At 69.7% G+C, this 114,469-nt stretch carries 102 protein-coding genes (2 of these 102 cut by a window edge); 37 read left to right on the plus strand and 65 right to left on the minus strand.

The features are described from left to right. The 5 genes in view from BI335_RS09700 to BI335_RS09720 are tightly spaced (at most 42 nt apart) and all read right to left on the minus strand, a layout consistent with a single transcriptional unit that may run on beyond the window. Nucleotides 1-58 carry the 5' end (the start) of a hypothetical protein gene (locus BI335_RS09700; RefSeq protein ID WP_094430593.1) on the minus strand. 161 nt of this gene lie to the left of the window's left edge, so the window shows 58 of its 219 coding nt (coding positions 1-58); its start codon is at nucleotides 56-58; its stop codon lies beyond the left edge, outside the window. A 42-nt stretch (nucleotides 59-100) separates the two neighbouring features. Further along, nucleotides 101-922, minus strand: a complete 822-nt coding sequence (locus BI335_RS09705; RefSeq protein WP_094430595.1) for an ECF transporter S component — start codon at nucleotides 920-922, stop codon at nucleotides 101-103. Beyond that, nucleotides 919-2,547: an ABC transporter ATP-binding protein gene (locus BI335_RS09710; RefSeq protein WP_094430597.1), complete on the minus strand. Its 1,629-nt coding sequence runs from the start codon at nucleotides 2,545-2,547 to the stop codon at nucleotides 919-921. The genes BI335_RS09705 and BI335_RS09710 overlap by 4 nt, the downstream gene beginning before the upstream one ends. Beyond that, nucleotides 2,544-3,683 (minus strand): energy-coupling factor transporter transmembrane component T, encoded by a 1,140-nt coding sequence (locus BI335_RS09715; RefSeq protein ID WP_141212307.1) that lies wholly within the window; start codon nucleotides 3,681-3,683, stop codon nucleotides 2,544-2,546. Before BI335_RS09715 ends, BI335_RS09710 begins: the two co-directional genes overlap by 4 nt. A 15-nt stretch (nucleotides 3,684-3,698) precedes the next feature. Then, nucleotides 3,699-4,499: an SCO2322 family protein gene (locus BI335_RS09720; RefSeq protein ID WP_229119531.1), complete on the minus strand. Its 801-nt coding sequence runs from the start codon at nucleotides 4,497-4,499 to the stop codon at nucleotides 3,699-3,701. Nucleotides 4,500-4,761: 262 nt separating this feature from the next. On the opposite strand from BI335_RS09720, the gene BI335_RS09725 reads away from it, so the two are divergent. Further along, nucleotides 4,762-6,453 carry an ArnT family glycosyltransferase gene (locus BI335_RS09725; protein ID WP_229119532.1) on the plus strand — a complete coding sequence of 564 codons (1,692 nt, stop codon included), beginning with the start codon at nucleotides 4,762-4,764 and terminating at the stop codon, nucleotides 6,451-6,453. Here BI335_RS09725 and BI335_RS09730 read toward each other — a convergent pair. From BI335_RS09730 to BI335_RS09740, 3 genes are all read right to left on the minus strand, one after another. Further along, on the minus strand, nucleotides 6,447-7,820 hold the full coding sequence (locus BI335_RS09730; RefSeq protein ID WP_094430601.1) for an HNH endonuclease signature motif containing protein: 1,374 nt from the start codon (nucleotides 7,818-7,820) through the stop codon (nucleotides 6,447-6,449). The genes BI335_RS09725 and BI335_RS09730 overlap by 7 nt on opposite strands. Nucleotides 7,821-8,114: 294 nt before the next feature. Then, entirely contained in the window at nucleotides 8,115-9,002 is an 888-nt protein-coding gene (locus BI335_RS09735) for an aminoglycoside phosphotransferase family protein (RefSeq protein ID WP_094430603.1), read from the minus strand. Next, a complete protein-coding gene (locus BI335_RS09740; RefSeq protein WP_094430605.1) occupies nucleotides 8,999-9,862 on the minus strand; it encodes an LLM class flavin-dependent oxidoreductase in 864 nt (287 codons plus the stop codon). Before BI335_RS09740 ends, BI335_RS09735 begins: the two co-directional genes overlap by 4 nt. 41 nt (nucleotides 9,863-9,903) lie before the next feature. Between BI335_RS09740 and BI335_RS09745 the strand changes: the two genes are divergently transcribed. Continuing rightward, nucleotides 9,904-11,064, plus strand: a complete 1,161-nt coding sequence (locus BI335_RS09745; RefSeq protein ID WP_094430607.1) for an alpha/beta hydrolase — start codon at nucleotides 9,904-9,906, stop codon at nucleotides 11,062-11,064. 44 nt (nucleotides 11,065-11,108) lie between these two features. Continuing rightward, complete coding sequence (locus tag BI335_RS09750) at nucleotides 11,109-12,839, plus strand: glucosaminidase domain-containing protein (RefSeq protein WP_094430609.1); 1,731 nt, start codon at nucleotides 11,109-11,111, stop codon at nucleotides 12,837-12,839. Between the two features lie 5 nt (nucleotides 12,840-12,844). Here BI335_RS09750 and BI335_RS09755 read toward each other — a convergent pair whose 3' ends face one another. Both BI335_RS09755 and BI335_RS09760 read right to left on the minus strand, forming a co-directional pair. After that, nucleotides 12,845-13,402, minus strand: coding sequence for a Clp protease N-terminal domain-containing protein (locus tag BI335_RS09755; RefSeq protein WP_094430611.1), 558 nt, complete (start codon nucleotides 13,400-13,402; stop codon nucleotides 12,845-12,847). 2 nt (nucleotides 13,403-13,404) lie between these two features. After that, on the minus strand, nucleotides 13,405-13,626 hold the full coding sequence (locus BI335_RS09760; RefSeq protein ID WP_094356613.1) for an RNA polymerase sigma factor sigma-70 region 4 domain-containing protein: 222 nt from the start codon (nucleotides 13,624-13,626) through the stop codon (nucleotides 13,405-13,407). A 158-nt stretch (nucleotides 13,627-13,784) separates the two neighbouring features. Here BI335_RS09760 and BI335_RS09765 point away from each other — a divergent pair, with 158 nt between their 5' ends. Genes BI335_RS09765 through deoC form a run of 3 tightly spaced genes read left to right on the plus strand, consistent with a single transcriptional unit; the run spans nucleotide 13,785 to nucleotide 16,962 of the window. Further along, a complete protein-coding gene (locus tag BI335_RS09765; protein WP_094430614.1) occupies nucleotides 13,785-14,414 on the plus strand; it encodes a uridine kinase family protein in 630 nt (209 codons plus the stop codon). A 41-nt stretch (nucleotides 14,415-14,455) separates the two neighbouring features. Next, entirely contained in the window at nucleotides 14,456-16,261 is a 1,806-nt protein-coding gene (locus BI335_RS09770; RefSeq protein WP_094430616.1) for a M48 family metallopeptidase, read from the plus strand. A 23-nt stretch (nucleotides 16,262-16,284) separates the two neighbouring features. Continuing rightward, entirely contained in the window at nucleotides 16,285-16,962 is a 678-nt protein-coding gene (gene deoC, locus BI335_RS09775) for a deoxyribose-phosphate aldolase (RefSeq protein WP_094430618.1), read from the plus strand. Between the two features lie 14 nt (nucleotides 16,963-16,976). Here deoC and BI335_RS09780 read toward each other — a convergent pair whose 3' ends face one another. Further along, nucleotides 16,977-17,870: a phenylalanine 4-monooxygenase gene (locus BI335_RS09780; protein WP_094356617.1), complete on the minus strand. Its 894-nt coding sequence runs from the start codon at nucleotides 17,868-17,870 to the stop codon at nucleotides 16,977-16,979. Between the two features lie 250 nt (nucleotides 17,871-18,120). Between BI335_RS09780 and BI335_RS09785 the strand changes: the two genes are divergently transcribed. Continuing rightward, nucleotides 18,121-19,179 (plus strand): glucosaminidase domain-containing protein, encoded by a 1,059-nt coding sequence (locus BI335_RS09785; RefSeq protein WP_172421818.1) that lies wholly within the window; start codon nucleotides 18,121-18,123, stop codon nucleotides 19,177-19,179. A gap of 83 nt (nucleotides 19,180-19,262) precedes the next feature. On the opposite strand, the gene BI335_RS09790 is transcribed toward BI335_RS09785, so the two are convergent. From BI335_RS09790 to BI335_RS09805, 4 genes are read right to left on the minus strand one after another with little or no spacing between them, the layout of a single operon-like run. Continuing rightward, a complete protein-coding gene (locus BI335_RS09790; protein ID WP_094356619.1) occupies nucleotides 19,263-20,186 on the minus strand; it encodes an ABC transporter substrate-binding protein in 924 nt (307 codons plus the stop codon). 3 nt (nucleotides 20,187-20,189) lie between these two features. Next, on the minus strand, nucleotides 20,190-20,942 hold the full coding sequence (locus BI335_RS09795) for an ABC transporter permease (RefSeq protein WP_094402579.1): 753 nt from the start codon (nucleotides 20,940-20,942) through the stop codon (nucleotides 20,190-20,192). After that, nucleotides 20,939-21,589 (minus strand): ABC transporter permease, encoded by a 651-nt coding sequence (locus tag BI335_RS09800; protein ID WP_094356621.1) that lies wholly within the window; start codon nucleotides 21,587-21,589, stop codon nucleotides 20,939-20,941. Before BI335_RS09800 ends, BI335_RS09795 begins: the two co-directional genes overlap by 4 nt. Next, the gene (locus tag BI335_RS09805; RefSeq protein WP_094430624.1) at nucleotides 21,586-22,911 is read right to left on the minus strand and encodes an ABC transporter ATP-binding protein; all 1,326 of its coding nucleotides are present in this window, start codon (nucleotides 22,909-22,911) and stop codon (nucleotides 21,586-21,588) included. Before BI335_RS09805 ends, BI335_RS09800 begins: the two co-directional genes overlap by 4 nt. 114 nt (nucleotides 22,912-23,025) lie before the next feature. Here BI335_RS09805 and BI335_RS21380 point away from each other — a divergent pair, with 114 nt between their 5' ends. Together BI335_RS21380 and BI335_RS09815 are read left to right on the plus strand one after the other, a co-directional pair. Next, complete coding sequence (locus BI335_RS21380) at nucleotides 23,026-23,619, plus strand: GOLPH3/VPS74 family protein (RefSeq protein ID WP_166646808.1); 594 nt, start codon at nucleotides 23,026-23,028, stop codon at nucleotides 23,617-23,619. Nucleotides 23,620-23,745: 126 nt separating this feature from the next. Then, nucleotides 23,746-27,012, plus strand: coding sequence for a (Fe-S)-binding protein (locus tag BI335_RS09815; RefSeq protein ID WP_094430626.1), 3,267 nt, complete (start codon nucleotides 23,746-23,748; stop codon nucleotides 27,010-27,012). 356 nt (nucleotides 27,013-27,368) lie between these two features. Here BI335_RS09815 and BI335_RS09820 read toward each other — a convergent pair whose 3' ends face one another. Together BI335_RS09820 and BI335_RS21055 are read right to left on the minus strand one after the other, a co-directional pair. Beyond that, a complete protein-coding gene (locus BI335_RS09820) occupies nucleotides 27,369-28,580 on the minus strand; it encodes a chloride channel protein (protein ID WP_094430628.1) in 1,212 nt (403 codons plus the stop codon). Next, nucleotides 28,577-29,179, minus strand: coding sequence for a TetR/AcrR family transcriptional regulator (locus tag BI335_RS21055; protein ID WP_166646807.1), 603 nt, complete (start codon nucleotides 29,177-29,179; stop codon nucleotides 28,577-28,579). Before BI335_RS21055 ends, BI335_RS09820 begins: the two co-directional genes overlap by 4 nt. A gap of 28 nt (nucleotides 29,180-29,207) precedes the next feature. Between BI335_RS21055 and BI335_RS09830 the strand changes: the two genes are divergently transcribed. Beyond that, complete coding sequence (locus BI335_RS09830; RefSeq protein ID WP_172421820.1) at nucleotides 29,208-30,503, plus strand: cytochrome P450; 1,296 nt, start codon at nucleotides 29,208-29,210, stop codon at nucleotides 30,501-30,503. Here BI335_RS09830 and BI335_RS09835 read toward each other — a convergent pair. The 7 genes from BI335_RS09835 to BI335_RS09865 are packed head-to-tail and all read right to left on the minus strand — an operon-like array spanning nucleotide 30,493 to nucleotide 38,247. Continuing rightward, nucleotides 30,493-31,317, minus strand: a complete 825-nt coding sequence (locus tag BI335_RS09835) for a sugar phosphate isomerase/epimerase family protein (RefSeq protein ID WP_094430632.1) — start codon at nucleotides 31,315-31,317, stop codon at nucleotides 30,493-30,495. The genes BI335_RS09830 and BI335_RS09835 overlap by 11 nt on opposite strands. Nucleotides 31,318-31,340: 23 nt before the next feature. Further along, the gene (locus BI335_RS09840; protein ID WP_094430634.1) at nucleotides 31,341-32,498 is read right to left on the minus strand and encodes a Gfo/Idh/MocA family protein; all 1,158 of its coding nucleotides are present in this window, start codon (nucleotides 32,496-32,498) and stop codon (nucleotides 31,341-31,343) included. A gap of 2 nt (nucleotides 32,499-32,500) precedes the next feature. Then, a complete protein-coding gene (locus BI335_RS09845; RefSeq protein WP_094404485.1) occupies nucleotides 32,501-33,673 on the minus strand; it encodes a levoglucosan dehydrogenase in 1,173 nt (390 codons plus the stop codon). Nucleotides 33,674-33,714: 41 nt separating this feature from the next. Next, entirely contained in the window at nucleotides 33,715-34,536 is an 822-nt protein-coding gene (locus BI335_RS09850; protein ID WP_094430636.1) for a sugar phosphate isomerase/epimerase family protein, read from the minus strand. 36 nt (nucleotides 34,537-34,572) lie between these two features. Continuing rightward, nucleotides 34,573-35,541 carry an ABC transporter permease gene (locus BI335_RS09855; protein ID WP_094425872.1) on the minus strand — a complete coding sequence of 323 codons (969 nt, stop codon included), beginning with the start codon at nucleotides 35,539-35,541 and terminating at the stop codon, nucleotides 34,573-34,575. Beyond that, complete coding sequence (locus BI335_RS09860; RefSeq protein WP_229119533.1) at nucleotides 35,538-37,055, minus strand: sugar ABC transporter ATP-binding protein; 1,518 nt, start codon at nucleotides 37,053-37,055, stop codon at nucleotides 35,538-35,540. The genes BI335_RS09855 and BI335_RS09860 overlap by 4 nt, the downstream gene beginning before the upstream one ends. 37 nt (nucleotides 37,056-37,092) lie before the next feature. Beyond that, nucleotides 37,093-38,247 carry a substrate-binding domain-containing protein gene (locus BI335_RS09865; RefSeq protein ID WP_094430640.1) on the minus strand — a complete coding sequence of 385 codons (1,155 nt, stop codon included), beginning with the start codon at nucleotides 38,245-38,247 and terminating at the stop codon, nucleotides 37,093-37,095. A gap of 263 nt (nucleotides 38,248-38,510) precedes the next feature. On the opposite strand from BI335_RS09865, the gene BI335_RS09870 reads away from it, so the two are divergent. After that, nucleotides 38,511-39,530 carry a LacI family DNA-binding transcriptional regulator gene (locus BI335_RS09870; RefSeq protein WP_094430642.1) on the plus strand — a complete coding sequence of 340 codons (1,020 nt, stop codon included), beginning with the start codon at nucleotides 38,511-38,513 and terminating at the stop codon, nucleotides 39,528-39,530. Nucleotides 39,531-39,533: 3 nt separating this feature from the next. Here the strand turns inward: BI335_RS09870 and BI335_RS09875 are convergent, their stop codons facing one another. From BI335_RS09875 to BI335_RS09925, 11 genes are all read right to left on the minus strand, one after another. Further along, complete coding sequence (locus tag BI335_RS09875; RefSeq protein WP_094402566.1) at nucleotides 39,534-40,292, minus strand: SDR family oxidoreductase; 759 nt, start codon at nucleotides 40,290-40,292, stop codon at nucleotides 39,534-39,536. Nucleotides 40,293-40,296: 4 nt separating this feature from the next. After that, entirely contained in the window at nucleotides 40,297-41,133 is an 837-nt protein-coding gene (gene kduI, locus BI335_RS09880) for a 5-dehydro-4-deoxy-D-glucuronate isomerase (RefSeq protein WP_094430644.1), read from the minus strand. A 39-nt stretch (nucleotides 41,134-41,172) separates the two neighbouring features. After that, nucleotides 41,173-42,318, minus strand: coding sequence for a glycoside hydrolase family 88 protein (locus BI335_RS09885; RefSeq protein WP_094404479.1), 1,146 nt, complete (start codon nucleotides 42,316-42,318; stop codon nucleotides 41,173-41,175). After that, the gene (locus BI335_RS09890; protein ID WP_094430647.1) at nucleotides 42,315-45,017 is read right to left on the minus strand and encodes a hypothetical protein; all 2,703 of its coding nucleotides are present in this window, start codon (nucleotides 45,015-45,017) and stop codon (nucleotides 42,315-42,317) included. Before BI335_RS09890 ends, BI335_RS09885 begins: the two co-directional genes overlap by 4 nt. 25 nt (nucleotides 45,018-45,042) lie before the next feature. Next, a complete protein-coding gene (locus BI335_RS09895) occupies nucleotides 45,043-45,957 on the minus strand; it encodes a carbohydrate ABC transporter permease (RefSeq protein ID WP_229117637.1) in 915 nt (304 codons plus the stop codon). Beyond that, nucleotides 45,954-46,913 carry a carbohydrate ABC transporter permease gene (locus tag BI335_RS09900; RefSeq protein WP_094425861.1) on the minus strand — a complete coding sequence of 320 codons (960 nt, stop codon included), beginning with the start codon at nucleotides 46,911-46,913 and terminating at the stop codon, nucleotides 45,954-45,956. Before BI335_RS09900 ends, BI335_RS09895 begins: the two co-directional genes overlap by 4 nt. Beyond that, on the minus strand, nucleotides 46,903-48,207 hold the full coding sequence (locus BI335_RS09905) for an ABC transporter substrate-binding protein (protein WP_094356636.1): 1,305 nt from the start codon (nucleotides 48,205-48,207) through the stop codon (nucleotides 46,903-46,905). Before BI335_RS09905 ends, BI335_RS09900 begins: the two co-directional genes overlap by 11 nt. 21 nt (nucleotides 48,208-48,228) lie before the next feature. Continuing rightward, entirely contained in the window at nucleotides 48,229-49,047 is an 819-nt protein-coding gene (locus BI335_RS09910; protein ID WP_094430649.1) for an IclR family transcriptional regulator, read from the minus strand. Nucleotides 49,048-49,240: 193 nt separating this feature from the next. Then, a complete protein-coding gene (locus tag BI335_RS09915) occupies nucleotides 49,241-50,110 on the minus strand; it encodes an SDR family NAD(P)-dependent oxidoreductase (RefSeq protein ID WP_094430651.1) in 870 nt (289 codons plus the stop codon). A 10-nt stretch (nucleotides 50,111-50,120) separates the two neighbouring features. Next, the gene (locus BI335_RS09920) at nucleotides 50,121-51,278 is read right to left on the minus strand and encodes an NAD(P)/FAD-dependent oxidoreductase (protein WP_094430653.1); all 1,158 of its coding nucleotides are present in this window, start codon (nucleotides 51,276-51,278) and stop codon (nucleotides 50,121-50,123) included. Between the two features lie 10 nt (nucleotides 51,279-51,288). Then, entirely contained in the window at nucleotides 51,289-52,230 is a 942-nt protein-coding gene (locus BI335_RS09925) for an ArsR/SmtB family transcription factor (RefSeq protein ID WP_094430655.1), read from the minus strand. Between the two features lie 58 nt (nucleotides 52,231-52,288). Here BI335_RS09925 and BI335_RS09930 point away from each other — a divergent pair, with 58 nt between their 5' ends. Next, entirely contained in the window at nucleotides 52,289-53,482 is a 1,194-nt protein-coding gene (locus tag BI335_RS09930; RefSeq protein ID WP_094430656.1) for an MFS transporter, read from the plus strand. 41 nt (nucleotides 53,483-53,523) lie between these two features. Here BI335_RS09930 and BI335_RS09935 read toward each other — a convergent pair whose 3' ends face one another. The 8 genes from BI335_RS09935 to BI335_RS09970 form a co-directional block, all read right to left on the minus strand. After that, nucleotides 53,524-53,898 (minus strand): YchJ family protein, encoded by a 375-nt coding sequence (locus tag BI335_RS09935; RefSeq protein ID WP_229119535.1) that lies wholly within the window; start codon nucleotides 53,896-53,898, stop codon nucleotides 53,524-53,526. After that, nucleotides 53,891-55,135, minus strand: a complete 1,245-nt coding sequence (locus BI335_RS09940; protein WP_411266753.1) for an MFS transporter — start codon at nucleotides 55,133-55,135, stop codon at nucleotides 53,891-53,893. The genes BI335_RS09935 and BI335_RS09940 overlap by 8 nt, the downstream gene beginning before the upstream one ends. Nucleotides 55,136-55,387: 252 nt before the next feature. Continuing rightward, nucleotides 55,388-55,966, minus strand: coding sequence for a dCTP deaminase (gene dcd, locus BI335_RS09945; protein WP_094404472.1), 579 nt, complete (start codon nucleotides 55,964-55,966; stop codon nucleotides 55,388-55,390). Nucleotides 55,967-56,099: 133 nt separating this feature from the next. Then, complete coding sequence (locus BI335_RS09950; RefSeq protein ID WP_166646805.1) at nucleotides 56,100-57,284, minus strand: RDD family protein; 1,185 nt, start codon at nucleotides 57,282-57,284, stop codon at nucleotides 56,100-56,102. Nucleotides 57,285-57,527: 243 nt separating this feature from the next. Beyond that, on the minus strand, nucleotides 57,528-59,828 hold the full coding sequence (locus BI335_RS09955; RefSeq protein ID WP_094430664.1) for a transglutaminase-like domain-containing protein: 2,301 nt from the start codon (nucleotides 59,826-59,828) through the stop codon (nucleotides 57,528-57,530). Continuing rightward, nucleotides 59,825-61,081 (minus strand): DUF58 domain-containing protein, encoded by a 1,257-nt coding sequence (locus tag BI335_RS09960; RefSeq protein ID WP_094430666.1) that lies wholly within the window; start codon nucleotides 61,079-61,081, stop codon nucleotides 59,825-59,827. Before BI335_RS09960 ends, BI335_RS09955 begins: the two co-directional genes overlap by 4 nt. A 1-nt stretch (nucleotide 61,082) precedes the next feature. Next, nucleotides 61,083-62,054, minus strand: coding sequence for an AAA family ATPase (locus BI335_RS09965; protein WP_094356647.1), 972 nt, complete (start codon nucleotides 62,052-62,054; stop codon nucleotides 61,083-61,085). A gap of 93 nt (nucleotides 62,055-62,147) precedes the next feature. Next, nucleotides 62,148-67,946 carry a fibronectin type III domain-containing protein gene (locus BI335_RS09970; RefSeq protein ID WP_094430667.1) on the minus strand — a complete coding sequence of 1,933 codons (5,799 nt, stop codon included), beginning with the start codon at nucleotides 67,944-67,946 and terminating at the stop codon, nucleotides 62,148-62,150. Nucleotides 67,947-68,322: 376 nt separating this feature from the next. Here BI335_RS09970 and BI335_RS09975 point away from each other — a divergent pair, with 376 nt between their 5' ends. From BI335_RS09975 to BI335_RS09985, 3 genes are all read left to right on the plus strand, one after another. Beyond that, entirely contained in the window at nucleotides 68,323-68,625 is a 303-nt protein-coding gene (locus BI335_RS09975) for a hypothetical protein (protein ID WP_094430669.1), read from the plus strand. Nucleotides 68,626-68,715: 90 nt separating this feature from the next. After that, entirely contained in the window at nucleotides 68,716-69,327 is a 612-nt protein-coding gene (locus BI335_RS09980; RefSeq protein ID WP_094430671.1) for a hypothetical protein, read from the plus strand. After that, nucleotides 69,318-70,382, plus strand: coding sequence for a UbiA family prenyltransferase (locus tag BI335_RS09985; protein ID WP_094430673.1), 1,065 nt, complete (start codon nucleotides 69,318-69,320; stop codon nucleotides 70,380-70,382). The genes BI335_RS09980 and BI335_RS09985 overlap by 10 nt, the downstream gene beginning before the upstream one ends. Here BI335_RS09985 and BI335_RS09990 read toward each other — a convergent pair. Continuing rightward, on the minus strand, nucleotides 70,370-72,238 hold the full coding sequence (locus BI335_RS09990) for an FHA domain-containing protein (RefSeq protein ID WP_094430675.1): 1,869 nt from the start codon (nucleotides 72,236-72,238) through the stop codon (nucleotides 70,370-70,372). The two genes, BI335_RS09985 and BI335_RS09990, sit on opposite strands and share 13 nt — an antisense overlap. Further along, nucleotides 72,235-72,996: a PP2C family protein-serine/threonine phosphatase gene (locus BI335_RS09995; protein ID WP_094430677.1), complete on the minus strand. Its 762-nt coding sequence runs from the start codon at nucleotides 72,994-72,996 to the stop codon at nucleotides 72,235-72,237. Before BI335_RS09995 ends, BI335_RS09990 begins: the two co-directional genes overlap by 4 nt. Before the next feature lie 75 nt (nucleotides 72,997-73,071). Between BI335_RS09995 and BI335_RS10000 the strand changes: the two genes are divergently transcribed. Beyond that, nucleotides 73,072-74,073: a glucosaminidase domain-containing protein gene (locus tag BI335_RS10000; RefSeq protein WP_172421822.1), complete on the plus strand. Its 1,002-nt coding sequence runs from the start codon at nucleotides 73,072-73,074 to the stop codon at nucleotides 74,071-74,073. 225 nt (nucleotides 74,074-74,298) lie between these two features. Here the strand turns inward: BI335_RS10000 and BI335_RS10005 are convergent, their stop codons facing one another. The 3 genes from BI335_RS10005 to BI335_RS10015 form a co-directional block, all read right to left on the minus strand. Further along, nucleotides 74,299-75,549 carry an ATP-grasp domain-containing protein gene (locus BI335_RS10005; protein WP_094430682.1) on the minus strand — a complete coding sequence of 417 codons (1,251 nt, stop codon included), beginning with the start codon at nucleotides 75,547-75,549 and terminating at the stop codon, nucleotides 74,299-74,301. A 20-nt stretch (nucleotides 75,550-75,569) separates the two neighbouring features. After that, entirely contained in the window at nucleotides 75,570-76,592 is a 1,023-nt protein-coding gene (locus BI335_RS10010; protein WP_094430684.1) for an alpha/beta hydrolase-fold protein, read from the minus strand. Between the two features lie 93 nt (nucleotides 76,593-76,685). Then, on the minus strand, nucleotides 76,686-77,684 hold the full coding sequence (locus BI335_RS10015; RefSeq protein WP_094356657.1) for a bile acid:sodium symporter family protein: 999 nt from the start codon (nucleotides 77,682-77,684) through the stop codon (nucleotides 76,686-76,688). A 45-nt stretch (nucleotides 77,685-77,729) separates the two neighbouring features. Here BI335_RS10015 and BI335_RS10020 point away from each other — a divergent pair, with 45 nt between their 5' ends. Beyond that, complete coding sequence (locus BI335_RS10020; RefSeq protein ID WP_208109270.1) at nucleotides 77,730-78,401, plus strand: GntR family transcriptional regulator; 672 nt, start codon at nucleotides 77,730-77,732, stop codon at nucleotides 78,399-78,401. A gap of 30 nt (nucleotides 78,402-78,431) precedes the next feature. Here BI335_RS10020 and BI335_RS10025 read toward each other — a convergent pair whose 3' ends face one another. From BI335_RS10025 to BI335_RS10050, 6 genes are read right to left on the minus strand one after another with little or no spacing between them, the layout of a single operon-like run. Next, nucleotides 78,432-80,255 (minus strand): gamma-glutamyltransferase family protein, encoded by a 1,824-nt coding sequence (locus BI335_RS10025; protein ID WP_094430686.1) that lies wholly within the window; start codon nucleotides 80,253-80,255, stop codon nucleotides 78,432-78,434. Next, nucleotides 80,252-81,250 (minus strand): ABC transporter ATP-binding protein, encoded by a 999-nt coding sequence (locus BI335_RS10030; protein ID WP_094430688.1) that lies wholly within the window; start codon nucleotides 81,248-81,250, stop codon nucleotides 80,252-80,254. The genes BI335_RS10025 and BI335_RS10030 overlap by 4 nt, the downstream gene beginning before the upstream one ends. Next, nucleotides 81,247-82,275, minus strand: coding sequence for an ABC transporter ATP-binding protein (locus tag BI335_RS10035; protein WP_094404459.1), 1,029 nt, complete (start codon nucleotides 82,273-82,275; stop codon nucleotides 81,247-81,249). The genes BI335_RS10030 and BI335_RS10035 overlap by 4 nt, the downstream gene beginning before the upstream one ends. Beyond that, nucleotides 82,272-83,165, minus strand: coding sequence for an ABC transporter permease (locus BI335_RS10040; protein ID WP_094430690.1), 894 nt, complete (start codon nucleotides 83,163-83,165; stop codon nucleotides 82,272-82,274). The genes BI335_RS10035 and BI335_RS10040 overlap by 4 nt, the downstream gene beginning before the upstream one ends. Beyond that, nucleotides 83,162-84,118, minus strand: a complete 957-nt coding sequence (locus tag BI335_RS10045; protein ID WP_094430691.1) for an ABC transporter permease — start codon at nucleotides 84,116-84,118, stop codon at nucleotides 83,162-83,164. Before BI335_RS10045 ends, BI335_RS10040 begins: the two co-directional genes overlap by 4 nt. Then, nucleotides 84,115-85,767 carry an ABC transporter substrate-binding protein gene (locus tag BI335_RS10050; RefSeq protein ID WP_094430693.1) on the minus strand — a complete coding sequence of 551 codons (1,653 nt, stop codon included), beginning with the start codon at nucleotides 85,765-85,767 and terminating at the stop codon, nucleotides 84,115-84,117. The genes BI335_RS10045 and BI335_RS10050 overlap by 4 nt, the downstream gene beginning before the upstream one ends. A gap of 276 nt (nucleotides 85,768-86,043) precedes the next feature. Between BI335_RS10050 and BI335_RS10055 the strand changes: the two genes are divergently transcribed. Then, nucleotides 86,044-87,417 carry an HNH endonuclease signature motif containing protein gene (locus tag BI335_RS10055; RefSeq protein ID WP_094430695.1) on the plus strand — a complete coding sequence of 458 codons (1,374 nt, stop codon included), beginning with the start codon at nucleotides 86,044-86,046 and terminating at the stop codon, nucleotides 87,415-87,417. 53 nt (nucleotides 87,418-87,470) lie between these two features. On the opposite strand, the gene BI335_RS10060 is transcribed toward BI335_RS10055, so the two are convergent. The 4 genes from BI335_RS10060 to BI335_RS10075 all read right to left on the minus strand — a co-directional run bounded on the left by BI335_RS10060 (nucleotide 87,471) and on the right by BI335_RS10075 (nucleotide 92,863). Next, on the minus strand, nucleotides 87,471-87,827 hold the full coding sequence (locus BI335_RS10060) for an HIT domain-containing protein (protein ID WP_094430801.1): 357 nt from the start codon (nucleotides 87,825-87,827) through the stop codon (nucleotides 87,471-87,473). Nucleotides 87,828-87,853: 26 nt separating this feature from the next. Continuing rightward, nucleotides 87,854-88,876 (minus strand): hypothetical protein, encoded by a 1,023-nt coding sequence (locus BI335_RS10065; RefSeq protein ID WP_094430697.1) that lies wholly within the window; start codon nucleotides 88,874-88,876, stop codon nucleotides 87,854-87,856. A 341-nt stretch (nucleotides 88,877-89,217) separates the two neighbouring features. Then, a complete protein-coding gene (gene ppdK, locus BI335_RS10070) occupies nucleotides 89,218-91,866 on the minus strand; it encodes a pyruvate, phosphate dikinase (protein WP_094430699.1) in 2,649 nt (882 codons plus the stop codon). Nucleotides 91,867-91,981: 115 nt separating this feature from the next. Beyond that, nucleotides 91,982-92,863 carry a pyruvate, water dikinase regulatory protein gene (locus tag BI335_RS10075; protein ID WP_094356668.1) on the minus strand — a complete coding sequence of 294 codons (882 nt, stop codon included), beginning with the start codon at nucleotides 92,861-92,863 and terminating at the stop codon, nucleotides 91,982-91,984. A gap of 74 nt (nucleotides 92,864-92,937) precedes the next feature. Between BI335_RS10075 and BI335_RS10080 the strand changes: the two genes are divergently transcribed. The 5 genes from BI335_RS10080 to BI335_RS10100 all read left to right on the plus strand — a co-directional run bounded on the left by BI335_RS10080 (nucleotide 92,938) and on the right by BI335_RS10100 (nucleotide 97,560). Further along, entirely contained in the window at nucleotides 92,938-93,927 is a 990-nt protein-coding gene (locus BI335_RS10080) for a class I SAM-dependent methyltransferase (RefSeq protein WP_094430701.1), read from the plus strand. Between the two features lie 73 nt (nucleotides 93,928-94,000). Continuing rightward, on the plus strand, nucleotides 94,001-94,882 hold the full coding sequence (locus BI335_RS10085; RefSeq protein ID WP_144009107.1) for a YwiC-like family protein: 882 nt from the start codon (nucleotides 94,001-94,003) through the stop codon (nucleotides 94,880-94,882). A 43-nt stretch (nucleotides 94,883-94,925) separates the two neighbouring features. Beyond that, on the plus strand, nucleotides 94,926-95,816 hold the full coding sequence (locus BI335_RS10090; RefSeq protein ID WP_172421824.1) for a D-hexose-6-phosphate mutarotase: 891 nt from the start codon (nucleotides 94,926-94,928) through the stop codon (nucleotides 95,814-95,816). 62 nt (nucleotides 95,817-95,878) lie between these two features. Then, on the plus strand, nucleotides 95,879-96,475 hold the full coding sequence (locus tag BI335_RS10095; RefSeq protein WP_094430707.1) for a lysoplasmalogenase family protein: 597 nt from the start codon (nucleotides 95,879-95,881) through the stop codon (nucleotides 96,473-96,475). A 71-nt stretch (nucleotides 96,476-96,546) separates the two neighbouring features. Then, nucleotides 96,547-97,560 (plus strand): transthyretin-like family protein, encoded by a 1,014-nt coding sequence (locus BI335_RS10100; protein WP_094430710.1) that lies wholly within the window; start codon nucleotides 96,547-96,549, stop codon nucleotides 97,558-97,560. Between the two features lie 46 nt (nucleotides 97,561-97,606). Here BI335_RS10100 and BI335_RS10105 read toward each other — a convergent pair whose 3' ends face one another. Then, the gene (locus BI335_RS10105; RefSeq protein ID WP_094430712.1) at nucleotides 97,607-98,659 is read right to left on the minus strand and encodes a sulfate/molybdate ABC transporter ATP-binding protein; all 1,053 of its coding nucleotides are present in this window, start codon (nucleotides 98,657-98,659) and stop codon (nucleotides 97,607-97,609) included. Beyond that, complete coding sequence (locus BI335_RS10110; RefSeq protein WP_229117634.1) at nucleotides 98,656-99,423, minus strand: ABC transporter permease; 768 nt, start codon at nucleotides 99,421-99,423, stop codon at nucleotides 98,656-98,658. The genes BI335_RS10105 and BI335_RS10110 overlap by 4 nt, the downstream gene beginning before the upstream one ends. Nucleotides 99,424-99,673: 250 nt before the next feature. On the opposite strand from BI335_RS10110, the gene BI335_RS10115 reads away from it, so the two are divergent. Then, nucleotides 99,674-100,879 (plus strand): ATP-binding protein, encoded by a 1,206-nt coding sequence (locus tag BI335_RS10115; protein WP_094430714.1) that lies wholly within the window; start codon nucleotides 99,674-99,676, stop codon nucleotides 100,877-100,879. A gap of 241 nt (nucleotides 100,880-101,120) precedes the next feature. On the opposite strand, the gene BI335_RS21060 is transcribed toward BI335_RS10115, so the two are convergent. Together BI335_RS21060 and BI335_RS10125 are read right to left on the minus strand one after the other, a co-directional pair. Then, on the minus strand, nucleotides 101,121-101,504 hold the full coding sequence (locus tag BI335_RS21060; RefSeq protein WP_133626169.1) for a hypothetical protein: 384 nt from the start codon (nucleotides 101,502-101,504) through the stop codon (nucleotides 101,121-101,123). A gap of 24 nt (nucleotides 101,505-101,528) precedes the next feature. After that, nucleotides 101,529-101,945, minus strand: a complete 417-nt coding sequence (locus BI335_RS10125) for a helix-turn-helix domain-containing protein (RefSeq protein WP_094430718.1) — start codon at nucleotides 101,943-101,945, stop codon at nucleotides 101,529-101,531. Nucleotides 101,946-102,293: 348 nt separating this feature from the next. Between BI335_RS10125 and BI335_RS10130 the strand changes: the two genes are divergently transcribed. The 8 genes from BI335_RS10130 (at nucleotide 102,294) to BI335_RS10160 (ending at nucleotide 106,284) form a co-directional block, all read left to right on the plus strand. Further along, nucleotides 102,294-102,842, plus strand: coding sequence for an Asp23/Gls24 family envelope stress response protein (locus tag BI335_RS10130; RefSeq protein ID WP_094430720.1), 549 nt, complete (start codon nucleotides 102,294-102,296; stop codon nucleotides 102,840-102,842). Between the two features lie 65 nt (nucleotides 102,843-102,907). Further along, the gene (locus BI335_RS21385) at nucleotides 102,908-103,084 is read left to right on the plus strand and encodes a hypothetical protein (RefSeq protein ID WP_166646801.1); all 177 of its coding nucleotides are present in this window, start codon (nucleotides 102,908-102,910) and stop codon (nucleotides 103,082-103,084) included. 3 nt (nucleotides 103,085-103,087) lie between these two features. Continuing rightward, a complete protein-coding gene (locus tag BI335_RS10135; RefSeq protein WP_229117632.1) occupies nucleotides 103,088-103,519 on the plus strand; it encodes an Asp23/Gls24 family envelope stress response protein in 432 nt (143 codons plus the stop codon). Then, complete coding sequence (locus BI335_RS10140) at nucleotides 103,516-104,064, plus strand: DUF6286 domain-containing protein (RefSeq protein WP_094356685.1); 549 nt, start codon at nucleotides 103,516-103,518, stop codon at nucleotides 104,062-104,064. The genes BI335_RS10135 and BI335_RS10140 overlap by 4 nt, the downstream gene beginning before the upstream one ends. A gap of 13 nt (nucleotides 104,065-104,077) precedes the next feature. Beyond that, on the plus strand, nucleotides 104,078-104,743 hold the full coding sequence (locus BI335_RS10145; RefSeq protein ID WP_094356686.1) for an Asp23/Gls24 family envelope stress response protein: 666 nt from the start codon (nucleotides 104,078-104,080) through the stop codon (nucleotides 104,741-104,743). Then, entirely contained in the window at nucleotides 104,740-105,387 is a 648-nt protein-coding gene (locus BI335_RS10150) for an RNA polymerase sigma factor (protein WP_094404445.1), read from the plus strand. Before BI335_RS10145 ends, BI335_RS10150 begins: the two co-directional genes overlap by 4 nt. A 5-nt stretch (nucleotides 105,388-105,392) precedes the next feature. Further along, entirely contained in the window at nucleotides 105,393-105,926 is a 534-nt protein-coding gene (locus BI335_RS10155; protein WP_208109268.1) for an Asp23/Gls24 family envelope stress response protein, read from the plus strand. Further along, entirely contained in the window at nucleotides 105,910-106,284 is a 375-nt protein-coding gene (locus tag BI335_RS10160) for a hypothetical protein (RefSeq protein ID WP_094356689.1), read from the plus strand. The genes BI335_RS10155 and BI335_RS10160 overlap by 17 nt, the downstream gene beginning before the upstream one ends. Here BI335_RS10160 and BI335_RS10165 read toward each other — a convergent pair. Further along, entirely contained in the window at nucleotides 106,266-107,684 is a 1,419-nt protein-coding gene (locus BI335_RS10165; RefSeq protein WP_094404444.1) for an aminotransferase-like domain-containing protein, read from the minus strand. The two genes, BI335_RS10160 and BI335_RS10165, sit on opposite strands and share 19 nt — an antisense overlap. Here BI335_RS10165 and BI335_RS10170 point away from each other — a divergent pair. Beyond that, a complete protein-coding gene (locus BI335_RS10170; RefSeq protein WP_094430722.1) occupies nucleotides 107,683-108,612 on the plus strand; it encodes a DMT family transporter in 930 nt (309 codons plus the stop codon). The genes BI335_RS10165 and BI335_RS10170 overlap by 2 nt on opposite strands. A 66-nt stretch (nucleotides 108,613-108,678) precedes the next feature. Further along, nucleotides 108,679-109,845 carry a hypothetical protein gene (locus BI335_RS10175; protein ID WP_094404442.1) on the plus strand — a complete coding sequence of 389 codons (1,167 nt, stop codon included), beginning with the start codon at nucleotides 108,679-108,681 and terminating at the stop codon, nucleotides 109,843-109,845. Here BI335_RS10175 and BI335_RS10180 read toward each other — a convergent pair. Next, nucleotides 109,829-110,704: a DMT family transporter gene (locus BI335_RS10180; RefSeq protein WP_094404441.1), complete on the minus strand. Its 876-nt coding sequence runs from the start codon at nucleotides 110,702-110,704 to the stop codon at nucleotides 109,829-109,831. The two genes, BI335_RS10175 and BI335_RS10180, sit on opposite strands and share 17 nt — an antisense overlap. Before the next feature lie 22 nt (nucleotides 110,705-110,726). Here BI335_RS10180 and lhgO point away from each other — a divergent pair, with 22 nt between their 5' ends. After that, nucleotides 110,727-111,902 (plus strand): L-2-hydroxyglutarate oxidase, encoded by a 1,176-nt coding sequence (gene lhgO, locus BI335_RS10185; RefSeq protein ID WP_094430724.1) that lies wholly within the window; start codon nucleotides 110,727-110,729, stop codon nucleotides 111,900-111,902. Nucleotides 111,903-112,067: 165 nt separating this feature from the next. Here lhgO and BI335_RS10190 read toward each other — a convergent pair whose 3' ends face one another. Next, nucleotides 112,068-113,435 carry an aspartate aminotransferase family protein gene (locus BI335_RS10190; protein ID WP_094404439.1) on the minus strand — a complete coding sequence of 456 codons (1,368 nt, stop codon included), beginning with the start codon at nucleotides 113,433-113,435 and terminating at the stop codon, nucleotides 112,068-112,070. A 235-nt stretch (nucleotides 113,436-113,670) separates the two neighbouring features. Here BI335_RS10190 and BI335_RS21900 point away from each other — a divergent pair, with 235 nt between their 5' ends. Both BI335_RS21900 and BI335_RS21905 read left to right on the plus strand, forming a co-directional pair. Continuing rightward, nucleotides 113,671-114,243, plus strand: coding sequence for a hypothetical protein (locus BI335_RS21900; RefSeq protein ID WP_229117630.1), 573 nt, complete (start codon nucleotides 113,671-113,673; stop codon nucleotides 114,241-114,243). Beyond that, nucleotides 114,240-114,469, plus strand: the 5' portion of a protein-coding gene (locus BI335_RS21905) for an Ada metal-binding domain-containing protein (protein ID WP_094404437.1). Its footprint extends 40 nt past the window's final position; 230 of the gene's 270 nt are visible here — the first part of the coding sequence; the start codon lies at nucleotides 114,240-114,242; its stop codon lies off the right edge, out of view. The genes BI335_RS21900 and BI335_RS21905 overlap by 4 nt, the downstream gene beginning before the upstream one ends.

Genomic DNA, 114,469 nt, shown 5'->3' on the forward strand with positions numbered 1-114,469 from the left:
TTGCTGCCGTGTTCATGTCGCTGTCATCGTCGACAATCACGGCCAGTGTCTTACGCATGATTCCCCCTATTGAGCATCCGGACCGCGACCAAACGGCCAATCAGTTCCGGCCCTCGAACTCACCGACCGCGCCGAAGGCGGCCTTGCGGGAGACCCGGGCGAAGGCGCGCAGCAGCGGCCGGCCGAAGGCGAGCACCAGCAGCGCCGAGACGATGCCGCGCGGCAGATCCCAACCGAGCGAGGTGACCACCCAGAACCGGGCGTACCGGACCGCATTGCTGGCCAGATCGTCACCGGGGCGGAAGGTGAGCGCCGATTCGAAGTTCGCGAACGGCCAGAACCACATGTTCATCACGATCCCGTACGCCAGCCCGGCGACCAGCGCAGCGAGCGCCAGCCAGCCGATCTGCAGTCGGGTCGGTTCGTCGCGGCGGCGGCCCGGCAGCAGCCCGCCGAAGGCCCCGACCCAGGCGTTGGCGAACATCTGGAACGGCAGCCAGGGCCCGATCCCGCCGGTGATCAACCCGCCGGCGAACATCCCCAACGCGCCCAGCACGAAACCGAAACCCGGCCCGAAGGCGTACCCGGCGAGCAGCAGCACGAAGAAGCCCGGTTCCAACCCGGCGGTGCCCGGGCTGATCGCGCGCAGCCCGGCGATCACCGCGGTGAGCATGCCGAGCAGGGCGACGACCTTGGCGTCCATGCCGCCCTCGGCGACCTGGGCGAGCACCACCCCGGCCAGCAGCGGCAGGATCAGCACGAACAGCCAGGGCGCGTCCTTGGAGTGCGAGATGGCCCGCGCGCCGGTCTGCTCGATCGGTACCACCAGTGGCCAGGTGAACGCCAGCAGGCCGACCACCGAGGCGGCGATCAGCACCGCCAGGCTGCGCGGGCCGACCGGGATGATCGAGCGGGGGCTCATGCCAGCGCCCCTTCCAGCTGGCGCACGGTCAGCAGCGGTACCGGGGCGAGCACCTTGGCGACCTGCGGCGCGAACATCGGCGACCCGGTGACCACGCTCGCGCTCGGCCCGTCGGCGACGACCTCGCCCTCGGCGAGCACCACCACCCGGTGCGCGAGTTCGGCGGCCAGTTCGACGTCGTGGGTGGACAGCACCACCCCGTGCCCGGCCGCGGTCAGCGCGGCGAGCTGATCGGTGAGCCGCTGCTTGGCGCCGTAGTCCAGCCCGCGGGTCGGCTCATCGAGCAGCAGCAGCGGCGGCGCACCGGTGAGCACGACCGCCAGCGCGAGGCACATCCGCTGCCCCTCCGACAGATCCCGGGGATGCCGGTCCCCGGGCACGTCGGGGGCGAGTTCGGCGAGCCGGGCGGCACAGGTTCCGGCGGGTACGCCGAAGTCGGCGTCTGCGTTGCGGCACTCCTCGGCGACCGATCCGGCATAGAGCAGATCACCCGGATCCTGCGGTACCAGGCCGACGCGGCGGACCAGTTCGGCGGGCTTGAGCCGGGCCGGATCGGCACCGCCGACGGACAGCTCCCCTGAGGTCCTGGTGACCAGGCCGGCGAGCGCGCCGAGCAGGGTGGATTTGCCGGCTCCGTTGCGGCCCATCAGCGCCACCACCTCACCGGGGCGCACGCTGAAATCCACCCCGGTGAGCGCCAGGACCGGCCCGGGGTGGCGGACCACCAACCGTTTCGTCTCGGCCAACCCACGTGCCCCGAGTAGGCCGCCCGCGGCCGTGTCGAGGGGTACCGCTCGATCGCTCAGCTCGCGGCGCAGACCGGCGGCGCGGCGGCGGGCGTCGCGGACGCTGATCGGCAGCGGATCCCAGTGCAGCAGCCGGCCGAGCCGGACCACCGGCGGCGCCACCGCCGCGGTCCTCATCACCTCGGCCGGCGGGCCGTCGGCGATCAGGGTGCCACCGGCCAGCTCGACGACCCGGTCGGCGTACTGCACCACCCGTTCCAGTCGGTGCTCGGCCATCAGCACCGTCATCCCGAGGTCGTGCACCAGCCGCTGGATCGCGGCGAGCACCTCCTCGGCGGCCTGCGGGTCGAGCGCGGAGGTGGGTTCGTCGAGGACCAGCACCTGCGGGTGCGCGGTCAGCGCGGCACCGATCGCGACCCGCTGCCGCTGCCCGCCGGACAGCGTGGTCAGTGCCCGCTGCCGCAGGTCAGCCAGGCCGAGCAGGTCGAGGGTCTCCTCGACCCGGATCCGCATCACCGCGGGCGCGACCCCGAGGGATTCCATCGAGTACGCCAGCTCGTCCTCGACGGTGTCGGTGACGAAGGAGGCCAGCGGGTCCTGGGCGACCATGCCGACCACATCGGCCAGATCCCGGGGCCGCCAGTCGCGGGTGCTGCGGCCGGCGACGGTCACCTCGCCGGTGAGCAGGCCACCGGAGAAATGCGGTACCAGGCCGTTGACGGCCCGCAGCAGGGTCGACTTGCCCGACCCGGTACGCCCGATCAGCAGCACCAGCTCGCCCTCGTCGACCGCCAGGTCGACATCGTGCAGGGGCGGCTCGGCGTACTCCCCCGAGCTGCTGGCCGGATAGCGGACCCCGACCCGGTCGAAGCGGATCATGCGGCGACCTCCGCGGCGGGTTCGGGCCGCGGGGTGGCGACGGGTTCGGCGGCCACCGGCTGCCGCGGCGAGACGATCGCCGGCAGCAGGGCCACCAGGATCGCCACCAGCGGCAACGGTTCCAGGGTCGGCAGCGAGAGCGCGCTCGGCTGCTTCAGACCGCCGACGCCGTTCATCGAGCACCAGACGAGTACGCCCGCGGGGATCAGCCCGCAGGCCGCGACCAGCCACTCCGGCAGCGCCCAGGGATCCGGCCGGTAGCGGCTGCGGACCGCGCGCCGCCGACCCAGGATCAGCGCGCCGACGAGCAGGCCCATGCCGAGCAGCAGGATCAGCACCGCGCTGATACCGGGCAGGGAGGCCGACAGCATTCCGTAGAGGCCGACGGTCACCCCGGCCAGGCCGGCCAGCGAGACCGCGCTGGTGGTGATCCGGGCGGTGCGGGAGAGGTGCCGGGTCCGCCCGAAACCGCGGGATTCCATCGCCGCAGCCAGCTCGACGCAGCGGTCCAGGGCGCCCTCCAGCACCGGCAGCATGGTGGTCCGGAAGATCGAGCGGAGGCGTACCCGCTGACCGCGCAACCGGCGGGCGGCGTGCACCCGACGGGCGTCGGCGACCAGCTGCGGGGCGAAGGTGAGCGCGACGACGCAGGCCACCTGCACCTCATAGAGCGCGCCGGGCAGCAACCGGAGCAGCCGCAGCGGGGAGGCGAGCGCGTTGGCGGCGCCGATGCAGATCAGCATCACCCCGAGCTGGCCGCCCTCGTAGAGCGCGCTGAGCACGGCCTCCCAGCTGACCACGCCGCCGATCTTGATGCCGCGGACCGCATCCGGCAGCGGCAGTTCGGGCAGGGTGACCAGCACATGGCTGCCCTGGCTGTAGGTGCCGAGCACCGACTGCAGCACCACCCGGATCGCGATGACCACCAGGGCGACCTTGACGAAGACCGCATAGGACCGCGCCCAGGGTGCATCGGAGCGGCGGGCGGCCACGACGAAGCCGGCGACCGCGGCGATCAGCAACAGCAGGATCGGGTTCAGCGTCCGGCTGGCCGCGATCGCCAGGCCCGCCGCCCACAGCCACCAGGCGCCCGGGTTGAGGGCGCGCGGGTTGCGTGGTGAGTCGGCGGGCCGCATCGGAATTGCCCGGGCTCAGGCCTGGGTCTTCTTGTTGCGGCGGGTCAGCAGCAGCGCACCGCCGGCGAGCGCGACGACGATCACCGCGCCGACCACGATCGGGCCGGTGGCGCTGGTGGGCTGGTTGGTCGCTTGCGGGGATCCGTTGCCGGGTACGAAATCCTGCGATACGCCGACCGGGTTCTGGACGGTCAGCGGGAGGGTGGCATCGGCCGGGGTGCTGTTGATCTGCACCGCGCCGCCGCAGCCGTCGGCCGGGTAGCCGTCGATGCCGCAGGTGAGCTTCTCCTTGCGGACCGGGGCGACCTTGTCGAGCACGGCAGCACCGGTGGCGTCGGATTCGATCAGTACGCAGGTCCCCTGCACCTCACCGTTCGGCTTGTCGGCGGGGCTGGGGGCGTCCTCGGGGGTGCCCTGGTCGATCACGACGGCGACCCGCTTCTTGCCCTCGGCGGGCTGCACGTCGGCGCAGATCTGGTTGAAGTCACCGGCCGCCCGGGGGACGCGGGGGGCGTTGCTGGTGGCCTGGGCGAAGCGCCAGCCCTCGACGGTGCCGTCGGCCGGGGTGAGACCGTCGGCGGCCTTCTGGGCGTATGCCCACTTGCTGCCGTCCCACTGGTAGTAGGCCCAGTAGCGGTAACCGTCCTCGGCAGCGGCCTGCGGCGCCTGGGCGATGACCCCGGCGAGGGCGGCGACGGCCACGATGACGGCGAGCAGGGCGCGGCGCGCGTGGGCGATGGTGCGGTTCATCAGTCCTCCCGGGATCGGGGCTCGGGAGGCCGGCCGGGCCGAGATCGCGGCGCCGGTCTGCTCCACCCGTAGACCTCGACGAGTTGGTGCGAGCACCCGCGATCCCAGCATTCCGGCTCGCCCACTGCGGGTGGGCCCACGGTTGCGGGTCAGCGCCGGATTCGGACCGGCTTCCCTGGCATCACGGGTCTTCAAGTTGTGCTGGGCAGCCTATCGGCTCGCTCTCGGCGGCTGGAAATCATGCCGACCGATGGGCCGGGTGATCGGCTGGGTGATGGGCTGGGTGCGAGCCACAGAGCGCACACAGCGCGGCCATACAGCGGGCACAGTGCGTGCTGGTCCAATCGGCAGCATGGGTTCGCTGGGTACGCGGGGCACGCTGCTCGGGCTGCTCACTGCCACCGCATTGCTCTACCTGTGGGATCTGGGTGCATCCGGGTACGCCGACCCGCTCTATTCGGCGGCGGTCCAGGCCGGTTCGGAGTCCTGGCCGGCCTTCTTCTTCGGTTCGTTGGACGCCGGAAACGCCGTCACCATTGGCAATCCGCCGGTCGCGGTCTGGATCATGGCCTTCTCGGCGCGGATCTTCGGTCTGTCCCCCTGGTCGATGCTGGTCCCGCAGGCGCTGATGGGGGTCGCCGCGGTGGGTGTGCTGTACGCCACCGTGCGCCGGGTGCTCGTCCGCGGTGGCCGGGACCGGGGTCGGGCGCACTGGGCCGCGCTGGGTGGTGCGGCGGTGTTCGCGGTGACCCCGGTGAGCGTGGCAGCGTTCCGGTGGAACGGTCCGGAGGCGCTGCTGGTGCTGTTGCTGGTGCTGGCCGGGTATTGCACGGTGCGGGCGGTGGAGCTCGGGTCGAGGCAGTGGCTGGTCGGGGCCGGCGTGCTGATCGGCTTCGGCTTTCTGACCGGGCTGCTGCCGGCGCTGACCGTGCTGCCCGCGGTCAGCGTCGCCTATGTGGTCGGCGCACCGGTGGGGTGGCGGCGCACGCTGCGGGATCTGCTGGCGGCCGGTGCGGCGGTGCTGATCTCGGCCGGCTGGTATGTGGCGGTAGTCGAGCTCGTCCCGGCGCGGTGGCGACCCTTCGTCGGTGGCTCGCCGGACGGTTCGCTGCTCGGATTGCTCGGGTCGCCCCGTGCGACCGGGGGCGTGGTCGAGGGCACGGCCGAGAGCTGGACCGGTGCGCTGGTCGCCTGGTTGCTGCCGGCCGCGGTGATCCTCACGGTCTTTGCGCTGGGGTGGACACGCTCGGCGATCCAGCGGGCCGGTCTGGTGCTGTTCGGCGGCTGGTTGCTGGTCGCCGGAGTGGCGGGCCAGCCGGCCGTGCTGGCCCCGGCGATCGGTGGGGCGGTCGGCCTCGGCGTGGCGATCCTGTGGTCCGCTCGGGGTTCGCTGCCGGCCCGGATCGGGCTGAGTGCGGCGGTCGGTGCGACCGCGGTCTGGGCGGTGGTGCTGAGCAGCCGGACCGCCGGGGCGTACCCGGTGCTCGGCTGGGTCGCCGGCATCCTGGGTGGACTGGCGGCACTGACGCTGCTGGTCGGTGACCGGCTGGCCAAGGTGTCGGCGGTGGCCGTGCTGGTCGGTGCGGCGCTCGCCGGATTGGCGGGACCGGCAGCGTACTCCCTCGTCACCGCGGCCATTCCGCGTGCTGGTGGCGGCGCGGTGGCCGGGGCCGCGATCGGCGGGAACGAACTGGACCTGGCGCTGCTCGACGGCGCGCCCCGCTACGACTGGGTGGCGGCGACGGTCGGTGCCCGGAGCGCCGCTCGCCTGCAGTTGGGCAGCGGCTATCCGGTGCTGGCGGTCGGTGGACTCGACGGTTCCGATCCGACGCCGACGCTGGCCGAGTTCGAGGAGATGGTGCGGCAGGGGCGGATCCACTATTTCGTCACCGGTTCTGGTGACCAGGTGCCGGACGCCTCCGGTCCCGCGCTCGAGATCCAGACCTGGGTGAGCGCCAACTTCCCCGCGCAGACCATCGGCGGCAGCACCGTCCATGACCTGGCCGACGCCGGTCAGTGATCGTTGTCGCCGAGGGGCCGTTGTCGGATGCGGTGGCGGAGATGGCGCCTTGGTCTCCGGTTACGGTCCAATCCTCGTGGTGGCAGGAATTCCGGGAGTCGGTCTTCGGGGTTGATTCGTGCTTCCCAGCGGTTGTCGTTGTGCAGCTGCTGGCGGGTGGGCTCGACGAGGGCGTGGTGGTGGGGGCAGAGCAGGACGCCGTTGTCGAGGGACGTGGGGCCGTCGCACCACCACGGTCGGATGTGGTGCGCGGCGCACCGGCGGGTCGGTTGGTCACAGCCGGGGAAGACGCAGCCCCGATCCCGCGCCACCAGCGCCGCCCGGATCGCCCCTTCGAAGAACCGATGGCTCCGGCCGACATCCAGCGGAACACCGAAACCGTCGAGCACCATGGGAATGATCTCCGCGTCGCAGGCCAGCAGCCGGAGTTGCTGGGCCGACAGCGGTCCGGCCGGAGTATCGACACACCCGATCCCGCGGCGCAGGGTGTCGAGGGTGACGGTCACGTTGACTCGGGCACGGTCGTTGCCGCGGGCGGGTGCGCGGTTGGCATCGGCGTAGGTCTGGACGAGTTCCATGAGCGCGTCGGCGCGGCGCATCGCCCGCGACGGCCGCCCACCGCACAACCCACAGGAGGGTCCGGGACACACGGACCCACACGGCGGCGGATCGTCGGTCTGGTTCTTCTCCAGCACTGCATCCAGCAGGGCGAGGAGCTTGTCCCCCTCGACAGCGGGGACGCGGCCTTTGATGATGGTGGAGCCCGTCCCGTCGGGATAGAGGTGGAGTTCTCGGTTGCGGCGGGCGGCGGCTTCCTGCTGCTCCAACCGCCGCTCCAACAATGCATCCGCGTGGTCGGGGTCGACCACCTCGACCAACCGGACACCGAGCACCCGCAGCTCCGACGGCCCGAACCGCTGGGCCTGATCCACCATCGTCTGCTGCGCGGCAGTCTGTTGGCCGGGTGCAAGATCGGGTGGGAGGTGTTTCAGGGCGGTGAGGATCGCGGTCGTCTGCCGCGGCGACACCCGGGCCTGGGCGAGGCCTTCCCACACCAGCGGTGCGTTCACGATGCGGATCGCTTCCCGCAGCGCCCCGGACGCCTCCGGTCCGGAGTAGGCGTGGCGTTCCCGCATCCAGGTCGTGGTGCACACCCCATGCACATGCTTCGACGCATCAGCCTGGTCGATCCCGGCGAGGGTGCGGGTGGTGTGGGCGTGCAGGCGGGCGGTGATCTGTTCGTTGAGCTCGCCCAGGTGGAGGCGGTGTTCGTCGCTGAGGAGCCGGTCGTCCATCGCAACCAGCTGGCGCAGCAGATCATCGACCGCGGTCGCGGTCTCGATGATGGCTGCTGCACTGCTGTCCATACCCTGTAGTCAATCGAGGGGGTCTGACAGTGCTGGCCCGGATTCGCCGTTCTGGAGAGGAATCTGGGAATCTGTGGATAACTTTCTTTGGGGGGTTCATCTCGACACGCGCGGCATTGCTCCGCTGCGCTCCGCATGCCGCGCTACTCGATGAACGGGGGGCTTGGCTTCGACTCGCTGGCGCTCGCTCAACCGGCGTACGGGTACATCTCGACACGGTCGCTGCGCGACCTACTCGATGAACGAGGGTGGGTCCATCTCGACACGGTCGCTGCGCGACCTACTCGATGAACGTCAGGGGAGGAGACGGTCCGGGGTGGCGTAACCGGCGGGTTCCCAGGTGGGTTTTCCACCGGGTAGGCCTTTGCGGCCGTTCTGGCCGATGGCGATCAGGCCGATCGCGCGGAGCACGGCCCAGCCGCGGGCCCGGGTGATCGTCGCCGGGTCCGCTGCGGCGTACGACTCGAAGAAGCGATCGGCCGCGCCCTCGGGCAGCAGCAACCAGGCCGCGGACAGATCGGTCGCCGGATCGCCCGCGCACAACTCGCCGAAGTCGAGCACCCCGGCCAGCCGGCCGGTCCGGGTGACCACATTGGCCGGATGCAGATCACCGTGAACCCACAGCGGCGGCCCCGGCCAGACCGGCGCGGCCAACGCCGCCGCCCAGATCTCACGCACCTCCGACAACCGCGGATGATCGGCCAACAAGGCAGCCAGGGACTGTCCGACCTGCTCCTGGTACACCGCCAACGGTACGCCCCGCGTCGGATTCTTCGGCGCGTCACCCGGAGCCGGGAAATGCAGTGCAGCAAGGAATCCAGCCAGCTCGACCGCGGACTCCGGGTCGGTGATCGGTTCCCGGTCCGCCGGCTCGCCGGGAACCCACCGAGCGATCGTCCAGGTGTGCGGGAAGAGCCGCGATGCGAACCCGGCGCGGACCGGCACCGGGGTGGGCAGCGGCAACCGTTCGGCGAGACCCGGCAGCCAGGCCCGTTCGGTCTCCAGCAGCGCGGGCGCACGCTCACTGCGCGGCATCCGCACCGCGAGCTCCGCGCCGAGCCGCCACTGCTGATTGTCCCAACCACCATTGACTTTCCGCAGTTCCAGCTCCGCCAGATCAGGATGCTGGTCCCGCAGCAGAGCCTGCACCAGATCGGTGGCGAACTCGGGGTGATCCTTCACCGGGCCCGCTCCGCAGCGACCGCTTCGCGGACGGCCGGGGCGATCTCGTCGCTGATCCGGCGCAGCTCCGACTCGAGCGGCGGCACCCCGAACACATAGGCGTTCATGCCGTGCTCCAGTGTCGTCGTGGTCAGCAGATCGACCCACTGCTGGGTGGAGAAATCGCCCCACACGTTGTAGACCCGGTTGATCTCGGCCGGATCCCGACCGGCGGCGAGGGCCGCGTCGTCGATCCGGGCATTGGGCTCGGCGAGCTTGTCCGGCGGCACGAACGCCAGCGACGGCAGCCAGCCGTCCGCCTTGCTGCCCAGGATCTGCAGCATCCGCGGCCCCAGTGCACCGAGCCAGAGACCGATCCGATGGATCGGTGGCGGCCCGGGGTGGGCGCCCTGCAACCGGTACCAGTCGCCGTCGTAACTGACCGAGCGCCGGCCGCTGTCGAACCAGAGCCGCAGCACGTCGACCGCCTCCTCCAGCGCGTTGACGCGTTCCTTCCTGCTCCGTTCCGGCGTACCAAGCGCCGCGATGCCCTCCCAGAACACCCCGGTCCCGAGCCCCAGCTCGACGCGGCCATCGCTGATCCGATCGAGGGTCGCGGCGGCCCGGCCGAGCATCACCGCACCGCGCAGCGGGACATTGGCCACATCGGGGAAGACGCGGACCCGTTCGGTGGTGCTGGCGATCGCGGTGAGCAGGGTCCAGGCGTCCAGATGACCCGAATTGTAGGGATGGTCCTGGACGCCGATCAGATCCAGCCCGGCCTGGTCCGCGATCCCTGCGGCGCCCAACGTCTCCCGCGCCGAGCGGACATCCGGGTCGGCGAACCAACCGAATTCGAGGTCGCGTCCGTAATCGGTCATCTCTGTGCCTCCTCGGGCGTCTCGCTGGTTAGCCTAGGCCGATGACAGGCTCCTCGGTATACCCGGTGCCCGACAGCATCCGATCGCGATTCGTGCCGGCGGTGAACGGGCTCACCGTGCACTGCCTGGAGGCGGGTCCGGCCGACCCGGATGCCCCGGCCGTGCTGCTGTTGCACGGATTCCCGGAGCTGGCCTACTCCTGGCGCAAGGTGATGCCGCCGCTGGCCGAGGCCGGGTACCGGGTGATCGCGCCGGACTTCCGCGGTTTCGGGCGCACCACCGGGTGGAGCGCGACCTGGAGTTCGGCCGCGGACCTGCGGCCCTTCCGGTTGCTGACTGCGGTGCGCGACCAACTCGGTCTGCTGCAGGCGCTGGGCGTACGCTCGGTGGCCGCTGTCGTCGGGCATGACTTCGGGGCCTGGGTGGCGCCGTGGTGTACGCTGGTACGTCCCGATGTGTTCCGGTCGCTGGTGGTGCTGAGCTCACCGTTCGCCGGGCCGCCGTCGCTGGCCACCGCGGGGACCGATCCACGAGCCGACTGGCCGGCACGGCTCGCCGGGCTGCCACGACCCCGCAAGCACTACCAGTGGTACTACTCCACCCCGGCCGCGAACGATGACATGGTGCGCGCCCCGCAGGGTGTGCACGACTTCCTGCGGGCGTACTTCCACATGAAAAGTGCTGACTGGGCAGGGAATCGGCCACACCCGCTCGCCGATGCCAGTGCCGAGCAGCTCGCCGAGTTGCCGACCTACTACGTGATGGACATCGGGGCGACGATGCCGGAGACGGTGGCGCCCGAGATGCCGTCGGCGGCCGAGATCGCGACCAACACCTGGCTGCCCGATGACGAGCTCGCGGTCTATGCCGCGGAATACCGCCGGGTCGGTTTCGGCGGCGGGTTGCAGTGGTACCGACGGGCCACCACCGGCCTCGACCAGGCCGAGCTGGAGCTGTTCAGCGGGCGTACCGTCGATGTCCCCACCCTGTATCTGGCCGGTGCCAGCGACTGGGGCACCCACCAGGTCCCCGGTGCGCTGGAGACGATGCGGACGACCGCCTGCACCAATCTGGTCGGAACCCACCTGATCGACGGCGCCGGCCACTGGGCCCAGCAGGAGCAACCCGAGACCGTCACCCGGCACCTCCTCGACTTCCTGGCCGACGGCGATCTGAACCGGGAACCCTCAGCCCCCGGTTGACCGTGGACTGGTCAAAACCGACGTGGGCACCGGAGAATCAGCGCATGGTGAATACCCTCCCCCACACCAGGCACCTTCGTCGCGTCACCGCACTGCTCACCCTGGCCCTTGCCCTCACCACCGTCGCGGTGTTCGGCGCGCCACCGGCCCGGGCGGCCGACACCACCCGGTTCATCACCGCGGTCGCACCGATGGCCCAGCAGGCCCAGCGCGAGTTCCGCGTCCCCGCCTCGGTGAGCATCGCCCAGTCGATCCTGGAATCCGGCTGGGGGACCTCCTCGCTCGCGGTCTACGCCCACGCCTACTTCGGCATCAAGTGCAAGACCGATTACGCCAGCCCCTACCAGCTCGGTTGCATGGACAAGTCCTCGTTGGAGTACTACGACCCCAACAATCCGACCCCGGTGGTCAGCGCCTTCCGCACCTACCGCTCGGCGGGTGACTCGTTCTCCGACCACGGTTACTTCCTGAAGAACTCCAGCCGGTACGCCGCCGCCTTCAACTATTCCAGCGATCCGGACAACTTCATCCGCGAGGTGGCGAAGGCCGGGTACGCGACCGATCCCGGGTACGCCGACTACATCATCAGACTGATGCGCACCTACAACCTGTACGCCTACGACTCGGCCAGCACCACGAACCAGCCGGTCCGGCTGGACGGCGCCATCGGTGACAAGTACTACGCGATCGGCGGACCGTCCAGCCCGCTGGGTTTCGCGATCGGCGGTGAGGTCGATGGTCCGGTCGCCGGATCGCGGATGACCGTGTTCAACAAGGGAATCCTGCCCTGGAGCCCCAGCGGCGGTGCACACCCCATCATGACCGAGATCTGGTCGCACTACCGCTACAGCCAGTCGCTGCGCGAGGTGCTCGGCCCGGTGACCTCTGATGCGTACACCACGAATTCAACCCTGCAACAGAATTTCGTCGGTGGCCGAATCACCCGTACCAATGGTTCCTGGAACGACGTCTACGGCCGGATCTTCGTCCGCTGGACCGCGCTCGGTGCCGACCGCGGGCTGCTCGGGATGCCGACCAGCACCGAGACCGCCGGCCCCGTCGCCGGCAGCCGGATGAACCGGTTCGCCGGCGGCACGATCATCTGGTCCCCGCAGACCGAGGCGCAGGCCCTGTTGCCCGGAATCTCCGCCTGGTATTGGAATCTGAGCACCAGTGATCGTCGGACGATCGGCATTCCGCGCTCGGCTGAGTACCAGGTGAGCGGCGGCATCGCGCAGGACTTCACCGGTGGCACCGTCTACTGGCGCGACGGGCGGGCGGTGATGGTCTACGGCACGATCGGGGAACGGTACGCGGCCCTCGGCGGCCCGGGCGGACAGCTCGGTTTCCCGACCAGGCAGGAATTCGGCTTCAACGGCGGTCGGGTCACCGACTTCGGCAACGGCAGCATCTACTGGTCGCCGGCCACCGGTGCGCAGCCGGTCTGGTCGGGGATCAACAGCTGGTACCGCGGCCGGCCGCCGGCGGTGCAGAGCGGCCTCGGCCTGCCGAGCGCGGTCGAACAGGACGCCGAGGTCCCGGGCACCCGGGTGCAGGCGTACGCCAGTGGCCGAATCTACTGGTACGACCTGCAGGCGCACTCGGTCTACGGCAGCATCGGGCAGAAGTACGCCGAGTTCGGCGGTGCCCGCTCGCAACTGGGTCGCCCGACCGTCGAGGAGTACGACATCCCCGGCGGCCGCGCCACCGGATTCGAGGGCGGCCGGATCGAGTTCTCCTGGCGTGACTACTCCACCCGGGTGATCCTGAACTGAGGCCCTCAGGCGGCCGGTCGCAACCGATCCCGGAGTCGCGCCGCGACGGTCCCCGGGTCTGTCCCGCTGCGAACCACGGCGCGATGGGCGATGCCGGAGCTCGGATGCAGCAGCGCGACCAGGATCGCATCCGCGCCGATCTCCCGCGCACCGGCATCGACGACCTCGCGCAGTGATCGTTCCAGCGCTGCCTTCGCATCGGCGGTGAACTGGATCCAGCCACCCTCCGCACCGCGACGTTGCCAGAAGCGGCGACGGCCGGGCGTCGCGGCCGGGCGATCGAGCGCACCGGCACCGAAGGTCTGCTCGACCCGCTCGCGGACCGCGTCGAGGTCGATTCCCAACCCGGCCAGGGATTCCTGGTCGATCCTGCCCTTCGGGCTGCGGAGTTCCCCGATCGCGGACCGCACCTGATCGACGTCCAGGCCGTCGACCGGTTCGGTTGCGTCCAGGGCGGCGAGCAGCAGGTGCTCGGTACCGATGTGGTTGTCATTCACATCGCCGGCGAGTCGCTGCGCCTCGACGACAAGCTGTCGGGCCGACTCGGTGAATCGTTCGAACATGATCAGCCTTTCCGCCCGAGGTGGGCGTGCTTCTTGTGCACCGCCTGTTTGCTGACGCCGAGCGCGGTGGCGATCTCCTGCCAGGACCAGCCCAGGCCCCTGGCGCGCTCGACCTGCAGGCGTTCGAGCTGGTCGGTGAGTGCGCGCAGGCTGGCCACGGCCCGCAACCCCTCGGCGGGGTCCGAGCTGTCCACTCCGGTGGTGATGTCCGTTCCGATCGACATGCCGTCAGCTTAGGTTGACGCCGCGAGTTCGTCAACGGTTGTTGACACACGCCGCGTAACCGGACGTGCAGTAGTGTCCGAATCGACGCCCTGACGGCCGCTCACACGGCGTGTCGTCGACCACTGCACGTCCGGTTACGCGGACCGACAATGGCCTCATGGAACTCCACCCCGGCGAACCGGTCGCCGACCACTGGCAGGTGTTGGACGCGGCGGATCTCCGCGCCCGGTTGGCCCCGCACCGATTGATCCTGGTCGACGGCGGCTCCGGCAGCGGCAAGACCACCTTCGCCGACCACGCCGCCGCGCAGCTCTCCGCGGACCTGGTGCGCACCGATGACCTCGCCTGGCACCACCACGCCACCGACTGGGACACCGAGCTCATCACACACGTCATCGAACCCTGGCGACGCAGCGAACCGGTCCGTTACCGCCCTCCGGGCTGGGTGACCCGCAACCGTGCCGGCGCGGTCACCGCGTCCGCCGGGCGGCAGCCGATCATCGAAGGGGTGGGTGCCGCCCGGGCATCCCTGGCCCGGGCGGCCGATCTGGTGATCTGGGTGCAGACCGATCGCATGCTCGCGCGCGAGCGCGGCATGGCCCGGGACGTCCAACTGGGGCGTACCCCCGCCGAGGCGGAGCGGTTCTGGACCGAGTGGATGAGTGCCGAGCACCCCTTCCTGGCCGCCGAACAGCCCTGGCGCAATGCTCACCTGATCGTCGACGGCGCGGGTTCGACCGCGTTCGCCACCCGGATCGCCGACGGCCCGGTTGCACCCGTCGGCTGATTCACTGGGTGGGCCTCCCGCCCCCGATTCGAGAGGACCCGATGAAGTCGGTTCGCGCGCTCCTCAGTCTGTTGCTGCTCGTTCTGTTCCCCCTGGTGGTGGTCGCCGCGCTGGTCGGTGTGATCGCACTGACGGTCACCGTCGCCGGCCGGACGGGCTCGACCCCGTTCGCCGCCAAGCTGATCCTGGTCCCGGTGCTGCTCGGCGTCGTCGTCGCCGTCGGTGAGGTGCTGCGCCGCCGTCCCGAGCCACCGCCGCTGCCGGAGCTCACCAGGGCCCAGCACCCGGCGCTGTGGGCCCAGGTCGACGAGCTCGCCGCGCTGGCCCAGACCGCCCCGCCGGATCGCATCGAGCTGAGCCCGGAGGTGAATGCGGCGGTCTATCAGACGAAGAAGGGCCGTTCGATGGTGATCGGGTTGCCGCTGCTGGCCACCTTCACCGTCGCGGAACTGCGCTCGGTGCTCGCGCACGAGCTCGGCCACTTCGCCGGCGGGGACACCGCGGCGAGCTCGAGAACCCTGCGCCTGCAGGTTTTTCTGCGGACGGCACGCGATCATGCGGGCCTGCTGCTCGGCTGGTTCTACCGGCTCTACTACCGGCTCTATCTGTGGGTCAGCTCCGCCAGCCGACGCAACGCCGAGTATGCCGCGGACCGGCTGTCGGTGCGCGCCACCGACCCGCAGACCGCGGCCGAATCGTTCCGGCGGCTCTACCAGGTCGCGCTGGCCTGGGACCTGGTGGAGGAGGAGTACCTGCCGATGTTCCCGCTCGCCGGCGCCCGCGCCTCGATCGGCGAGGCGCTGCACGGTGTCCTGCAGCAGAACGCCGAACCGATCCAGCGCGCCGCCGATGAGGCGATCGCCACCCAGCGACCCGCCTGGGACGATTCCCACCCGCCGACCGCGCAGCGGATCCAGAACTTCCGCGACCAGCCGACGGAGCCGGGCACCACACCCCCGGACACCCGCCCCGCGGTGTTGCTCGTCGGCCGTGAATCCCTGGATGCGTTGGAGGGCGAACTGCTCACCCAGGACCTGCCGTTGACCGGTTGGCCCGAGGTGCAGGCCCGTGCCCAACAGGTCGCGCAGCGGGAGCGTACCGGGCACCTCCTCGGCGAGTTGCGCAGCGAGAACATGATCGCCCGGCCCCGGCTGGCCGACTACTTCGCGCTGGTCCGCAATCGGCCCGACGCTCTCCACCCGCTGGTCAGCTCCCCCGACCAGGACGGTGCGACCGGGCTGCACCACCTCACCCAGGGGCTGACCCTCGGCGCACTCGCCGGCACCCCCGGCGTACACACCCGCACCGACTGGCGGACCGAGGTGCAGTGGTTCGCTCCCGACGGCAGCCCGATCGACCTCGACGCGCTGACCAGCGCGCTGATCGACCCGAACGGGCCACCACCGGGCCAGCTGCTGCCGGGGGCACCGCTCGATCAGGATCTGGTTTCGGCGGAGCCGACGGCCCAGGAGGCGCCGACCGCGGCGGCGATGTGCCTGCGCGGCCAAGGCGGCCAGTTCTTCGACCTGCTGCTCTATCCCTCCGGGATCGCCGTGCTGCCCCTCGATCTGCCGATGGCCGACCGGATGGGGGCCGCCCGCGGCAAGGCCTACCACGAGCAGCGGTTGCAGCAGCTGGCCGGCCGGCCCCGAGAGGTGCTGCTGCGCAGCCTCGGCGGCCAGTTCGTCCCCTTCGATCGGCTGACCGACCTGAAGGTGGGCCGCGGCCCGTACCGTTCGGTGCGGTTCACCGTCGACGGCACCCCGATCACCCTCGGGAAACGCGACTGGAGCCAGGACTTCGGCGGCGCCTGGGACGCGCTGCGCGGGCTGCAACAGCCCACCTGAGCACCCGGCTAGGCTGAGTCACCATGACCACCTTGTCCCGCGCGGAGCTCGCCCAGTACGTCGACCACACCCTGCTCAAGCCGGAGGCCACCCCCGCCGATGTGCAGGCCCTGGCCGCCGAGGCGCGCGAGCTGGGGGCGTACTCGATCTGCATCTCGCCGAACATGCTGAACCCGGCGGTGCTGGGGGGTGAGCTGGAGCTCGGCGAGGTCAAGCTGGCCACGGTCTGCGGCTTCCCCTCCGGCAAGCACGAGTCCGAGATCAAGGCTGCCGAGGCGGCCAAAGCCGTCGAGCACGGCGCCGACGAGGTGGACATGGTCATGGACATCGGCGCGCTGAAGTCCGGCAACACCGACGCCGTCACCGCCGATATCCGCGCGGTCCGCGAGGCCATCCCCTCGGCGATCCTCAAGGTGATCATCGAGGCCGCGGCGCTCACCGACGACGAGATCGTCGCCGCCTGCCGCGCCGCCGAGGCGGCGATGGCCGACTTCGTGAAGACCTCGACCGGTTTCCATCCGGCCGGCGGGGCGTCGGTCGAGGCGGTACGCCTGATGCGCGAGACCGTCGGCGATCGGCTCGGGGTGAAGGCCTCCGGCGGCATCCGCGATCACGCCACCGCGATCGCGATGATCGAGGCGGGTGCCTCCCGGCTCGGCCTGTCCGGGACGGCGAAGGTGCTCGAGGGCGCCACCGACTGACGACGCCGGGTGACTCAGGCGGGGGTGCCCACCCCGCGGAGCGCGGCGATCGAGTCGTCGGTGCAGGTGTCGAAGAAGACGCCGACGACCTCCTCCAGCTCATCGAGGTTCTGGGCGGCGAACAGCACCGGCTGATAGGCGGTGATGTCGTAGTTGATCGAGCCCATCTGCGGCAGGTCGAGCGGGCGGATCTCCATCTGGGCGTATTCGTCCATTTCCCCATAGCTGGAAAGGATTCCGGCGCCGTACGCCTTCAGGTCACCGTCCTCCCACATCACCCCGAACTCCATCGAGAACCAGAACACATCCGCCAGGAACTGCATCCCCTCCTCGCTCTCCAACCGCATCGAGGCCTGCCCGGCGGCCTCGGTGAGCCGCGCGAAGCGGGGACTGGCGAGCTGGTTGCCGTGCCCGATCACCTCGTGGATGATGTCCGGCTCAGGGGTGTAGAGCGGCTCGGAGGGATGACGCAGATACTGCGTGGAATGGAAAACCCGGCGCCCCAGCGCGCCATAGAACTGGCGCAGTTCGACCAGCCCGGGGGCGGCGATGTAGCTCCATCCGGTGAGCGGTTCGATCAGCGCGCTCACCTCATCGAGCTGCGGCACCCGATCGGTGGGCAGCTTGAGGGCCGCCTTGGCGGCCAGGTACTCGCTGTGCGCGTGGCGCTCGTGCTTGGGGGCGAGTTCGCGACTGACGATCCGCCAGACCTCGTTCTCCTGGTCGGTGTACGCGATCTGCGGGATGGGTTGCCCGGGTGACCAGGAGACCGCGGCGGCGGCGATCTCGTTGCGGCGGGCGCGGTAGGCCTCGTCCTTGAACCCCGGATGGTTCTCGCCCAGGTGCACCTGGACCGACCCGTCCGCGTCCGCGGAGACCGGGGAGTACAGCTGACCTTCGGTGAACATGATCCCTCCATCGACGGTGACGTGGACCACAAGTGCAACAGAAGTCCCACCCGGGGCCAAGTGTTGCCCGGCGAGCTGGTCAGATCGACCACCAATTGCACGCAGATCCCAAAAATCGCTGGTCAACCTGCGCACCAGGCCCCGAAGCCCCTTCCCGGCCGTCAGGGAAAGGAACCTTCCACCGCCGCGGACGAGACCGCGGCCGGCCTCCGGACCTAGCGTGAGGACGTACCCAGCCGAGGAGCCCACCATGAAACCGCAGCGCATCGACCGTCGCGTGCTGGCGATCGCGATCACCGTCCTGACCGTCGCCTCGTCACTGCTGCTGGCGCCGTGGGCGATGGCCGCCAAGGGGGTCGACACCTCGAGCAAGCAGGCCTACCTCAAGTCGGTCGCGCCGCTGGCCCAGGCGAGCATGAAGAAATATGGTGTGCCGGCCTCGGTCGCGATCGCCCAGTCGATCCAGGAGAGCTCCTGGGGCAAGTCCTCGCTCTCACTGGAGGGCAACGCCTACTTCGGCATCAAGTGCAGCTCGCAGAGCCAGTACAGCAACGGCTGCGTCACCAAGCAGACCTGGGAAGTCGTGAACGGCAAGAAGATCGTCATCGACGCCAAGTTCCGCAGGTATCCGAAGCCGGAGAACAGCTTCCTCGATCACGGGCTCTTCCTGAAGAGCAAGGACCGGTACGCCGCGGCGTTCAAGTACACCAAGCAGCCGAAGCAGTTCATCCGCGAGGTGCACAAGGCCGGGTACGCGACCGACCCGAACTACACCAACGCCATCACCAAGCTGATGGACCAGTACAACCTGTACCAGTACGACAAGGTGACGACCACGACATCGCCGACGAAGAAGCCGACGGGGACCAAGTCACCCACCAAGAAGCCGACGGCCAAGCCGACCGCGACGAAGTCCCCGACCGGCAAGCCGACGCCCAAGCAGACCGCGACGCCGAAGCAGACCGCCAGCCCGAAGCCCACGCCGAAGGCCACCGCGACCCCGAAGGCGACCCCGCCGGTCACGTCGAGCCCGGAGCCGACCACTCAGCCGACGAGCGAACCGACCAGCGAGCCGACGACGGGGCCGGAGCCCACCACCGACCCCACCTCGGAACCGGTGCCCACCGAACCCACCGAGCCGAGTGATCCGACCGAACCGGTGAACCCGGAGCAGCCGGCCGATCCGGAGAAGGAGTTGCCGCCCGACGTGCCCGCACCGGCACCGGTGGCGGACAGCAAGAGCAGCGGTGGCTATCCCACCGGCGGCTATCCCGAGACGACCGGCGGACTCGCCAGCACCGGAGTCTGACCCACCGAACCCACCCCGAACCAGAACCGCCTGACGCCCGGCCGCCCCCGGGCGTCAGGCCATTTCTCGGGCCAACGAGTGGGTCAGGCCAGGTTCTTGGACTTCAACCAGTCGCCGGCGACCTTCTTGGGATCCAGGTGATCGGCATCCACCTGCTTGTTCAGCGCGGTCAGGTCCTCGGTGGTGAGCGCCGCCTGGACGGCGTCGACGGCTTGGACGGCCGCAGCGTTGTTCTTCACCTCGGCGCGGACCAGCGGGATCACCTGCTGCGGCAGGATCATCTGCTGGGGATCGCTGAGCATGACCAGGTTGTTGTCGCTGATCGCGGCGTCGGTGGTGAAGAAGGTGGCCACCTGGACCTTGTTGTCGAGCAGATCCTTCACCTTCACCGCCTGGGCGTCGTAGGTGCGGAACTCCTTGAACTTGGCGCCATAGATCGCCTCCAACCCGGGCGGACCGTAGGGGCGATCCTTGAGCTCGGCCGGGCCGCCCAGGGCGGCATTGGCGGCGATCTTCTTCAGATCCGACAGGCTCTGCAATCCGTTCTGCTGGGCGTATTGCGAGGTCACGCAGTAGACGTCCTGGTCGGCGGCCTGGGAGGCCTTCAGCACCGCGAGCCCCTGGCCGGCGACCACGGTCCCCAGTGCCTGCTCGATCTCCGCGGGCTTGGTCGCCGGATTGTTCTGGTCCAGGTATTGCAGCAGGTTGCCGCCGTATTCGGGCACCATCTGCACCGAGCCGTCCTGGAGTGCCTTGATGTAGACCTCGCGGCTGCCGATGCCCTGCTTGGTGGTGGCCTGTACGCCCTTCGCGGCCATCGCCTGGGCGTACAGCTCGGCGAGCACCATCGACTCGGTGAAGTTGGCCGAGCCGACGGCGATGGTGCCGGCGGCCGGCGGGCCGGAGGCACCGGGTGAGGCGCTGGAGTTGGCGAGTGGATCATTGCCGACCCCACAGCCCGCCAGCGGAACCAGGGCGGTCAGGGCGAGGAAGTTGCGACGTTTCATGGGTCAGCCTTTCGCTTCAGCGGGCTCAATTTTCCCATCCGGGTTGGATTCCCGGGCAGGCTCGGCGGTCAGATTGGGGTCGGTATCGGTGTCGGTGTCGCGATGGACCGGGTTGGCGCGACGACGCAGGACGGCGGCGGCCACGCCCAGGACGATGTCCAGGACGATCGCCAGCGCCATCACCAGCACCGCCCCGGCGAACACCTCCGGATAACCGCCGATCCGCTTCTGCCCGTCGAGCACCAACCGACCCAGACCACCCGCGGCGGCCATCGCGGCGACGGTGGCGCTGGCGATCACCTGCAGCGAGGCGGAGCGGACACCGGAGACGATCAGCGGCAGCGCGAGCGGCAGCTCGACACGGCGGATCACCTGGCCGTCGGTCATCCCCATCGCGGCGGCGGCGAGCACGGCATCGGAGTCCGCGTTGAAGAATCCGGAGACGGTGCCGTTCAGGATCGGCGGCACGGCGAGCACGGCCAGGCAGAGCACCACCGGCAGCGCGCCGGTGCTCATCAGCGTGACCGCGAGCACCAGCAGACCGAGGGTGGGGATGGCCCGCGCCGCGTTGCTGATCCCGGCGACCAGGACGTTGCCGCGGCGGGTGTGGCCGATCAGGATGCCCAGCGGGATCGCCACCACCATGGCCGCGAGCAGCGAGACCCCGGAATAGAAGAGGTGCTCCAGCAGGCGCTGGCCGATACCGTCGCCGCCGGACCAGTTGGCCGGGTCGAAGAGGAAACCGAGGAGGTTCATCGCGACCCCAATCCGAACCAGGGCAGGAAGATTCGCTGGGCGAGCAGGATCAGCGAGTCGGCGATCAGGGCGAGCAGCAGGATCAGCACCATGGCGACGATGATCGGAGTGGCGAAGCCCTGATCGAAGCCCTGGGTGAAGTACTGCCCCAGTGCTCCCATGCCGATCACCGCGCCGACCGAGACCAGGGAGATGGTGGAGACGGTGGCGACCCGCAGGCCGGAGATGATCACCGGCATCGCCAACGGCAGCTCGACGCCGAGCACTCGGCGTACCGGGCCATAACCCATCGCCACCGCCGACTGGCGGACCGTGTCGTCCACCGCCGCGAACCCATCGGCGACGTTGCGGACCAGCAGCGCGAAGGCGTACACCGCGAGCGCCACCACCACATTGACCGGGTCGAGGATCTGGGTGCCGAGGATCAGCGGCATCACCACGAACATGGCGATCGAGGGGATCGCATAGAGCAGGCCGAGGACCGCCAGCCAGGCGCCGGCGGCGCGGCCGGTACGCCGGACCAGGTAGCCGACCGGCAGCGCGACGACCAGACCGATCAGCACCGGCAGCACCGAGAGCACCACGTGCTGGCCGGTCCGCGCGGCGATGTCGGCCGCATTGGCCTGCAGCCAGGTCCAGTTGATCACGGCTTCTCGCCCTCCGGTTCCACGTCGGCCGGCTGCTCGCTCGCGGGCGCGTCAGCGGGCTTGACGGCGGTGGCACCGCCGCGGCGCTTGCGGCGGCCCTTCGCGGAACGCTTCTGCTCGGCCAGCGCCTCGGCCTCGGCGCGCTGGCGCTCCTGGTCCGCGGCCTGCTCGGCGGCCTGCCGCTCGGCCTCGATACGAGCGGCCTCGGCATCCTCCTCGGACCGGATCTGGCGGGTCACCTGGCTCTCGGCGACCCCGGCCCGGTAGGCGCGGACGTGCTGCATCACCGCATCGTCGGAGATCACCCCGGCGTAGCGACCATCGGCGCCGACGGCGACCGCGAGCCCGGTCGGCGAGGTGAGCGCGGCCTCGACGACCTCCCGCAGCGGCGCCCCCGGGTTGGTGAAGGTGCTGCCCAGACCGAGCAACCGGCCCGGGCGCTGCGGATCGGCCCAGCCCTGCGGGCGGCCCTCCCCGTCGACGACCAGCACCGGTTCGTCGCTGGGGCCCTCCCCGCGCTCGAAGGCGGCGTTGCGGACGGTGCGCACCCGCTCCAGCTTCAGCTCCGGTGCACCCGCGAAGGTGAGCGAGCGGTAACCGCGGTCGCGCCCGACGAAGTCGGCAACGAACTCACTGGCCGGGTTGTCGAGAATCTCCTCGGGGGTGTCGAACTGGGCCAGATGGCCGCCCTTCTGCAGCACCGCGACCTGGTTGCCCATCGTGATCGCCTCGTCCATGTCGTGGGTGATCATCAGGATGGTCTTCTTCAGATCGGTCTGCAGCCGCTTCACCAGCTCCTGCAGATCGGCGCGGACCACCGGGTCGACCGCGGAGAACGGCTCGTCCATCAGCAGCAGATCGGGATCCGCGGCGAGTGCCCGGGCCACCCCGACGCGCTGTTGCTGGCCACCGGAGAGCTGGGCGGGGAAGCGACGGCCGAGCTGCGGTTCCAGGCCGACCAGCTCCAGCAGCTCCTGCGCGCGGGCATGGGTCTTCCGATCGTCCCAGCCGAGCAGTTCGGGCACGGTGCCGATGTTCTCCAGGATGGTGCGGTGCGGGAAGAGGCCACCGTTCTGGATCACATAACCCATCTGCCGGCGCAGCACCGTCTTCTTCAGCCGCTTGATCGGCGTACCGTCCCATTCCACGCTGCCGGCGGTCGGCTCGATCATCCGGTTGACCATCCGCAGCAGGGTGGTCTTGCCGCAACCCGAGGGGCCGACCATCACCGTGGTGCCGTCGGAGGGCACGACGAGGCTGAGGTCCTCCACGGCCTTGGTGCCGTCGGAATAGGTCTTGGACACCGACTTGAACTCGATCAAGGCGATCCTTGCTGCTGGCGGACGGACGGACCCGACAAGCGTAATCGCTGGGCCTGTCGGTTCCAGGAAGCTGCCCCGGCGGGTGCGAACCTGGCTCCAGTTAGCCTCTACCCCGTGCTGGTCGCCGAGAAACTCCTGCTGCTGCTCACCGATACCGAGACCGGGAGGGTACGTGGCCAGTTCGCCGATCGGGCGCTCGCCGGCGCCCTGCTGATGGACCTCTCCTTCCGCGGCCGGATCCGGGTGACCGAGAAGGGTGAGCGGAGCCATCGGCCGAACCGGGTCGTGGTGGTGAACGACGCCCCCACCGACGACGCGGTGCTCGATGCCGCGCTGGCCCGGCTCGCCGGGGCCGAGCGGCGGATGCAGAGCGCGGTCGGTCGGTTGGCGGGTCAGGTTCGTACGCCGCTGCGGGAGCGACTGATCGCGGCCGGTGCCGCCGGTGACCGGGCCGCGAAACAGGACCTGCTGACCACCCTGCGCCAGGTGCTGCTCGACGGTGCGGAGCCCGACACCGACACCGCGGCCCTGATCGGCGCACTGGCGGCACTCGGGCGCCTTCCCGGCATCCTCGGTGAGCGGTTGTCCCGGGAGCAGAAACGCGCGGTGCGGCAGCGGGCCAGCGAGCTGCGGCAGCAGAACTGGGCCGCGGATGCGGCGTACCGGTCGATCGTCGCCACCAACGCCATCATCGCGGGCGGAGCCTGACGCAGCTCAGGGCGTACGCTGACCCGAAGGTCACCACTGGCATCCCAAGCTACTGCCAAGTAACATGTGGCCACGCGAAGGTGCCGCAGGCTGGCACCGATACCACCCAGACCTCGGGAGCGCTGCGTGAAAACACTGGCTGTCGTCCTGGCCCTGCTGATCTCGGTCATCGGGGTCGCCCTGTTCGCCCGGGCCGTCGCCCACATCGTCGGCGTCGTCCGACTCGGGCAGCCGACCCTGGGCCGCTCGGATCGCCCCGCCGATCGCTGGAAGCACCTGCTGATCGAATCCTTCGGACACACCCGGATGCTGCAGTGGAGCAAGGTCGGCGCCGCGCACTGGGTGGTGTTCATCGGCTTCCTCTACCTCTTCTTCACCCTGGTCACCGCCTACGGCCAGATCTTCGTGCCGGAGTCCGCGCTGCCGATCGTCGGGCACTGGTTCGTCTACGAGTGGATCACCGAGGGGCTCGCCTGGCTGATGCTGGCCTGCATCGGTTATCTGATCGTGAACCGCTTCGTGCTGGTCGGCAACGGCAAGGGCCGATTCTTCGGATCCCGTTCCTGGCAAGCGATCTACGTCGAGTTCACCATCCTCGGGATCGCTGTCTGCATCCTCGCACTGCGGGCGCTGGAGTACGCCCTGGCGGTCGCGACCGGTTCGAGCCAGGGGACCCCGTTCCACTTCCCGCTGACCTTCTGGATGGCACCGAGCGGGATGTCGGTGGAGGCGCTGGAGACAGCGATCGTCTGGGTCGCGGCGCTGAAGATCATCGTCTCGATGGCCTGGTTCTGCGTGATCGGGCTGAACCTCACGATGGGTGTCGCCTGGCACCGGTTCTCCGCCTGGCCCAACATCTGGTTCAAGCGCAAGAGCGACGGCGGGACCGCGCTGGGCGCGATGCTGCCGATCAACATCGACGGCAAGCCGGTCGGCGGACTCGAGGATGTCGAGGAGCTGACCGACGAGCAGCAGGAACGGCTCGGGGTGGGCCGGATCGAGGACTTCGCCTGGAAGGGTCTGCTGGACTTCACCTCCTGCACCGAGTGCGGCCGCTGCCAGTCGCAGTGCCCTGCCTGGAACACCGAGAAGCCGCTCTCGCCGAAGCTGCTGATGATGGGGCTGCGCGAGCACGCGTACGCCAAGGCGCCCTGGTTGCAGGCGGCCGAGTCGGCCCGCGGTGAGCTGCCCGAGGCGGTCCGCCAGGAGGCCGAGCGGCCGCTGGTCGGGGTCGGTGCGGATGCGGTGGCGCAGGCCGAGGGTGACCCGATCCGGGTCGGCCCGGACGGTGCGGTCGGTGTGGTCGATCCGGACGTGCTGTGGTCCTGCACCAGCTGCGGGGCGTGCGTGCAGCAGTGCCCGGTGGACATCGAGCATGTCGATCACATCATGGACATGCGGCGCTTCGAGGTGCTGGTGAAGTCGGAGTTCCCGGAGGAGTTGAACGGGCTCTACAAGGGCCTGGAATCCAAGGGCAATCCGTGGAACCTGAACAAGAAGGGCCGGCTGGACTGGACCAAGGATCTGCCGTTCCCGGTGCCGGTGGTCGGCTCCGATGTGGAGGATCTGAGCGGTGTCGAGTATCTGTTCTGGGTCGGTTGTGCCGGCGCCTTCGAGGACCGGGCGAAGAAGACCACCCAGGCGGTCGCCGAGCTGCTGAACACCGCCGGGGTTTCCTTTGCGGTGCTGGGAACCGGGGAGACCTGCACCGGTGATCCGGCCCGGCGGTCGGGCAACGAGTTCGTCTTCCAGCAGCTCGCCGCCGAGAACGCGGCGACGTTGACCGAGGCCAAGGCGCACAAGGTGATCACCACCTGCGCGCACTGCCTGAACACGTTGAAGAACGAGTACCCGCAGGTCGGTGTCGAGCTCGAGGTGGTGCACCACACCCAGCTGCTGAACCGGTTGGTGCGCGATGGCCGGTTGACCCCGGTCGCGGCGCCGTCGGGTGAGGTCGCCGGACGCAGCATCACCTACCACGACCCGTGCTACCTGGGTCGGCACAACCAGATCTATGAGGCCCCGCGGGATCTGCTCGGTGCGATCCCCGGGGCGGCGTACGCCGAGATGCCGCGGCACGGCGACAAGTCGTTCTGCTGTGGTGCGGGCGGTGCGCGGATGTGGATGGAGGAGAAGATCGGTACCCGGATCAACCGGAACCGGACCTCCGAGGCGCTCACCGTACTCGGCCAGGACGAGAACTCCGCGATCGCCACCGCCTGCCCGTTCTGCCGGGTGATGATCTCCGACGGACTGACCGCCGAGCAGCAGGACGGCCGCGGCGAGAACGTCGAGGTGCTGGACGTCGCGCAGTTGCTGCTCGAGTCGGTACGCCGCGGCCAGCCGGCCCTCGAACCGGCGGCTGAGCGAGCGACGAAGGACCCCACTCCGGCGGCTGAGCGAGCGACGAAGGAGCGAGACGAAGCCCCGGCCGAGCCCGAGCCGGTACCGGTCGCTGAGCGAGCGAGGGACGAGCGAGACGAAGCCAAGCCAGCAACGACGGACACCGCCAAGCTGAGCCCCATCGAACGCGCCAAGCTCAAAGCCAAGGGCGGCACGAGCACCCCGGCAACCGAGCAGGCGACGGAACCGGCGGCTGAGCAAGCGACGAAGGAGCGAGGCGAAGCCCCGGCCGAACCTCAGCCCGCGAGCGACAAGCCCCTCTCCCCGATCGAACGCGCCAAACTCAAGGCCAAGGGTGGCGCAACCGCACCCGCGGTCGAGTCCGAACCGGCGGCTGAGCGAGCGACGAAGGAGCGAGACGAAGCCCCGGCCGAAAAGCCCGCACAGCCCAGCAACAAGCCCCTCTCCCCGATCGAACGCGCCAAGCTGAAAGCCAAGGGCGGCACGAATACCCCGGCAACCGAGCAGGCGACGGAACCGGCGGCTGAGCGAGCGACGAAGGAGCGAGACGAAGCCCCGGCCGTACCAGCCGGCGAGCAGAAGCTCAGCCCACTCGAACGCGCTAAGCTCAAGGCAGGCAAGGGAAATCCCGCACCAACCGCACGTCCCGAACCGAGCACCGACCCCACCCCGGCAACCAAGCAAGCCACGGAACCGGCGGCTGAGCAAGCCACGAAGCAGCGAGACGAAGCCCCGGCCGATAAGCCCGCACAGGCAAGCGAGAAGCCGCTCTCCCCGATCGAGCGCGCCAAGCTGAAGGCCAAGGGTGGTACCGCCAAGCCCGCACCAGCACGACCGGCAACGGACCCGGCTTCGGAGCCCGCGTCCAAGCCGGAGCCCACGCAGGAGTCTGCGCCGGTGAACGAGGCCCCCGAGCAGACGACCCCCGAGCCCGCGGCACCCACCCCGCCCGAGGCCACCGAGTCGGGTGCCGAGAGCCCGATCGCCAGGGCCAAGCGGTTGGCGGCCGAACGGCGCGCCAAGGGCTGACTCCACTTCGCGTACCAACTCTCACTCCGCGGCCTGTATGCGGTCCGCAGAGTGAAAGTTGAGCCGCAGAGTGGAGAACGGCCGACCGGGGAGGGTGGGCCGGTCCTGGTGGGCCCTGCGGAATTTGCGGCTCGATCGAGGAATCGGCCGTCTTGTTCATTGATCGCGGATCGAGCCGCAGATTCCGAAGGAGGGCGGGTCGGGAGACCTGCCCCCTGCGCGTCGTGGGACGACGGCAGCTCGGATCGGCTGCATCCGCCGACTCGATGAACGGGGATTCATCTCGACACGGTCGCTGCGCGACCTACTCGATGAACGAACAAGCCCCGCACGCTGCGCGAGCTACTCGATGAACGTCAGTGAGACTTTTCCTGTTCCGGAAGGAACTGGACGACGATCAATCCGATGCCGACACCCACGGCCAGCGGGATCAGGGCATTGCCGTGCAGGATGAACGCGCAGATCAGCAACACCGCAAGGGGTTTCCGCATTCCGATGGTGGTGGCGGCCCCCATCGCGGCAACGATGGCGGCCGAGGGATGCAGACCGGGCACCAGCGCCAGCGTGGCCGCACCGGCCGCCGCCCCCGCGAACAGCAGCGGAAAGATCGCACCACCGCGCCAGCCAGTCGCCAGATTCACTGCGGTGGCGAGCAATTTCAGCACCGCCACCCCGGCCAGGGCGAGCCAGGCGCGTTCGTCGACCATCGTCAGGATCTCACCGAACTCGTGGTGTCCGGAGAACCGGATCACCGGCCAGGCAGTGGCCAGTGCCGCGAACACCAGCGTCCCGAGCAGGGTCTGCACCGCCACGCTTCGCGGGCGCTGCAGCAGCTTCGCGATCATCGGCCCGACCAGCACATAACCGGCCGCCACCGCGGCCCCGGCCACCGCCGGTACCACGGCCAACGCGAGATCCACTGCCCGGAACCCCGGATAGGACGGCACGCCGAGATCGGTCGGCCGGCCGCTGACCAGCGCGTACACCACCAGAAATCCAACCAGGCCGGCGATCGCGGCCAGCAGGGTGAGCAGTTTGCCCGGCCCGAGGGTGTCATCGTCGTATGCCGCAGCCCCCGGCGGCGACCCATAGAGACCGGACAGCACCGCCGCGTTACCGGCCTCGCCGACGGCCCGCGCCTCGGCCTGCGATCGGGTGATCCGCAGACTCACCAGCGCGGACAGTTCGGAGACGATCGCGATCAACCCCGCCTCCGGACCGATCGCGCCGCCGAAACCGACCGCGATGATCGCCGAGACGGCGAGCAGCGCGGTGCGACGCCGATGCAGCGACCGTGGATCGGCGGCCGCCTTGATCTGTTGCTGCAGATCGGCGTCATCGGTGTTCCCGCGCAACAGGGCAAGGAGAATGCCGCCGATACAGATCGCGACGAAGACATACCACCGGGCCTCGGAGACCGACCAGACCAGGTCCTGGCCCCCATTCATCAACGCCAGTGCGAGCGCCGCCACCGCACCGGCAACGGCGCCGTAGCCGACGGCGATCACCAGCGGCCGCCAGCGTCCCGGCGCCAGTTCCTCCGGCTCTGCCCGATCCGATTCGCTCACTTTGCCTCCCCGGGCAGGTATGCCGCGGCAGCACCGCCAGCCAGCAGCATGGCCGGCACCCGATCGGCCAAGGCAGCCGAGGGGGCCGACAGTTCGTGCAGCAGGATCCCGTCGACCAGCGCCAGCACCAACCGGGCACCGCCCTCGGGATCGGCCGAGTCCAGGCCGGCGGCGACCCTGCGTACGAAGACCTCGCGATGCGCCCCGATCACCTGCTGCAGCTCCGGCCGCGTGGAGGCGTACAGGAACAGCTCGAAGCGTGCCCGGGCCAGCGCGGGTTCCGCCTGGATCGCGTCGGCCACCTCCCGGGCGCGCTGCCAGACCTCCGTCGGCAGGTCGCCGGCCCACATCCGGGCCCGTTCGACTGCCGAAACCTCGAGCAGATGTCCCAGCTCGACCTCGACCAGCCGATGCAGCACGGCGTCGATCAGGCCGTCGAGATTGCCGAAATGGTACTTGGCCAGACCCTGGGAAACCCGGGCCCGGTTCTCCACCTTGCGGTGGGTCAACCCGCGCATCCCCTCATGCGCGAGCTGCCCGATCGCGGCGTCGATGAGCCGGTCACGCACCCTTTCGCTCGACTCCCGGGATACCACCATGCCCGCGAGTGTAGTAAGTTCCACGGTCGTGGAAGCAGTTGCTGCCGAGACCGGCTGGCCGACCATCGATTACTGGCCGGCCGAGAACGCCATGTTCTGGGGTCGCCGGTTCAGCCCGGTCTACCCGACCTGGCTCGGTCGGCGTTACGTCTATCTGCTCGGCCCGGAGGCGAACGAGTTCGTCTTCGCCAATGATGGGCTGTTCCGGGTACGCGAGGCGTTCCGCGGGCTGATCCCGGTCGACGGCCCCACCGCGCTGATCGTCACCGACGGCCCGGATCATGCGCGTCGCCGCGCACTCGTCCGGCCGAGCCTGCATCACCGGCAGGTCGCGGGTTACGTCGAGACGATGGTGCGCACCGCCGACGAGGCACTGGCCGGGATCGCACCGGGCAGCACCGTCGATGGGTACCAGCTGTTCCGCGCAGCGATCCGCCGCTCCACCCTGCGCGCCCTCTTCGGCTCCCCACTGGCCGAGGACGCAGACATTCTTGGTGAGCAGCTGCAACCGCTGCTGTCGCTGGCCGATCTGATGCCGGACGTGGTCGAATGGCACGCCCGGCTGAACACCCCTCGGTATCGCCGCGCGATGGCCGCGCGCGCCGCTGTGATCGCCCGCATCGACACCGAGATCGCCCGGATCCGCAACCTCGACCACGATGCCGAGAGCCAGGTGCTGGCGATGTTGGTGCACGGCCGCGACGGCACCGGTTCCGGGCTCACCGACGACGAGATCCACGACCAGGCGATCATGCTGATCGCGGCCGGATACGAGACGACCAGCGCCGCGATGGGCTGGTTGCTCTACACCATTGGCCCCCGCCCGGAGCTGCAGGACCGACTGCGTGCCGAACTCGCCGAGGTGACCGGAGGGCGTACCCCGACCTCCGCCGATCTGGGCCGGTTGCCGTTGCTGTCGGCGACGGTGACCGAGACCCTGCGGCTCTACCCGCCGGCCGCGGTCTCGGCCCGCTACGTCGCCGAGGAGTTCACGTTCGGCGGCCGCCGGGTCCGCCCCGGTACGACGCTGCTCTACAGTCCGTACGCCACCCATCGCGATCCACGGGTGTACGCCGAGCCGCGCGTCTTCCGGCCCGAGCGCTGGCTCGGTGACGAACGACGGCCGGCCGCGGAGTTCCTGCCCTTCGGCGGCGGCATCCATCGCTGCATCGGTTCGTCGATGGCGACCACCGAGCTCACCGTCATGCTCACCCGGCTGATCGCGCGCGGCCTCTTTTCCCTGCCGACACAGCGAATCCACGCGCAGGGGATCTCGGCGATGCGACCCAGGGAGGGCGTACAGATCCGACTGGCTACCGGTTGACCGGGCCGTCGGCGAGTACGCCGCTGAGGTACCGGTAGCTCTCGGCGATGCCGGTGAAGATGTCACCGGCGTAGTGGTCGAACTCGATGATGGCGTAGTCGGCCGACGGGGCGGCGGCGAGCAGTTCGGCCAGCGGGACATCGCCGTGACCGGCCGGTTGCTGGTCCTCCGGTAGCTGTTGCGCGGTGATACCAGGGCGCATCGGGCCGTCCTTGACGTGCACGGCGACCACCCGCTCGCCGAGCCGGTTGAGCAGCTGCACCGGGTCGACGCCGCTGGCGACCGCCCAGTAGAGGTCGACCTCGAGGCGCACACCGGGGTCCAGCAGGTCGGCGAACACTTCCAGGGCGGGGATTCCGTCGATCACGGTGGTCAGTTCGTGATCGTGGTTGTGATAGCCGACCCGGAGTCCGTGGCCGGCGGCCTCGGCGGCGACGGCATTCAGCTTGTCGGCGTTGCGCTGCACGTCCGCCCGGCTCGCCCAGTGTTCGGTTGGTACGAACGGATCGATGAGGACCTCGACACCAAGCTCCTTGGCCGCGGCGAACGTGTCCTCCAGCGGCGGTACGGTCAGCAGTCCGTCCGGGGTGACGACGTCGTCCTCGATCATGATCGCGTGGGCGGTCGGCGCCGCCAATCCGTGCCGATCGAATGCGGTCTTGAGCGCATCGGTCTGCCGGACGAAGTCGAACGCTTCGACGGTGGTGAGACCGATGTCGGCGAGTCGGCCGAGGGAGCCATCAAGATCTGCATCGAGTTCTCGATGGAGAGAGTAGAGCTGCACGGAGATCTGCGGGGTTGTTCCGGTGACCATGTCGAATGCTCCTTTCGTGTGCGTCAAAGGGTTGCGGCGAATGGGTCGAAGTTCTCGGCGACCGGAGGCACCGGCTCGATCCGGCTCTGCACCGGGACGGTCGACCGGGTGGCCATTGCCTCATCGATGGCGATCAGGGTGTCCAGGACGTGCAGACCGAGAGCTCCCGAGGCGAGTGGGCGGTCGCCCGTTCGGACGGCACGCGCCAGATCGAGTACGCCGAGTCCGCGGCCGACCTGCCTGCCGGTCACCGGAATGTCCTCCCAGACGGGCGGGGCCAGGGTGGCGGCCTCCGCCTCGGTGGGATCGGTGATCCCGGTCAGGTCCGGGATTCGGGTGAGCCTGACCTGACCGCTGAACCGGTTCGGATCGGGAATGACCAGGGTCCCCTCCGTGCCGGTGATCTCGACGACGCCCTGACGCGACATCGGGGAATCGAAACTGAGCACGCTCTGGGCGATGCCACCGTCCACGAACTCGGCGATGGCGGCGACATGGGTGGGCACCTGCACCTCGAACTCGGTGCCCCGGCGCGGGCCGAGCCCGATGGTGCGCTTGGGGTGACCGATGGAACCGTACGCGGCGACGCTGCGTACCGAACCGAAGACGTGCACCAGGGTTGTCAGATAGTAGGGACCCATGTCGAACAGCGGCCCGGCCCCGGGCGCGAACAAGAACTCCGGCCCGGGGTGGAAGGTGTCCGGGCCGATGTATTGCAGCACCGTCGAGGCGGACAGCGGTTGTCCGATGTCACCGCGGGCGATGGCCCGGCGCGCGGTCTGCACGCCGGGGCCCAGCACCGTGTCGGGAGCGACCCCGACCAGCAGTCCGGCCGCCTCCGCCCGGGCGAGCAGGTCCTGCCCGCTCGCCCGGTCGGTGCTGATCGGCTTCTCCGACCAGACGTGCTTGCCGGCGTCGATGGCACTCCCGGAGACCTGGGCGTGGACCGCGGGAATGGTGAGGTTGACCACCAGTTCCACCTCCGGATCGGCCAGCACGTCGGCGGGGTTCCCCCATTTCTCGATACCGAACCGCTCTGCCTGGGCCCGTGCCACTTCCGGGGTGCGGTCGCCGAGCACCACCACCCGGATGTCGGGGAACCGGGTGAGGTTCTCCAGATAGGCGGTGCTGATCATTCCGGTGCCGATGAGCCCGACACCGACCGGGCCGCTGCTGGCCATCGTCACGCACCCACCCGCGGGACATCGACCCAGCTCGACGAGGCCGCCGAGTTCGCGATGGCTTCCTCCACCAGGGCGAGCTGGTAGCCGTCGGCGAAGTTCGGTGAGACCGGGCTGCCGTCGGCGATCGCACGGAAGAAGTCGTGGGCCTCGATGATCTTGGTCTCGCCGTAGCCGATGCCGAGCGCCGGGATCGGCCAGAGTGCCTCACCGTAGGGCGTGGCAGGCCCGGTGTAGACCGTGCGGAAACCGCTGCGGTCCTTGGGATCGTCGGCGAAGCTCACCTGCAGTTCGTCGCGGCGCTCGTAGTTGAAGAAGATCGATCCCTTGGTGCCGTGGATCTCGAAGGTGATGTAGTTGTTGCGACCGTAGGCATTGCGGGTCGCCTCCATCGAACCGACGGCTCCGTTGTCGAACCGCAGCATGGTGATCACCTCGTCGTCCACGTCGACGTCAGCGCGCGGCCCGTCGCCGCCCCTGCTGGTGCCGAGCTGGTCGGCACCCCCGGACTGCACCGGCCGGGTCTTGATGAAGGTGGACAGCAGTGCGTTGACCGAATCGATCTCGCCGACCAGGTAGCGGGCCATGTCGAGGACATGGGTGCCGATGTCACCGAGCGCACCGGAGCCGGCGATCTTCTTCTGGAATCGCCACGACAGCGGGGAATCCGGGTCGGCACTCCAGTCCTGGAGGTAGGTCCCGCGGAAGTTCAGGATGTCGCCGATCGCGCCTTCCTCGATGTACTTCTTGGCCAGGGCGACCGCTGGCGTCCGGCGGTAGTTGAACGCCACCATGTTCACGGTGTCGGCATCCTTGACCGCTTCCCACATCGCCTTGGCTTCCTCGACGGTACGCGCCAGCGGCTTCTCGCAGATGATGTGCTTGCCCGCCTGCGCGGCGGCGATCGCGATCTCGGCGTGCAGGTGGTTGGGGGTTGCGATGTCGACGACCTGCACATCGGGATCGTCGATGATGGTGCGCCAGTCGTCGGTGGCCCGCTCGAATCCGAATCGCTGGGCGGCGTCGGCGGCGAGATCCGCGTCGGTTTCCGCCAGTACGGAACGGATCGGCAGCGCCGGGGCCGGCCAGTAGAACATCGGCATCGCGGCATAGGCAAGGGAGTGGGCCTTGCCCATGAAGCCACCGCCGATGAGACCGACATTGAGTTTCTGCATGGTGTTGCGCTCCTTCGATTGGAGGATGTTCGGAAAGGGGTTCAGCCGGCCAGCAGCCGGTCGAGGTAGTTCTTGCTGATCCGTGCCGCCTCGACCGGATCACCGTCGTAGGAATCCAGCTCGACCATCAGCCAGTCGTCGTAACCGGCCTCCTTGATCGCGGCGAGGATGTCGGGGAAGTCGAGGCTGCCCTGCCCGAGCGGGGCGAAGGTGAACGGGTCGGCGATGTAGTCCTTCAGGTGCACGTGCCGGATCCGGTCGGGATAGCGACGGATCAACGCCGCCGGATCCCCGCCACCGGCGGCCAGATGGGCGGTGTCGGGGCAGAAGCCGATCTTCGTCCGCGGCATCAGCCGCTCCAGCTGCTCGGGGCCCTCGACGATGGTGCTCAGATGCGGGTGATAGCTCGCGTCGAGGCCGACATTGGCGGCGATGTCGGTCACCTGATCCAGCGCATCGGCCAGCGCGTCGTAGTCGGAGTCCCGGATGCCGTCGGCGCGGGTGGCGCCACCGCCGACGACCAGGCGCTGTGCCCCGAACCGGGTGGCCAGGTCCGCCGCGCGCCGGATCCGGTGCAGCTCGTCGGGCAGGATGTCGGCGTAGATGAAGTTGGCACCGGTGTAGACACTGACCAGCTCGACACCGGCCCCGGACAGCAGGTCCTTCAGCTCGTCGGGCCGGTCTTCGTACTCCGCCAGGTTCCCGTCGAACATCTCCACGCCCTGGTACCCGACGCCGGCGATGTCCCGCACGGCGTCGGGCATCGAGCCGTTGGTCAGGTAGAACAGATCCTTGACGCTGGTGACGCCGACCGGGTGGCCGACGACGCCGCCCCAGGTGATGGTGCAGTAGCCGAGCTTCATGTGGATTTCCTTTCTGGGCAGGGGAACAGGGAGGTACTACTTCTTGCGGGCCAGGGCGACCGCGAGGATGATGATCACGCCGCGGACGACCTGTTGCTGGCTGGAGTCGAGTCCCGCCAGGATCAGCCCGTTGTTGATGAGTCCGATCAGCAGGGCGCCGAACAGGGTTCCGACCACGGAGCCGGCGCCGCCGAACAGGCTGGTGCCACCGAGGATGACGGCCGCGATGGCGGACAATTCGTCGCCGGTGCCCCACTGATACCGACCCGACTCGAGCCGGCCGGCGTACAGCATCCCGGCGATCGACGCGACGACTCCGGAGAGCAGCATGACCGAGAACTTGATCTTCCTGGTGTTCACGCCGGTGAAAGCGGCCGCGGTGCGGTTGCCACCGGTGGCCAGCACCTGGCGGCCGAAGCGGGTCCGGTTGAGAATGATCGCCCCGAGCACGACGAAGATCGCGCTCCAGAACAACAGCCCCGGGATCGGACCGAAGTTCCCGCCGCCGAAGATCAGGTTGAAGGTGTCGTTGAGGATCGGCTGCGGCGCGGAATTGGTGATCCACTGGGCGACGCCCGCGGCGACACCGAGCATGCCGAGGGTGACCAGGAACGAGGGGATCCCCAGCAGGCTGACCAGTGCCCCGTTGACCGTGCCGACCAGCACCCCGGTCAGCAGACCAGTGAGGATCCCGGGAACCAGTCCCCAGGCAGCGATCCCCATCGCGGCGGTGACCGAGGACAGTCCGGCCACCGATCCGACGCTGAGGTCGATCTCGGCGCAGGCGATCACGAAGGTCATGCCGACGGCGATGACGGTGATGGTCGCGGTCTGCCGGAAGATGTTCAGCAGATTGTTGGGGGACAGGAATCCCTGATCCCTGAGCAGAACGGCGAAGAAGCCGAAGATGACGACGAAGCCGATGTAGATGACATAGCGGCGCCAGTCCAGCTGGCGCAGGGTCGCGCCCAGGCCGCCGGCGTTGGCGGTTGCGGTGGTGCTCACTTCTCCACTCCTTGTACGGCTAGCTCGAGGAACTCCTCGTCGGCGATCGCCTCCCGGGCGTACTCGTCGACGACGTGTCCATCACGGATGATGAGGATCCGGTCGCTGACGGCCAGCAACTCGGGGTATTCGGAGGAGATGACGATCACGCCCTTGCCGGTCGCGGCCAGTGCGCGGATCATCTCGACGATCTCGGATTTGGTCCCGATGTCGACGCCCGCTGTCGGCTCGTCCAGGATCAGCACCCGCGGGTCGGTGCCGAGCCACTTGGCCAGCACGACCTTCTGCTGGTTGCCTCCGGACAGCAGTCGCACCGGGCGGTCCGGATTGTCCACCTTGACGGCGAAGCGTTCGATCAGCTCGGTGGAGATCGTCCTGCTCTTCCTGGTGTCGAGCAGGGGGCCCTTCTCGACCTGCTTCAGCAACGGAAGCATCAGGTTCTCCCGGACCGAGTGCTCCAGCACCAGGCCCTGTTCGCGGCGATCCTCGGGGATCAATGCGAGGCCCTGGGAGATCGCCCGGTCGGGCGATGACAGGTTGATCCGCTCGTTGTGCAGCAGCACCTCACCCGAGCGGGCTCGGTCGACGCCGAAGAGCACCCGGGCCAGCTCGGTCCGCCCACTGCCCATCAGTCCGGCCAGGCCGATCACCTCTCCGGCCCGGAGTGTGAACGACACGTCGTTGACCCGCGGTGGGGCGTTGAGATTGCGCGCCTCCAGCAGAATCTCCTCGGAGATCTCGTGCTCCGGCCCCCGATAGACCATCTCGGCACCGAGCTGCTTGCCGACGATGCCCTCGACGATCTCGGCCGGCTTGATCTCCGCCAATCTCTTTGTCAACAAGCGGTTTCCGTCCCGCAGGATGGTGATGCGATCGGCGATCCGGTACACCTCGTCCATCCGGTGGGAGATGTAGACGATGGCGATGCCCCGCTGTTTGAGTCGGTCGATCAGCTCGAACAGCGCCTCGCTCTCGTGGCGGGCCAGACTGGCGGTCGGCTCGTCCATGATCAGCACCCTGGCGTCCTGCGCGAGCGCCTTTGCGATCTCGGTCAGCTGCCAGTACGCGGTGCTGAGGTCGCCCACCCGGGCTCGAGGATCCACCTCGACCGCCATCTCGGCGAAGATCTCGGACGCTCGCCGGTTCGCCGCGCGGTCGTTGATCAACCCGGTCCGGGTCAGCGTTTCCGAACCCAGGAAGATGTTCTGGGCCACCGTCAGGGTGGGCACCAGGCTGAACTCCTGGAAGACCATTCCGATCCCGGCGGCCTTCGCCTCGTGGATCGAGGCGATCTCGACCGGCTCGCCGGCGATCTCGATGCTGCCCTCGTCCCTGCTGTACACCCCTTGCAGGATCTTCATCAGCGTGGACTTTCCGGCTCCGTTGCCGCCGGCGAGGGCGTGGATCTCGCCGGCATCGACCTCGAAGTCGACTCCGGTGAGCACCGGAACTCCGTAGAAGGCCTTCTTGATCCCGGTCATTCGGATCGCTGCGTTCGATCGTGGCTCACTCATCGCGTCACCTCCTTGTGATCGTGTGCTGACAGCCGGTTCAGCGCTTGACGGAGTTCTGCAGATCCGCCGGCGGTTCGGTGTGGTAGACCTGCCGCCAGGCCTCCAGCACGTTGTCGTGAGTGACGGGAAGTGCACTCAGGGCCACGTACGGCGGCACCTGCTTGCCCAGCGCGGCGCTGGCGGCGGCGTTCACCTCGGTCACACCCTGGTCGTAGGGCACCTGCGCGCCCAGGCCGACGACGAGTTCGTTCTTGGCCAGCGCGATCGCCACGTTCTTGCCCAGGTCCTCGGTGGCGATCTTCAGATCACCGCGCCCGGAAGCCCGCGCCGCCGCCATCACACCCTCGGCCGGAACGTCCCAGACCGCCCAGATCCCGGTGAGGTTCGCGCGCTTGGCCAGCATCGCGTTCGCGGCGGCCTGCGCGTCTCCGGCGAAGTCCGGCCCGGCGATGCCCTTCTCCTCGACGATCTTGAGATCGGGGTAGTCGCGTGTGATCGTGCTCTTGAAGCCCTCGTAACGCTGCTTGGTCACGAAGAAGTCGGCCTCGTGGTAGATCAGCCCGATCTCGCCCTTGCCGCCGGTGGCCTTGGCCAGCAGGTGCGCCGACACGACGCCGTTGCCCAGATTGTCGGCGGACACCACCGTGACGTAGTCCTTGCCGGCCTGCATGCCCTGGGGGACGTTGTCCATGAAGACCAACTTCACGCCCGCATCGGCGACCTTCTTGTACGCCGAGGCGGTCGCGACCGGGTCGGTCGGGATGGACACGATGATGTCGGGCTTCTTGGTCATCACGGTCTCCAGGTCGGAGACCTGCTTGTCGGGCTTGAAGTTGGCATCGGTGGTGGCCACGATCTCGATGCCGAGCTTGTCGAACTGCGCCTTGAGCCCGGCGATCTGGGCATTGGCCCAGTCGTTGCCGCCGTAGTGCATGACGATCGCGGCCTTCAGCTTCTTGGCCTTGACCTGCTCGATCTCGGCGGCGTTCAGCTCGACGCTCTGGGCGACGGCCGGTTCCTCACCGTTCGGGCCCTTCGACAGCACCTTTCCGGTGACCTCGGACAGGGCTTTGTCCGCCTGCGCCGACACGGCGGGGTCGGCGGTCATCACCGTGGTGTTCGCCGAGGTGCACGCGGTGAGCCCCAGCACCAGAGCCGCGGCGAAGGCGCCCAGTTTGGTCCTTGTCATCATGTTCCTCTCCTCTGAGGTTGATGCGGTGAGCGCCCGTCGGCCTGGGTGTGGAACCGGCCGGGAAAGCCGGCTCCAGATGTGATCTTCGTCGCCAGGAACGGATCAGGCGGCCCGATAGCGTTTAACTGTGAACGGTCACGGTTATCATGTCAAGAGGCTGTGATTCAGATCACATCCGGTCGTTTCGCACCGTTCGCCGGTGTGGTCGTACGGTGAGGACGCGGTCTCGACCGAACCGGGAGCCGAGGACGGAGACAGATTCGATGGCAAACACAGGGCTACGGCGCTACCCGAGCATTCGCGACGTCGCCAAGGCAGCTGGGGTGTCGTACCAGACCGTCTCGCGGGTTCTCAACGATCTTCCCGATGTCGCTCCCGCCACCCGCACGAAGGTGCTCGCCGCCGTCGACGAACTGGGTTACCGCCGGAATCTCACGGCCCGGAATCTCGCCACCAATCGGTCGACGACCATCGGGATCGTGACCGACGACTCCCCCCGCCTGGGTCCGGTCAGCACCCTGATGGCACTCGAGAAGGCGGCCCGCCAGCGAGGATCGAACTGCTCGGTCGTCACCGTCGCCGAACCGTACGCCGATACCGTGCCCACCGCGCTGCGTGGCCTGGAGGAGGTCGGCGTGCACGGCATCGTGGTGATCGCGCCCGTGGTGTCCGCGGCGGCCGCGGTGCGCGCCGCCCGGGTCCGGACGCCGCTGGTGCTGATCGCCGCCGGGGAGGATTCGGCCCCCGGCCTGCTGGCCTTCGCCGAGAACCAGGAGTTGGGTGCCCGGATCGCGACCCAGCATCTGCTGCGGCTCGGCCACACCGACATCGTGCACGTCGCCGGCTCCCAGGACTGGTTCGACGGCCGCACCCGGTTACGCGGGTGGGCCGCCGAGATGCGAGAGGCAGGCCTGCCCGCCGACCGCTGGTACGAGAGCGACTGGACGCCGCGATTCGCCTACGAGGTTGGGAAAAAGCTCGTCGTCGAGGGCCTGCCGACCGCGGTCTTCGCGGCCAGCGACCACATGGCGCTGGGCCTGTTGCGGGCCTTCGCCGAGAGCGGGGTGCGGGTACCGGAGGATGTCAGCGTGGTCGGCTACGACGACGCGGAAGGCTCCGACTTCTACTTCCCGCCACTCACCACGGTACGCCAGGACTTCATGGGTCTCGCCACCCGTTCGCTGGAGCTCCTCGACAAGCCGACCGACGACCCGTTCGGCGACGAGCCACCCACCGAACCGCTGCTCCAGATCAGGCAGAGCACCGCCCGGCCGCGGCGGTAGCAGTCAGCGGGCCATCCAGCCGCCGTCCACGGTGATGATCGAACCGTGCACATAGTCCGCACCCGGGGAGGCCAGATAGACCGCCGCGGCCGCGATGTCTTCGGGCTTGCCCCAGCGACCGGCGGGGATCCGGGCCATCAGTTCGGCGGAGCGCTTCTCGTCATCGCGCAACGCCTGGGTGTTGTCGGTGGCGATGTAACCGGGGGCGATCGCGTTCACGTTGATGCCCTGGCCGGCCCACTCGTTGGCCAGTGCCCTGGTCAGGCCGGCGATCGCCGACTTGGCCGCGGTGTAACCGGGCACGTTGATCCCACCCTGGAAGGAGAGCAGCGAGGCGGTGAAGATGATCTTGCCACCCGCGCCGCGCTCCAGCATCGACCGGCCGACCTGGCGGGCCAGCACCCAGGGGGCGTCCAGGTTGATCTGCAGGACATCGGCCCAATCCTGATCGCTGTGCTCGGCGGCCGGCGTGCGCCGAATGATGCCGGCATTGTTCACCAGGATGTCCACCGAGCCGAGGTCGGCGGCCAGCTCGGCGACGCTGACCTTGTCGGACAGGTCCGCCTGTCGCCAGGTGAGCGTACGCCCGTGCTTCTCCGCGGCCTCGGCCAGCGCCTTGGGCGGTTCGGCGCCGGTGGCGACACCGACCACGTCGGCACCGGCCTCCACCAGGGCGACCGCGATCGCCTCACCGATGCCGCGGGACGCACCGGTGACCGCCGCCGTCTTTCCGGACAGGGAGAACAGATCCAGGATGCTCATGATCTCACCGTAGTTCAGTGATCTGCTGCCACTCGCAGTCGGCATAGTCGGTGTTCTCCCCCGCCATCGCCCAGACGAAGGTATACGCCGAGGTGCCCATGCCGGCGTGGATCGACCAGGGTGGTGAGATCACCGCGTTCTCGTTGGCCACGATCACATGTCGGGTCTCCGACGGTTCGCCCATCAGGTGCACCACCCGCTGATCCTCGGGCAGGTTGAAATAGAGGTAGATCTCGCTGCGTCGGGCGTGCACGTGGGCGGGCATGGTGTTCCACATCGACCCCTCGGCGAGCACGGTCACCCCCATCACCAGCTGGCAGGACTGGGCGCCGTCGGCGTGGATGTACTTGTAGATCGTGCGCTCGTTGGAGTTCTTGATGTCACCGAGCGAGATCGGGGCGGCCTCGTCCTTGGTCACCCTGGTGGTCGGGTGCTCGGCATGCGCGGTCGCGGAGACCAGATAGAGCCGGGTGTCCCCGGCGAAGGTGACCTGCTTGGTGCCGCGGCCGACGTAGAGCACCTCCTGGTTCTCGAGCTGGTATTCCTCACCGTCGCAGGAAATGGTGGCGGTGCCGGAGCCGATGTTGACGACGCCGAGCTCACGGCGGTCGAGGAAGTTCTCGGCGCGCAGCTCGTCGGGGACGGGCAGTTCGAGGGTCTTCCCGGCAGGTACCGCGCCACCGATCACCAACCGGTCGGCCATCGAATAGCAGAGGCGTACCTCGCCGTCGGCGAAGAGGTCGTCGACGACGAACCGTTCGCGCAGGTCGGTGGTGTCGAACAGCGGCAGCTGGTCGGGGGCGATGGCGTGGCGGACGTCGATCTCTGAGGTTTCGGGCATCAGATCTTCCTTCCTGGGTTGGGGAATCGGGGCGGGATGTCAGGTGAGGTGGCGGAGTGCGGCGGCCCAGCCGTGCAGGCCGAGTCCCTGCCCCCACAACTGGAGGCGGTCGCTGCGGATCACCGAATAGCCGAACGGGATCAGTTGCAGCACCGTGCCGGCGCTGGTCTGGGTGAGCCCTCCCTGGTCGTCGAGATAGGGGTGCAGACGCAACATCGCGGTACGCCCGGTGGCGCGGTTGGCCTCGGGGTCGATGCCGAGCGCGGCCGCCCGCAGCAGGGCGGCGACGAGCCCGGCAGCGGCCGAGGTCTCCACGATCCCCCGGGTTTCGGGATGTCCGTCCACCAAGACGTACCACACCGCGTCATCGGGCAGGCAGTCGCGTACCCCGGTGAGCTGCGCGGCCAACCGATCGGTGAGCCGGCGCTCCAGGTCCGCGGGCAGGGCACCGTCGTGGAAGTCCAGCAGCTCACAGGCGGCCAGTGCCAGCCAGGCGTTGGCCCGACCCCAGCGACACGGCGGCACCTCGCCGTGGTGGGAACCGTGCGCCATCAATCCACTGCGCGGGTCCTGCAGGATCTCGGCGTGCGCGAGCCACTGCTCGGCGGCGCGCACGATCAGATCCTCCCGCCCGACCAGTCGGCCGTGGTGGATCAGAAAGGTGCCCATCATGTAGGCGGTGTCGGCCCAGACGCCACCCGGCCAGTGCTCGACGGCACCGTTGGCGTCCAGGGTCGCCGCCCCCGGAGTGTCCAACCAGGCAAGCAATCGCTCACCGACGGCGGGGTCGCCCAGGCGCGCGGCGGCAGCACCGGGGGCCAGGTTGTTGACGTGGTCGATGACGAGCTGGTCCACGGGGTGGCCGGCGAAGTAACCGGTGACCACCGGTGGGATCTCGGCACCGAGCGCGAGGGCGGCGTCGACCATCCCGCCGAGGACCACTCCCTCGCCCCAGAACCAGCGACTCAGATCCAGGGTGGCCGAGCGATCCATCAACCGGCGCAGGTCCGCGCGCAACCGGTCGGCGGTGAGCTCGGCCGCCGGCAGCGCGGGCAGTGGTGGGTCGGCGAGCTGGGCCACGGTCGGGTCCAGGCCCACCTCGCCCGGTTCGTCGGCCGGACCGGGGAAGGCACCGGGTACGCCGGAGAGTTCGGCGAGGTCGGCGGGACGCTGCTGTTCGCTCATCGCTGCTCCCCCACCTCGAGGCGGACCTGATGACTGAGGCCGTCCAGGCGGCAGTCGAGCCGGGTGCTGTCCCCGGTCACGAAGGGGCCGTCCAGACCCGGTTCGTTGCCCAGCGGTTCGTCGATCCGGCCGTCGACCAGGAACGGCCCGTCGAAGTCGAGTTCCAGCGCCGGGCGGCCCTCGGGTGCAACGGCGGCCCGCGGGCCGAGATCACCGGTGGTGTAGTCGGGTTCTCCCAACGAGGACACGAAATCCTGCAGGCTCCCGTCGGTGGCAGCCCGGCCCACGATGCAGACCCACGCGGTGCCATCGCCGAGGGGACGCAACTCCTGCAGTGCGTCCGGGCCGCTGCGCACCAGCCGGGCGCCGCCGGCGGCGCTCAACGCGACGTAACCGTCGCCGACCCGGCCGGCGGTCCAGCTGCCCTGCTGCAGCCATTCGTCGAGGTGGGTGGTCGGGAACCAGGCGTGGCTGTAACCCATCGGGTCGTCCGGCCCGATCCGGTGCAGGGCGATCAGGGTGTCGCGGTGCTGGCGGACCCGGGGCAGTTCCCGGTTCCCGGCCCAGCCGTTGGGCCGCGCCGACGGGGAGACCGAGTCGTTCGGCGCATGGTTGACCGCGATCTGCGCCTCCGGGCCCAGGGTGGCGCCCCAGATGTATTCCTGCAGCCCCGGCAATCCGGCCCGATAATCCTGCGCGGAGGACAGCATCACCTCGGGTGCGCGGTAGAAGACCGCCCGGGACCGGTAGGGCCGCGCCAGCAGGTCGTGATCGAAGCGGTACGCCCCGGCGTACCGCTGCTCGTGCCAGGTCGGCTCGGGTCCCGGAATCGCCAGCCGGCAGGCGATCTCGGGCACCTGGTAGCGCTCGGCGGTGGCGATCGCCGCGGTCGGCAGTACCGCGTCGTTGAGGGCGCCGACGCCGAAGCAGACCCATTGGATCGGGGCGGTCTCCTCCAGCCGCGAGGAGCGCTGGGTCTGCACATAGGAGCGGCCGTGGGCGGCCCCGTGCACCCCGCGCCAGGAGTTGCTGGCCAGGGAGAGCAGGATCCGGTCGGCGAGCGCGGTGGCGAGTCGGCCCAGCTCCTCGTCCTCGGCGAGTTCGACCAGGGAGATCGCGGCGAAGCAGTCGATGGCCAGGTAGGCGTTCGAGTCGAACTCGGCGAAGCCACCGGGCAGGCGTACGCCCAGCCATTCGAGCAACAGTTTCCGACCGTGGGCGGCGTGTTCGGCACCGGTCCAGCCGGAGTTGGTGAACCTCTGGTCGGCGAACAGGGTGCCGATCAGATACTCGGCGGTGTGCCAGACGAACTGGTGGTTCTCGGTGAAGTAGCACATCGCGTCCAGGCCGGGCTGGTCGATCCAGAACTTGAAGCCCAGCAGGGATTCGGTGACCTGCTCGCGGACCCCGTCGGCCCACTGCTCGGCGGGTACGCGGTGCAGCAGGTGCGCCAGTCCGACCGCCTCGAAGTCCGCGCAGTCGGCGCGGTGGTCGATCATCCAGAGCGCCTTCTGGACCCGCTCGTCCGTCACGACCGGTTCGGTGGCTTCGACTCGCTCGTTCCTCGCTCGCTCAGCCGACGTGGATTGGAGCGTGTGGGCGGCGAGGGCCGCGGCCGTACCGCCGATGGTCAGCGCGTGTTCGAGGAACTCCCGGTGCCACTGGGCGGGCTCGCCGATCGGCGTACCGCGGTAGTCCCGTGGCAACCGGGCGAACGGCAGCAGCCGCCGGATCGGGCTCGTCGGTTGATCGGCGACGGCGATCGAGGCCTCGTCGTAGGGGCGGGACAGCATCGAGGCGCCGGTGCCCCCGGACGACAGGTCGTCCTCGTCGTCGGCGTCCTCCTCGGCGGTGAAGTCGACCGCGACCGGTTTCTCGGAGAGCTCGACCCGACGGGTCACGTCGGCGACGGTGGCCTCGACGGTCAGCCCGCGCGGGCCGGTGAGCAGCAGCTCACCGGTGTCACTGCCCCAGCGCGCCGAGCCGACGGCGTTGAGCAGCAGTTCGCTGCCCCGGGCCACGTCCTCATCGGCGCCCGGACTGGGGATCACCACCCGCACCGGCAGACCGAGCACCCGCACCCGGTAGACCTGGCGTACCTCCCGGAAGGCGACCTGCCAACCGGCCAGCACCAGTGTCGAGGTGCCGGACGGCAGCCACACCTCGACCCGGTGCACACCCGGTTCCATGTAGCGGACCTCGTTGCTCGACAGCAGTTCCTTCCCATCGAGCCAGAGCGTGAACGGCCCGGTCGCGGCGACCTCGATGGTGCGTCGGTCGGCCTGATCCACCTCCAGCAGGGTCGCCGCGGTGGCGTACCGCCATTGCGGGGTGTAGCAGAACTCCGACCAGTCGAGCAGGCCGTCGGCGTTGGTGTGCACCCGATGCCACTGCCCCACCTGCTCGGCGCCACCGGCGGTCAGGGTGAACGCCCCGCCCTCGACCACCTCACCGACCGGCGGAGCGGTGATCCGCTGCGTAGGTAGCAGTTTTTCCTTCAGGAGCGTGACATCCGGGCCGTTGGTGAGCACCCAGCGGGTATCGGTGTGGCTGAGTTCACCGTCGACGTCGAACGGATCACCGGCGGCCGGCAGGTCGGCACCGAGGTCGGCCTCTGCGGCGTACGCCGGACTGATCAGCCAGTCCCGGACGGTGCGCCGGGCATCGAGTGGGTGGACGGTTCGGTTGGTGATGGGCACGCAGATCCTCGGTTGTTCGATGCCGTTACTTGATGCCGGTGTTGGAGATGCCGGTGACGATGTGGCGCTGCAGGAAGAGGAAGATGATCACCACGGGCAGCATGCTGACCACCGACATGGCCAGGATGTAGTTGAACGGGACGGTCTCCTCGGCGCTGAACTGGGCCAGCGCGACCGGCAGGGTGTACATCTCCTGCTTCTGGCTGATGATCAACGGCCACAGGAAATCGTTCCAGCGCCACATCACCGAGAAGATCGTCACCACCGCGATCGCCGGCCCGCACAGCGGCACGACGATCCGCCAGAAGATCGGGAACTCCCGGGCCCCGTCGACGCGGGCGGATTCGATCAGCTCGTCGGGGATCGTCAGCATGTACTGCCGGAGCAGGAACACACCGGTCGGGGTGGCTGCCGGCGGGATGATCAGGCCCCAGTAGGTGTTGATCAGGTTCAGATTGTTCGCCACCTGGTAGACCGAGATCAGGATCACCTGCAGCGGCACCATGATCATCGCCAGCACCACGACGAACAGGAAGTCCCGGCCGCGGAAGTTGTACTTGGCAAGGCCGTAGGCGCACATGGTGTTGATCACCACGGTGAGCAGGGTGGCACCGATGGTGACGACGACCGAGTTGAACAGATAACGGGTGAAGTCGAATCTGCTGATCGCCTCGGTGTAGTTGGCCAGGGTGAACGCCTCCGGCAGCAGGGTCGGTGGCCGCAGCCCGAGCTCGGCCTGGGTCTTGAAGCTGGACAGCACCGCCCAGATCAGCGGGATCAGTACGCCCAGTGCGGCGACGATCAGCACCGCGTAGCGGAGCACGGTCATCGTGGTGGGTGTGCTGCTGGAGCCGATCGAGGTCCACTTCTTGCCGTTCGCGGTCCTCCGCTGCCTGGGCTCGGGGCCGGTGCTCGGCTCGGCCTGCTGGAGCGTACTCATGCCGCATCCTTCCTGCGCCCGTAGGCGAAGTTGGCCATCGTCAGCGCGAACACGATGAAGAACAGCACCACACCACCGGCGGCACCCAGGCCGTAGCGGATCGGGGTGCTGAACGCCTTCTCGTAGATGTACTGCACGATCAGCGTGGTGGCACCGACCGGCCCACCGCCGGTGAGGGTCCAGATGAAGTCGAAGGACTGGAAGCCGGCGATGGTGGAGAGGATCAGCACGACCAGAGTGGTCGGCCGCAGCAGCGGCCAGGTGATCTGGAAGAAGCGCTGGGTGGCGCTCGCCCCGTCCACCTTGGCGGCCTCGTAGACGTTGGGGTCGATGCCCTGCAGCCCGGCCAGCACGATCAGCGTGTAGAAGCCGGTGTGCATCCACAGCCCGACGAAGATGACCACGCCGAGGGCGAGGTTCTCATCGACCAGCCAGGGGATCTCGCCGATGCCGAAATTGCCGAGCGCGACATTGACCAGGCCGTTGGAGCGCTCGAACATCCAGCCCCAGAGCAGGCCGATCACCACCGCCGACAGCAGCGACGGCAGGAAGAGGACGGCCCGGAAGAAGGTGCGGCCGCGGAAGCGGTCGTTGAGCAGCACCGCGAACAGGGTGGAGAAGACGATGGTCAGCACCACGAAACCGATGGTGAAGATCGCGGTGTGGGTGAGAACGCCCAAGAACTCGTCATCGGTGGAGATCTCGGCGAAGTTCTCCAGACCGACGAACTCGAAGAGCTGGCCGTCGCGGGAGTCGAAGAGCGCGATGTAGAACATCCACAGCGCGGGAATGATCGTGAAGATGGTGAAGACCACCATGTTGGGCAGCACGAACAGGTAGGGGGCGAGCGTCCTGCCCAGGGGCCGCGAGCGCCTGGCCCGCGGGGGCGTACCGCCGCCCGGGGCAGGAATGCTCCCGCCCCGGGTCGGCTCGGTGACTACCTGGTCAGCTGACATCCTTGATGGCCTTCTCGGTCGCTTCCTTGAGCTTCTGAGTGGCGCCGGCCGGTTGTTCCTTCCCGGCAAGGACATTTGCGGTCTCGGAGACGAATCCCTTGGCGGCATTGGTGAAGGCCGGTGAATACGCCGAGGCGTAGGTGTCCTCGGGGGTCTCGGAGATGTCGTCCTTGAAGACCTGCATGTCGTCGGAGCGCACCTTGTAGTCGATCGTTGCATCGACCAGGTCGGTGCGGGTCGGCAGGAAGTTGGCCTGGGCGTCCATCTGCTTCTGGTTCTCCTGGGAGTTCATCCAGGTGACGAATTCCGCCGCCAGGGCGGGGTTCTTGGACTTCTTGAAGGCGGCCATGAACTTGCCGCCCGGGAAGCCGCCGCAGCGTTCCTGGCAGGGGTTCGGAACCGCCTGCCAGCCGAACTTGGCGTTCTTGGCGAAGGCGGCCACCTGCCAGTTGCCGGAGATGTAGACCGGGACCTGCTGGGCCAGGAAGATCTCGTTGGCCGCCTTGTATTTGGAGCCCGCCTGCAGGGTCAGATCCTTGGGCATGGTGCCGTCGTTGTTCCACTTGGCGAAGTCGGTGAGCATCGCGGTGGTCTTGGCGTCGTCCAGGCCGACCGACTTGCCGTCGGGACCGATCAGGTTGGTGCCGTACTGGCTGAGCATGGTGGAGAAGCGGTGGCCGGAGACATCCATCGCGACCGCGTTCTCGGTGTTGTTCGCCGCCTGCACCTTCTTGGCGGCATCGACCATCTCCTGCCAGGACTTCCACGGCTTGTCCTTGGTGGGCGGTTCGACACCGGCCTTGCGAAACATGTCGGTGTTCACGAACGGGCCGTTCATCGTCAGGTCGCTGGGCACCGCGAGCCGTTCCCCGTTGTCCCCGGTGGTCCACTTGTCCACGCCGGGGATGAACTTGCCGTCCAGCTCGCTCTTCTGGAACTGGTTCAGATCGAGCAGCTGGGTCTTCACATTGGTGAGGGTCGCCAGCCGGGCCACATCGGGTGCGTTGTCACCGGTCAACCGGGCCTGCAGGGACTGGTCGAGGTTGGCGAAGGGCACGATCTCCAGGTTGACCTTGACGCCCTTCTCCTTTTCATACTTGGCGATCAGGTCCCGGGTGGCCTGTTCGTCGGGGCCATCGGTGAAGTAGAGATAGGTGAGTTCCTGGGGCCCGCTGCGCGGGTCGGTGTTGGCGGCCTGCGGCTGGGTGGACTGCTGCTGGCCGGGTGTGCAACCGGCCATCGCCAGCGCACCGGCGCACATCAGCGCCACTGCGGTGGTGCGGAGCTTGGTCATGGGTCTGCCTTTCTTGGGACGTCACTGGCCCTGGGTGTGGCCCTGATCGAGTTGGTTCTGGTCGAGGTCGCCCATCCGCTCGGAGAGCGCGCGGGCGGTGGCGATGACCCGGTCGATGACCCGGTCCTGGTGGTTTCGGATCCGGTCCTGTGGACCCGCGACGGAGATCGAGCACACGGGGTGGCCGACATGGTCGACGACGGCGACCCCGAAGCACATCACCCCGAGTTCGTGTTCGCCCAGGTCGACCGCCCAGCCACGCTGCCGGGTCTCCTCGAGCTGGCGGCGCAGCTCGTCGGTCGTGGTGATGGTCGTCGGCGTGAATGCCTGCAGCTGCAGGGATTCCACGATCTGCTCGCGTTCGGGTTCGGGCAGTGCGGCGAGGTACGCCTTGCCGAGCGAGCTGGCGTAGACGGGTCGCCGGGCACCGAGCAACCGGCGTACGCCGACCAGATGATCGCTGTGGTCCTCGTGGGCGATGTAGACCATCTCGTCACCGTCGCGGATCGCCATCAGCGCGGCCTCGCCGAGCTCATCGGCGAGCTGCACCAGCAGCTTGCGGCCGTGCTCCCAGGGGTCGAAGGCGCGCATCCCGGCGACCCCGAGCAGCACCGACCGCTCCCCCGGGACGACCCGGCCGTTGAGCGTGGAATCCCATTCGACGAGCCCGTGCTCGCGCAGCGTGGTGAGCACCCGGAAGGCGGCACTCTTGGAGAGGCCGACGCGTTCGATCAGGTCGCTGACGGTGGGCTGCTGACCCTGGGACAGCAGATCGAGGATGGCCAGCCCGCGCTGCAGCGTGCCGGCCGGGCTGTCGATTTCCACCGCACGGCTCGCCATGCGCACCTCCCCGGACGTATGAACCGCTCATCGGGACGTGATCCCGATGACTGGTCCGAACGTAGGCCGACAGGGGTCGTCAAGTCAATGGTTGGGATGCCGATTCGGTCAGCGATTCACCGGATCGTGACCAATTCCAGCCACCCGCTCATCGAGTAGCGCCCCATTGCTCCGCTTCGCTCCGCATGGGGCGCTACTCGATGAACGTTTCGCGTTCCACAAGGTTCCAGACCCAGCGGGCGGCTTCCGGGGCGGTGGCGCGGGCGTCGGGGATCTGCGGCGTCGGGTGGCCGCGCATCGCGCGCCGGCCGTCCGGGCCGACATAGCTGGTCGGCGGCAGCACCTCGGTGGCGGCGTACAGGGTCGGCCAGGAACCGGCGACCTGGTCCTGCGAGAACGGCCGCGAGGTCAACCGGATCAGGGCGTTCAGTGGTTCGAACCGGCTGACGTTCTGCAGGTTGGTGACGGCGAAGCCGGGATGGGCGAGCTGCACGTCGACCGGGCTCTGCTCGGCGGCCAACCGGCTGCTCAGCTCGCGTGCCCAGAGCATCAGCGCGAGCTTGCTGGCGGCGTACGCGGCGAAGGGCTGGTAGCGGCGGTTCCGCCAGTGCGGGTCGTCGCGGTCCAGGCGGGCATTGCGATGCGCCTCCGAACCAACGATCACGATCCGGTGTCGGACCTGTGGCAACAGCAGCCGGTTCAACAGTGCGGGACCGTGGCAGTTGGTACCGAGCGTCAATTCCAACCCCTGCACGGTTTCCTGCCGGGAGGAGGAGACCGCGCCGGCGTTGTGGATCAGCACATCGATCTCCCCGTCGACCGCCTCGGCGGCGGTCCGGATCGACGCCTGGTCGGCGAGATCGCAGCGGACCACCTTCCCGCGGCCACCGAACGCGGCGAGCAGCGCGGCGGCCCGCTCCGGGTTGCGGGCCAGCAGGACCAGCTCGGCGCCGTGCGCGGCGAGCGCCCGGGCGGCCTCCTCGCCGATGCCGTGCGTCGCGCCGGTGATCGCGTACCGCTGTCCGGTGAGGTCGGGCAGGTCGCGGTCGGTCCAGTTCGCCATGAATGCCTCGCTATCCGCGGGTGTAGATGTCGTTGTAGTGCGCGAGCGCCTGCCGGTGCAGGAGCTGCGGATCGCCGGTGGCGAACCGCAGCGGGTCGAGCCGCCGGTCGCTGTCGGTGGCCCGGTCGTCGAGGACCCGGTCGAGCGCCATCGCGGCTCCGGCCGAGTGGGTGACCCAGACCGCCGCGGCGACCGCGATCCGGTCGGTGAACCGGCCGACCAGCGGCAGGTTGTCCGGGGTGACCGCGAAGACGCCGTCGAGCCGGATCTCGGGGGTGAGCAGGTCGGGGCGCGCGACCAGCGTGCGGGCCTCGGCCAGCGTCGGATCGAAGCGACCGTCCCAGCTCAGGTCGGCGCGGTCCCGGCCGCCCATCGCCACCGCCTCGGGGGGATGGCCGTAGCTGCCGAAACCCCAGCGTTCGCCGTGCCAGCGGGCGTACACGTGCTGTTCGGGGAAGCGGACGAACGGTTCGGTGACCGCCGGCGCGGGCGCCCGAGGGCCCCAGGCGTAGGGATGCCGGACCGGTACGACCGGGCAGCGCAGCCCCAGCAGATCGGTGAGTTCCGCGGTCCAGACACCGGTGCAGAACACCACCCGATCGGCCGCCACCGGACCGCCCGGGGTGCCGAGGCGGACGCCGTCGTCGGCGAGCTCGATCGAGGTGACCGGGGTGTCGAAGACGAACTCGGCACCGGCGGTCTCGGCCCGGGCCCGCAGCCGTGCGGTCAGCCCGCGGGCATCGGCGACGGCGTCGCGGCCGAAGAACAACGCGGCGGCGGTACGCGCCGGGTCGACGAGCTCGGGGGCGCGGGCAGCGGCCTGGGTGGCGGTCAGCAGCTCGGCCTCGAGACCCTGCTCACGGGCGCCCGCCAGGCGTTCTTCCAGCGCGGTGACGCCGTGGGGGCTGGTTGCGATCTCGAGACAGCCGACCCGCTCGAACAGCGCCGGGTCACCGTCGGCGAGCCGCTCCAGGGCCCGGGTGGTGGCGACGGCCAACTCGGTGGCGACCGGATCACCGCCGTACTCGCCGATGAACCCGGGCGCGTGTCCGGTCGAGCCGGCGAGTTCCGGTCCACCCTGGTCGAGGACGAGGACCTCGTCCTTGGGTGCGCGCAGGGCCGCGACCGCGGTACCAACGATTCCGGCTCCGACGACGACCAGGCGCATGATCGTCAGGCTAGTTGGTGGCCGGTGCGGCGAGGTCCTCGCCCAGGGGCGTACGCCAGTAGAGGACTTCGCGGCCGGAGCGTCGGCGGACCACCAATCCGGATTCCAGCAGCACCCGCAGATGGTTGCCGACCGCGCCGAGCGGCAGCCGGGTCTGCGCGGCCAGCTGGGTGGTCGAGCGCGGGCTGTCCAGCAGCCGGAGCAACCGCGCCCGATTGGGACCGAGCAGCGCCGCCAGGTTGCCGGCCGGCCGCGGTTCGGCGGGGATGCCGAACCCGGTGGCCGGATAGCTGAGGGCGAAGCGGTGCTGCGGCAGGTCCCAGCAGGCGTGGCCCTTCGATCCCGGTACCGGGTGGAAGAACAGCTCGGCCCCGGTCAGGTCCTTGGGCGGCAGATCGTGCCCACTGATCCGCAGCGCGCCGCCCCGGCGGTACCGGGTGCCCGAGCGCATGTCCTCGATCGCCGCCGCCCATCCGCCCCGGCTCAGCGCCGTGGTCCGGGAGATGATGTCGGCCTCCAGCACGCGCCGGGTTCTCGGCCAGTCCGGCGCCACCGACCGGTCCCAGGCCAGTTCCAGCAGGCGGGCCACCCGATCGCCGAGCCGACGGGCCCGGCGGAGCGCCGGCGGTACCCCGCCCTGCCTGCTCGTCACCGCGAAGTCCGCCCGGATCTGCGCATCGGGACGCTCGCGGACACCGCCGAGCTCCTCACTCAGCGAACCGGCCGGCAGCACTGCGGGGGTGAAACAGTCGGCGGTCCAGGATGGTGCGAACCCCTCGGCCAGCATCACCGCCAACACCGGATCGGCAGCCAGCGCGTCGCCGAACGGGCCGTCCCCGGGGGCGCGGCCGCGCACGGCCAACCGGCGCAGCGCGACCATCGCCACCGCGAGATGGGAGACCGCGAACCGGGCCCGGGCGAGCACATCCGGGCCCAGCAGCCACTCACTCACCTTTCGTCCTCACGCGAATCATTATCGCCCCACTCGTCCCGTCCGGTTCAGTCACCCGGTGACCACCTACACCCGACTGCTGCGTGACCGCGAGGTCCGGGCGCTGCTGACCAGCTCGGCTGTCTTGGTCGCCGGCAACTCCCTCACCGGGCTGGCGCTGGCGACCCTGGTGAACACCGCGACCGGTTCGTCGCTGCTCACCGCCCTCAGCCTGTTCGGGCCGACGCTCGCCCAACTGCTCGGCGGTTCGGCCCTGATGTCCCTCGCGGACACCGGGCGGCCCCGGCGGGTGCTCGCGCTCAGCCAGGCCTCGGCCGCGCTCTGTGCGCTCGCCCAACTGCCGGCCGGTCTGCCGGTCGGGGTACGCCTCGGGTTGGTTCTGCTCACCGGTCTGCTCGCGTCGGTGTCGGGCGGGGTGCGTTACGGGTTGTTGTCCGAGGCCGTCGGGGTCGAGGGGTACGCAGCCGCGCGGTCGCTGCTGAACGTGTCGACCGGGGCGATGCAGATCGCCGGGTTCGGTTCCGGGGCGATCCTGCTGGCATGGTTCACCCCGCAGCACCTCTTCGGGATCACCGCCGGAGTGCTGGCCCTGTCGACGATCGGCATCCTGACCGGCGTACGCGACCGCTCCAGCCGGCCGGTCACCCGGCCGGGTGTGCGGCAGACGGTGCGGACCAACCGTTGGTTGTTCCGGCAGCCCGCACTGCGGCCGCTGCTGCTCAACGCCTGGCTGCCCAACGGCCTGATCGTCGGCTGTGAGGCACTCTTCGTGCCCTATGCCGGGCCGCGGGCCGGGGCGTTGTTCGTCGCCGCTGCCGTCGGCATGCTCTGCGGGGACCTGATCGTCGGCCGGTTCCTCTCCCGCGGCCGCCGAGCCCGGCTCGGCAGTTGGCTCCGGGTGCTGCTCGCGGCGCCCTATCTGCTGTTCTGGTTCCGGCCGGAGATCCCACCGGCGGTACTGCTGGTGGCAGTGGCATCGGTCGGGTTCGCGGGCACGCTGCCCCTGCAGGAGCGGATCCTGGCGCTCACCCCACCCGCCACCCGCGGCCAGGTGCAGGGCGTGGAGGGTGCCGGCCGGATGGCGATGCAGGGCGTCTGCGCGCTGACCGCCGGGGCTCTGGCCGAGCTGCTACCGACAGCCACCGTGATGACCCTGCTCGCGGGAGTGTCGCTGCTGGTCACCGTCTGCTCGATGCGCGCGCTCCGCCGCGCCGGTTCATCTCGACACGGCCGCAAGCGGCCTACTCGATGAGCGGATAAGACCGGCCGCAAGCGGCCTACTCGATGAGCGTTTCAACCGTCGAGGTAGAGCCAGCGGCCGGCGCGGCGGGCGAAGCGGGAGCGCTCGTGCAGGGCGCTCGGCGTCCGCGCGCCCGGTTCCCGGTAGCGGGCGATGAACTCGACCATGCCGGTGTCGTCTCCGGCGCCGCCGGCCTCGGTGGCCAGGATCTCCAATGCGAGCCAGTCCAGCGGGGCGGTGTCGACCTCGGCGGGCCGGGTCCGCGGATGCCAACTACGGAAGAGAAAATCGGGCCGCCCGCGGACGAACGCGCTGTAGCGGGCGCGCATCAACTCCTCCGCGGTCTCGGCCTGCCGCGACCCGTCGTGCAGCGGACCGCAGCACTCGGCGTACCCCAGTCCCGAACCGCAGGGACACGACTCAGACACGGGTCCGGTCGTAGGCATGGCCCTGTTCGCGGTCCAGATGCGTCTCGTCCTTGTTCTTCAGGAAGACGATGTAGACCACCAGCGAGATCGCGATGGCGATGGTCACGTAGACGATGAAGATCGGCACCATGTCCTTCGACTTGAACCACTGGTAGATCAGCGGCGCCGTGCCGCCGAAGGCCGAGTTCGCCAGGCCGTAGCCGAGGCCGACACCCAGCGCCCGGATGTGCGCGGGGAACAGCTCGGCCTTCACGATCGCGTTGATCGAGGTGTAACCGGTGAGGATGATGTATGCCACCGCGACCAGCAGGAACGACATCACCGGATTGGTCGTGGTCGGCAGGAAGGTGATCAGCACGTAAGTCCAGAACAACCCGCCGATCCCGAAGCCGACCAGCAGCGGCTTGCGACCCACCTTGTCCGAGAGCAGCCCACCGAGCGGTTGCAGGCACATCAGGAAGATCAGGCCGAGCAGGTTCAGCCAGGTCGCGGTGGTCGGGCTGTTCTTGAAGGTCGCCTTGACGATCGCCGGCGCATTCACCGAATAGGTGTAGAACGCGACCGTGCCGCCCATGGTGATCAGGAAGCAGAGCAGCAGCGGGCGCCAGTAGTTCACCAACAGTTCCCACAGCGAACCCGAGGAGCGGTCACCGCCGGCCTTCACCTCGGCCAGGTATTCGCTCGACAGCGACTCGTCCATCGTCCGGCGCAGCCAGAAGACGATCAGCGCGGCCACCCCGCCGATCGCGAACGGGATCCGCCAACCCCACTCCCGCAGGGCCTCCTGGGACATCGTGTAGGTGAGGACCAGCAGCGTGAACTGGCTCAGCACGTGCCCGCCGACCAGGGTCACGTACTGGAAGGAGGAGAAGAACCCGCGCCGTTCCCGGGTCGCGGCCTCGGACATGTAGGTCGCGGAAGTGCCGTATTCACCGCCGGTCGCGAAGCCCTGGATCAACCGGCAGAACATCAGCAGCACCGCCGCCCAGACACCGATCGTGTCGCGGGTCGGCAGGCAGGCGATGACGAAGGAGGCGGCGGCCATCACCGACACCGAGATGGTGAGCGCGGTACGCCGGCCGTGCCGGTCGGCGAACCGGCCGAAATACCAGGAACCGACCGGTCGCATCAAGAAGGTGACCGCGAACACCGCGTACACGTAGATCTGCGAGTTCTTGTCCGCCGGGTCGAAGAAGCTCGACTCGAAATAGGTCGCGAACACCGTGTAGGTGTACACGTCGTACCACTCGACGAGATTGCCGAGCGATCCCTTGATCGTGTTGCCGATCGCCCGCGCCGTGCTGGTCGGGGCATTGGTCGATGGCGTCGTTGCACTGGTCACAGGCGCATCTTTCTCCTGTGTCCGGGCAATGTCGAGATCTCTCACCCACTGGGCGCAGGTCACGGTCAGATTTCTGCGTACGCGCTCATCGAGTAGCGGACCGCGGCAGAGCCAAGCGGAGCCGCGGGAAGCGTGTCGAGATGGGACTCAGCGGACCTCGGTGCGGTGGAAGTTGAGGTGGGACCGGCTCGGGGTGGGGCCGCGCTGGCCCTGGTAACGCGATCCGTAGGCCTGGGAGCCGTAGGGGTGCTCGGCGGCCGAGGAGAGCTGGAAGAAGCAGAGCTGCCCGATCTTCATCCCGGGCCACAGCTTGATCGGCAGGGTCGCCATGTTGGACAGCTCGAGCGTCACATGGCCGGAGAAGCCGGGGTCGATGAAGCCGGCGGTGGAGTGGGTGAGCAGCCCGAGCCGGCCGAGGGAGGACTTGCCCTCCAGCCGGGCCGCGACGTCGTTCGGCAGGGTGACCACCTCGAAGGTGGAGCCCAGCACGAACTCACCGGGATGCAGGATGAACGGGTCGTCGCCGCTGGGCTCGACCAGGCGGGTCAGCTCGGGCTGGTCCTCGGCCGGGTCGATGTGCGGGTAGCGGTGGTTCTCGAAGACGCGGAACATCCGGTCCAGCCGGACATCCACGCTGGAGGGCTGGACCATCTCCGGCTCCCACGGAGCCAGGGCGATGTCACCGGCATCGACGCGGGCCCGGATGTCGCGGTCGGAGAGCAGCATGGCCGCAGGTTATCGCAGCGGGCGCGTTGGCTGAGCCCACCGTTCCCGGCGCAGGAACCTGCCCCTCACATCTCGACACGGCCGCCACAGCTCCGCTTCGCTGCGCATGGCGGCCTACTCGATGAGCGTGAGCTCAACCGGCGTGGAGTTCGAGGCGCTGCTCGCCGAAGCTGACCACCGCGCCGGGGCCGAGGCGTACCTTCTCCCCCACCGGGATCCGGTTGAAACCGCCGTGCGCGGCGCGGATGCCGGAGCCGTTGCGGGAGCCGAGGTCGACCACGAACGGCCCCTGCTCGTCGACACCGACCAGCAGGTGGTTCTTCGACACCGTGCGGGTCTCGTCGTTCATCGTGACCAGTTCGGCCTGCTGGCCCTCCCGCGGGTCGGGATTGCGGCCGATCAGCACCGCGGGCCGGAGCTGGTACGCCCGGCCGTCGGCAAGGGTGACCGACCAGCTCGCGGTCGGCGCCGGGGCCGGGCCGCTGCCCTTCGGACGCAGCACAGTCTTGTCGGCATCGGCATCGGGGTCGGCGGTGGCGGTCGGCGGCTGCTCGGGGAGCATCTGCGGCGGCTGCCAACCGGACTGCCCGGCGGGCCGGTGGTCACCCCACGGCGTCTCGCCGAACTGCGGCGGGCGTGACCCGGGCACCTGCTGGATCGGCTGCCGGGGTTGCTGCGGGGGCTGGTGGGCCGGCGGGGGCGGCTGCGTCGGCGCGGGCTGATGGGGTGGTGGCTGCTGCGGCGTACCGGGCTGCTGGATGCCCAGGCCGGCGGTCCCGGTGGGCTTGAAGCTGGTGGCACCGGTCAGGTGCGCGGGCAGCGCGACGGTGTTGGTACGCGGGCCGCGGACCTCGGCGCCGCCGGTCGGGTCGCCGTGCTCGTCGCGGGCCACCTCCGGCCGGTTGATCACGATGGCACCGGCGGCACGGTCGTGCCAGCCGCGCTGATGGCTGTCCAGCACCAGGAAGATCAGCATCAGGATCAGCCCGATCCCGGTCGCCGAGAGCAGGCCGAAGACGAAGCAGCGGGCGAAGAACCGACCCCATCCGACGTGCCCACCGGTCTTCAGGTCGACCACCTCGAGTTCCAGCAGCCGCATCCCCGGGGTGGCCGCGCGTTCGGCACCGCACCACCAGACGTAGACGCCCCAGCCGAGCACCACCAGGGCGGTCAGCATGATCGCGACCAGCGACAACCGCGACCCCGGCTGGAGACGGGCCAGCGCCAACCAGCAGCCGGTGATCGCCAGCACCGGGATCACCGAATCGACCATGCAGGAAAGGAAACGCGAGAACAGCCCGCCTGGTCGGATCGCCACGGCGGGCCCCCCGGGCGCTTGGCTGACAGTCATCGCGAGCCAAATCTACCGCTCATCGAGTCGTACGCCATGCGCGGCAGTGGGGTCCTCTCGACACGGGCGCGGGGCGCCCTACTCGAGGACCGTGGAAATGGGGGTCCTCTCGACACGGGCGCGGGGCGCCCTACTCGAGGACCGGGGGGTTCGGCGCGGGGCGCCCTGCTCGAGGACCGTGTCCCTTCGTCTCGCTCGTACCTCGCTCGCTCAGGGAGCGTTTCGGCGGAGGGAGCGCAGGGAGAGGGCGGCGAGCAGGCGGCGGGGCCAGGGGCGGGAGCGGGCCATCCCGCGTACCACGTCACGGACGCCGATCCAGTATTCCTCCGCCTGCCGCACCGTCGGCGTACCGGTGCCGAAGACCGAGGCGTCGGCGCGCCAGGCGAGCTGGCCGGGGGCGCCGCGGCCGTCGCTGGCGCGGGCGAAGCGGTCGTCGAGCACGTCGGCGGCCTCGCGTCGGGTCAGCGAGGCGTGCACCGGTACGCCGAGGTCGCGGGAGCGGTCGAGCACCTCGGCCCAGCCGCCGGAGACCCGCGACACCGGACTGCGCGCCAACCGGCGGTTGCGGCGGCGGCGCAGTTTCGCACCGACGATCGCGGCGGCGGGCAGCACGAGCACCAGCAGCGGGATTCCGGCGCCGAGGAGCCAGGGCAGGTTGGCGGCCAGGTCGAACGGCCGCCGCGGCTGTTCCTGGTCCTTCGGCGGGACCGGGTCGGTCTCGTCCGGCGGCAGCTTCTCCGGCCGTTCCGGCGGCGGGGGCGGGTTCTCCACCTGCGGCCGCAGTTCACCCGGATCGGGGTTGTTGCGGGCCGGTGGCTTGCGGTTCTTCGGCGGCGACGGTTGGTAGCCCACCCAGCCGATCCCCTCGTACTTCACCTCGACCCAGGCCGACACGTCCGACCCCTTCACCGCGACCGGACCCTGCCCGCCAGCCGACGGGTCGGGCGCGAACCCATACACCACCCGCGCCGGCATCCCGGCCTCGCGCACCAGCAACGCCATCGCCACGGCGTACTGCTCCTCATCGCCGACCATCACCTCATCGGCGAACAGCCGCTCGATCCGGTACGCCGAATGGCCCGGCAGCGACGGATAGTCGGTGCCGTTGCTGTAGTAACCCTGCCGCAGCCGGCTGACGATCTGGTTCACCGCCTGCGCGTCCGAGCCGGCGCCCGCGGTCCACAGGCCGAGCCGGTCGGTGAGCTGGTCGGGCAGCGGTGCCCCGGTCGGCAGCGAGGCCTCGGCGGCGGAGGCGGCGCCGATCCGATCCGGGGTCGGGGTCTGGGGCAGCACCGCCTGCAGGGTGACCTGGTCACCGGGCCGCAGGCCGCGGGTGGTCAGCGCGGTGCCGGTGGCGCGATTCAGGAAGAAGTTCTCCTTCAGCGCGGCGCCGCGGTCGCCGGCCCCGGTGAAGGCGACGGCGGTGGTGTCGCCGACGGTCGGCACCCAGACGTCCTGGTACGCCTCGGCGGTCACCCGCACCTCGGCCGCCTGCCCGGCCGCCGGATCGCCCACCCGGTCCCCGATCCGGCGGAAGGTGCCGCCGTCGGTGGCGGCGGGGTCGTCGGAGACGTTGTAGGTGACGCCGTCCCAGACATCGAGGGTGGCGACCCGGATCCGGGCCCCGGCGGGCAGCCCGTCGACGGTCAGCACGGTCTGTTCGGCGCGGTCCACCGCGTTGGCGCGGAAGCCCTGCAGCGGGCTCGGCCAGGCGTGCACATCCAGCGGCGGCTGCACCAGATCCCGCAGCACCAACCGCGGCCCCAGCGGCTGCAGCGCCGGCAGCGCGAGCAGCGCGGACCCGCCGGCGAGCGCCAGCACCAGCGCCCCGGCGCCCAACGGCAGCAACCGGCCGACCAGATCGGGCCGGGTCACCTCATCGGCCTGCCGGAGCACACCGCGGCGGGCCCGGGCGCGCTGCAGCGCGGTCCAGACCAGCGTGACCAGCAGCAGGCCGAGCGCGATCGGGGCCGGTGTGACGGCGGTCCGCAGGCCGAACAGGATGCCGATGATCGCGGCGATCACCCAGGGCAGCCAGGCCAGCCCTTCGACCCGGCCGCGGGCCAGGCGTACCGAGAGCACGCCGGCGGCCAGCGTGGCGACCAGTGGGACGGTCAGCAGCGCCCCGGTCTCCCCGATCGGCGGGTCGACGGTCAGGGTGGATTTCCAGGCCTGCACCAGCCCGCGCAACAGCGCGGCGAGCACCTCCGGGTTGGGCAGCACCCGCAGTGTCGCGGTGCTGGGCATGGCGAGCGCGCCGCCGAAGACCAGGTACGCCAGCAGGGCGGCCAGCGCGGTGGCCCAGCCGGGCAGCCGGACGCGCAGTGCGAACAACCCGACGGCGATCCCGAGCAGCGCCCCGCCGAGCGCCGCCCGCCAGGCGGCGGGGCCATAGGTCGGGGTGAAGGTCAGCGTCGCGAAGACCGCGAGCAGCAGCATCGCGCCGACGTCGACGAGCAACGGACGCAACCCCAGCAGGCGGTTCCCCGGGCGCCAGCCCAATCGGCTCACTGCGCCACCGCCCGTCGCAGCGCGGCGCCGAGCTGCTCGAGGCCGGGCAGGTTGATCGTGGTGACCCGGCCGGCGGTCCGCACCAGCAGCGGCTCGAGCGGCGCCAGGCGGACGCCGAGTACGCGGACATCGGGGCCGAAGACAGCGGCCGCGCGGCGCAGATCGGTCGGATCGACCGCGGAGCCGGTGACCAGCCAGACCACCGAGGCACCCGGGGCGGCGCGCAGAACCCGACGGGCGAGGTCCGCGACGCCGGCTCCCCGCGTGGCTTCGACTCGCTCGTTCCTCGCTCGCTCAGCCGACGTGGTGGGGACTCGCTCAGCCGACGTGGGCGCCACGCCGCTGAGGGCGTCGAGCAGGCTGGTCCGGGTGGCAGCAGCGAGTTCGTCCTCACCGGCGACGGCGACCAGCGGGTTCTCCTCGGCGAGCGCCTCCAGGCCGAGCGAGGCGATCACCGACACCCCGTCCTCGAACTCGTCGACCCCGTCGACCTCGTCCGCAGCACCCCAGGAACCGACCGCCAGATCCAGCCCCACCGCGACCACGGAGCGTCGGGTCTCGGTGAACTGGCGGACCAGCAGCTTCTGGGCGCGGGCGCTGGAACGCCAGTGCACGTGCCGCCGGTCATCGCCGGACACGTAGTCCCGCAGGGCATGGAAGGAGACATCGGAGGTGGAGAGTTCGTCGGTGCTGTGCCCCTCCAGGTCGCGGACGAAGCCACCGCGCCGACCGGCCAACCGGACCGTGCGCGGGTGCACGAAGAGTTCCTCCGTGCCCGTCCAGGTCACGGTCCGCGCGAACAGCGAGAACGGGTCGGCGCGCACGCTGCGGGCCGGGCCGACGACCAACCGGGCGCGGCGTTCGGTGGGCAGGGTGAACACCTCGGTGTGGGTGGCGCGGCCAGCCAGTGACGGTACGCCCAGGGAGGCGGTCCGCGGGCCGACGGGCAGGTCGATCCGGCTGGGCAGGATCCGCCCGGAACTGGTGTTGCCGACCAGCAGCCGGCCCTGCGCCGGTTCGCCGACGACCACCCGATTGCCGGCCAGATCGAGCCGGATGGCGTACGCCTGCCGGCCCAGGCTGAACAGCACCGCGACCAGCAGCAGCACCGCCCCGGCGACCGCGGCGAGCCGGAACTCCAGCCAGCCCAGCAGCCACCCGGACAGACCGAGCAGCAGCACCGCGAGCAGCAACCAGCCACCGGCCGCCGTCAACCCGGTTCGGCGGCCCAGCCTGGTCAGTCGGCCCCACATCTCAGGCCTGCTTGCGCTCCGTCGGCGGCGGCACCTGGGCGAGCACCTGCTGCAGCACACCCTCACCGCTGGCGCCGTTGAACTCGGCCTCCGGGTCGAGGATCACCCGATGCGCCAGGCACGGCACGGCGAGCGCCTTCACGTCGTCGGGTACCACGAAGTGCCGGCCCTGGGAGGCGGCCCGGATCCGGGCGGCGCGGATCAGCGCCAGCCCGCCGCGGACGGACGCGCCGAGGCGTACCTCGGGAAGCTCGCGGGAGGACTCCAGCAACCGGGCCACATAGTCGAGCACCGACCCGTCGACATAGACCTGCTGGCCGAGGGTCTGCATCTCGACCACCGCGTGGGCGGCGATCACCGGCTGCAGCGGGGTGGACCGCGGCCGGGTACCGCCGGTGGCCAGGATCTGCACGGTGTGCTGACGATCCGGCGGACCGAGGGTGGTCTTCATCAGGAACCGGTCCAGCTGCGCCTCCGGCAGCCGATAGGTGCCGGCCTGCTCGATCGGGTTCTGGGTGGCGATCACCATGAACGGATCCGGCACCTGATGGGTGGTGCCGTCGACGGTGACCCGGGACTCCTCCATCACCTCCAGCAGCGCCGACTGGGTCTTCGGCGAGGCCCGGTTGATCTCGTCGGCGAGCAGGATCGAGGTGAACACCGGCCCCTTGTGGAACTCGAACTTCTGCGTCTTCTGGTCATAGATCGTCACCCCGGTGACGTCGGAGGGCAGCAGGTCGGGGGTGAACTGGATCCGGTTGTGCCCGCCCTGCACGGTCTGTGCCAGCCCGCGGGCCAGGGTGGTCTTGCCGGTCCCCGGGGCGTCCTCGAGCAGCAGATGGCCCTGGGCGAGCAGGCAGGTCACCGACAGCCGCACCGTGTCGGTCTTGCCGACGATCACCCGCTCCACATTGGCGACGAGCGAGGCGAAGGTCTCGGCGTACCAGCGCGCCTGTTCGACCGTCATCTCCATCGGGGTGCCACCTCTGTTTTCACTGGGTCGGGGTCGGGCGGGGTCCATTCTGGGGTACGCGAGGGCCGGGCGGCATCCCGACTCCTCTCCAGCTCAGCGCGCGGCGGCCTGGCCGGAGCTCACCGGGCCCGTGCCGACCTCGTTGCTGGCCCGGGCCTCGATCCGGTGCACCTCACCCGGCCGGGACGCGATGCTGCGACTGCCGGCGGCGTCCACCTTCTGCCAAGGGCCGTTGTCGATCCGGATCTCGGTCTGGGTGATCGGCCGGCCGTTGGCATTCGCCTTGGTGGAGTCCCAGGACAGCCCGACCCGGCCCTGGTAACCCTGCGCCCCGACCGGTACCTGGCCGGGCGGGCCGGCCGGATTGACCCGGTTGGACACCTCGCTCCACTGGCCGCACTTCTCCCCCGAACAGGCCGCGACGAACAGCTGGTAATTGCGGCCGTTGACCGCCTTGAACGACCAGCCCCGGGTGCCCTCGGCGGCCGAGATCTGGCCCTCGGGATCGTTGTTGACCTTGACCTTCCAGCGGGTGATGTTGCCGCCGTTGGCCTGGGCGCTGAACGGCGCGGCGCGGACCACCCCGTCGCCGGCGGTGAGCTGCGGTTTCGCCGCCTGCCCGGGCGCGCCGTAGGGGGTGAACGGTTCGGTGGCGTTGCTGGGCGGGGAGTCGCCGGCCTTGTTGGTGGCGACGACGGTGAAGCTGTACGCCTGCCCGTTGGTCAGCGTGAACTGCTTGCGGGTGGCCCGGCCGGCGTCGCCGATCTTCTGCCCGTTGGCATAGACCGCATAGTTGGACACCTCGTCGCCGTTGCTGGTGGCCGGGGCCTGCCAACTGATCGTGACCTGCTGGCCGAGCACCCCACCGGAGTCGCTGGCGGTGACATTGCGCGGCGCCGACGGCGGCGCGGCCGGCTTCACCGCCTCCGACCAGGGCGAGAACTCCGAGCCGTTCGGTGCGGAGTTGAACGCCTGCACCCGGAAGCGGTAGCTGGCACCGTTGGTCAGCCCGTCCCAGACCAGTTGGGTGGTCGAGCCGCTGACCTGCCGGGTCTGCAACCCGCTGGGTCCGGTGACCTGCACGACGTAACGGTTCACCGCCGACCCGCGGGTGTTCGCCGCCGCCCAGCTCAGGGTGGCCGACCTGTTGCCGAAGCGGGTGGTCGGCTGGCCCGGCGGATCGGGCCGCACATCCGGGCGTACCACCGCCGAGGCGCCGGAGGCCACCGAGTCGCCGACCTCGTTGCGGGCGGTCACGGTGAAGGTGTAGGCGACGTTGTTGGTCAGCCCGGTGACCGTGCAGGTGGTGGCCCGGCAGTCGGTGGCGCGCTGCTGGCCGTCGGCGGCGGTCGCGGTCAGCCGGTAGCCGGAGATCTTGGCGCCGTTGTCGGCCGGTGCGCTCCAGGTCAGCACCGCGCGCTGGTCGCCGACCTCGCCGGCTCGGGGTACGCCGGGCTTGTTCGGTTTGCCGCGGACGGTCAACCGGACCCGGCCCTCGACGCGGCGGCTCGGGTCCTTGGTGGCGTCCTCGACCTGGTAGCGGACCACCATGGTGCCGACGAAGTCCGCGGCCGGGGTGATCTGCACCTTGTCATCGAGCATCTGCGCCTGGCCGCTGCCGGATTCCACGGTGGCCGCGGTGAGCACCAGCGGGCCGCGGTCGGCGAACGGATTGGCGTCGTTGGCGAGCACCGGCACCGTCACCTGCTGGCCCTGATTGGCGTTCGGCACCACATCGTCGAGGGCCTTGGCGCGCGGCCGGGCCGAGGACACCACGGCGACGGTGATCTCCACCGGGGTGGTGTTTCCGTTGGTGTCCTTCGCCTCGGCACGCAGCCGGGCGGTGGTCCCGGGGGCGGTGGTCAGTTCGGCGCGGGCGGTGACCTTGGTGTTGGTGCTGTCCCCGCTGACCTGGATGCCGTCGGGCACCTCACCGGTGAACTTCGACAGCACCACCTCCTCACCCTCGGGGTCGGTGACCGAGCGGCGCAGGTCGATGGTCTTCGGCTCCTCGCCGGCACCGACGGTGAGCGTCACCGGCTGGGCGATCGGCGGCTGGTTCAGCTCCTGCTTCTGCTGCTCGGCCTGCGGCTTGTCCGGGGCCTTCGGCAGCACGGTGATCGGGATCTGGATCACGGTACGCCGACCCTCGGGATCGGAGGAGTTGCGGCCGTCGGTCACCTCGAAAGCGACCGCGGTGGGGCCGGGTTGGGTGGCCAGCGCGGTGAACCGCAGCTTGCGCAGATCCAGCGGCTGCAATTCGCCGCGGGTGGCCCAGATCCGGTCCTCGGAGGTCAGCGTGACGTCCTTGCCGCCGGTGCCGATCACATATTTCTCCAACGGCAGATCCAGGCTCTCACCGGCGACGACGACCGGGTCGGGCACACCGGGGAGCCGGGCCGGGACCGAGTCGGCGCGGCCGGGGACGGTGATCACGCCGTAGGCGGTGAGCCCGTCGGAGTCGGTGACGCCGTAGCGGATCTGCTGCATCGTCGGCCCGACCGTGACCTGGATCCGGTCGCCGACCACCCGCGGGCGCAGCTCGGCAGGTGCCTGGTCGGCGTCCGGCAGGGAGAGCTGGGCGAGTTTCAGGTCGCCGTCGGGGTCGATGTCGTTGGCGAGCACCGGGACGGCGATCTCGGTCTCCCGGGCGACCGCGGCGGCGGAGACGATGTCGTCGCGGGCGGTCGGCGGGGCGGCCGGGGCGTTCGGGTCGGAGGTGACGACCACGGTGCCGGTGGCGTCGGCGCCGCGGGTGTCGACGACCGCGTACTGGCCCTGGCTGGTACCAGGGGTGGCCGGCACGCTGAGCTCGATCAGGTCTCCGCTCAGCGCGGCGTCCATCTCGCGCGGGAACTGCAAGGCCTGCTCGGCGAACCCGAACCGGTCCCCGTCGGGATCGGAGTCGTTGCCGAGCACCGGCACCCGGACCCGGCGGCCGGGCTTGGCGGTCACCTGGTCCTCCCCGGTGACCGGGGCGGTGTTGGCGGCCCCGCGGGGGACCACTCCGACGCGGATCTCACCGACCGCGCGGGCCCCGCGGGCGTCGGTGACGGCGTAGCTGAAGGAGTCGGTGCCGCGCGAGTCCGGGTACGCCTCGTATTCCAGCCAGCGTTCGCCCACGGTGACCACCCGGCCCAGCTTCGGCCCGGAATCGATGCCGATGAGGCGTACCGCATCGCCCTGCGGATCGATGCCCTGCAAGGGAATCAGGATCCGGCCGGTGGAACCGGCGAGCACCCGGCCCTCCACCGGCCGCGGCTCCGGCGGGGTGTTCTCGACATCGTCGGCGACCACCACGAACCGGACCTGGGCGGAGGCCTCCTGACCCTGCTCGTCGCGGATCCGATAGACCGCACGGTATTCACCGGGCACCTGCGGGGCGATGAAGCGGACGTTCTCCCCATCGGTCCAGGCGACGGCCGGGCTGGGTTGTTCGGGCAGCTCGCGATCGAGGGTGAGCTTCGAGCCGACCGGGGATGTGTCGTTGGCGAGCACCGGGACGCTGACCTGGTCCCCGGCGCGGACGGTGGCCTCGTCACCGGTGGCGATCGGGCGGGTGTCGGTGACCGCCGGGGCGGGCACCACGACCAGCGTGCCGGTGATCTGGGACTGGCCGTCGGAGACGGTGTAGGTGAGGGTGACCGGGCGCTCCGGGGTGTTCTCGGCGCTGATCGTCAGGCCGCGGCGCTGCTGCATCCGCACGGTCAGCTCCGGGCTGGTGCTGACCGACTGCAGCGCGAGCACGTCGCCGTCGGGGTCCTCGTCGTTGGCGAGCGGGTCGACCTCGACGGTGCCGCCGGCGGGCAGCAGGGCGACATCGCGGGCGGCGATCGGTGGCCGGTTCCGGACCGCGGGTTCGGCGACGTCGACGCGGACCAGGCCGGTGGCGCGCGGGCCGTTGGAGATCGTGTAGCCGACGTAGTAGGTGCCGGGGGCGGGGGCGTTGAAGGTGAAGCTGCCGGCGCGGAAGTCGGGGCTGATCCGAGCACCGCGGACCTGGTCCACCGCCGACAGGGTGAGGTTGGCACCCGTGTCGTTGAGCATGGGGCGGATCACCACGTCCTCACCGGCGCTGGCGGAGACGTAGTCACCGTTGGCGACCGGGGCGACGTCGGCGGGCTTGCGGGCGTTCACCACGAGTACGCCGCGGGTGGTCGCCATCCCGTCGGAGATCTCGAGTTCGATCTCCTTGCGGCCGGGCCGGGTGCCGACGTCGGTGTAGGTGAGGGTGCCGTCGGGGGAGAAGGTCACCTCGTCATCACCGGGCGCGGTGGCCTTGACCAGGATCAGGTCGTCGCCGTCCGGGTCGGTCCAGTCCAGCAGGACGCGGCGCTCCTCGCGGCCGCCGAGCGGCACGTCGATCGCTTCGTCGCGGCCCGGCCGCAGCACCGGTGGCCGGTTCGAGGCGGCCTGATCGGCGGGCAGCACCTCCAGGGTGACCCGGGCGGTGGCCCGGCCGCCGCGGCCGTCGGAAATCGTGTAGTCGAAGGACACCTGGCGGGGGGCGTCGGCGGGCAGGGTGACCTGCAGGGTGGTGCCACCGCGGACCAGGGCGAGCTGGCCGACCGGGATCTCCGGTGGGCCGAGCACGGTGAGGATGTCGCCGTCGGGATCGGAATCGTTGTCCAGCACCGGCAGCACCGTGGCCCGGCCGGCGCGGGCGGAGAGCTGGTCGTCGCGGGCGGTCGGTGGCCGGTTCGCGTCACTGCGCTGCGGTGGCACCTGCTGGCTCTGCTCGGTGGTGTTGTCCTTGCCCTCGGTCGGCTTCGGCGGCACCACCTGGTCCCACTCGGAGACCTTCTTCAGGTTCTTGTCCAGCAGCCAGACCGAGCCGTTGCTGGTGTCGTTGAGAACGGCGATGTCGCGGTTGCGGCGCAGCACCAGGCTGTCGGGATCACCGGCGAAGTCCGGCAGCGGGCGTACGCCGGGTTCACCGGTGCCACAGGCCTGCGCGATCTGCACCGGACCGGCGACAAACCCACCGTAGGCACAGCCGCCGGCGACGATCGGCCGGATCGGGGCACCGGCCGAACCGGGGACGAGCTGGAGCACCGAACCGCCGCTGACACCCTGCAGACCGGACCGGGTGGCGTACACCGCGTCGAGGGTGCGCTGTCGCGGGATCAGCCCGGTCTCGGTGATCCGGACGCGTTCGTCGTCGGCGACCGGCGGGGCGAGCAGGGCGGAGTCGGCGTCGGTGATCTGGACCGGGTTGCTGCCCTCGATCCAGAGCTGCCGGGTGGCCTGGTTGAGCACGACGGCGCGGTCGCCGACCGCGGAGAGCTGGACGCCGTCGGTGACCGACAGCGGGAACGGCACCTCGACCGGCTTCTCATCGAGTCCGGGCCGGACCAGTTCGCCGCGTTCCAGGGAGAGGCCGATGGCCTGTCCGGCCGTGGTGACCGTGGCGGTACCGCCGGGGCCGAGGTCGACATCGGAGCGGGACTTGATGGTGTCGACGGCGAAGATGCCCGACAGCGGCCGGGCCCACATCCGGCCGTTGGTGGGGTTGACGATCGCAACGGTCTCGTTGCCGAGGGCGACGGTGGCGTTGGCGGGCACGATCATCGGCGTACCGAGACGGGACTGGGCGGCGTCGATGGCCTGCAGCTGGTTGGCGTCCCGGTCCCGGCTGAGCGCGCTGCGGCCGTCCTGGAGCACGTCGAAGTCGCGGTTCACCATCGACACCGAGGTGGCGAAGCGGTCGATCTCGTGATTCAACCGGCCGATCAGCGCGCGGGCGGAGTTGGTGACCAGCACCGAGCCGTCATTGAGGCGGACCTCGGCGGCGGGCGAGCTGGGCACGATCACCGCGGCGGCCACCAGGACCAGGCCGAGCAGGCCGACGATCAGGGCCGGGAGTCGGCGGAGCCCCGGGCGTACCCGCATGCTCACTCCCCTCGCCCGACTCGGACCGGTATCGGCCGGGCGCAGCGCACCCGACGGCATGCTACGGGGCGGAGGTGGCAGCGGAGCCAACCGTCGAAGCGGTGTGAGTCTGGTCACAACTGGCGGGGAATCGGAACAAATCCCGACTGTCTGCTGAGAACCAGTTGAGAATCTCCCCTACCTGTGTCCCAAGCAGCTCATCGCCACCGAGTTCCGCGATGAGGCCGGCAAGGACGGCACCGTCCCGACCTACCAGCGTCTCTACGACTCCAGCACCACCCTGGATTCGCGCGGCACCCTCTACACCGAGGCCGGCGCGCCGCTGGCGAACCGCACCATTGCGATCTACGACTACAGCACGGGCAAGCGCGGCAAGATGCTCGGCGCCGGCACCACCGACGCCAACGGCAAGTTCGCCTTCTCCGTGCCGCTGCCCTCGGGCTGGAGCGACAACCCGAACTTCAACGTGGAGCTGGCCTACGACGACACCTCCGGCGTCTACGAGTCCGCGGCCCTGTACCTGAAGCCGCAGTCCTCGGGCACCGCGACCCCGACCAAGTCGCCGACCGCGACCAAGACCGCGACCAAGTCGCCGACCAAGGCGCCGTCGACCACCAAGAAGCCGACCGCCCCGCCGACCAAGGACACCACCGGCGGCCTGGCCAAGACCGGCAACTGAGCAGCAACCGCTGATCAAGCGCCCAGCGGCCCCCACCTTTCGTAGGGTGGGGGCCGCTTCGCGTTTCCGGCCGCGATCGAAAGGGCACCGATGGAGTTGCTGCTGATCACCCAGGTCCTGCCGTCGGTGGTGCTGCTCGTCGGCTATCTGCTGCTGGCCCGCAGCACCCGCGCGGCCTGGGAAAGTGCCCGGCAGGTGCTCGTCCGGGACGGGCCGGGCGTCCAGCTGCTGGAGGAGATGCAGCACCGTCGCCGGCGGGCACAGGTGCGGGCGGGGCTGAGCACCGCCGCCATCCTGATCGTCGCACTGATCGCGCTGCCCCTGCTGGCCAGCCTGCTCGCGGCCCGCCAGGACCACGGGGTGCTGACCGTCACCGAGGCGTTCCGCCGCGGCATCGGCGATCTGCCGTTCGTGTTCGTCCTGCTCTACGGATTGTCGATCATCACCGCGCTGCTGGTGACCACGCTGATCGTGGGCGGGCTGTTCGGCCTGCGGGCGGGGCAACGAGTGCTCCGCACCGCCGGCCATCAGGGCCCCGCCGCCGAACTGGGCTCCGGCTGGGGGCGATCGGCGGTCCTGCTGTTCGGTATCGCCGGTGCCGCGCTCTCGCTGTTCTTCGGCGCCGCCGTCTTCGCGCTCGCCTTCAGCTCCGCGGCGAGCTCGATCGCCTGCGCCCAACCGGGAGGCTCGAAATGCTACTGACCCCGGTGACCGGCGCCCGCCGCGAATCCGCACTGACCGCGGCCCTGTCGGGCGTACGCACCGCCGCCGACCTGCTCCGCCAACTGATCCGGCCGAGCACCGCGGTGCTGATCCTCGCCCAAGGCGGGTTCCTGCTCAGCCTGTTCGCGCCGTCCGCGGTCGCGGTGCTGCCGACGGCCGCCGCGATCCTGGCGCTGCTCTGCTGGTACGCCCACGCGGTCGCGGTGAACGACCTGACCGACCTGGACACCGACCGGATCAACTTCGCCGACCATCCGCAGGCCGACCAGCGGCCACTGGTGAACGGCACCGCGACCCGGCGGCAGCTGATCGCGGTGACGATCGTGCTGGCCGCCGGGCTGACGGCGCTGACCGCGCTGGTCTCACCGTGGCTGCTGCTGGCGCTGCCGCCGATGTTGGCGCTCAACTACGGCTATTCGGTACGCCCGGTGCGGCTGACCGGGCGCGGCGGAATCGCCCAGGCGGTGCTGCCGGTGGGTTATGTGCTGGTGCCGGCGACCTATGCCTGGGCGCTGGCCGGCTTCCCGCGACCGACGGGTGCGGCACTGGTGACGATCACCGGGCTGTATGCGATGTTCGCCGGCCGGTTGATGCTCAAGGATCTGCGCGATGTCCGCGGTGACCGGGCCGTCGGCAAACGCACCTTCGTGCTGCGGCACGGGCTGCGCGCGACGCTGCTGATCTCGGCGGCGCTGCTGGGCGTCGGTCTGCTGGTGATGCTGGCCGGGCTGTTCGCGGCCTACCGCTCCGCCTGGCTGCTGATCCCGGTCGCCGCGCTGAGCGCCGCCGCTGCGGCGTGCGGATTGTGGCGGATCACCGGCGAACCGGAGATCCGGCGCCAGCTGCTGTGGGCGGCCATTGTCGGGCGGTCGGCCACCGGTTGGCTCTTCGGCGCGCTGCTGGTCACCGCCGTACCGGGCCTGCCGGTGTGGCAGACCGCGGCGCTGCTCGTGCTCGGCGGCGCGATGTTCACCGTCGGCGGCGCGATCATCGGCGCCGAGCTCGGCCGTGGGGGACCCGATCAGGGGGCGTGATCGACCAGGATCGTCACACCGTCACCGAGGTCGAGGACGCAACCGGGATAGACCGGTACCGGTTCGCCGGGGGTGAGTCGTTCCGGTTCCGGGTGGCCGGGGCGGATCAGCGCGGTGCCGTTGGTGGAGTGCAGATCGGTCGCCAGCAGATCCCAGCCCTCGGGGCTGACCTGGACGTGGGTCCGGGAGATGTCATGGCTGGGGCTGGGCACCGTGAGCAGCCGCGGCAGGCGCTCCCGGGCGACCCGATTGGCCTGCGGGGAACGGCCGATCAGCACGGTCCGGTCGACCTCCACCGGCTGGCCGTGGCTCGGCTTGAGCAACGCCATCACCGGCCGCTGCACCAGATGCTGCGGCCCCTGGACGGGGTTGCCGCAGCGGCGGCAGCGCTGCGCCTCGGGCGGGTTCGGGTGACCCTGGGTGCAGTTCACCGCCAGCACCAGCGACTCCCCGTCGGCGCCGTCACCGCCACCATAGGGATCGGACTGCTGCGGGGGCTGCTGGGGCTGCTGCCCCGGTCCCTGCGGGCCCGGCCGTCCCTGGCCCGGCCCCTGCGGACCGGGCTGCCCGGCGTACTGCTGCTGACCCACGAAACCCTGCGGATAGGGCTGCTGACCACCCTGTTGCTGGCCGCCCGGCTGTTGCTGGGGCGCGAACCCCGGCGGGTAGGGCTGGTTCTGCTGGTTCTGCCCCTGCGGGACGCCGTACGCCGGCTGCCCCGGACCCTGCTGCTGACCGGGCTGCGGATAACCCGGCGGGTACCCGGGCTGCTGGCCACCGGGACCCTGCTGGCCGGGCTGATTGTGCCCCTGCTGGCCGGGCTGGCCCTGGTGACCCTGCGGTCCCTGGCCGCCCTGCGGCGTACCGAACCCCTGCCCGTAGGGTGCCGGGGCCGGCGGCTGCGGAACGTTCGGCGTCGGCGGCGCCGGGGGCGGTTGCTGCCCGGCGAATCCGGCTCCGGCCGCCCCGGCCGCGGCCCCCAGACCGGCAGCGGCCGCACCGGCCGCCAGGCCACCACCCGCACCGGCGGCACCCGCGGTGTCGCGGCCGAATCCCGGTACGGCGTTGATCGCCGGTTTCTCCTCCTGCTGCTGGCCCCGGCCGGCACCCGATCCGACCGCGCTCGAACCGGCCGGCTCGGCGGCGGACGCGGCCGGTGCCGAGTCCGGCTCCATGTCCAGGGTGCGGTCGGCCGACGGTTCCCGGCTGCCGGAGAACAGGCTGGCGACCAGCTGCTCCGGGGACCGGTCCGCGCCATCGCCGACCTCGTCGGTGCTCATCAACTCGGTCTTCGGGCCGCCCTCCTGGGCATCCGACCCGTCCCCGGTCCGCGCGGCGGCGGTTCCACTGACCGCCGGCGCCGGGACGGCCACCTGCGGGCTGCTGACCTTCGCGTCCTCGGTGGCGTCGAGCTGGATCACCGAGGCGGTCACCGCACCGACCACCAGCGGGAGCTGCAGCAGCTCGTCCTGGTCGACCTCCTCCATCGCGATCTGCACCTGGCGGACATCGCCCAGACCGGCCTCGGACCAGGTGCGTACCCCGGCACCGTTGGCGACGACGTCACCGGAGGCCAGGTCGACGACCTTGATCTTGCCGCGGACCAGCGAGCGCAATTGCCCCTCGGCCCAGAAGAAGGCGCCGAAGCTCGGCATCTGGTCGACCCTGAAGGCGGCGAACTTCTCCACCAGATCGTCGATCGAGTCGGCGGCGACCACCACATCCCAGAAACTGTTGACCATGGCGGACGCCCGGGCGGGGGCGGGTTGCATGATCACCAGCGAGGTGGGTCCGCCGAGCACCACCCACCGTCCGGGAGTGTAGGTCGCCCGCCAGAGGCCGATCTGCTCGCTCATCCAAACTCCCGTCCCGATTCCGGTGTGCCATTCGGCTGTGAGTGCACGTCGACAACGATAATCGACACATTGTCACGGGCCCCCGCACCCAACGCCAGCTCCAGCAGCCGACGTACCGCATCCTCGGCCTCGTTCTCGGCGCAGGCGATCGCCGCGACCTCGGCCAGCGGGGCGTCGCGGAGCAGCCCGTCGGAGCAGAGCAGCAGCCGGTCCCCGTTCACCATCGGCACCAGCCAGTAGTCCGGCCGGAACTGGTCCGCCGCACCGATCGCACGGGTGATCACGTGCCGATCCGGATGCCGCTCGGCCTCCTCGGCGGTGATCACCCCGGCCTCGATCAGCTCCTGCACGTGCGAGTGGTCGACGCTCACCTGGGCCAGATGGCGACCGGTGCCGGTGATCCGATAGACGCGGGAGTCGCCGATGTTGAAGATGATCCAGTACGCCACCTCGCCCATCCGCATGCCGATCGCGCCGCAGGCGGTGGTGGCCGAGTCGTGGTGGTCGCGGCGCTGGGCCGCCAGCACCGCCTCGTGCGCCCGGGTCAGGGTCTCGGCGACCAGCTCCGGTGCGACCCCGTGCCGGTCCACCAGCCCGGCGAACTCCTGCACGACCATGCCGCTGGCGATGTCGCCGCGGTTGGAACCGGAGATGCCGTCGGCGACCACGAAGACGGGGCCGGCGGCGAGAATGCTGTCCTCGTTGACCGGCTTCACCATCCCGCGATGGGTGACCGCCGCATAGTCGAGGATGTCCACGCGAGGTGAGTCTAGGGGGCCGACGGCCCGTCGCGGGGCTTTCCGGCTGGTACGCCGCAGGTAGGCTCGGTGCTCGTGCCCCAGACCTCCCCCCGTCGTCGCCCGCGCTGGGGATGTCTGATCGCGCTGCTGGTGGCGCTGACCCTGCTGATCACCGGGGTCGTGCTCGCGCTGAACTGGCGGACCGACCAGCAGACCAGCCTGCGCGCCGGGGACACCGGGCTGCGGGTGACCGCGCTGCAGTACCTGCTCGTCGATGCCGGCAACGACGTCAGCGTCACCGGCAACTTCGCCACCCAGACCACGGCCGCGCTGCGGGCGTACCAGCAGGGCAACGGGTTGCGCGTCGACGGCATCGCCCACGCCGACACGCTGAGCGCACTGGGCCGCGAACCGGTCGGCACCGACGCGCCGTACCAGCGGCGGTTCCGGGTGAAGGCCGCGCAGACGCTGCTCGGGCTGCAGGGTCAGCCGGTACCGGTGCAGGGCGACTTCGACCAGGCCACCGAGCAGGCGGTCCGCGCACTGCAGGACGCGCGCGGACTGACGGTCAGCGGGACCGTCGACCAGGCGACCTGGGAGACCCTGATGACCGGTCCGCGGACCGGCCCGGCGGTCAGCGAGGCCGACCAGTTCTTCGAGGCGCTGGCGCCGCAGGCCCGCGCCACCCAGGCCGAGTTCGGTGTACCGGCGGCGGTCAGCATGGCGCAGTCGGCGCAGGAGACGGGCTATGGGCACTCGGCGCCCGGCAACAACTACTACGGGATCAAGTGTTTCCGGCAGGTACGCTCCCCGGTCAGCTTCGACTGTGCGGACCGGCCGACCACCGAATGGGTGAACGGCAAGCAGGTGCCCGCCACCGAGAGCTTCCGCAGCTATGCCTCGATGGCCGACTCCGCACGGGACTACGGCGCCTTCCTGCGCGCCAACTCCCGCTACGCACCCGCCTTCACCCGCACCAACGACCCGGACGGTTTCGCCCGCGCCCTGCAGGCCGCCGGGTACGCGACCGACCCGGCCTACGCGGATTCCTTGATCAACATCATGCAGGCGCGAAACCTGTACCAGTACGACTAGTTGTCGGCTCGCGCCCGCGCCCCCAATCCCCGCTCATCGAGTAGCGAGCCATGCGGAGCGCAGCGCCCCTCTTACACGTTCATCGAGTAGCGAGCCATGCGGAGCGCAGCGGAGCAATGGCTCGCGTGTCGAGATGAACCCGCACCCCCCTCATCTCGACACGGTCGCCGCGCGACCTACTCGATGAGCGGAGGGAGTCGCTGCGCGACCTACTCGATGAGCGGATCAGCTCGCCGGCCGGGCTTCTTGATCATGGACCCAGGCACTCACCAGACCCCGGAAATGATCAAGGAATTTGGGCCACTCGTGCTCGGGATAGGTGCTGCGTACCGTCTCCACCAGGATCCGGTCGAAACCGGGGCTGGCGAACCAGTCGTGCACGGCTTCGGGCAGGTGGGCCAGGTGCTGGTCGCACCAGGTCCAGTAGCGGTGGGCGTCGAGCTGCGCGTCGGCGAGCTCCAGATAGGCCTCGAGCTTCGCCGAGTAGTCCAGCGCCGGATCGTCGGCGATCTTGAAATAGTCGTCGGTGTGCAGGTCGACGCTGGCCCTCCGCCCGGAGACCAGGCAGTACGCCGACCAGCGCAGCAGCGCCGTCATCGCCCACGGGAAGTAGTAGTGCAGGCTGGTCACCGCCACATCGGGGCAGGCGTTGGCGTAGTCGATCGGGTAGACCTCGTCGCCGGCGACCAGCATCTCCGCGGAGTTGAACTCCCAGCCGAAGAAGGCGTTGACGATCCGGCTGATCGCGGCCACCTCGTGCCCGGCCTTCGCGGACAGGAACTGGTGGTTGACCTGGTACCGCTCGTGCATCGGGTTCTCGGGCCGAAAGTCCATCACCATCGTCTCCGGCCCGATGGACAGCGCCCGGGCGAAGACGTCGTAGTCGACGGTGGCCTGCAGGTGCATCAGCATCTCACCGGAGGCGTCGTACGCCCGGTGCAGGTCGTCGCGGTTGTCGACCCGGGACACCCCGCGCCAGCCGCCGCCGTCGAAGGGCTTCATGTAGAGCGGATAACCAAGATCATCGGCGATCTGATCAAGGTCGAAGGGCAGGTTGTACTTCGCCGAGGTGTAGGCCCAGCGCACGTTGTCGACCGGGTTCTTGTAAGGCACCAGGATCGTCCGCGGCACCTTCAGCCCGAGCCGCAGCATCGCGCAGTAGGCGCTGTGCTTCTCCATCGCCTGGAAGGTGAACGGGCTGTTCAGCAGGTAGGTGCCGTTCATCAGCGATGCCTTCTTCAACCACTCCCGCGGCACGTAGTACCAGTGCGCCAGTCGGTCGATGACCAGATCGGTGCGCACCGGCTGGGTGAGGTCGAAGGGTTCGATGGTGAGCCGCTCGGATTCGATCCGGTGGCGTACGCCGTCCGCGCCGGTCAGCGGGCCGAGCTTGGGCAGCAGCGCCTCGAACGCCTGCGGCCAGTCCTCCTCCGCTCCGAGCAGTAGGCCGATCAGGTGGTGCCGTTCGGTAGTCATCGTTGCCTCCTGGGCCATGTCTAGCAGCCCCAGGCGGTCGCCAACAGTTCCCGCAGGTGCGGGTCGAACAGGTCGCGCCAGCAACTGGTGGTGTGCCCCTGCCGGGCGGTCCCCCAGCCGACACCCCGGTCGCCACCCGCACCGAGCCCGCGCAACCGATCGCGGAGCAGCTCGTTGTTGGCCAGGTTCTCCTCCGCGGTGCCGCAGACCATCGTCACCGCACCCAGATCCGGCAGGGCCTCGGCCGCGGCGATCTCGGCGGTGAACCCGGCGATCCGCGGGAAGTGGGCGTACCCCTGTTCACCCGGATCGGTGTCGGGGCTGAAGAAGGACCCCGAGGCCAGCCAGAGACCGGCGAAGGTGCCGGGGTGGCGCCAGGCGGCGTGCAGCGCGGCCAGCGCACCGAGGCTGGCGCCGGCGAGCACCGGTTTCCGACTGCTCGGCCAGCGCTGCCGCAGCACCCCGACGGCCTCCGCGAGCACGGCGGCGTACGCCTCATCGGCGCTGTAGCGCTGGTCGCGGTCCGGGCCCGGGTCGAGCAGCACGACCCGAAGTGGGTGACCGAGCGTGCCGACGAAGCGGGTGAGCGCGGCATGGGCCGCGAGCTCCGGCCCGTCGTGCACCAGCAGCATCGGCAGGTCGTCACCGGGGCGGCTGCTCGCCGGGGACCAGACGCGGGCGGTCAGCTCGCCGGCCGCGGTGTCACTCAGCCCCCAGTGCTCCAGGTGCTGGGCCGGTTCCTCGGCCGCCAGCCAGGCCGGTTCGGCGTACGCCCCGATCGGCAGCCAGGAGCTCGGCCCGAAGCTCCCGCCGGCGACCCGCGGATTGCCCGGATCGGGGATGGTCTGCTCGGCCCCGGCGGCATCGGTGACCCGCAGCGTGTAGTCGAGCCGGTCCAGCGGCGGTGTCGGCATCCGCAGCGCCCAGCCGGTCCGGATGCGCCGGAAGCGGGTCGGCAGGTCGAGGTCCAGGTGGTACGCCAGCTCGACGCGTCGCCAGCTGCGTTCGGGGTCGGGCACGCTGAGCCGCAGTTCGTCGGTCACCGGTCCAAAGCTACGGTGCCGCCACCCCGCTCATCGAGTAGGCCGCCATGCGTAGCGAAGCGGAGCAATGGCGGCCGTGTCGAGATGAAAGGGCTATTTCTCGACCCCCGCGCGTACCGGCTCCTCGGGCAGCTTGGACCAGCGGCGCGCCAGCTGGGCGCAGACGATCAGTTGCAACTGGTGGAACAGCATCAGCGGCAGCACCATGATGCCGACCTGGTCGGCGGGGAAGAGCACCTTGGCCATCGGCAGCCCCGACGCCATCGACTTCTTCGAACCGGCGAAGACGATCGCGATCCGGTCCGGCCAGGAGAAGCCGAGGGCCTTGCTGATCAGCATGGTGGCGGTCATCACCGCGGCCAGCAGGATCCCGTTGACGACCAGCAGGGCGAGCAGCTGCCAGCCGGAGATCCGCGACCACATGTCTTCCCGCATGCCGGCACTGAAGGCGGTGTAGACGACCAGCAGGATCGCCAACCGGTCGGTCTTGGAGATGATCTTCTTGTTCCTGGTCAGGAATCCCTTGAGCGGCTTGTGCAGCAGCTGACCGACCGCGAAGGGCAGCACCAGTTGCAGCAGCAGCTTCCAGACGGTGTCCAGGCTGATCGTGGTGTGCGCCCCCATCAGCAGCGCCACCAGCAGTGGGGTGATCAGCACACCGAGCAGATTCGAGAACGAGGCCGCACAGATCGAGGCGGCGACATTGCCCCGGGCCATCGAGGTGAACGCGACCGAGGACTGCACGGTGGAGGGCAGCAGCGACAGGAAGAGCAGGCCGCCGGCCAGCGTCGGGGAGAGCAGCGGGCTGGTCGCGGTGGACAGCACCCAGCCGACGATCGGGAAGAGCACGAAGGTGAAGCCGAGCACCAGCAGGTGCAGCCGCCAGTGCCGGAAGCCGTCGCGGGTCTCCTCGGTGGACAGCCGCGCGCCGTAGAGGAAGAACAGGAACATCACCGCGATGTCGGCGGCCCACTCGGTGGGTGCGACGGCGGCCCCGCGGGCGGGGAGCACCGCGGCCAGCAGCACCACACCGAGCAGCACCAGCACATAGGGGTCGAGCCATCGGGTGATGGCGGCGAACACCTTCTTCATCAGACCTCCTGCCAACACTCGGCCGTGCGGTATACCGTGTACAGCGTGGAGCGTTCTTCGGCGGCGATCAACCTGGGAGCCGCCCACATCCCGCTGCGGACCCAGGTCGCGGACGAGCTGCGGCGCCGGATCACCGATCGGGAGCTGGCACCCGGCGCACGGCTGGTGGAGCACCAGTTGGCCGAGCAGCTCGGCGTCTCCCGCAATCCGGTCCGCGAGGCGATCCGGGTGCTGGAGAGCGAGGGCTTCGTCGTCACCGTACCGCGCCGGGGTGTGGTGGTCGCCACCCTGGATGCGCAGAGTGTGACCGACCTGTTCCAGGTACGCGCGGGCCTGGAGGGGATGGCGGCCGAGCTGGCCGCCGGCCGGGTCGCCGCCGGTGAGGTCACCGTCGATGCGCTGCAGGGGGTGCTGGCCGAGGCCCGGCTGGCCACCGAGTCGGGTGATGTCACCTCGGTGGGCCGGTTGAACTCCGAGTTCCACGCCGGAATCGTCGCCCTGACAGGGAATCTGCTGCTCACCGAGATGGTCCGGCCGGTGATGTGGCGGGTCCGCTGGGTGTTCCGGCTGAGTGCCGAGGAGCGCGCCCCGCACTCCTGGACCGAGCACCTCGGGCTGCTCGAGGCGCTCACCGCCGGTGACCCGGAGGCCGCCCGGCGGCTGGCCATCGAGCATGTGCAGAAGGCCGAGCGGGCGGCCCTGCTGGCGATCGGCTGACCGGCCCGCCGGCCGGTGCGCTCCGGACGCTCAGCGACCGGCCGCATAGCCCTGCATACCCCGTGGGTTGGCGGCCGCGGCGAAGATCCCGGTCTCGGGGTGCCGGGCGATCGCCGACAGCCGGCCCTCCGTCCACGGCGCACCGACGGTGACCCGGTGGCCGCGCTCCCGCAGCCCCTCGATCAGGTCGGGGCCGGCATTTCCTTCCACGGTGAGGGATCCGGGCTGATAACCACGCGGCCAGAACGAGCCGATCACCGCATCGGTGTGCCAGTTGGTGGCATCGATCGCGGCCTGCAGATCGAGGCGTCCGCTGCGGGCGTACTCGTCGGCGATCCGCAGGAACAGGTGGGTCGACCACTGGTCCTGCTGGTCGCCACCGGGGGTGCCGAAGGCGAGCACCACCCGGCCGCCGATCGAGGCCATGCTCGGCGTCAGGGTGGTCCGCGGGCGTCGGCCGCCGGTCAGCGAGTTGGGCAGGCCCTCGGTCAGCCAGGTCATCTGCAGCCGGCTGCCGAGCGGGAAGCCGAGTTCACCGATCACCGGATTGGACTGCAGCCAGCCACCGCTCGGGGTGGCGGCGACCATGTTGCCCCAGCGGTCCACCACGTCCAGGTGGCAGGTGTCGCCGCGGGTCTCACCGTTGGGCCGGGTGGAGCCGTCCTGCACCGTCGGCTCCCCCGCTCCCGCACCGGCCGCGGCCACCGATTCTCCGCGGAGCAGGCGTTCGATGTGGTCGGCGAGCCGGGGGGTACGCCCATCGGGGCTGCCCGGGCGCCAGTCCAGCGAGGCCTGCTCGCCGAGCAGGGCACGCCGCTGGTCGGCGTACGTCGGCGACAGCAGGGTGGTCAGCGGGACCGGTGCGGCGTCGCCGTACCAGGCGTCGCGGTCGGCGAAGGCGAGCTTCGCGCCCTCGACGATCCGGTGCACCACCGATGCGTCGAATCCCTGTGGGGCAAGGGATCCCGGGTCGATGTCGGCGAGCAGGCCGAGCTGCTGCAGCAGCACCGGTCCCTGGGACCAGGCCGCACCCTTGTGCACCGTCCACGGACCCCAGGTGCCGCTGACCGGTTCCTCCCAGGTCGCCCGGAAGCTGGCCAGGTCGTCCCCGGTGAGCATGCCGGCATGCTTCTCCCCGGAGGAGTCGAGCACGGCCTGCTCGCTGGTGCGCAGCATCGCCTCGGCGATGAATCCTTCCCGCCAGGTGCGCCGGGCGGCCTCGATCTGGGCCTCCCGATCGCTGCCGGCGGCCTCGGCCTCATCGATCAGCCGACGCCAGGTCTCGGCCAGCTTTTCGTTGCGGAACAGGGTTCCCGGCTGCGGCGACCGGCCGCCGGCAAGATAGACCTCGGCCGAGGTCGGCCAGTGGTCGGTGAACAGGTCGCGCACGGTCTCCACCGTGCCGCCGATCCGCGGTACCGGGTCGTGCCCGCCGGCGGCCAGGTCGATGGCGTAGCTCAGCACCTCCCGCAGCGGCCAGGTCCCGTGCTCGGCGAGCAGCAGCAGCCAGGCGTCCACCGCACCGGGCACGGCGGCGGCCAACGGGCCGGTGCCGGGTACCAGGTCCAACCCGAGCGCGGTGTAGGAGGCGACCGAGGCGGCGGCCGGTGCCGGGCCCTGTCCACACAGCATGCGCGGTGTCTCGCCGGCCACGCTGACCAGGATCGGGGCGTCCCCGCCGGGGCCGTTGAGATGGGGTTCCACCACGTGCAGGGCGAACCCGGTCGCCACCGCCGCGTCGAAGGCGTTGCCGCCGCGTTCCAGCACCGACTGTCCGCAGGCGGTCGCCAGCCAGTGGGTGCTGGCGACCATGCCGAAGGTGCCGGTCAGGGTGGGGCGGGTGGTGAAGCTCATCGGCGCTCCTTGCTGGCTGTGGTTCGTTCGGGGGCGATCAACCGCGGTGCGACACCGTCGTCGCTCACCAGGTGGCAGGCCACCTGACGCTCCCCCACGCTACGCAGCAGCGGCACCTCGGTGCGGCACCGGTCCACCGCGATCGGGCAGCGGGTGTGGAAGCGGCACCCGGGCGGCGGATCGGCGGGGCTGGGCAGGTCTCCGGAGACCACGATCCGCTGCCGGGCCCGTTGCTCGTCCGGATCGGGCACCGGGGCGGCGGAGAGCAGTGCCTGGGTGTAGGGGTGCAGCGGATCGGCCATCAGCGCGGCCGTCGGCCCGGTCTCGACGATGGTGCCGAGATACATCACCGCGACCCGGTTGGCCAGGAACTCCACCGCGGACAGGTCGTGGGTGATGAACAGGCTGGCGAAGCCGAGCTCGCGCTGCAGGTCGGTGAGCAGGTTGAGCACCGCCGCCTGCACCGACACGTCGAGTGCGGAGGTCGGCTCGTCGGCGACCACCAGGGCCGGGTCGGTGGCCAGCGCCCGGGCCAGCGAGATCCGCTGCCGCATGCCACCGGAGAGCTGGTGCGGATAGAGCTCGGCGACCTCGGGGCGCAGTCCGACCCGGGCGATCAGCTCACCGACCCGCTGCCGGCGCCCGGCTGCGTCGCCGATCCGGTGGTGCTGCAGCGGTTCGGCGATGATCTCCCCGTTGGTCATCCGCGGGTCGAGCGACGACGAGGGGTCCTGGAAGACCAGGTTGAAATCGCGGCGCAGCGGCCGCAACCGGCGCGCGGACAGTGCGGTGATGTCGGTGCCCTTGAAGGTGATCGTTCCCGAGGTCGGCTCGTCGAGGCGGACCGCCAGTCGGCCGATGGTCGACTTGCCGGAGCCGGATTCGCCGACCAGGCCGAGGATCTCGCCCTCGTCGATGTGCAGGGTCACCCCGTCGGCGGCCCGGACGGGACCGAAGTGCCGGGTGACGTCGGTGAGTTCGAGGATCCGGCTCATACCGGCACCTCCTCGGGTGCCCGCACCCGGGCGATCCCCGGATGGAAGCAGGCGACGGCGTGACCCGCGCCGCGATCGGTCAGCGGTGGCCGGGTGCTGCGGCACTCGTCGTCGGCGTTCGCGCAGCGGTCGGCGAAGGTGCAGGCCTCCGGTTGTTCGGTCAGATTGGGAACCAGTCCGGGGATCTCGGCGAGCCGCCTGCCCCGGCCCCCGGGGCGCAGCACGGCCCCGAGCAGGCCGCGGGTGTAGGGGTGCTGCGGATCGTCGAAGATCTCGGTGACGGTGCCGCTCTCCACGACCCGGCCGGCGTACATCACCACCACCCGGTCGGCGACATCGGCCACCACCCCGAGGTCGTGGGTGATCAGCACGATCGCGGTGCCGAGGCGTTCCCGCAGTTCCTTCAGCACATCGAGGATGCCGGCCTGGATGGTGACGTCGAGGGCGGTGGTCGGCTCGTCGGCGATCAGCACCGCCGGATCGCAGGCCACCGCGATCGCGATCATCACCCGCTGCCGCATGCCGCCGGAGAGCTGGTGGGGATAGGAGTCGATCCGCTGCTCGGCGGCCGGAATGCCCACCAGGGTGAGCAATTCGATCGCCCGGCGGCGGGCCTGCTGGCGGTCCATGCCCAGGTGCCGGCGGAGCACCTCGACGATCTGCCGGCCGATGGTGAGCACCGGGTTCAGCGAGGTCATCGGTTCCTGGAAGATCATCGCGATCTGCTTGCCCCGCAGCGGTTGCAGCTGCTGTTCGGTGGCGCCGACGAGCTGGGTGCCCTGCAGCAACGCCGAGCCACCGACGCGGGCGGTCCGCGGTTGCAGGCCGAGCATCGACATCGCGGTGACCGACTTGCCGCACCCGGACTCGCCGACGATCGCGAGCACCTCACCGGGCCGGACGGCGAAGGACACCCCGTCGACCGCGTGGATCCGCCGTTCCGCGGAGGCGAAGCGGACGTCCAGGTCCTCGACGGCGAGCACGGGTTCGGTGGGCACGGCGTCGGTGGGGACTGTTTCGGTCATGACCGGTCTCCTCGGGGGTCGAAGGCGTCCCGGGCGCCGTCACCGAACAGGTTGAACGCCAAGGTGGCGAGCACGATGAACAGGCCCGGAAAGACCGCCAGCCAGGGCGCGGGGAACAGGAAGGACTGGGCCGCCGACAGCATCACACCCAGCGACGGGGTCGGCGGTTGCACACCGAGACCGAGATAGCTGAGCACGGCCTCGGACAGGATGGCCGCCGGGATGGCGACGGTGAGCTGGACGATCAGCGCGGAGGCGGAGTTGGGCAGCACGTGCTGCACCAGTGCCCGCAGCGGCGTACCCCCGTTGGCGATCGCCGCGGCGACATAGTCGCTGTCCCGCAACCGCAGCGCCTCGGCCCGTGAAACCCGAACCAGGGCGGGGATCTGGGCGATCGCGACCGCGATCGTGGCGTTCGTCAGCGAGGGGCCGAGGATGGCGGCCAGGCCGACCGCCAGGATCAGGAACGGGAAGGCGAGCAGCACATCGGTGAGCCGGGAGACCACGGTGTCGAGCCAGCCGCCGAAGTAGCCGGCGAGCATGCCCAGCGGGATGCCGACCAGCCCGGCGATCAGCACCGCCAGCAGCCCGACCTGCAGCGAGGCGCGCAGCCCGAAGAGGATCCGGGACAGCTGATCGCGGCCCAGGTCGTCGGTGCCGAACCAGTGCGCCGGGCTCGGCTGCTGGAGGGCGCTGTTGAAGTCCGGCCGGGCATAGTCGTAGGGGGTGAGCAGCGGTGCCAGGATCGCGGCCAGGATCATCAGCAGCGCGATCACCCCACCGGCCAGGGCCAGCTTGTTGCGGACCAGCCGGCGCAGCAGGATCTGGCTGCGGGACTGGGGTTTCGGCGCGGCCGCGGTGACCGCGGTGCCCACTGCTGCGCTGCTCATCGGCTGCCTCCGGCGAGTCGGATCCGCGGGTCGAGGACCGAGTAGGTCAGGTCGACCAGCAGGTTGATCAGGATGTAGGCGAAGGAGGTCAGCAGCACCACGGCCTGGATCACCGGGTAGTCACGCTGGAAGACCCCGTCCAGGGTGAGTTTCCCGAAACCGGGGAGGGTGAACACCTGCTCGGTGACGACGGCGCCGGCGATCAGGTTGCCGAGTTGCAGACCGAGCACCGTGACCACGGTGATCAGGCTGTTCCGCAGGGCGTGCGAGACCAGCACTTCGCGGCCCAGCAGGCCCTTGGCGCGGGCGGTACGCACATAGTCGGCGGACAGCGAGTCGAGCAGTCCGGAACGGGTCTGGCGCATCACGACCGCCGACAGCCCGGAGCCGAGCACGATTGCGGGCAGGATCATCCGCTGCAGATTCTCCAACGGGGACACGCCGAATGGCACGAAACCGGAGGCGGGCAGCAGCGGGATCGCCACCGCGAAGGCCAGGATCAGCAGGATGCCGAACCAGAAGTTGGGGACCGACAGGCCGAGCAGGGCGAGTCCATTGGCGAACCACTCGGCGGGCCGGCCGCGCCTCACCGCGGCCAGGGTGCCGGTGGCGATGCCGAGCACGGTGGCGAAGAGCATCGACAGCAGGGCGAGTTCGATGGTGACCGGCAGGGCGCTGACGATCTGGTCCAGGACCGGTACGCCGGTCCGCGCGGAGTTGCCGAAATCCAACCGGATCGCCCGGGAGATCCAGATCAGGTATTGCAGGATCACCGGCTTGTCCAGACCGTACTGGTCGCGTACCGCCTGGATGGCCTCCGGGCTGCGGTCCTCGCCGGCCATCACCAGTGCCGGATCTCCTGGAATGGCACGGATTCCGGCGAACACCACGAAGCTGACCAGCAGCATCGTGACCAGCGCCTGACCCAGCCGGTTGAGCAGGTAGCGCGTCATGAGGTGTACCCCGCTTCGGTGATCCGGATGATGCCGTCGCGATAGACGCGGATGCCGCTGATCTGCTGGGTGGCGACGACCAGATTCGATTGGCGATAGAGATAGATCAGCGGTGCGTCCTCGGCGACCACGTCGATCAGCTGCTTGTAGATGTCGCGCCGGGCGGCGGTGTCGTTGGTGGCGACACCTTTCTTGATCAGGTCGTCGACCTGCGGGTTGCCATAACCGGAGTAGTTGTTGGCGGCACCGGTCTTCACGAAGCGGGTGATGTTGCCGTCCGGGTCGATCCGGCCGGACCAGCCGGCCGCCAGGGCCTGGAACTGGCCGTCCTGGGAGGTGGACAGCGAGCTCGCGAACTCCATCGGCCGCAGCTTCACCTCGAAGCCGGCCTCCGCGGTCATCGCCTGGATGACCTGGCCGATCCGGCTCGACTCGGGGGTGTTCGGGATCGTCAGTTCGAGCGGAATCGGTGTGGGTACGCCGGTTTCGGCGATCAGTTGCCTGGCGCGTTGCAGGTCGCGTGGCGCGCACGCGGACTGGGCCGGGTCGGCGTATTCGGTACCGGGTGCGATCGGCGTACAGGCCGGTTGGTAGAGGCCCTGGAAGACGATGGTGTTCAGCAGATTGCGGTCGATGGCGAGGCTGAACGCCTGGCGGAGCCGTTTGTCACCTGCCATCGCGCTGTTCACCGGACCCGGGGGATTGCCTATCCCATTGGCATTGTTGAGGTTGAAGTAGATGCCCTGGTAGCCGAGCGAGCCGGAGCTGAAGAGTTGCAGGGCGTTGTCACCGGCCATCGATCCGACACTGACCGGATCCATCTGGTCGCCGACCTGGACGTCGCGGGAGCGCAGGTTCGACAACCGGACGCTGCCGTCGGTGATGATCCGATAGACCACCTGCTGCAGCCCGACCTGGTCCGCGGCATAGTAGTTGGGATCCTTGTCCAGCACGATGCGGTCACCGGGGATCCGTTCACTGAAACGGAATGCTCCGATGCAGACCGGCCGCTGGGAGAACTCGTCACCCAGTTCGGTGAGCGCCTTGGGTGACATCACCATGCCCGCGCGATCGGCGAGCACCGAGAGCAGGGAGGCGTCCGGTTGTTTGAGTTTCAGCACCACCGTGCCCGGGTCGGGTGCGTTGATCGAGGCGACGTTGGCGAGTTCGCTGCGTCGGCCGGAGGTCTTGAGAGTGAGGTGCCGGTCCAGGCTGGTCTTCACCGCGGCGGCGTCCATCAGGGTGCCGTCGGCGAACTTCAGACCCTGCCGGATCGGGATCGTCACCGTCTTCTGGTCCGCGCTGATGCTCGCGGGGGCGGCCGCGAGCTGGGGCACGATCTGCAGATTCTGGTCGAGGTCGTAGAGCTTCTCGCACATCGAGGCGAACACCTGCCGGGCCACCAACGTCGAGGAGCGGGTGGGGTCGAGCCGATCGGGGTCGCTGGCCAGCGCGATCTGCAGGGTGCCACCGGGGCGTACCGGCCGCAGATCGGTGAGCCGGTCACCCTCCAGCTTCGCCCCGGTCGGGCCCAACGGCGCACAGCCGGCCAGCAGCAGTCCGAGCAGCCCCAGCAGGGCGGGCAGCACCAGCCTCGGCCGCTGGCGCGGGCGGGCTGCGCTGGATCTGTCGTGCCGATGCACTCCCATGACGGGAGACGGTATACCGAATACCAATCTGGCGGTAGAGGGTTACCAGAATGTGTCCGGCTCATCCGCGGCGACAGCGCACCCCACGTTCATCGAATAGGTCGCGCAGCGAGGCTTCCTCACGTTCATCGAGTAGCGCGGTATGCGGAGCGGAGCGGAGCAATACCGCGCGTGTCGAGATGAACCCCAGAAAAGTTATCCACAGATTTCCAGATTCCTTTGCAGGACGGGGAATCCGGGCCAGCACTGTCAGACCCCTCGTGTTGGATCGATCGTATGGACAGCACCGCAGCAGCCATGATCGAGACCGCGACCGCGGTCGATGATCTGCTGCGCCAACTCCTCGCGATGGACGACCGGCTCCTCACCGACGAACAACGCCTCCACCTGGGCGAGCTCAACGAGCAGATCACCGCCCGCCTGCACGCCCACACCACCCGCACCCTGGCCGGCATCGACCAGGCTGATGCGTCGAAACACGTGCATGGGGTGTGCACCACCACCTGGATGCGGGAACGCCACGCCTACTCCGGACCGGAGGCGTCCGGGGTGCTGCGGGAAGCGATCCGGATCGTCAACGCACCACTGGTGTGGGAAGGGCTCGCGCAGGCCAGGGTGTCCCCACGGCAGACGACCGCGATCCTCACCGCGCTGAAACACCTCCCGCCGGAGTTGCCGGCCTCCCAGGAGGTCGCGGCGCAGCAGACGATGGTGGATCAGGCCCAGCAGTTCGGTCCGTCCGAGCTGCGGGTGCTGGGTGTCCGGTTGGTCGAGGTGGTCGACCCCGACCACGCGGATGCATTGTTGGAGCGGCGGTTGGAGCAGCAGGAAGCCGCGGCGCGCCGGAACCGGGAGTTGCATCTGTATCCCGATGGGATGGGCTCCACCATCATCAAAGGACGACTGCCGATTGCCGAGGGCGAGAAGCTCTTCGCCCTGCTGGATTCACTGGTGGACAAGAACAAGACCGACGAACCACCGGTGTGCGGGTCGTACTGCACCGGCCCGTCCTGCGGCCTGTGCGGCGGCCGACCCTCCCGGTCGATGCGCCGTGCCGACGCGCTGCTGGAGCTCGCCCAGGCGTACGCCGACGCCTGCCACGCGCCGGCACGGGGTTCGGACCGGGCACGGGTCAACGTGACCGTCGATATCGAGACCCTGGTGCGTGGCATCGGCTACATCGACACTCCCGCCGGCCCGATGTCGGCCCAGCAACTCCGCCTGCTGGCCTGCGATGCCGAGATCATCCCGGTGGTCCTCAACTCCATCGGCGTTCCGCTGGATGTCGGGAAGGCGCAGCGGTTCTTCGAGAGCGAGTTGCGGGCCGCGCTCGTCGCCCGCGACGGTGGCTGTGCTTTTCCCGGCTGCGATCAGCCGGCCCGGCGCTGCGACGCCCACCACATCCGACCGTGGGTGTGGGGCGGGCCGACCAGCCTCGACAACGGCGTCCTCCTCTGCCCGCACCACCACGCCCTGGTGGAACCGTCGAGAACCCAACTGCACAACGACAACCGCTGGGAGGTACGGATCAACCCCGAGGACCGGCTGCCGGAGTTCCTGCCACCACAGGGATTGGAGCGGAACCGCCGACCGCGGCGGCATCTCCGGCATCGACTGCGGCAGTATCCCATCGGGGACGAGGATCATTGACGGTTCATCTCGACACGGTCGCAGAGCGACCTACTCGATGAACGTGGGTGACGTCAGCTCGCCCGCTCGCGCACGGCACCGCTGTGCACGTGGATGTGCAGATGCTTGGAGTCCTGATAGGCACCGAGATTGGTGAGCACCGCGGCGGCGCCGTGCTCCCGTTCCACCTCGCGCGCCACCGATTGGACGACCGCGAACAGGGCCCGCAACTGATCCTCGTCGGCCGCACCGGCGGTGGTCAGGGAACCGATGTGCTGCTTGGGTACGACCACGATGTGCACCTCCCAGGAAGGGCGCGTGTGATGGTAGGCCAGCACGCGCTCGTCGTCGTGGACGGTCCGCAGCTGGCGCGCATTCCGGATCGCCACATCACAGTAGAAGTCCGACCCGGAGTATCCAGCACCGATCATCGCCCACTCTCCCTTCGCATCCGGGCTCACCCGGTGAAGTGCCGCACGTCCCGCCACGAGGGATCCTCACTCGTCCCGCCCATCGCCCCGATCTCGCCCGCAAAGGCAGCCAGGTCGGCGTCGACGTTGCGGTCCTCGCTGTCCGTGTAGATGTGGAAGGTGCGGGCACCGCGCGAGGTCTCGTACGCCAGCAGGATTCCGCGACCGCCCAGCACCCCGGCGAGCCGGTCCTCGAGCAACCCCAGGTCGTCGAGAATATCCGCGTCCGCGGGCATTCCGTCGGCCCTCGCGGGATATCCCATGGTGATCGCGTGGTGACGATCCAGGGTCGGCGCGTCCAGCCAGCGCAGCCATGGCCGGAACGAAACCAACCCCGGGACACCTTGCTCGTCGGTCCATTGGCCGACCGCCCACTCGTCGGGATCACGGCGCCGATCCAGCTCGGCGACGGCAGCGAGCACCGCATCCCCGGGGAGCGCCGGCTCCGGAGCAGCGGTCAGCGGTTCGATCTCACCGAGCCACCGTTCGACGGAATCCTCACCGACGAGCCAGTCGAGCACCAGGAAGGTGACCTGCTGCCGCACCTCGGGCGGAGCGGTCGCGAAGGCGGGATGGTGTACGCCGACGTGCACCCGCAGCCGCTGCTCGTCGGGTTCGACCCGGCAGCTGGTCTCGGCCAGATCCATCCGCTGACCGGCGATCTCCAGGGTCTGGGTCAGTGCCTGCGGATCCGGTTGCTGACTGGGCCGGAACTCCCACGTCTCGTCCGGCGGCGGTGCCGCGCGATACCACCGCTCCGCGCTCGGGCGCGCAGCCGCGACCCCACCGGCAGTCACCGTCAACCGGTGTTGTGCCGACTCACCGGGGCCGAAATGCCAAGTGAGCTCCGGGTTGATCTCCTGCACCAGCCGGGTCAACTCATCGGTCGCCGAGGACACCTGATGCGGGCTGATGTGCCTGCCCTCGGTGGCCCACCAGCTCCAGAACGCGGTCACCGGATGCACCGCTGGTTCCTGCTGGTTGGCCTTGTTCCGCCTGAAGAACGCCATGAGTTGATTCTGTCAGGCCACGAGCGCGCGCCTGCCCTTGCGCAGCCCACGGGGGAGAGGCAGCATGGGTTGAGGCGGACGGAACGACCCCGTTGTCGCACCTCGGTGCTGACCTGAATAGCCGCTTCGACGGCCCATTGGTGGCGTTCCGTCCGCCGCCCATGTCGTCACCAACGCTGACGGTGCTTCGCGGCGCTCATCTCGACACGGCCGCCGAAACGGTCCTTCGACTCGTCGCTGCGCTCCTCGCTCAGGGAACGTGGGAACAGGCGGCGCTCATCTCGTCACGGCCGCCATTGCTCCGCTTCGCTACACATGGCGGCCTACTCGATGAGCGTGTGTCAGTCTTTGCCGAGCACGGCCCGCGCCGCGGCGAAGCGGGCGATCGGGACGCGGTAAGGAGAGCAGGAGACATAGTCCAGCCCGATCTCCTCGAACAGCGCGATCGACTCCGGATCGCCGCCGTGCTCACCGCAGACACCGGTCTTCAGATCCGGCTTCACCGAGCGGCCCTTCTCCACCCCGATCCGGACCAGTTCGCCGACGCCGTCGCGGTCGATCGACTCGAACGGGCTGCGCGGGATCACCTCGTCGTGCACGTACTGACCGAGGAAACCGCGCTCGGCGTCGTCGCGGGAGATGCCGATCCCGGTCTGGCTGAGGTCGTTGGTACCGAAGGAGAAGAAGTCTGCGTACTCCGCGATCTGATCGGCGGTGATCGCCGCGCGCGGCAGCTCGATCATCGTGCCGACCGTGTACTCCAGCTCGGCGCCGGCCCGCTCCAACTCGTCGGCGACGGTGTCCTCGACGATCGCGCGCTGCCGCTTCAGCTCCTCGGCGTACGCCACCAGCGGGATCATGATCTCCACCACCACGGTCTCACCCCGCTGCTCGCGCACCGCCAGCGCCGCGCGGACGATCGCCCGGGTCTGCATCTCCGGGATCTCCGGATAGAGCATGCCGAGCCGGCAACCACGGGTACCGAGCATCGGATTCTGCTCGTGCAGCCGCTTCACCGAACCCAGCAACACCTTCTCCCGCTCCAGCTCGGCCGCATCACCCCCGGTCAGCTCCAGCTTCTGCACCTTCAGCGACTGCTCGACCAGGTCCGGCAGGAACTCGTGCAGCGGCGGATCCAGCAACCGCACCGTGACCGGCAACCCGGCCATCGCATGGAAGATCCCCTCGAAATCCTCCTGCTGCATCGGCAGGATCTCCGCCAGCGCCGCGGCGCGCGCCTCGTCGTCCTCGGCCAGGATCATCCGGCGTACCGCCGGCAACCGATCCGCCGCCATGAACATGTGCTCGGTCCGGCACAACCCGATGCCCTCGGCGCCCAGCTCGCGGGCCTTCGCGGCATCCTCGGCATTGTCGGCATTCGCGCGGACACCGAGGCGCCGCTTCTCATCGGCCCAGTTCACGACGTGCTCGAAGTCCGCGTTGATCTGCGGCGGCACCAGCGGCAGCGCCGAGTCGTAGACCTCACCGGTCGAACCGTCCAGGGTGAACGTGTCGGATTCGCCGTAGGTCTTGCCGTCCACGGTCACGGTCTTCTCGGCCGGGTTGATCCGGATCCCCTGCGCACCTGCCACACACGGCTTGCCCATCCCGCGCGCCACCACCGCGGCGTGCGAGGTCATCCCGCCGTGCGCGGTGAGCACACCCTGGGCATGGATCACGCCATGGATGTCGTCGGGGGTGGTCTCGAAACGCACCAGCACCACCTGCTCACCGGCCGCGCCCTTGTCGGCGGCGGTGTCGGCGTCGAAGACCAACGTCCCGACCGCGGCACCCGGTGAGGCCGGCAGACCCTTGGCGATCGGCGACTGTCCGTGCTCGGGGTCGATCGCCGGGTGCAGCAACTGATCCAGCTGCTCGGGCTCGATCCGCTGCAACGCCTCGTCGCTGCTGATGATGCCCTCGTCCACCATGTCGTTGGCGATCTTCAACGTCGCGGCCGCGGTCCGCTTCCCGTTGCGGGTCTGCAGCAGATAGAGCTGGCCACCCTCGACGGTGAACTCCATGTCCTGCATGTCCTTGTAGTGCTGCTCCATCTTGTTCATCGTGTCGATGAGCTGGTCGTACGCCTCCGGCAGCACCTCCTTCATCTCCGCCAGCGGCTTCGGCGTCCGGATGCCGGCGACCACGTCCTCACCCTGGGCATTCACCAGGAACTCGCCATAGAGCTCCTTCGCGCCGGTGGACGGGTTGCGGGTGAAGCAGACCCCGGTCGCGGAGTCGTCGCCGCGGTTGCCGAACACCATCTGCATCACGTTGACCGCGGTACCGAGCGAGGCCGGGATGTTGTTGGCGCGCCGGTAGACGTCGGCGCGCGGGTTCTGCCAGGACCGGAAGACCGCGTCGATCGCCTTGCGCAGCTGCTCGGTCGGATCATTCGACCAGGCGCCGCCGAGCGCATCGTCGGAGAGCTTCTTGAACGTGGCAACGAGTTCTTTGAGATCCTCGGCGCTCAGCTCGGTGTCCTGCTCGACGCCCCGCTCCCGCTTCAGCTTGGTCAGTGCATCCTCGTAGAGGTGCGGTTCGATGCCCTCGACGACCTCGCCGTACATCTGGATGAAGCGCCGGTAGGAGTCCCAGGCGAACCGTTCGTTGCCGCCCGCTTTCGCCAATGCGGGAACGGTTTCCTCCGACACCCCGAGGTTGAGGATGGTGTCCATCATGCCGGGCATCGACTGGACCGCACCGGAGCGTACGCTCAGCAGCAGCGGCTTCTCCGGGTCGCCGAGCCCGAGCCCGGTGCGCTCCTCGAGCCGCCGGAGTCCCTCCTGCACCTGCTCCCACAGGCCGTCCGGCCATTCGCCGCCGCGGTTCATCGTCTCCACGCAGGCGGTGGTGGTGACGGTGAACGCGTCCGGGACGGGTACGCCGAGACGGTTCATCTCGGCCACCCCGGCGCCCTTGCCGCCCAGCAGGTTGCGCATGCTGGCGTCACCGTCAGCCAGGTCATAGACATATTCGGTGTGGGTCATCGGGGGTCTCCTTCGACTAACTGTCCAGCACGTGCGAGTGTGGCCGATTCTGATTGTGCAGCAGGGATTCCGGAAGCCACGATCCGGGTGCCGCCTGACGGGACGTGCGGTTCGATCATGGCGCCATCAGCAGTTCTCCTGGTGGTCGGCGCAGGGACCGTCCGTTGGCCTTCGCGCGGTCGTCGACGATGTCGATGATCCGGGAGGCGGCCTCCTCCAACGCGATCTTGGTGGTGTCCAGGATCGGCGCACCGAGCCGGCGTTGGATCGCGGTGATCTCGTCCAGCTCGTCATAGATCTTGGCCAGATCGGCGTACCCGTCCTTGTGCCGACCACGACTGCCCATCGTGGACACCCGGCGGGTGCGGATCGAGGCCATCCGCTCCGGATCCAGGGTGAGGCCGACGATCCGCCAGCGGTCCAGCTGGAACAACTCTGCGGGCGGTTCGATGCCGGCGACCAGCGGTACGTTGCCGGTCTTGTAACCCAGGTAACCCAGATACATCGACAGCGGGGTCTTGCCGCAGCGGGACGCGGCCACCAGCACGATGTCGGCATCCTTGAGCCCGGCGAGCTGCTGACCGTCGTCGTGGCGGACGGCGTACTCCATCGCGGCGATCCGGCTGAAGTAGTCGGCCTCCACCCCGACCGGGCGCATCGGGACCCGTTCGGCGGCGGCCCCGGTGGCGATCTCCAACTGCTGCAGGGTCGGGCCGAGCAGGTCGCAGTGCACGACACCGAGCTCGGCGCAGGCGTCGTCGACCAGGTCGCGGAGCTCCTGGTTGACCAGGGTGGAGAGCACCGCGACCGGCCGGTCGTGGTGCTGGCGGATGTCGTCGAAGATCAGGAACAGGCCCTCGGGGGTGACGATCCGCGGATGCCGGACGATCCGGAACGGGTGGTTCGGGAACTGGGCCTGCGCCGCGCGCGCCAGCCGTGCCGCCGTCTCACCGGTCGAGTCGGCGATCACATGGATTTCCAGCGGCTGCCCGGGCACGGGATCAACCTACCAACGTTCAAGGGTGTTGCGGACCAGTTGCCAACAGGTATGACGCGGCTAACATCCACCCCGTGGATCCGGTGGATTCCCTGATCTGGGACGAGGCGCAGGAACTCATCGGCGATACCGACCCCGGCCCGGTCCTGGTGCTGGACTCGCCGGCGCTGGCGGCCGCGGCCCGCGAGCGCTGGCCGCGGGTCCGGGCGTACGCCGACCTGCTCGGCTCCGGATCCGACTCCGACGCTCTGGACGCCACCGGGGCAGGCCTGGTGCTCGGCCGGTTGCCCAAGTCACTCGGCGCCCTGTCGGAGTACGCCCAGCGGATCGCGGCGGCCGCCGATGAGGGCGTACGCCTGCTGCTCGGCGGCCGGGTGAAGCACATGACCCGGTCGATGAACGACACCCTGGCCACCCGATTCGCCGAGGTGCGCGCCTCCCGCGGCCGGCAGAAGTCCCGGGTGCTGCACGCCGGCGGGCCGCGGCCCGGTCCGATCGACTGGCCGCGCAGCCAGCGCCACGACGACCTCGGCCTCACCCTGTACGCCCACGGCGCGACCTTCGGCGGCACCAGGGTGGACCCGGGCACCCGGCTGCTGGTCGGTGCCCTGGATCAGCTCACCGGCCCATCGGGTGCGGCGGTCGACCTGGGCTGCGGCAACGGCACCCTGACCGCGCTGCTGGCTCGCCGCTGGTGGCCGGTCACCGGCATCGACAACTCCTGTGCCGCGGTGGCCGCGACCCGGGCCACCCTGGCCGGCAACGGACTCGACGGCCAGGTCCTGCTGGCCGACGGTCTGACCGGCGTACCCGACGACTCGCTCGACCTGATCGTCTGCAATCCGCCGTTCCATGTCGGTACCGCGAAGGACTCGACCCCGGCCCTGCGGATGTTCGCCGACGCCGGCCGGGTGCTGCGGCCCGGCGGGGAGTTCTGGGCGGTCTGGAACGCCCACCTGCCCTATCTGCCGGCGCTGCGTCGCGGCATCGGCCCGACGACGATCGTCACCCGCGACCCCCGGTTCATCGTCACTCGATCAACTTCCGTCACAAACCCAATATGAAAATCTTGTCAGGTGGTCAGTTTCTTAATCCATTCTTGGTCAACTGCCCGAAACGCCGCGTAGTTTCGCCCGAGTGAGTACTTCGCTGCCTCGACCTGCGCTCGTCGCGGTCAGCCAGCGACCCGGGGGGCACACCGAGCGCTGGCTGCCTGATCATCCGGGGGCGTGGCTGATGCTGCTCTCCCCCGCGTTGATCGCCGCCGTGGCCGCGATCAGCGAGCAGGGTGACGCGCCGAGCCACCTGTGGCCGATGCTGCTCTGCTGGGTGTTCGCCCGCTGCGCCTACAGCGCCGCGGCCCCGTTGCTCGCCGAGCGGCAGGCCGGCGGACCGGTCGCGCTGATCGAGCGGCACGCCTGGTGGCGACCCCGCCCGGTGCTGGTCTGGGCCACCCTGGCTGCCATCTGTGGCTGCCTCGCGGTGGCCGAGTCCGGGTGGCGACTGCTGGGGTGGATCGGGGTCTATCTGCCGCTGACCGCGCTGGCCCTCTGGCTCTCCGCCCAGGGCCGGCACCGCGGTGCGCTGACCGGCATGCTCAGCGTGGCCGCCGCCTGCCTGGTTCCGCTGACCCTGCTGCACCCGGATCCGGCGCATCTGGCGCTCGCCGCCGGCGGTGCCGGTCTGACCCTGGTCAGCCTGGCCTACCTCTGCGGTGCCGCGCTGCACCTGCGCACACTCACCCCGCACCGCACCCTGACCCGCCGCCGGCTGGTGTCGGTCGGCTGGCACGCCCTGGTCACGGCGATCGCCGTGGTCGCCGCCGCGGCCGGCGGCTCGGGCGCACCGTGGGCGGTGTTCTTCGGCCTGACCATGCTGCGCGCACTGCTGGTACCGCTGCTGGGCCCGGCCCTGGGGCGGACCGTCACACCGCGCGTGGTGCTCGGCGCGGAGGCGGTGCTGGCCGTGGGTTTCTGCGGGCTGGCGATCTCCTCGCTCGCCGCGATCACGCTGAGCTGAGGCGTACCGACAGGGACCTCCTGTTGGTGCAAGGATGTGCCCCATGTTCGAACGCCAGGAAGCCACCCCGCGCGAGTTCGGCCGATGCACCGGCGACGTCCCCAACCCCGATGGTGCCCCCGGCCACTTCCTGGCCGTCGACCACGGCGCCCAGGTGCTCGACTGGCGCCCCGACGGCGCCGGCGATCCGGTGCTGTTCACCTCGACCCGCGCCGAATACCGGCCCGGCAAGGCGATCCGTGGCGGCATCCCGGTCTGCTTCCCGTGGTTCGGACCCGGCCGCAGCGGCCGCAAGCGCCCGGCGCACGGGTTCGCGCGGCTCTCCGAATGGCAGTTGGCCGGAGCCCGGGAGCAGGACGGTGTGACCACCCTGGACTGGCACTTCGACGAGACGTTGATCCCCGAACTGGACCACGTGGATCCGCGCCGCAACAACTTCACCGTCGACTACCGGCAGGTCTTCGGCCGCGATCTGGAACTGCACGTCTCGGTCCGCAACACCGATACCCGCGGACCGCTGGTCTTCGAGCTCGCCCTGCACACCTATTTCCGGGTCGGGGACGTCCGCCGGATCGAGGTGCACGGGTTGTCGGGGGCGGACTATTTCGACCAGGTGAGCGGCGAGGAGCGGACCCAGATCGGCCCGATCCAGTTCGACGGTGAGGTCGACCGGGTCTACGCCTTCGGTGACACCGCGGTGATCGCCGACCCGGTCCTGGGCCGCCGGATCACGCTCGACCAGTCGAGCGCCAATCGCACCATCGTCTGGAATCCCGGCCCGGACAAGGCCGCGGCGATGAGCGACCTGGACTTCGATGAGTGGCCGCAGTTCGTCTGCGTCGAATCGGGCAACGTCCGCCACGCCGCGATCCATCTGCAGCCCGGTGAGAGCCACGAGCTGTCGGTCCGTATCGGCGTGGAGGAGTCCGCCTGAGCCCGCCGCCGCTGCCCCACCACCGGGCCTGGTGGGCGTACGCCGGCACCTCGGCCCTGCAGTTGACCGGCTTGTTCACCGGGCAACGCTGGCTCAGCGCGTCGATGCAGGTGCTGCTGATGCCGATGCTGGCACTCGTCGCGGTGCGCCTGCCCGCCGGGCGACTGCGCACCGGGGTGCTGGCCGCGCTCACCGCATCCTGGGTCGGGGACACCGTGCCGCGATTCGTCGCCCCCGAGGTCGGATTGCCGGTGCTGCTCGGCTGCTTCGCGGTGGCCCAGGCGATCTGGGTGGTCACCCTGTGGCCGGGTTCGATGCGCCCCGGCCGGCGGGGCCGGACACTGGCCACCGCCGCGCTCGCGCTGGCCCCGAGCGTGTGGGTGGTGCTGCGCTGCCTGCCCACCGCGGGGGTGCTGACGCCGGCGGTGATCGGCTACGCGGCGCTGCTGCTGGCGATGGTCGCACTGATCGCGGCCCGTGGCCCGCTCGGCGTGGCCGGCGGATTGCTGTTCTGGATCTCCGATGCGCTGATCGCGGTCACCACCTTCGTCCCCGGTTGGCGCTTCACCGGTTCGGAGGTCGCGATCATGTCGACCTACGCCGCCGCCCAGGGCCTGATCGTCGCCGCCCTGCTCCGCGAATCCCGCCCCCCTCGGTGATTCCTCCCGGGAATCCGGCCCCCCGGTGGCACCATGGACGGGCCGTCCTTCCCCGGCGTCCGGAGGCACCGATGCATCGACCTCGCACCGCGCTCGCGGCCGCGGTGGCCGTGCTGGCGCTGGCCCCCGGCATCGCCACCCTCCCCGGCCCATCCCAGGCGTACGCCGCCCCGCTGACCACCCCCGCCCCGCAGGCACCGCAGGCGCCCGCACCGACCGAGCTGGAGGTGTCGCTGGAGCGCCCGGACTGGCGGCTCAAGGAGCGGATCGTCGCCAGCGGCCGGTTGACGATGAACGGGCAACCGGTGGCGAACGCGTCGATCAAGCTGGGCATCGACGGGGACGTGGAGAGCTACCCCTATCGGGTCACCACCGGAGCCGACGGGACCTGGCGGTTCGAGTTCTGGGTGGAGGACTTCTGGGGGTTCGGCGAGCACGGCCTGTACGCCCAGTTCGAGGGGGACGAGACCCGGGCCGGCGCCTGGACCCGGACCCCGTTCAACGTGCTGCCGAACACGGCCTCACCGACGGTGCTGACCGTCAACCCCTATCCGGCACCGGTCAACCCGGGGCAGAAGGTGCAGATCTCCGGCAGCCTGCGCCGCGACGACAACCAGCCCGCGGTCCGTTCCCAGATCCAGGCGGTGGTCGATCCGGCGACCGGGGCCCGGGAGTTCACCAGCACCGACGAGCAGGGCAACTGGACCCTGGAGATCACCGTGCCGCGGTACGCCGGTGACTGGAGCCGGGAGTTCCCGCTCTATCGGGTGCGGATCGATCTGGCCTACGAGTTCGCGCTGATGCCGGCCCAGCAGGAACTGCAGTTGACACTGGCCCAGCCGCCGCCCCCGGCACCGGCACCCACCCCGATCGAGGTGCCGACGCCGACCCCCGAGCCCACGCCGACGACCATCCCCGCCGGTGCTGGGGCGACACCGACCCCGGCGACCCCGCAGCGCCGGGTGGGTGCGATGCTGCTGCCCGCCTGGATGGTCAACCCGGCCAACGGGGTGGCGGTCGGCGGGGTGCTGCTCACCCTGGTCGGCGCCGCGCTGATCTCCCACGGCCGCAGGAGAACTCGCTGAACTGACGTTCCTCGAGTGGGCCGCCCGCGGCCGTGTCGAGAGGGACTCAGCGCTCGAGGAGCTCGACCTCCTGGGCCTTGACGACGAACCAGCAACCGTCACCGATACCGAGATCGAGTTCGGCCGCGGCCGCCGGGGTGATGTCGGCGGAGAGGTCACCCAGGTCCTCGTGCCGGCCGCGCAACCGGATGCCCTCGGCGTACGCCTCCAGCGCGGTCAACCGGACCAGCCAGCTGTTGCGGGGGCTGCCGTGCGGGGGCTGCAGGTGGACCGAGACGGCCGCGGGTCGGAACAGCGCCAGCCCCGGTACCGGGCCGGTGTCGGTGGTCGGGGTCGCGAGCAGCCCGTTGACCGCGGTGTCGCCGGCGAGCAGCTGGTGCCCGATCAGCCGGCCGCTGACCAGGTTCACGCCGGCGAACCGGGCACCGAAGCGGCTGCGTGGTCGGCTGAGCACCTGGCGTACCGGGCCCTGTTCGACCACTTCTCCCTGCTCCAGCACGATGATCCGGTCCGCCAGCGCGAGCGCGTCCAGCAGATCGTGGGTGACGATCACCGCGGTACGCCCGGTGTCGCGGAGCACGCGGCGGAGCACCTGGCGCAGCTCGGCGGCGACCTCGACATCGAGCGCGGCGAACGGTTCGTCGAGCAGCAGCAGCCGCGGCTCGGCGGCCAGGGCCCGGGCGATCGCCGCGCGTTGCGCCTGACCGCCGGAGACCTCGGCAGGTTTCCGGCCGGCGAGTTCCCCGATCCCCACCAGGGTGAGGAATTCCTGCGCCCTCACCCTCGACTCGCGACGCCCCGCACCGGCGGAGCGGGGCGCGAAACCGACATTGTCGGTGAGGTCCAGGTGCGGGAACAGCATCGCCTGCTGGGTCAGCGAGACGATCCGCCGGCGATGCGCCGGTACGCCCCAGAGGTCGTCCCCGGCGAGCTCGAGGGCACCGTCGTCGGCTTCCAACAATCCCGCGATCACCTTCAGCAGTGTGGATTTCCCGGCGCCGTTGGGTCCGACGACGGCCACCACCTCACCCTCGTCGAGCGTCAACTCGGCCTGCACCGATCGCTGTTCGTGCCGGACCCGGGCACTGAACCAGGTCATCGGCGTACCCCGCGATGGGTGAGCGCGACGATCACCGCGGCCAGCACCAACAGCAGCAGTGACAGCGCGACGGCGGCATCGGGATCGACCTCGCGCTGCAGATAGATCTCCAGCGGCAGGGTCCGGGTGACACCCTGCAGGGAGCCCGCAAAGGTCAGTGTGGCACCGAATTCGCCGAGGGCACGGGCGAAGGCGAGCACCGCACCGGAGGCCAGTCCGGGCAGCACCAGGGGGAGCGTGATCCGGCGCAGCACGGTGCCCGGCCCGGCGCCCAGGCCGGCGGCCACCTCCTCGTAGCCGACCGCATTGCTGCGCAGTGCCCCCTCCACCGAGAGCACCAGGAATGGCAATGACACAAAGGATTGCGCCAGCACCACCGCCGTGGTGCTGAAGGCGATCGAGATCCCGGCCGCCTCCAACTGGGCACCGAGCAGACCGCGGCGGCCGAAGGCCTGCAGCAGTGCGATCCCGCCGACCACCGGGGGCAGCACCAGCGGCAGCAGCACCGCGGTGCGCAGCAGGTTCTGCCCGGGGAAGCGGGTGCGGGCCAGCAGCAGGGCCAGCGGCACGCCGAGCAGCAGGCAGATGAGGGTGGCGGCGAACGCGGTACGGATGCTGAGCAGCAGCGCCGACACCGATGCCTCGGTGCTGATCAGCGAGCCGAAGTCGGCCCAGTCCACCCGCAGTACCAGCCCGAGCAGCGGTACCAGCACCAGTCCGGCGCCCAGAACCGCGGGCACGAGGATCCAGCGCGGCAGCGTCACGATCCGCAGCCTATCCAGCCCGAGGTGACCCCGCCGACCCCTAGCGTTTGCGTTCGGAAACCCGCGTTGGTTTCTGGGCGGCGTCATCCTTGGAGGGGGATGGCGCCGCCGCTCATCGACCACGCTCATCGAGCAGCTCGGCATGCGGAGCGAAGCGGAGCAATGCCGAGCGTGTCGAGATGCCTGCGACACGATCACCCTCTCTGCCGAGATCTGCCGAATCCACTAGACGAGCCCATACAGTGCGATCGTGGATCCGATCAATAACCCGTACGCCCCCGGCGCCGGTCAGCGGCCGCCGGAGCTGGCCGGCCGCGACGAACAGCTGCGCGCCTTCGATGTGGTGCTGGAACGCGTCGGCAAGGGGCGCCCGGAGCGTTCGATCGTGCTGACCGGGCTGCGCGGGGTGGGCAAGACCGTGCTGTTGAACACGCTGCGCTCCGCCGCGGTACGCCGGGGTTGGGGTTCGGGCAAGTTCGAGGCGCGACCGGACCAGGGGTTGCGGCGGCCGGTGAGTGCGGCGTTGCACACCGCGGTCCGCGAACTGGCCCATCCGAGCAGCGACGACGTCTCGCACGTGCTCGGGGTGATCAAGTCCTTCGCCCTGCGCGATTCGCCGGCGAATGCGAAACTGCGGGACCGCTGGCAACCGGGTATCGACGTGCCGGCGACCCCGGGTCGAGCGGATTCGGGTGACATCGAGATCGACCTGGTGGAGCTGCTCAGCGATGTCGGCGGGCTGGCCCAGGATGTGCAGAAGGGGGTGGCGATCTTCATCGACGAGATGCAGGATCTGCGCCCCGAGGACGTCTCGGCGCTCTGCGCGGCCTGTCATGAGATCAGCCAGAACGGGCTGCCGGTGATCGTCGTCGGGGCCGGGCTGCCGCACGTGCCGGCGGTGCTGTCGGCCTCGAAGTCCTATTCCGAAAGGCTTTTCCGCTATCAGCGGATCGACCGGCTGGACATCGAGTCGGCGGCGCAGGCACTGCAGTCACCGGCCCGTGACGAGGGCGCGGAGTTCTCCGCCGAGGCGTTGGCGGAGATGTACGCCGCGACCGGTGGCTATCCGTATTTCATCCAGGCGTACGGCAAGGTCGCCTGGGATCTGGCACCGGTCTCCCCGATCGGCGCCGCCGATGTGCGAATGGCCGCACCGGAGGCCGAGGCCGAGCTGGCGATCGGCTTCTTCGGCTCCCGGTTCGAACGCGCCACCCCGGGCGAGCGGGAATACCTGCGCGCGATGGCCGACGTGGCGTACGCCACCCTCGACGAGGACGGCGATCCCGCGGAGTCGGTGACCACCTCCGAGGTGGCGAAGGAGTTGGACCGCAAACCGCAGTCCCTCTCCCCCGCCCGCGATGCCCTGCTGAAGAAGGGATTGATCTATTCCGGTGAACGCGGCCGGATCGCCTTCACCGTCCCGCACTTCGGCCGGTACCTGCGCGGTCAGGGCTGAGCTGACCCGCGCTGACGATCCAGCCGATCCTGGGCGCATTCAGGTAGTGGACCCTGGGGTGAAGTCGATGGTTTGGAGGAGTTGGCGTACGCGTTCTGCGAACTGCGGGCATTGCGCGGACTTGAGTGAGGCGACGAGGTCGACTTCGTCGGCTCCGCGCGCGAGCTGGTGCTGGATCTGTTGACATGCCACGTCAGCGACGGCTCTGGGCGCGCTGTCACTGACAAGGAGAAAGAAGTCGTCAGTGCGGTAGATGTCGTAGGGCAGCTGGTCCGCGACGCGATCCCATCCGGTGTCGTTGGTGAGCAGGGATGTCGACCTGTGCATGGACAGCGGCGCCGTGGACATGGCTGTCGTTGATATCGGCGCCGGGAAAATCGCCCACGGGATAGTCGCGGATCATTTCGTCGAGTGTTTGGGTGATGAGTTCGCGAGTCCGGGCCATGACTCCCCCGGCCATGTGGGGATACCGGCGGCGGATCGAGTGGATGGTCTCGGCAAGGATGTCTTCGGTGGATGCCAGCGTGAACATCTGCGTCCCTGTCTGCAACTTGAGCATGAGAAGCCAGTCGCGCAGGGTGCGGGGATGGAGCACGTTGGCATCCACCAGGACGCGTGTTGTCACGTGTGCAGCGTAACGCTGCCCATGTCAGTCCAGGTTGTGTTCGGACTCGATCTCCAACAGTTCGGCCAGCGCGGCTCGCTGCTCTTCCAGCCGTGCACGGCGGAATTGAAGAACATCGTCGCGGCGCAGTCGGTGGTGAGTTCCGACCTTGCGAGCTGCAAGCTCGCCGGCAGCGATCTTTTTCATCAGGGTGCCTCGGGAGATTCCGAGAACATCAGCGGCTGCCGAGGTGGTGAGTTCGGCTGGCATCGTGCCGACTTGGATGGTGCCACCTCGGGCGATCGAGTCGACGACTTGCAGCAGAACGGTGAGCAGTTCGTCACTCACCGTGCGCTGTTGCGACCCGTCGGTGAGGATGAGCGACGTGCTCTTGGGGTTCAGCGATTCGCGCAGGTCCTGGGCCTGCCGTTGGGTGCGTTCAGCGACCAGAACCTTGGTCATCAGCCCTTCCCTTCCCTCAAGTTCGGCCAGCTCGCAGCGGTATCAGCACTCACTAGCACTTGCAGACGATACATCATGACAGTTATAGGTGCCAATCATGGGTGTGGTCCCAGCTCGACAATGATCGCGGTATCACGATCCATCGAATCCTCGGCGCATTTCCCCCACCCTGGAGCACTCGCGGGATGTACGCAGGGTTCGATGGATCGCGGTCCGGCTGCCGAGCTCGGACCTGCTCGAAAAAAACTTCAGATTCATTCGTGACGACCTCGTACCCCGTGACGTCTATCAAGTGTTGGCATTTGGTTGGGGCCGACGTTCTGGTCGGCCACGAATGAAGGAGTGAGCATGTCGAACATCCCCCAGACCGGACTGCAGCAGGACCGCGCCCGTGAGGCCGAGGCCCGCGAGCAGGAGAAGCAGCGCAAGCAGCAGGAGCAGGATCGTCAGAGCGAGCAGTCCCCGAAGCCGCGCGGTCCGCTGCAGACCTCGCGCGGTGTGACCACCCTGGACGATGTCGTGGTCGCGAAGATCGCCGGCATGGCTGCCCGTGAGGTCCCGGGCGTCTACGACATGGGCAACGCGGTACGCCGTGCGTTCAGCGCGGTGACCGACCGGATCCCGAACGCCCAGACCAACGTCGCCGGCGGCATCAGCGTCGAGAAGGGTGAGACCCAGGCTGCGGTCGACGTCACCGTGGTCACCGAGTACGGCGCCTCGATCGTCGAGGTCGGCAACGCGATCCGTCGCAACATCATCGACCAGGTCGAGAACACCACCGGCCTCGAGGTCATCGAGGTCAACGTGAACGTCGCCGACGTGCACCTGCCGAGCGAGGACAACAACAACGGCTCCTCCTCCGGCGGCCAGAGCACCCGCAGCAACGAACTGAAGTGACCAGCCAGACGTCAGGTGGGGCCCGACAGCGGGCCCCCCTGACGTCCCGATCAAGGAGTCTTGTCATGAAGACAACACATCTCGCCCTGATGGTGGCCCTCTTCCTCGGCGCGGTTCTCGCGTTCGGAGGCTTCGCCAAACTCATTCTCGTGATCGTGTGCGGCGTGATCGGCCTGGCCGTCGGCCTGGCGATCGAGGGTCGCATCAACATCCAGGGCCTCACCGACCGCCAGAGGCGGTAAACCATGAACAGCAGGAGCAGCGGGGTCCTGATGGACACCCGCACCGAAGCGACGACGCCCACCCCCAGGCGTGCTGCCCCCGAGGAACAGCGGGGCAGCACGAACATCCCGGCCAAGGTGGTCGCCAAGATCGCCGAACAGGTCGCCGCCGAGGTGTCCAACGTCGGTGCCGCCGCAGGCGGCGTGCTCGGCGTCGGCGCCCGCCGCGATTTCGACGCCCGCCCGACGGTCGAGTGCGAGCTCTACGGCCACGTCGCGGTGCTGCGGATGGATGTCGGGATGGCGTTCCCGACCAACCTGGTCGCGGCCGCGCGCAGTCTGCGCGAGCACGTCCGTGACCGGGTGGAATACCTGACCGGCCTGGAGGTCGGCCGACTCGACATCCAGATCTCCTGGTTGAACCCCGAGAGCCGAGTGAGGAGTGAGCTGCGATGAGTGCGACCCCGCGCCGGCTCAGCCGGCGACCGGCCCGAGTCATTCCGGTCACCATCCTGGCCGTCGTGCTGGTGGCGATCGGTGCCCTGGGCGCCTGGATCCTCGGCACGCTGCTGGTCACCGGCACCTGGCCCGCCCAGGCCGTCGGCCCGATCAACAGCACTGCCGGTACCCGGCTGGACTCGCCCGCCGCGATCACCGCGGCCGGTGTGCTGGCCGTCTTGGGACTGATCATGGTGTTGGCCGCGATCATCCCCGGAAAGCGTTCTAAGGTTGACATTCTCGGTGGCGACGTGCCCGGCGAGACGGTCATCTCCGATCGCGATCTGGCCCGCCGGATCCGACTGCGCACCGAGCAGATCGATGGCGTGCACAGCACCCAGGCCCACGTCAGCCCGCGTCGGGCCGAGGTGACCGTGCGCACCGTCGTCGACGATGTCGCACCGGTCCGCGAAGCCACCCGCGCCGCCGCCGAACAGGCCGTGGCAGAGTTGCGGCCGACGGCCCCGATGCGCACCCAGGTACGCGTCCAGCGGATGAAGTGAAGGAGGCTAGACAATGCGTTCCATCTCCGGAGCAAGAAATCGAGTGGTGCTGATCATCTTCGGCATCCTCTCGCTGGCCGCGGCCACCTGGCTGGGCTTCGCCTACTTCGGGCTGGCCAACCGTTGGCCGCAGGCCTCGATGATCCTGGCGGAGGGCTCGTCCACCGTCGGTTCCATCGCCAGCGACAACCGGGTCTGGCTGCTGCCGGTCGCCGCGGTGCTCAGCGTCCTGGCGGTGATCATCGGCATCGCGCTGCTGGTCACCCAGGTGCCCGCCCAGACCCCGACCTCGCGGCTGCGCCTCACCGACGGTGACGGCACCCTGCTCGCCACCGTCGACCCGGATGTGCTGGGTCGGGCGCTGAGCGAGCACGCCGAGCAGGTCCCGGGCGTACTCGACGCCGACGTGCGGGTCACCGGCGCGGCGAGCTCGGTCTGGCTGCAGGCCTCGGTCACCATCGCCGAGGACGCCGAAGCTGCCTGGTCCATCGAGCAGGTACGCAGCCGGCTCGCCGACGATGTGGCGAACGCGCTGGATCGTCCCCCGCGGCAGGTCGACGTGCTCGTCCACCTGCGGGCCAAGGGCTCCGGTTCGAGCACCGTCGCCCAGTCCGTCACCCCGCGCCGCTCCGGCGCCGAGCTTGAACCGCAGCCCGCGGTCCAGGGTTCGGGGTCATGAGCGACGGGCCGATCGACAGCACCGTGACCGAGAACACCCCGGCCAACGATCTCGCCGAGCGCTCCTTGCTCGGCGAGATCGATGACCGACAGCTCATCCTGCGGGCCCAGGACGGTGAGACCGAGGCGTTCGGACAGCTCGTCGATCGCTATCAGGGCCGTCTGTTCCGGACGGCGTACATGATTCTCGCCGACCGGCAGGACAGCGAGGACGTGGTCCAGGAGACCCTGATCCTCGCCTGGAAACGCCTGCACCTGTTGGAGAATCCGGCCGCCTTCCGCGGTTGGGTCTCCCAGATCTGCAGCCGGCGCGCCACCGACATGGTCCGGCGGCGCGCCCGGCGGCAGACCGATGCGCACGATCCGGAGGATCTGCAGCTCGAGAGCAACGGCATGGCCGATGGCTCCCGGCGCTCGCGGGTCGATCCGGCGCACACCACCGAGGTCAACGCGCAATTGCACGCGCTGGCCCAGATCCTCGCCACCCTGGATTCCGAACTCCGGGTCTGCTGGGTGCTGCGAGAGATCGAGGAGCTGAGCTATCGCGAGATCGCGCAGACGCTGAGCCTGACCGAACCAACGGTGCGCGGCCGGATCGCGCGGGCCCGCACCCAGATCATCCAACGGATGGAGGAATGGAGGTGAGCCCCATGGAACCAGACGATCGAAGCCCTGACCGGGGGCCGCAGGAGGGGGACTCCGCCGCTGACCAGCGCTACCTGGATCTGGTCCGCTCGGTGCACCGGGAATGGGACGAACTGGAGGCCCGCGGGGACAGCTCGGTGCAGCTCTCCCAGCAGGCGGTCTCCAGCATCAAGGAGGCCGTCCGAGTCGACGCCAGGCACGGTGCGCAGGTCACGATGCCGCCCACCGAGGCCGGGCCCTACACGCTCACCGAGCTGGCGTTGCGGACCCTGGTGCGCTCGGCGGTGGACGAGGTGCCGGATGCCCTGGCGCTGCGTACCACCGTCGACTACGCCGACTCCGAGGACAACTCGGTACGCGCCCGTGGCCTGCCGGAGCGGGTCAAGGTCCGGTTGTCGGTACGGCTCGGCACGCCCGATCTGATCGGTGTCGCCGAGCAGGTCCGGGAGTCGGTACGCTCCGCGTGCCGGTCCAACCTGGAGCTACCGGACATCGTCGTTGATATCCACATCGAGGATCTCTATGAGTACGCCAGCTAGTACGCCGACCACCACCACGACCGCCGCGGAGCTGACCAGTGTGGTCACCGCCATTCCCGGGGTCCGCGGCATCGAGCCGGGGATCACCAGCACGCTGCGCGCCCTGGACGCCCGGATCCGGCGCTCCCAGGCCAGCCAGGCCCGGTACGGGTTGATGGTCGAGCCGGACCAGGGCACCGTCACCGTCGAGATCGGGGTCGACAGCTCCCGACCGGTCCGCGACATCGTCGAGGACACCCAGCGCGCGGTCCAGCGGGCCATCGACGACAGCGATGCGGCGTCGATGACCGTGCTGGTACGGGTGCAGTCGGTGGCGACCAGGGAGACCCCGGAGAACGCTCAGTCCGTCACTCCCTGACGGGCCAGCGCGGCAGCGAGAATCCGTGCCCCGGTGGTGAATCCGCCGGGGTCGGGTCCGCTGAAGTTCAACCGGAGGAAGTTCCCGGGCTCCTCCCCCGGGAACCACTCCACCCCCGGGCCGAGGAGCAGGCCATCGGCCCGGCAGTCACGCGCCAGCCGGGCGGCATCGACGACATCGGGCAACCGGATCCACAGATTCAGCCCGCCGGCCGGCACGCCCTGCACCTGCGCCGCCGGCGCCTCCAGCGCCAGCGCGGCGATCAGCGCGTCGCGACGGGCGATCAGTTGCCGACCCAGGCCCCGCCGGTGGGTGCGCCAGCCGGACTGGCTGACGACATCGTGCGCGACCGCCTGCAGCACCCCGCTGACATACATCGATTCGGCCCGGGTGGTCGCCAGGATCCGTTCCCGGACAGGACCTCGGGCGATCACCCCCGCGACCCGCACCGCGGGCGAGACGCTCTTGGTGAGCGAGCGGAGATGGACCACGTGGCCGTCACCGTCCTGGGCCGCCAGCGGCACCGGTGGGGGCACCATCCCGAAGTCCCGGGCCCAGTCGTCCTCGATCAGGAAGGCCCCGTGCCGGCGTACCAGTTCCAGCACCCGGTCCCGCAGGTCCGCCGACCAGAGCGCGCCGGTGGGATTCGCGAACGTCGGTTGGGCATAGAGCACGCGGGCCCCGGTACGCCGCAGCGCCCGCTCGAGCTCGTCGGCGTCGATGCCCTCGGGACCGGTCGGGATCGGAATCAACCGGATGCCGGCCTGCCGGGCCGCGAGGATCGCACCCCAATAGGTGGGTGACTCGATCAACAGAGTGCCGCCAACCCCAACCAGGGCACGAAAACTGGCACTCAGGGCACTCTGGCTGCCGGGCAGCACCAGTGCATCCCGGGCGACCGGGGCGGCGATGCCGTCACCGGTCACGCTCGCCAGTTCCCGCGCGAACCAGGCCCGCAGTTCATCGGTACCGGCCTCCGGTGGCCGCTGCACCACCGCATCGTTGCGGGCGGCCCGGGTGAAGGCGGCCCGGACCAGTCGTTCGGGCAGCAGCTCCCGATCCGGATAGCCCGAGTGCAGGGCGATCGCCTCCGGGGGTGCGCTGGCCAGCGAACTGGTGCGTTGCGGTTCCCGGGGAGCGGCCTCCCCCAGTGCCCCGGTCTGCCAGCCGAAATCGCTGCTCGCCAGCCGGCGTACCTCGCGGACGAAGTTGCCCACCCCCGGCCGCGTCTCGACGACACCGGCCGCCACCAGCGAGCGGACCGCCTTCTGCACCGTCGCCGGGCTGACCTGGTGCTCGGCGACCAGCTGGCGGGTGGAGGGCAGCCGCATGCCCGGGGCCGAAGCATCCACCCAACGGCGCAGAGTTCCGGCCAGTCTCGCCGTGCTATCGTCATTCATGACAGCACACAGTAGCGCTACTCGCCCGAAACGGTCACCGCTTTCCACCTCGTCGAATGGACTGTGGTGGGGCCTGCTGGGCGTGCTGGCCTTCTCGTTCACCGTGCCGCTGACCCGTGTCGTGGTCGCCGACGGGGCGTTGCCACCGCTGTTCGTCGGCGCCGGTCGGGCCGTGGTGGCCGCGGCACTCGCCGCACTCGCCCTGATCTGCACCCGGCAGCCACGCCCCCGTGGCCGGCAGTGGCTGCGGCTGGCGGTCGTCGCGGCTGGGGTGGTCGCAGGTTTCCCATTGCTCACCTCGTACGCCCTGACAGCGGTCCCGGCGAACCACAGCGCCGTGGTGATCGCGCTGCTGCCGGCCGCCACCGCGGTGCTCGCCGCCCGGCGCGGCAACGAGCACCCACCCCGGCGGTTCTGGCTGCTGGCCGGTCTCGGCGCGGTGCTGGCCGTCGGTTTCGCGGCCCTGTCCGGCGGCGGCGCGCTGGTCGGTCTGCGCGCCGCGGACCTGCTGCTGCTCGGCGCGGTGCTGGCCGCGGCGATCGGTTATGCCGAGGGTGGCCTGCTGGCCCGCGAACTCGGCTCCTGGCAGACCATCTCCTGGGCCCTGGTCATCTCCACGCCGGTGATGCTGGCGCTCACCCTGGTCAGCATCGCCCGCCAGCCGCCGGCGGCCAGCCTCGGGCAGTGGGCCGTCTTCGGCTATCTCAGCGCGGTCAGCATGTTCCTGGGCTTCTTCGCCTGGTATCGCGGTCTGGCACTCGGCCCGATGTCGCGGGTCAGCCAGGTGCAGTTGGTGCAACCGGTGTTCAGCATCGCCTGGGCGGCGCTGCTGCTCGGCGAACCGCTCACCTGGAGTGTGGTGCTCGGCGGCCTGGCCGTGATCGGTTGCGCCGCACTGGCGGTCCGTGCGCGGATTGCCCCGCGCTGACGGAGCCGCTGCGGCGTACTGCACCGGACGGCAACTATCCTGCACAGTCAGGAAAGGAGCGCTCCCTTGCAGACCGAAGAACTCCTGCGAACCGTGTTGGCACCCGGTGAAGCCGTGCTCTGGTCGACGCAGCGGCCACGCCGACGACCCAGCTTCGGCGGGCTGGTCGGCGGGGCATTCGTGCTGCTGTTCATGACCACCGTTCTCAGTGGGCTGCTGACCGGACTGTGGGGCACGGTGGCCAACAGCTTCGGCGGGCTGTCCTTCGGCGGCCTCACCGGCTCCTGGCCGGTCATCTTCGGGCTGTGCCTGCTCGTGCTGCTGGCGACGATGGGGCGCCGGCTCTTCGGTGGGACACCGCCGCAGCTCCAGGCCGTCACCGATCGCCGGGCCCTGGTCGCCGAGGTGCGCCGCGACGGTACGCGGATCGTGGACGAACAACCCCGGGAGACCCTGACCCATCTCACCCGGGTCCAGGAGCGCGGTCGGACCGATCTGCTCTGGCGGGTCGAGGTCCACCAGAGCACCCGGAGCAGTTCCAGCTCCAGCCGCAAGAGCTACCGCCGCCACGGGTTCCTGTGGCTGACCGACACCGATGCCGACGCCGCGGAGGCCGCCCTGCTGGATCCGCAACGACATGCCGAGGCACCCGATCCGGGCCTCCAGATGGGCCGCGTACCACCGGAGGAGCAGCGGCTGCTCGGTGACGTGCTGCTGGCCGGCGAGCGGGTCACCTGGTGCGAACCGGCCCGCACGAGCGAGATCCAGCGCCAGCGGGGGCCGATCGTCTTCGCCGGTTGCGGGATCGTGCTGCTGCTGGTGATCTTCGGCTTCGCCTTTGTCGGGATCAGGACCATCCGTCCGACCGAAGGGTTTCCGTTGCCGCTGATCATCATGGGTGCGGTGTTCGCGGGATTCATCGCGCTGATGACCCGCGGGGTCCACCGCGAGTTGCGGGTCCGGGCACTGGACGATGCGGCGTACGCCGTCACCCAGCTCCGCGCGCTGACCGCGATGCGCACCGACGACGGAACCCTGCTGGTGAACAGTTTCCTGCCCGCGGCGGTCGCCGGGAATCCACGCCCGACGCCCGGTCCCGAGGGAGCCGACTTCGTGTTCGGGGAGAAGACCCCACTGCCGCTGCAGTTCCTGATCGAGCAGGACGGTTTCCACCGGGTGCGCGACGCCGAGGGTGCCAGCGCGGCGCTGCACCGGTTCAGCCAGGCGCGCTGATCACCGAGCGCCGATTCGCCAGCCACACCCCGACCACGACCAGCGCGCCCCCGAGCAGCACCGTGATCGAGAGCCGCTCGTGCAGCGCCACCGCGCCGATCACGATCGCCAGGATCGGCACGAAGAAGATTCGTGAGGTGGTCCGTCCGGCGCCACCGGTGCTGACCAGCCAGAAATAGAGCAGCCAGGCGATCCCGGTACCGACGGCGCCGGAGATGACCAGCCCGATCACCGGAACGAGCCCCCACCGCATCGGCGGATCGCCTTGCAGCACGGACAATCCGGCCAGCACCGCGCCGCCGACGAGGAACGGCAGGGCCACCGACCAGCGCGGGTCGACCCGATCGGAACAGCGTCGATAGGTGAGCGTGCCGAAGGTCCAGGCCACCGCCGAACCGATCGCGCAGAGCACCCCGACCAGTGACACCCGGCCACCGAGCGCGTCGGCACTGACCACGACGATGCCGGCGAAGGCGGTCAGCAGCCCGATCAGCTTCGCGCGGCCGAGGGGTTCGCCGAGCACCGGTGCGGCGAAGACCGCGACCAGGACCGGTTGCAGATAGATCAGCACCGCGACCAACCCGGACGGCAGATTCTGCAGCGCATAGGTCTGCAGCCCGGTGAAGCCGACCACATTGCCCAGAGTGAGCAGCAGATAGCTGAACCAGTTGTCCCGCAACCCGGGCCCGCGACCGCTGGCGATCGCGACCGGCAACAGCAGCAGCGCCCCGATCAGGCAGCGGCCCGCGGCGACCTGAAAGGGTGAGAAGCCCCACAGGGCGATCTTGATGGTGGCCAGCGTCGCGGCCCAGCACACGATCAACACGATCGTGCCGAGGAGCTCGCTGCGGCTGCGCACCCGGTCAGCCTAGTGTGGACCCATGTCCCAGGTCGTGATCGTCGGTGCCGGCATCATCGGGTTGGCCACGGCGCGCGAGTTGTTGCACCGCGGTCACCGGGTGGTCGTGGTGGACAAGGAATCGCGGGTCGCGCAGCACCAGACCGGACACAACTCCGGGGTGATCCACTCCGGGCTCTACTACCGCCCCGGATCGTTGAAGGCACGGCTCTGCACGGCGGGTGCGGTCTCGATGGTCGAGTACGCCCGCAGCCACGACGTGGCGGTCGAGGTGACCGGCAAGCTGGTGGTCGCGACCAGCCCCGAGCAGTTGCCGGCGCTGGCCGAACTGGAGCGCCGCGGGACCGCCAACGGCGTGCCCTGCCGCCGGATCGATGTGGCCCGGGCGCGGGAGTACGAGCCGCACGTCCGGGCCCTGGCGGCACTGCGCGTCGATTCCACCGGCATCGTCGACTATCCGGGGATCTGCCGGGCGCTCGCCGATGAGATCGTGGGCCTGGGCGGGGAGATCTGGCTCGACGCACCGGTCACCGGCATCGTCACCGACGAGCGCGGTGTCCGGGTTCGCGCCGGTGGCCTCGACCTGCGCGGCGACGCGCTGGTGAACTGTGCGGGCCTGCAGGCCGATCGGATCGCCCGACTGGCCGGGGTGGAGCCGGGCTTGCGGATCATTCCCTTCCGTGGTGAGTATTTCGAGCTGACCGCGTCGCAGCGACACCTGGTGCGCGGGCTGATCTATCCGGTACCCGATCCCACGCTTCCCTTCCTCGGTGTGCATCTCACCCGGATGATCGACGGCGGTGTGCACGCCGGGCCGAATGCGGTGCTGGCGCTGGCCCGCGAGGGGTATCGCTGGCGGGACGTGGTGCCCGGTGAGCTGGCGGAGTCGGTGAGCTGGCCGGGTCTGTGGCGACTGGGCCGCCGCTTCTGGCGTACCGGGATCGGCGAGGTCGCGCGATCGCTGTCCCAGCAGCGATTCCTGGCCAGCCTGCGCGAGCTGGTACCCGAGCTGGGCGACGACGCACTGGTCCCGGCACCGGCCGGGGTACGCGCCCAGGCGCTGCGCGCGGACGGCACCCTGGTGGACGACTTCGCGCTCGTCGAGGGCCCGCGCCAGTTGCATGTGCTGAACGCCCCCTCCCCCGCCGCGACCGCCTCCCTGGAGATCGCCAAGGAAATCGCCACGTTCATCGAGTAGTGACCCGGCGAAGCGGAGCGGCAGCAACGGAGTTCCTCTCGACACGCTCGCCGCGCGAGCTACTCGAGGAACGTGGTTTCGACTCGCTGGCGATCACCCCGTTCATCGAGTAGTGACCCGGCGCAGCGAAGCGGAGCCGGGACACGTGTCGAGATGAACGTGGGGTCAGCCCTGGTAGTGCTGGTCGGCGACGTCGAGGGCCTCGTCGATGATGTCCAGGCCGCGGCGCAGTTGGTCGTCGGGGATGTTCAGCGCCGGTACCACATGGATCCGGTTGAAGTTCGAGAACGGCAGCACCCCGCCCTTGAGCACGGCGGCGACGACGTCGTTCATCGCCGGGCTCGAGGAACCGTACGGGGCAAGGGGTTCCCTGGTCTCGCGGTTGCTGACCAGCTCGATCGCCCAGAACGCGCCGACCCCGCGGACCTCGCCGACCGCGGGATGCTTCTCGGACAGTTCGAGCAGTTTGGGCCAGATGATCTCCTCACCGAGCCGCGCGGCGTTCTCGACGACCTTCTCCTCGGCCATCGCGTTGATGGTGGCGACCGCGGCGGCGCAGGCCAGCGGATGCCCGGAATAGGTGAGCCCGCCGGGATAATTGCGGGTGCCGAAGGTCTGGTAGATGTCATTGGACATGATCACCCCGCCGAGCGGCACGTAACCGGAGTTCACCCCCTTGGCGAAGGTGATCAGATCCGGGGTGACGCCCTCGCGGTCGATGGCGAACCAGTTCCCGGTCCGCCCGAAACCGGCCATCACCTCATCGGCGATGTACATCAGCCCGTATTCGTTGCAGAGTTCGCGAACCCCGGCCAGATAGCCCGGTGGCGGCACCATGATGCCGGCGGTTCCGGGAATGGTCTCCAGGATGATCGCCGCGATCGTCGACGGGCCCTCCAGTTTGATCACGTTCTCCAGGTGCGTGAGGGCTCGCTCGCATTCCTCGGATTCGCTGCTGGCGTTGAAATAGCTGCGATACAGGAACGGGGTGAAGAAGTGCACGGTGCCGGCATCGCCGTTGTCGTTGGCGATCCGGCGCGGGTCACCGGTGACGTTGATCGCCAGATCGGTACCGCCGTGGTAGGAGCGGTAGGCGCTGAGCACCTTGCGGCGGCCGGTGTGCAACCGCGCCATCCGGACCGCGTGCTCGTTGGCGTCCGCACCGCCATTGGTGAAGAAGACGTGCTCGAGCCCCTCGGGTGCCAGTTCGGTGATCAACCGAGCGGCCTCGGAGCGGGCATCGTTGACGTGCTGTGGGGCGAGGGTGACCAGCGTCTGCGCCTGGTCGACGATCGCCTGCACCACCTTGGGGTGCTGGAAACCGAGGTTGGTGAACACCAGCTGCGCGGACAGGTCGATCAGCTCATTGCCCTCCCCGTCCCAGACCAGCGACCCGTCCGCCTTCACCACGGTGAGCGGTTTGAAGGTCTCCTGGACCTGCCAGGAATGGAAGACGTGGGCGCGATCGAGTTCATACGCCTCCCGACCGGCCGCCAGTTCGGCCTCGGTCGGTGCCTGACTGTTCTCACTCATGGGTGGCCCTCTCTCGCGTGCTGTCCTCGGGACCAATGAACCACAGGTGCCCCGGACGCCGGGAGAGGGTGTCCAGCGTCACCACCGACTTTGGTGGCGATCCGATAACAACGCTGGCGCCGCGATCCACCGGAGGGCACGATGTGCCCAGATCAGCCAGGAAAGGCCACCCATGAGCATGCCCACCGAACCCCGCGGACCAGAGATGGTCCCTCCGAATCCTTCCGGGCAGCCGGTGTCGCCGAATCCTGCGTACCCGCAGAATCCCGCGTACCAGCCGGGTCAGACCTACCAACCGAACCCGTCGTACCCGCCGGCTCCGGTCTATCCCGGTGCACCCCAGTCGCCTCCCGATCTGAGCGTCGAGGCACCGGTGGAGCGCGTCGGCCGCGGGTTGGCGTTCTCCCTGGTCGCCATCCCGGCGGGGGTGGTGGCGACCGTGATGCTGTGGAAGCTGGGGTTCATCGCCTCGCTCATCCCGTTCCTGCTCGCCGGGCTCGCGGTCTGGCTCTATGCCCGCGGTGCCGGGACGCAGGCCCGGCGTGGTGCGCCGGCGCTGATCGGGGTCATCCTGGTCGGTGTCGCCGCCAGTCTGGTGTCGATCGTGGCGACCGACATCTGGACCGCCTACCCGGAATACGGTGCCGCCAGCGGGATGAGCCGGGCCGAGTTCGTGCTGGTCAATCTGCTCCGGCCGGACCTGTGGGGCGCTTATCTCGCGGACCTGGTGATCTTCCTGCTCTTCGCGGCGCTCGGTGTGATCGGCACGGTGATCCGGTTGGCGAAGGCTCCCGCGGCGTCGGCGTGACCTATCGGCTGCTCGGCCTGGACGGCACGGCGTACGCCTCGGCGGTGCCGGGCACGCTCGGCGGCCATCGGCGCAGCAGGATCTACGGCCGGCTGGACTGCCCGGGCGCGTTGCGTGCCCTGGCGCGCGGCGGGCCGTACGCCCGATATCGCGTCTTCTTCGCCGACGAGGACGCCGCGGTGGCGGCCGGCTACCGACCCTGCGCGGTCTGCCTGCCGGAGGCCTA

The organism is Enemella evansiae (assembly GCF_002250705.1).
GTDB lineage: Bacteria > Actinomycetota > Actinomycetes > Propionibacteriales > Propionibacteriaceae > Enemella > Enemella evansiae.

Coding starts and splice junctions, on each gene's coding strand:
- BI335_RS09705 (WP_094430595.1), bottom strand. CDS start 922: ATGAGCCCCCGCTCGATCATCCCGGTCGGCCCGCGCAGCCTGGCGGTG.
- BI335_RS09710 (WP_094430597.1), bottom strand. CDS start 2,547: ATGATCCGCTTCGACCGGGTCGGGGTCCGCTATCCGGCCAGCAGCTCG.
- BI335_RS09715 (WP_141212307.1), bottom strand. CDS start 3,683: ATGCGGCCCGCCGACTCACCACGCAACCCGCGCGCCCTCAACCCGGGC.
- BI335_RS09730 (WP_094430601.1), bottom strand. CDS start 7,820: ATGGACAGCAGTGCAGCAGCCATCATCGAGACCGCGACCGCGGTCGAT.
- BI335_RS09740 (WP_094430605.1), bottom strand. CDS start 9,862: ATGACCGATTACGGACGCGACCTCGAATTCGGTTGGTTCGCCGACCCG.
- BI335_RS09745 (WP_094430607.1), top strand. CDS start 9,904: ATGACAGGCTCCTCGGTATACCCGGTGCCCGACAGCATCCGATCGCGA.
- BI335_RS09750 (WP_094430609.1), top strand. CDS start 11,109: ATGGTGAATACCCTCCCCCACACCAGGCACCTTCGTCGCGTCACCGCA.
- BI335_RS09755 (WP_094430611.1), bottom strand. CDS start 13,402: ATGTTCGAACGATTCACCGAGTCGGCCCGACAGCTTGTCGTCGAGGCG.
- BI335_RS09760 (WP_094356613.1), bottom strand. CDS start 13,626: ATGTCGATCGGAACGGACATCACCACCGGAGTGGACAGCTCGGACCCC.
- BI335_RS09765 (WP_094430614.1), top strand. CDS start 13,785: ATGGAACTCCACCCCGGCGAACCGGTCGCCGACCACTGGCAGGTGTTG.
- BI335_RS09770 (WP_094430616.1), top strand. CDS start 14,456: ATGAAGTCGGTTCGCGCGCTCCTCAGTCTGTTGCTGCTCGTTCTGTTC.
- deoC (WP_094430618.1), top strand. CDS start 16,285: ATGACCACCTTGTCCCGCGCGGAGCTCGCCCAGTACGTCGACCACACC.
- BI335_RS09780 (WP_094356617.1), bottom strand. CDS start 17,870: ATGTTCACCGAAGGTCAGCTGTACTCCCCGGTCTCCGCGGACGCGGAC.
- BI335_RS09785 (WP_172421818.1), top strand. CDS start 18,121: ATGAAACCGCAGCGCATCGACCGTCGCGTGCTGGCGATCGCGATCACC.
- BI335_RS09790 (WP_094356619.1), bottom strand. CDS start 20,186: ATGAAACGTCGCAACTTCCTCGCCCTGACCGCCCTGGTTCCGCTGGCG.
- BI335_RS09795 (WP_094402579.1), bottom strand. CDS start 20,942: ATGAACCTCCTCGGTTTCCTCTTCGACCCGGCCAACTGGTCCGGCGGC.
- BI335_RS21055 (WP_166646807.1), bottom strand. CDS start 29,179: ATGGTGGTATCCCGGGAGTCGAGCGAAAGGGTGCGTGACCGGCTCATC.
- BI335_RS09835 (WP_094430632.1), bottom strand. CDS start 31,317: ATGGTCACCGGAACAACCCCGCAGATCTCCGTGCAGCTCTACTCTCTC.
- BI335_RS09840 (WP_094430634.1), bottom strand. CDS start 32,498: ATGGCCAGCAGCGGCCCGGTCGGTGTCGGGCTCATCGGCACCGGAATG.
- BI335_RS09845 (WP_094404485.1), bottom strand. CDS start 33,673: ATGCAGAAACTCAATGTCGGTCTCATCGGCGGTGGCTTCATGGGCAAG.
- BI335_RS09850 (WP_094430636.1), bottom strand. CDS start 34,536: ATGAAGCTCGGCTACTGCACCATCACCTGGGGCGGCGTCGTCGGCCAC.
- BI335_RS09860 (WP_229119533.1), bottom strand. CDS start 37,055: ATGAGTGAGCCACGATCGAACGCAGCGATCCGAATGACCGGGATCAAG.
- BI335_RS09865 (WP_094430640.1), bottom strand. CDS start 38,247: ATGATGACAAGGACCAAACTGGGCGCCTTCGCCGCGGCTCTGGTGCTG.
- BI335_RS09870 (WP_094430642.1), top strand. CDS start 38,511: ATGGCAAACACAGGGCTACGGCGCTACCCGAGCATTCGCGACGTCGCC.
- BI335_RS09875 (WP_094402566.1), bottom strand. CDS start 40,292: ATGAGCATCCTGGATCTGTTCTCCCTGTCCGGAAAGACGGCGGCGGTC.
- kduI (WP_094430644.1), bottom strand. CDS start 41,133: ATGCCCGAAACCTCAGAGATCGACGTCCGCCACGCCATCGCCCCCGAC.
- BI335_RS09885 (WP_094404479.1), bottom strand. CDS start 42,318: ATGAGCGAACAGCAGCGTCCCGCCGACCTCGCCGAACTCTCCGGCGTA.
- BI335_RS09895 (WP_229117637.1), bottom strand. CDS start 45,957: ATGAGTACGCTCCAGCAGGCCGAGCCGAGCACCGGCCCCGAGCCCAGG.
- BI335_RS09900 (WP_094425861.1), bottom strand. CDS start 46,913: ATGTCAGCTGACCAGGTAGTCACCGAGCCGACCCGGGGCGGGAGCATT.
- BI335_RS09905 (WP_094356636.1), bottom strand. CDS start 48,207: ATGACCAAGCTCCGCACCACCGCAGTGGCGCTGATGTGCGCCGGTGCG.
- BI335_RS09910 (WP_094430649.1), bottom strand. CDS start 49,047: ATGGCGAGCCGTGCGGTGGAAATCGACAGCCCGGCCGGCACGCTGCAG.
- BI335_RS09915 (WP_094430651.1), bottom strand. CDS start 50,110: ATGGCGAACTGGACCGACCGCGACCTGCCCGACCTCACCGGACAGCGG.
- BI335_RS09920 (WP_094430653.1), bottom strand. CDS start 51,278: ATGCGCCTGGTCGTCGTCGGAGCCGGAATCGTTGGTACCGCGGTCGCG.
- dcd (WP_094404472.1), bottom strand. CDS start 55,966: ATGCTGCTCTCCGACCGCGACATCCGGGCCCGCGTCGATGCCGGTGAC.
- BI335_RS09960 (WP_094430666.1), bottom strand. CDS start 61,081: ATGTGGGGCCGACTGACCAGGCTGGGCCGCCGAACCGGGTTGACGGCG.
- BI335_RS09965 (WP_094356647.1), bottom strand. CDS start 62,054: ATGGAGATGACGGTCGAACAGGCGCGCTGGTACGCCGAGACCTTCGCC.
- BI335_RS09970 (WP_094430667.1), bottom strand. CDS start 67,946: ATGCGGGTACGCCCGGGGCTCCGCCGACTCCCGGCCCTGATCGTCGGC.
- BI335_RS09975 (WP_094430669.1), top strand. CDS start 68,323: ATGCTCGGCGCCGGCACCACCGACGCCAACGGCAAGTTCGCCTTCTCC.
- BI335_RS09980 (WP_094430671.1), top strand. CDS start 68,716: ATGGAGTTGCTGCTGATCACCCAGGTCCTGCCGTCGGTGGTGCTGCTC.
- BI335_RS09985 (WP_094430673.1), top strand. CDS start 69,318: ATGCTACTGACCCCGGTGACCGGCGCCCGCCGCGAATCCGCACTGACC.
- BI335_RS09990 (WP_094430675.1), bottom strand. CDS start 72,238: ATGAGCGAGCAGATCGGCCTCTGGCGGGCGACCTACACTCCCGGACGG.
- BI335_RS10005 (WP_094430682.1), bottom strand. CDS start 75,549: ATGACTACCGAACGGCACCACCTGATCGGCCTACTGCTCGGAGCGGAG.
- BI335_RS10015 (WP_094356657.1), bottom strand. CDS start 77,684: ATGAAGAAGGTGTTCGCCGCCATCACCCGATGGCTCGACCCCTATGTG.
- BI335_RS10025 (WP_094430686.1), bottom strand. CDS start 80,255: ATGAGCTTCACCACCCGCCCCACCCTGACCGGCACCTTCGGCATGGTC.
- BI335_RS10030 (WP_094430688.1), bottom strand. CDS start 81,250: ATGAGCCGGATCCTCGAACTCACCGACGTCACCCGGCACTTCGGTCCC.
- BI335_RS10035 (WP_094404459.1), bottom strand. CDS start 82,275: ATGACCGAAACAGTCCCCACCGACGCCGTGCCCACCGAACCCGTGCTC.
- BI335_RS10040 (WP_094430690.1), bottom strand. CDS start 83,165: ATGAGCAGCGCAGCAGTGGGCACCGCGGTCACCGCGGCCGCGCCGAAA.
- BI335_RS10045 (WP_094430691.1), bottom strand. CDS start 84,118: ATGACGCGCTACCTGCTCAACCGGCTGGGTCAGGCGCTGGTCACGATG.
- BI335_RS10050 (WP_094430693.1), bottom strand. CDS start 85,767: ATGGGAGTGCATCGGCACGACAGATCCAGCGCAGCCCGCCCGCGCCAG.
- BI335_RS10055 (WP_094430695.1), top strand. CDS start 86,044: ATGGACAGCACCGCAGCAGCCATGATCGAGACCGCGACCGCGGTCGAT.
- BI335_RS10060 (WP_094430801.1), bottom strand. CDS start 87,827: ATGATCGGTGCTGGATACTCCGGGTCGGACTTCTACTGTGATGTGGCG.
- BI335_RS10065 (WP_094430697.1), bottom strand. CDS start 88,876: ATGGCGTTCTTCAGGCGGAACAAGGCCAACCAGCAGGAACCAGCGGTG.
- ppdK (WP_094430699.1), bottom strand. CDS start 91,866: ATGACCCACACCGAATATGTCTATGACCTGGCTGACGGTGACGCCAGC.
- BI335_RS10090 (WP_172421824.1), top strand. CDS start 94,926: ATGTTCGAACGCCAGGAAGCCACCCCGCGCGAGTTCGGCCGATGCACC.
- BI335_RS10100 (WP_094430710.1), top strand. CDS start 96,547: ATGCATCGACCTCGCACCGCGCTCGCGGCCGCGGTGGCCGTGCTGGCG.
- BI335_RS10105 (WP_094430712.1), bottom strand. CDS start 98,659: ATGACCTGGTTCAGTGCCCGGGTCCGGCACGAACAGCGATCGGTGCAG.
- BI335_RS10125 (WP_094430718.1), bottom strand. CDS start 101,945: ATGACCAAGGTTCTGGTCGCTGAACGCACCCAACGGCAGGCCCAGGAC.
- BI335_RS10130 (WP_094430720.1), top strand. CDS start 102,294: ATGTCGAACATCCCCCAGACCGGACTGCAGCAGGACCGCGCCCGTGAG.
- BI335_RS21385 (WP_166646801.1), top strand. CDS start 102,908: ATGAAGACAACACATCTCGCCCTGATGGTGGCCCTCTTCCTCGGCGCG.
- BI335_RS10135 (WP_229117632.1), top strand. CDS start 103,088: ATGAACAGCAGGAGCAGCGGGGTCCTGATGGACACCCGCACCGAAGCG.
- BI335_RS10140 (WP_094356685.1), top strand. CDS start 103,516: ATGAGTGCGACCCCGCGCCGGCTCAGCCGGCGACCGGCCCGAGTCATT.
- BI335_RS10145 (WP_094356686.1), top strand. CDS start 104,078: ATGCGTTCCATCTCCGGAGCAAGAAATCGAGTGGTGCTGATCATCTTC.
- BI335_RS10150 (WP_094404445.1), top strand. CDS start 104,740: ATGAGCGACGGGCCGATCGACAGCACCGTGACCGAGAACACCCCGGCC.
- BI335_RS10155 (WP_208109268.1), top strand. CDS start 105,393: ATGGAACCAGACGATCGAAGCCCTGACCGGGGGCCGCAGGAGGGGGAC.
- BI335_RS10160 (WP_094356689.1), top strand. CDS start 105,910: ATGAGTACGCCAGCTAGTACGCCGACCACCACCACGACCGCCGCGGAG.
- BI335_RS10170 (WP_094430722.1), top strand. CDS start 107,683: ATGACAGCACACAGTAGCGCTACTCGCCCGAAACGGTCACCGCTTTCC.
- BI335_RS10165 (WP_094404444.1), bottom strand. CDS start 107,684: ATGAATGACGATAGCACGGCGAGACTGGCCGGAACTCTGCGCCGTTGG.
- lhgO (WP_094430724.1), top strand. CDS start 110,727: ATGTCCCAGGTCGTGATCGTCGGTGCCGGCATCATCGGGTTGGCCACG.
- BI335_RS10190 (WP_094404439.1), bottom strand. CDS start 113,435: ATGAGTGAGAACAGTCAGGCACCGACCGAGGCCGAACTGGCGGCCGGT.